Here is a 115343-nt window from a genome sequence, read left to right as displayed (position 1 = left end):
ATGGCGGTCCGTCGGATGCGTTCTGGATCGACTGGAATGCGGGTGCGACAAAAGCCTGCGACCAGCTCAAGGTGACCTGCAAGATCTCCTTCAGCGGCGGCGACATGGCGGCGCAGAAGGAGGCCTTCAATTCGGCGCTCGCCGCCAAGCCCGACGGCATCGCCACCACTTCGGCGCAGCCCGGCCTGTGGACCGAGGAGGTGAAGGCTGCCAAGGCCGCCGGCATCCCGATCGTGTTCTTCAACACCGACGATCCGGCGACCGGCCGCCAGGCTTATGTCGGCGCCGATCTCAAGGAGGCCGGCGTCGTCTGGGCCAAGTATCTGGTCGACCACAAGATGGTGAAGCAGGGCGACAAGGTGTTCCTGCCGGTCGAGGTTCCCGGTGCCAGCTACCAACAGCTGGAAACCGAGGGCATCGCCAGCGTCTTCGATCCGCTCGGCATCAAATACGACGTCGTCGATTGCGGCACCGATCCGGCCGGCATCATCGCCAAGATGACCGACTATATGGTGGCCAACAATCCGCCGGCGATCATCGCGCTCGGCGATTCCGTCGCGGCCAGCGTCAAGCGGGTGTTCGACGGCGCCGGCGTGCCGGCGGGCAAGATACCGGTTGTCGGCTGGGGCAATTCCAAGGAGACCGCCGAGGCGGTCAAATCCGGCTTCGTCAACGCGGCCGCCTGGCAATATCCGTCGGCGCAAGGCTTCATGCCGGTTGCCCTGCTCGGGCTTGCCGCCTCGGGCGAGCCGATCGGCTACGACATCCACACGTTCGGCCTTTACGACGCCTCGAGCGTCGAGCCGATCCTGAAACTCTACGACAAGTGATGTGAAACGGCGCCCGCCTGCCAGATGGCGGGCGCCGCACGAAACGCATGGTTCAGACAGTCATGGCAATCACAGCAGAAGACGATGCGCCGGGAGCAAGGGGCAGGTCCGCCCTGATGCGCTCGCCACAATTTTCTTCCTTCATCATCCTCATCATCCTGCTGGCGGTATTCGCGATCGCCGACGCCAATTTCCTGTCGCCGCTCAACATCTCCAACATGATGGCGTTCCTGCCCGAGCTCGGCATCATCGCGCTCGGCATGACGCTGCTTTTGACGGCGGGCGAGTTCGACCTTTCCGTTGGGGCGGTGTTCGGACTGGCACCGGTGGTGGTGATGCTTCTGGCGCAGAATGGCGGCGTGGATATCGGCGTCGCGCTTCTGGCCGGGCTGCTGCTGTGCATCGCGATCGGGGCGATCAACGGGCTGATCGTCACCAAGATCGGCATCTCCTCGTTCCTGGTCACGCTGTCGATGCTGCTCGTCGTGCGCGGGGCAGCGCTCTACATCACGCAGGGCTTTCCACTGAAATCCTGGGACCAGCCCGGCTTTTTCGTGACGCTGCTGGCGGGCAGTTTCAATGTCGGCTCGTTCCGCTTCTACACCTCGCTCTGGTGGTTCATCGGCCTGTCGCTGCTGGCGATCTACGTCCTGCGCTACGCCAAGCTTGGCAACTGGATCAGCGCCATAGGCAGCAATCGCAACGCGGCGGTGGCGCGCGGAGTGCCGGCCGATGCCGTCAAGATATGGCTGTTCATCGCGACCTCGGTGCTGGCCGGGCTTGCCGGCATGATCAGCGCGTTCCGCATCTCGGCCGCTTCGCCGGTGGCCGGCACCGGCTACGAGCTGGAAGTGATCGCCATGGTGGTGGTCGGCGGCACGGCGCTGACCGGAGGGCGCGGCACCATCCTCGGCACCATTGTCGGCGCGCTGATGCTGCGCGCCATCCGCAACGGCATCGTGCTGATCGGCGTGCCGGGCCTGGCCTACAACATCTTCGTCGGCGTGATCATCCTCGCCATGCTCATCCTGCACGCTCTGCTGCAGAAGAACGCCGCAAGGAGCTGACGATGGAAGTGCTTCGGCTGCAAAACCTGCAAAAATCCTTCGGCAGCGTGCGTGCGCTGAAGAACGCCTCCTTTACCCTCAACGAGGGCGAGGTGGTGGCACTGCTCGGCGACAACGGCGCCGGCAAATCGACGCTGATCAAGGCGATCTCCGGCGTATTCCCCGTCGACCGCGGCGATATCTATGTTCGCGGCGAGAAGGTTTCGATCCGTTCGACACGCGACGCGATGGACCTCGGCATCGAGACCATCCACCAGGACACGTCGCTGGCGCCGGATCTCAGCATCGCGCGCAATCTTTTCCTTGGCCGCGAGCCGGTCAATTTCGGATGGCTGGGCGTGTTCGCGCCGCTCGATCTTGCCAAACTGCGCAATGCCGCGTCCGAGTTGCTCAAGCGCGTCGGCATCTCGAAGAAGCTTGATGCCGATGCGCTGGTCTCGACTCTGTCGGGCGGCGAGCGCCAGTCGATCGCGATTTCGCGCGCCATGCAGTTTGCCGCCAAGGTGATCATCCTCGACGAGCCGACCAACAACCTCGGCGTCGAGGAGACCCATGGCGTGCTGCGCTTCGTCAAGGAGGTGCGCGACGCCGGCCATTCGGTGCTGCTCATCACCCACAACATCCACCATGTATTCCAGGTCGCGGACCGCATCATCGTCATGCGTCGCGGCGAAATCGTCGCCGAACAGACGGTTGCCGACACCGATCTTTTGACTGTGGAAAGCATCATCACCGGCGCCGACATGTCGGCCCTGCTCAAGGAGGCGAGGGCAAAGTGAAGGGCGTCGCATGGTAGAGCTTTACGGCAAGACGCTGTCGCGAAGGCAATTGGCGGAGCGCTCCGGCATGCTGTCGCAATTCGCCGGCGTGCGGCTGATGACGCTCGGTGACGGGGTGGAGCGCGGCATCCGCATGCTGGAGTTCCGCACCGGTTCGGGCCTGCGCTTCACCGCCCTCGTCGATCGTGCGCTCGACATTGCCGATTGCGATTTCAGGGGCCAGGCGATCGGTTGGCATTCGCCGAGCGGTTTTCGCCACCCGGGGCTGCATGAGTATGAGGGGGAAGGGGGGCTGGGCTGGGGCCGGTCGTTCTCCGGCCTGCTGGTGACCTGCGGCCTCGACCACATATTGGGCCGGGAAGAAGTGCCGGCCGAGAGCTACAACTACCCTGGCAAGACGACCGTGGTCCATTCGCTGCATGGCCGCATCGGCACCATTCCGGCGCGGCTGACAGGCTATGGCGAGAGCTGGGACGGCGACCGCTGCGTGCTGTGGGCCGAGGCCATCGTCCAGCAGGCGACGGTGTTCGGCGAGGACCTGCATCTCATCCGCAGGATCGAGGCCGATGTCGGGAGCAACGAGATCCGGCTGTCGGACCGTGTCGTCAATCACGGCTTCAACCGCACGCCGCATATGTATTTCTACCACATCAATGTCAGCCATCCCTTGCTCGACGAGGGTTCGCGCTATCTGGCGCCGATCCGCGACGTGGTGTGGGCGGCGCATGCCGGCGAGCGCTACGAGGCACAGAAGGTCGGCTACCGCACCGTGCCGGCGCCGCAACTTGGGTTCAGCGAGCAGGTCTGGCAGCACGAGCTCGGTGTCGACGCGGCGGGCGCGGTGCCGGTGGCCGTCGTCAACGACCGCCTCGGCCTCGGCTTCGAGGTGATTACCCGCAAGGATCAATTGCCTTGCGCCTATCAGTGGCAGAATTTCCAGGCCGGCCAATATGCAATGGGTATCGAGCCGTCGACGCATCATGTGCTCGGCAATCGCGCGGCGCGCGAGCGCGGCGAGATGATCTGGCTGGAGCATGGCGAAAGCCGCGCCTACGATGCGGTATTTCGCGTGCTGGATGGCGCCGGCGACATCGCTGCCGCGGAAAACAGGATCGCGTCGATCGCCAGGCAGCCGCAGCAGGATTATCCCAGGCCATCGGGGAATTTCCCGAGATTGGCGGGCAGGGCATGATGCGAAATGAATGCTCCGGCTGGCGGGCCGGAAACCGGAGGTCGATGTGATGGGCAAAAAGCGCGACTACAGCCTGGTCGGCGAAAGCACCCGCCTTGCGATCGAGACCGGCCTGGCCTCGGCGGAATGGTATCACACCGACGTCTCGCGCAAGGCGATAAAGGAACTGATGCAGCGTTCCGACGGGCCAGCGATCCGCGACAGCATCATCTGGATTGCCTTGATACTGGGCTCGGCCGCCGGCATCGCCTGGTTCTGGGGCACGTGGTGGGTGGTGCCGTTCCTGTTCGTCTATGGCGTGCTCTACGGCTCGTCCAGCGACTCGCGCTGGCACGAATGCGGCCATGGCACGGCTTTCCGCACCCGCTGGATGAACGATGTGGTCTACCACATCGCCTCGTTCATGCTGATGCGCAATCCCGTGCAATGGCGCTGGAGCCATGCCCGCCACCACACCGACACGATCATCGTCGGCCGCGACGCCGAGATCGCCGTCATGCGCCCGCCGGACCTCTTGAAGGCGGCGCTCGCTTTCACCGGCATCCTCGATTTTCGCTATTCGCTGCCGACACTGGTGCGCCAGGCATTCGGCAGACTGTCGGACGACGAGAAGAGCTACATTCCCGAGATGGAGCAGGGGAAGGCGGTGGTCACGGCCCGCTGGCACATCGCCATCTACGTCGCGACGGTCGCGCTGGCGCTCTACACACGGTCGTGGCTGCCGCTTGTGCTGATCGGGCTGCCTCGGCTCTACGGCACCTGGCACATGGTGATGACCGGCCTGCTGCAGCATATCGGGTTGGCCGACAATGTCGTCGACCACCGGCTCAACACCCGCACCGTCTACATGAACCCGATCAGCCGGTTCATCTACTGGAACATGAACTATCATGTGGAGCACCACATGTTCCCGATGGTGCCCTATCACGCGCTGCCCAGGCTGCACGAATTGATCAAGCACGATCTGCCAGAGCCGAACCCGTCGATCTGGCACGCCTATCGCGAGGTCTGGCCGGTCCTGCTCAGGCAGCTGAAATACGAGGATTATTACCTGAAGCGCGAATTGCCGCCGACGGCCAAGCCCTATCGCGGCGAATTCCACCAGGTCGATATGTCGGCGGCGGCCGAATAGTTTTGCCCCGGCCGCGGGCTACAATTGCGAGGAGACTGAAATGGCCGATTGGGTCGAAGCGTGCGCCGTGGACGATGTCGAGGAAGAGGATGTCATCCGCTTCGATCATGGCGGACGAACCTTCGCCATCTATCGCAGCCCGGACGACGAGTTTTTCGCCACCGACGGCTACTGCACGCATGAAAAGGCGCATCTGGCCGACGGGTTGGTGATGGACGACATCATCGAGTGCCCCAAGCACAATGGCCGCTTCAACTACAAGACCGGCCAGGCCAAGGGCGCGCCGGTCTGCGTCAACCTCGCCACCTATCCAGTGAGGATCGAAGCTGGCAAGGTGATGATCGAGATCGGCTGAGCCGCCGCCCGCTCGAGCAACGAAGGAAGAGAATTCGATGAGCCGAAAGAGACCGACCGTCGCCGATCTGCGCGCCATGAAAGGCAAGCGTCAGCTGACCATGCTGCGCGTGCTGACCATGGACGAGGCCGAGGCGGCCGAACGGGCAGGGGTCGACATCGTGTCGGTGCCGCCCGAGCTGGTGCTCAATCCGCAATATCGCGACGCAGCGCCCAGCCTGTTCACCATGCCCGGCGAGAACTTTTTCGAGATCGGCACGGCGGACGATTTCGTGCGCTGGGCCTTCCGGCTCTACAAGGCAAGCGCCGACGCGGTCTATTGCAGCGCCGGCTACGCTACGATCAAGCGCATGGCGGACGACGCCATCCCTGTCATCGGCCATGTCGGGCTCATTCCATCCCGCGCCACCTGGACCGGCGGCTTCAAGGCCGTCGGCAAGACCGCCGATACCGCCATGCAGGTGTTCGAGGCGGTCAAGCAGTTGGAGGCCGCCGGCGCCGTCGGCGCCGAGATCGAGGTGGTGCCGGTCGAGGTCGCCAAGGCGATCTCGGAGCGTACCTCGCTGATCATGCTGTCGATGGGCGCGGGCACAGGGTGCGACGCGCAATACCTCTTCGCCGACGATATACTTGGCCAGAACCGCGGCCACATGCCCCGCCACTCCAAGGTCTATCGCAATTTCGCCGCCGAATATGATCGTTTGCAGGCCGAGCGCATCGCCGCTTTCTCGGAGTACGTCGCCGACGTCAACAGCCTGGCCTATCCCGAGGACCGGCATGTCGTGCACATGGATCCGGCGGAGCTACGCCTGTTCCTGGACAAGGTCGGCCGGAGATAAGGGCCGGCTGCCAATTTCCGGTGGTGCGCGCGGCGCCAGCGTCAAGCCGCCGCGCAAGTCACCGCTTGTTCGGCAGCCATCGGCTCGAGGGGTGATCAGCCGCCGCTCACCTCCGCGCTGTCTCTCCAACGCCTCCAGGCAGATAATCGCGAAAGTTTGTTCGCCGGGCTGTGGACGCCAAAGCCCGAATGCTGTTCAAACCGATGCGCCATCGATTTGCCGGACAATTGTCCCATGCCGGCCGCACGGAAAGTTTTCACGCCAATCCCCCGCATGACAGCCATTCCCGAAAACGAAGCCTCGCCCCAATCATTGACGACGCCGGCGCGCCAGGCACGGCGCGTGGCGCTGATCGTGGCCATCGCCTTCTTCATGCAGTTGCTGGATTCGACGATCATCTCGACCTCGCTGCCGCAGATGGGCGCTTCGTTCGGCGTGCCGGCGGTGGCGATGAGCATCGGCATCACCGTCTACATGCTGACCATGGCGGTGTTCGTGCCGCTGTCAGGCTGGCTCGCCGATCGGTTCGGCGCGCGCAACATCTTCCTGGTGGCGATCGCGCTGTTCACGCTGGCATCGCTCGCCTGCGGCTTTTCGCAAAATCTCACTCAATTCGTCGCGGCGCGCGCCGTGCAGGGCCTGGGCAGCGCGCTGATGACGCCGGTCGGGCGCATTCTCGTCTTGCGCAACGCGCCGAAATCCGAGCTTCTCAACGCCACTGCGCTGATCACCTGGCCGGCACTGTTCGCGCCGGTTGTCGGGCCGGTGCTCGGCGGCTTCATTACCACCGCTCTGTCCTGGCACTGGAATTTCTTCATCAACATCCCGCTTGGGCTGGTCGGGCTGGCGCTCGTCGCCCGCTTCATTCCGGGCGACCGCGAGGCCGTGCCGAAGCCGCTCGACTGGCCAGGGTTTTTCCTGACGTCGCTGGGGCTGGCCTGCCTGCTCTACGGCCTCGAACGCATCGCGCATCCCGAGGACGGCGCCTTGCCGACGGTGGCCCTGGTCGCGGCGGGCATCGTCATCGGCTGGCTGGCGGTGCGGCATCTCGGGCGCGCGCCGCATCCGCTGCTCGATCTCTCGTCGTTCAAGGTGCAGACCTTCGCCATCTCGACGCTCGCGGCCGGCACCATTTTCCGGGTGGCGATCAACGCCACGCCGTTCCTGTTGCCGCTGCTGTTCCAGGTCGGCTTCGGGCTCAGCCCGATCGATGCGGGTATGATGATCCTCGCCTATTTCCTCGGCAATCTCGGCATGAAGACGGTGACCACGCCGACGCTGCGGCGCTTCGGTTTTCGCTCGGTCATGGTCGTCAACGGCCTGGTCGCCTCGGCGTCGATCGCTGCCTGCGCGGCCATCTCGCCGCAGACGCCGCAAGCGCTGGTGATCGGCTTGATGGTGATCGCCGGCCTCTCGCGTTCGATGCAGTTCACCGCGCTCAACACGCTGGCTTTCGCCGATATCGGCGCGGCGCAGCGCAGCTCGGCGGCGACGCTGTCCAGCATGCTCCAGCAGGTGGCGATGCTGTTCGGCGTCGCGGTGGCGGCGGCGATCCTCAATTTGTCGCAGATCGCCAGGGGCGGGACGGCGCTCGGTCTCGTCGATTTTCGAGTAGCCTTCCTTGCGATCGGTGCCATCGGCCTGGTGGCGGCATTGCGCTTTCTCGTGCTGCCGCGCGGTGCCGGCGCCGAGGTTTCAGGCCACGCGCCTGGGAATTAAAATCGGATTTCTCGATCTGAAGCGGAGATAAATTCCGCCTTGTTGCTTCGCATCGGGGCGGCGCTTTCGCGCGCCGCTTCAATGGCGCAATCAAATGCCAAAAGCGCAGGAGTTTCCGGGCGTTGCGCCAGTCTGGGCATTCGATGCGTCCACTCGATAAATATCGCCGTGAACCCGGCCACCTGAAAGCGGATTCATTTGACGAGCCGGCATCGAGCCGATTAGCTTTCGTTTTCGGGATGGCAGCGCTGCCATCGGGGCGAAAGCAGACATGAACGCGATTGGCTGGCCGAATTTCAGGAGCCTGAATCAGGAAGGCATTGTCTTTGCCATAGCGGTCGTGCTGTTCATTGCCGCGGCAATAGGCCTGCCGGGCTTCATCGATCCCAACAATCTCGTCGCAATCGTGCGCTCGGTGTCGGTGCTGGGCATACTGGCGCTCGGCATGGCGGTCGTCATCATCGGCCGCGGCATCGACCTGTCGGCGGTGGCGATCATGGCGATGTCGGTTGCCTGGTATCTGCAACTGCTCAACACCGGAACCTCGGACGGGCTGGCCTTCGTCTATGTGCTGGCCGGCGTGCTCGCCATCGGCCTGCTCAACGGCTTTCTCGTCGCCTATGCCGACGTGCCGGCCATCTTCGTGACGCTGGCGACAGGCTCCTTCGTCTTCGGCTATGTGCGCTCGCAGCTGATCACCCAGGATGCCGTGCCGGTGCCGCAGGGCCATTGGGTGGAACTGCTCGGCGGCCTGCGTTTTCTCGACATCCCCATCGAGGTGTTCGTCTTCGCGGGCCTCGCCTTCCTGTTTTTCCTGTTCCTGCGCTACACGAAATGGGGCCGCTACATCTATTTCGCCGGCGACAATCCGGTTGCCGCCCGCAACATCGGCATCCCGGTGCGGCCGATGCTGGTGCTGCGTTATGTGCTCTCGGCTTTCGTGGCGCTGATTGCCGGCCTGCTGACGGCGGCCAGCCTGCATTCGATCAACACCCGGGTCGTCAATTCGACGCTGCTCTACGACATCGTGCTGGTCGCGGTGATCGGCGGCATCGGCCTGTCCGGCGGGCGAGGCGGGGTGCGCAACGTGCTGGTGGGTGCGGCGCTGATCGGCATTCTCCTGAACGCCATGACCATCATCGACATTCCGCTGCTCTACCAGAACCTGATCAAGGCGGCGATCCTGCTGGGGGCGATCATCGTCGACGGCATCATCAATCCACGCGACGAGCAGACCGCCCAGCAGGGCGATATCTAGAGCATGATCCCGAAAAGTGGAAACCGGTTTTCGGAAAAGATCATGCTCAAACAGGAAGACTTAACCAAGCGGACGGTTGGGGCCGGCCGCGGATAACAACGACCAACCAGAGGATGTGACATGAAACTGATCAGAACATTGATGGCCGCCGCGACGGCGCTTGCCGCCACGGCCTTCGTGGCGCCAACGTTCGCCGCCGACGATCCAGGCCCCGCCGCCTATGCGCAGGCGCTCAAGGGCAAGCGCGTGATGCTGGTGCCGCTGGCGATGGGTTTCGACCTGGCACAGGGCTGGGCGCACTTTCTGAAGACGGAAGTCGAGGCCTGGGGCGGCGTGTTCGAGACGCGCGACCCGAACTGGGTCGTCGACGCCGGCGCGCAGGCGATCACCGACGCAATCTCCTCGGACACAAGGCCCGACGTGCTGATCATCCATGCGCCCGATCTCAACTCCTATTCCAAGCTGATGAAGAAGGCGCAGGCCGCCGGCACCTATGTGCTGCTGGTCGACAACCCCGCCAATTTCCCCGCCGACGCCTTTGTCGGCAGCGACTGGGATCGGCTTGGCCAGTTGGAGGCCGAAGCTGCGATCAAGGGCTGTGGTGAAAACTCGTCGAAGAAGATCGGCCTGGTGCAGGGCGACCAGGCGAATTCTTCCAGCCTTTACCAGTATGCCGGCATCATGAAGGTGCTGGACAAGCATCCCGACTTCAAGGTGGTGGCCAAGCCGGACTCCAACTGGGACGCGACCACTTCGCGCAATGTGACGACGACGATGCTGCAGCAGAACCCGGATATCTGCTCGATCATCGATTTCTGGGACGGTGACGCCACCGGCGCTTCGGCCGCGATCCGCGATGCCAAGCTCGACGGCAAGGTTTTTCTCGTCACCACCGGCGGCGGCGAAAAGGCGGCGGATTGCGACAAGCTGGCCGACGGCACCTATGGCGCGGTTGTCATGACCGACCTTGCCCGCCAGTCGGGTGACATGAACGCCATCATCAAATTCCTGCTGCAGAGCGGCCAGCCGGCCGGCACGTCGCACACCTACATCTACACGCTGGAGAAGGCGACGACCAAGGCCGACCTCAAGCCCGACAGTTGCTGGGACCTGAAGGCGCTGCAGGCCGAAGCTGCGGCGAAGTAAGCCGGCCTTCGATGCGTAACGACGAGACGGCTGGAATGTGCCTGGCGCGGTTGCTTCGAAGCAATTCTCGACCGCGGCGCTGCCCCTCATCCGCCTGCCGGCACCTTCTCCCCGTATAGTGACGGGGAGAAGAAGCGCTCCAGCGCCGGCGACCCCCTCTCCCCGTTCTTCACGGGGAGAGGGTAAGGGTGAGGGGCGGCGCCGACCTGAACGATTGCGGATGCCCCGGCCACCTCTCTTTTTTCTCTCTCGCAATAGCAGTGACCTGATGTCCTTTCGCGAACGCCTCCAGTCCTGGCGCTACAATCTCGTGCCCGACCATCTCGTCGGCGAGATCCTGACCAAGCGCTGGACCGACAATGCCATTCCGTTCCTGGCGCTGGTGGCGACGTTGGCGACCTTCGGCTCGATCATTCCGGGCTTCTTCAAGCTGACGTCGCTGCAGGAATCGACCCGCCAGCTCGGCGAATTCTCGATGGTGGTCACCGGTATGACCGTGGTGATGCTGGGCGGCGGCATCGACCTGTCGGTCGGCTCGATCTTCGCGCTGTCCTGTTTTTCCGCCGTCTACGTCTTCTTCATCCTGGAACAGTCGATATGGCTGGCGCTGGCCGCTTCGCTTGCCACCGGCCTCGTCTTCGGCGCCGTCAACGGCTATCTCGTCGGGTATCTCAGGCTGCGCGCCTTTCTCACCACGTTGGTCACCTTCATCTTCGGGCGGGCGCTGTTCGACATCCTGGTCACCACTTATGCGGCCGATGTGCAGCTTTCGACAGCCACATCGGATGTGCTCGACTTCATCGGCGACAGCACTTTCTGGGGGCTCTCCGTCTCCGTCTGGCTGGCGATCATCCTCGCCGTCGTCACCCATATCGCGCTGACGCGTTCGCGGCCGGGCTGGCATGTGCTGGCGGTCGGCGGCTCCAGGCGCTCGGCGCACAATGCCGGCATCCGCGTGCGCCGCACCGTATTCATGACCTATGTCTTCTCGGGCCTCTGCGCCTCGATCGGCGGCTTTCTCATCGCCTGCCGGCTGAGCGGCGCTGGGCCGGGCACAGGTCTCAACCTCGAGATCATGGCGCTGACGGCGGCGGTGGTCGGCGGCGTCAGCCTCGGCGGCGGGCGCGGTTCGGTGATCAAGGGACTGATGGGCGCCATCATCGTCCTGACCATGACCAACGGGCTGATCCGGCTGGGCTACGGCACCGGCACCAACCAGATGGTGCTCGGCATCATGCTGGCGGTCGCGGTGACCATCGACATCCGCTGGCTGAAGAACCGCCACAAGGTGCTGAACGAGGTCTATGTCGCGCCGGTCTATCTCAAGATGGGCGCAACGCAGTCGGCCGTGCCGGGTTCCGGCACACCCTACGAACTCGACAACCGCTTGTCGGCCGCCGATCATATCGGGCTCGGCGAGTTGGAAGGACCGGAGGATGTCATCCTCGACCGCGACGACAATCTCTATTGCGGCACGCGTCACGGCGAGATCGTCCGCTTCTTCGCGCCCGACTACGCCAGGTCGGAAGTGTTTGCCCATATTGGCGGCTTTCCGCTCGGCCTTGCCTTCGACAAATCGGGCAATCTGATCAGTTGCGTCGGCGCCATGGGGCTCTATTCCGTGTCGCCGGATCGCGAGGTGAAGCGCCTGTCCGCCGAGACGTCGCGCTCCTGGACCTCGATCGTCGACGATGCGCGGCTGCGCGACCCCAATGACTGCGACATCGCCCCCGACGGCCGCATCTATTTCACCGACTCCACCAAGCGCTATGACGCCCATGATTGGGCGCTGGACTCGATCGAGAACCGCGCCACCGGCCGGCTGCTGGTCTACGATCCGAAGGACGGCTCGACCAGGACGCTGCTCGACGGCTACCGCTACACCAATGGTGTCTGCATGGCGCATGACGGCAAGTCGCTGTTCTTCGCCGAAAGCTGGGCCTGCCGCGTGCATCGCTATTGGCTGGAAGGGCCGAAGGCCGGCATCGCCGAATGCATCATCCGCGACATGCCGGGCTATCCCGACAACATCAACCGGGCGTCCGACGGCAATTACTGGATGGCATGGCTCGGCATGCGCACGCCGAGCTTCGACCTGTCGCTGCGCCACCCCGACATGCGCAAGCGCATGACGCGCCGCCTGCCGCAGGACGAATGGCTGTTCCCCAACATCAACACCGGCGGCGTGGTGAAATTCACGGAGAAGGGCGGCATCGTCGAGGCGATGGGCGACCTCACGGGCGGCGCGCATCCGATGGTGACCTCGATGCGCGAGCACAAGGGGTATCTGTTCGTCGGCGGCATCCTCAACAACCGCGTCGGCCGCTACAGGATCTCGGGCGCCGACCCCAACTGGACCAGCCCGGCTTCCTATTGGGGAGCGAAGCCATGATCCTCGATCCGATCCTGGATATGTTCCGCGGCAAGGCCGTCACCATCCCGCCATTGGACGGCGCCTTCCGGCCCAACACGCGGCTGGACGATGCGCTTGCGTTTGCCGGATTGACCGAACCGGACAATCTGCTGGTCTCGGGTGACAGGCTGCTCGCCTCCAGCGGCAACGCCATCTATTCGCTTGCCGCCGGAACCGGGCCTGAGATTGTGGAAACTTTTCCGTCTCCCGTCACGGCGTTGTCTCGCTCGCCGTCGGGCGAACTGACGGTCGGGTTGGAAAGCAGTAAGCTGCTGATCGGCGGCAGGGAAGTCCTGTTGCCGGCCGGTATCGGCTGCATCACCGCACTTGCCTATGCCAGTGACGGCACGCTGTGGCTGGCCAATGGCTCGGCCGAGCATGCGCCGGCGCAATGGGCCGCCGATTTGATGAAGAAGGGCGCGTCCGGATCGCTTTGGAAGCGGGACGCGGCAGGCGGCGATTTCCGCAAGGTGGCTGGCGATATCGCCTTTCCCTATGGACTCCATCCCGTCGGCGGGGATGTGCTGGTGAGCGAGAGCTGGCGCCATCAGCTGGTGCGGTTCGACGGCGCGACCGGCAATCGCTCGACAGTGCTGACGCATCTGCCCGGCTATCCGGCGCGGCTGTCGCCTTCCGGCGACGACGGCGGCGCATGGCTGACCTTGTTCGCGCCGCGCAACCGGCTGATCGAGTTCGTGCTGCAGGAGACGCATTACCGGCTAGATATGATCGACCAGGTCCCGCCCGCCTACTGGATCGCGCCGACCTTGGCCTCCAGCCGCAGCTTCCTCGAGCCGCTGCAATGCGGCGGCATCCGCACCATGGGCATTCACAAGCCATGGTCGCCGAGCCGCTCCTACGGATTGGTGGTCAGGCTCGACCAGAACATGCAGCCGCAATTCAGCCTGCACAGCCGCGCCAACGGCACGCGTCACGGCATCTGCAGCGTGGCTGAGAAGGACGGCCAGCTGTTCATCGCGTCGAGGGGCGGCGACTGCGTGCTGGCTGTCGATCTCGTGTCGGGAGCTTTCTGATGGAACCGATCGTTCGTCTGGAAAACGTCACCAAGACCTACCGCGGCGTACCTGCCGTCAAGAACGTCAGCTTCGAATTGCGCAAGGGCGAAATCCACGCGCTGCTCGGCGAGAATGGTGCCGGCAAATCGACGCTGACCAAGGTCATCGCCGGTGTCGTCGACGCCAGTTCGGGCAAGATGTTCCATAAAGGGCAAGAAATCGCCTACGCCTCGCCGCATGCGGCGCTCGACGCGGGCATTGCCATGGTATTCCAGGAGACCAGCTTGGTGCCGTCGATGACGGTGGCGCAGAATCTCTATCTCGGCACCGAAAAGTTCCTCAACCGGCTGCGCGGCACCTACATCTCGGCACAGCAGTTTCTGCAATCGCTGAACTTTCCCGTCGATCCCAACGCCATGGTGGCTACGCTGGGCGCGGCCAAGCGGCAGATGGTCGAGATCGCGCGCGCCGTGCACCATAATGCCGAGATCATCATCTTCGACGAGCCGACGGCGACGCTGACGCCGGAGGAGAAGCGGCACTTCTTCGCGCTGATCCGGCGGCTGAAGGCGCGCGGCGTGTCGATCGTCTTCATCAGCCACGCGCTGGAAGAGGCGCTGATGATTGCCGACCGCATCACCATCCTGCGCGATGGCGAGTTGGTCATCACCGACGACACGGCGGCCTTCGATCGCGACCGGATCGTCGCCGCCATGGTCGGACGCACGCTATCGGGGCAGATCTATCGCCAGCGCGACGAGGCCAAGCTGCGCAAGGCGGGGAAGAAAGTTCTGTCGGTGCAGGACATCTCAATGAGCAATGTCGTGCGCAACAATTCGTTCTCGATCTTCGAAGGCCAGATCACCGGCGTGTTCGGGCTGATCGGTTCCGGCCGAACCGAGACCTTCAAGATCGTGTCCGGCATCTATAAGCGCGACTTCCTGCGCGGCGGGGCGATCGAGCTGGACGACCGGCCGGTGCGCTATCTCGTGCCCAGCGAAGCGGTGGCCGACGGCATCGTCTACGTCACCGAGGATCGCAAGAGCGAAGGCATTTTCGAGACCATGGGCGTTGCCGAGAACCTGTTCGGCGGTCTCTTGGCCGCGGGCCGGGAAAACGCCTGGGTAATCAACCAGCAGGAGATGCGCGCGCTGTCGGCCGAATGGACCAAGACGCTGAACATCAAGGCGATCAACGGCAATGCGCGCGTGGTGGAGCTGTCCGGCGGCAACCAGCAGAAGGTGGTGATCGGCAAGGGGCTGGTGCAGAGGCCGCGCATCGTCATCTTCGACGAGCCGACGCGCGGCGTCGATGTCGGCGCGATCGCCGAGATCCACCAGATCATCAACCGGCTGGCCGACGAGGGCCTCGCCGTCGTCGTCATCTCGTCCTACCTGCCGGAGATCATGAACCTGTCCGACCGCATTCTCGTCTGCCGCCAGGGCCGCATCGTCGAGGAGTTTTCACCGGCGGAGGCGACGGAGGAGAAGATCATGTACGCGGCGGTGCATTAGAGTGTGCCGGTATTCAGGTGAGGCCGGCCTGCAAACGCCGGCTTCCTGCGCTTCCGGTGCTCACGTACGAATAGTACGCTCCGCTCCGGTTCTCGGAATCCGCCGTTTTCGACTCGGCCTGACCTGAATCTCGACACACCCTCGTGGTGCCGTTTGTACCGCAAAAGGGGGATTAGCGAATTAAGTGAATGGATTGGCGGCGGCTGTTCAGCGTCCGATTCAATCGTCTGGCATCGAGAAACGAAAGGAAACGCCATGGCCACCACAAAACTCCTGAGCGATGCCGAGGTCGAAAAAAATCCGGCTGTGAAGGCCGTGTTCGACGACATCCGCACGACGCGCAAATCCGATTTCGTCAACAATTTCTGGCGCGGGCTGGCCAATGATCCCCCGGCGCTGAAGCGGGTGTGGGAACAGCTGAAGACGGTGATGGTCGCCGACAGCGCCATCGATCCACTGACCAAGGAGATGATCTACATCGCGGTGTCGACCGCCAATGGCTGCTCCTACTGCGTCCATTCGCACACGGCGGCAGCGCGGGCCAAGGGCATGACCGACGCCCAGCACGGCGAACTGGTGTCGATCATCGGGCTGGCGGGGCAGACGAACCATCTGGTGACGGCGATGCAGATTCCGGTCGACCCGCAGTTCGAGGTGAAGTAAGGCGCGCAATTACACCGGCCGATAAACTTTCTCCGCCGTGTTCCAGAAGATATCGGCCTCCGCCGCCGAGCCGTGCCTGGCCACCGCATCGCGGTGCGCCTTCATCAGTTCGGCATGGCTGGTCCAGAGCTTCTCGATGGGAAAGTTCGAGCCGAACATCAGATGGTCGCTGCCCAGGATATCGATCGCGTTGTCGACGATGTAGCCGATCAGTTCGGGATCGTTGCGGTGGACGAAGGTGCCGAGGCCGGACAGCTTGGCGTAGAGATTGGGCGCCGCCGACAGTGCGCGCAGGCCGGCTTTCCACCCTTCGGTGGTTTCCGGTTCCATGCCGGTCAGCATGCCGGCGTGAGTCAGGATGAAATTCGTCTCCGGGTTCTCGCCGACCAATGTCAGCCCGTCCTTCATCTGGGCCGGGAAGAGCTGCAGGTCGAAGGACAGGCTGTAATCCTTCAGCCTGGTAATATTGGCGCGGACCTTCGGGTCGATCACCTGGTCGGCCGAGGCGGCGAAGCGGAAAGCCGGGGTCTCGTGCCAGTGGAGCTGCATGCGCACGCCGCGCAGCAGCGGGTACTTTTTGAGCCGGTCGATCTGGGGCCTGACATCGTCGACGGTCATGTCGGCGTAGCCGATGATGGCATGCGGCCAGCCGGTCTCGCCTGCGGTCTTCTGCAGGAAGGCGACTTCCTTCTCGAAATCCTCCTTGGCCCAGTTGGTCTGGACATAGACCGCCTTCTCCACGCCTGAGCCCTCTTGGTCGGCGAGGAACTCTTCGATCGGGTAGTCGCGGCGGATCGGCTCGTAGGGCCCGAAGATGCGCGGCACCATCGGTCCGAGCAGCCAGGGCTGGTCCTTTTGGCGCCAGATGTGGAAATGCGCGTCGATTGCCTTCTGCATCACGAAACCCTCTTCCAGATTGTCGCCGCCGCCGGGGCCGGGCGGGCGAGCGACAGGATGAAATCGGCGAGGCCGGCAAGCGACGAGCCGTCGACCAGATCGTCGAGGTCGGGCAGAATGGCGCGAAGTGCCGCCGTCGCCGGCCGGAAGCGCGGATCGCCGGCCAGCGGCGTCGCCAGCGACAGCCGGAAGGCGCGGGCGCTCAGCCGGCGCATCGCGGTTTGCAACTCGGCATGGTCGCCGCGCTCCAGTGCGTCCGAGAGGATGACGATAGCGGCACCGCGCGCGAAGGCAGAAAAGCGCGGCACAGAGAGGAAAGCGAGCAGCGTTGGCCCCATGCGCGTGCCGCCGTCCCAGTCGTCGACCTGCGCGGCGGCGCGGGCCAAGGCCTGTTCGCGGTCGCGGACACGCAGAGCCGTGGTGATACGGGTCAGCCGCGTGCCGAAGGTGAAGATCTCGGCGCGGTCCGCTCCCTGCACAGCGGCATGCGCCAGCTTCAGATAATCGGCCGTGTGCAGCTTCATCGAGCCGGAGACGTCGATCAAGAGCAGCAGCTTGCGCGGCACGGTCTGGCGACGGCGCAGCAGCGGCGAGGGGACATCGCCATCGGCGGCGACGATTTCCCTGAGCGACCGGCGCAGGTCGAGCTTGCCGCGCGAATGGGTGCGCACGGTGCGGAAGGAGCGGCGGGCGGGCAGGGCGCCCGGGAGCTTGCGGCGAAAGGCGGCCAGCCCGTCGTCGCCGCGATGGAAATCACGGGTGCTCAATTGCTCCCGGGCCGAGGATAGCTCGCCGCCTTCCTGGCTGTGCTCCGCTTCGATCCGCTCGTCGTCGGCGCCGCCATCATCCTTGATGCGGGTCTCTTCGTCGGCCTCGTCTTCGACTACGGCCGAAGTGTTGCCGTAGAAGTGGCTCTGGAAATGCGCTTCGAATTCGTCGCGGCGGTCGGGCGGCGGCGCCAGCGTGGCGAGTGCCGCCTCGCGTATGTCGGCCATCGAGCGTGGCCCGAGCAATGTCACCGCCTGCATGAAGCCGGTGATTTGCTCCGGTGCGACGGCAAAGCCATAGTGTCGCAGCAGCCGGCCGAAGCCGAGCAAGGGGGCTGCCGCGTGGGGTAACGCGCTCACGCCAGCGCCTCCTCGACGATGCGGCCAAGTTCCGGCGCGATATAGGACAGGTCTTCTTCGTCCTTGATTAGTACGCCGATGGCGCGGCGAAAGGCTTGCGGCCACGGGCTGCCGCCTTTTTCCAGGATGGTCGCCGCATTGGCCCATTCGACGGCCTCGGCGATGCCAGGCGGCTTGGCCAGCGGGCGCGCGCGAATGGTCTGCACCGCCGCCGCCACGGCGCGCGCGGTGGCCTCGGCGACATCGCCGGCGCGCAGCATGATAATGGCCGCCTCGCGCTCGGCGTCGGGATAGCCGATCCAGTGATAGACGCAGCGGCGGCGGAGCGCCTCGGCGAGCTCGCGGGTGCGGTTCGAGGTCAGGATGACGATTGGCTGCGCGGCGGCGCGGATGGTGCCGCGCTCGGGAATACTGATCTGGAAGTCGGAGAGGAATTCCAGGAGCAGGGCTTCGAACTCATGGTCGGAACGATCGATCTCGTCCACCAGCAACACGCGTTGTTCAGGCGCTTTCAACACTTGCAACAGCGGCCGCGCGATGAGGAAACGGTCGTCATAGATGTCGATCTCCTGCTCGCCGGCGTGGCGGATGGCGAGCAGCTGGCGCTGGTAGTTCCACTCGTAGAGCGCATGCGCGGCGTCGATGCCTTCATAGCATTGCAGCCGCACCAGATTGCGGCCGAGCAGTTCGGCGATCGCCTTGGCCGCTTCCGTCTTGCCGACGCCCGGCGCGCCTTCGAGCAGCAGCGGCTTGCCGAGCCGGATGGCCAGGAAGATGGCTGTCGAAAGGCTGTCGTCGGCCAGATAGCGTGACGCGGCGAGGCGCTCCGCCACCGCCTCCGGCGAGGTCGCGACAGTCTCGGCATTCACCTCCGGCATCTCGGTCCTCAGTTCGCCGCTTGCGCCTTGAGCGCGCGCAAAATGCGCTCCGGCGTGATCGGCAGCGTGTCGATGCGCACGCCGACCGCGTCGAAGACGGCATTGGCAACCGCCGGGATCTGCGGATTGGCGCACATTTCGCCCGGTCCCTTGGCGCCATAGGGTCCGTCGGCGGAAGGCCGCTCCAGCACGATGATCTCGGTTTCGGCGAGATCGCCGGGACCCGGCATCAAATATTGGTTGAAGTCGGTCCCGCCATGGTCGCGGTTGGGATAATAGGGTTCGGTCGTCTCGTAGAGCGCATGGCTGATGCCCATCCACGAGCCGCCGACCAGCTGCTGCTCGACCATTTTCGGGTTCAGCGCGCGGCCGATCTCGAAGACGTTCTTCACCGTCAGCACCGTCACCTCGCCGGTCTCGTCATCGACCTCGACCTCGGCCACCGTGCAGGCATGCGCGTAGCAGGTCGACGGTTTCATCGCGCCGGTCTCTTTCTCCGGATAGGAGCGCGGAATGAGGAACATGCCGCGCCCCGAAATCGAGCGGCCGCGCTTGAAATGCGCCGACAGCGCGACATCGAAGATCGAGATCGATCTTTGCGGCGCGCCCTTGACCAGGATGTTGCCCTGGCCGTCGGTCTCGAGGTCGGATGCATTCACTTCCAGCTCCTCGGCCGCCACTTCCAGCATTACCTGGCGGGCTTCCCTGGCGGCCTGGATGACGGCGTTGCCGGCGCGGTGGGTGCCGCGCGAGGCGAAGGTGCCCATGCAGTGCGGGCCGGTGTCGGTATCGGCGGTGTCGACGACGACGCGATCGGTCGGCACGCCGATCGTCTCGGCGCAGATCTGCGCCATGATCTGCTTCATGCCCTGGCCGAGATCGACCGACGACAGCGTTACCATGAAATTGCCGGTCGGCGTGGAATGCACCAGCGCCTGGGTCGGGTCGCCACCGAGGTTCATGCCCGTGGGATAATTGATCGCGGCGACGCCGCGTCCGCGCCTGATCGCCATCTCAAGCTCCCTTCGCGTAGGAGGACATCGCCAGGTATTTCTCCGCCACCGGCCAGTTGGCGGCGCGCGAGGCCTCCTGCATGCACTCGATCAGTGCGGCACCCTCGGTCGGCTGGCGATGCGCCTTCATGTCGCCGTCGCGATAGGCGTTGATGAAGCGGAATTCGAGCGGATCCATGCCGATCAGCCGCGCCAGCTTGTCCATCTGCACTTCCAGCGCGAAGTCGCCGATGGTGACGCCGAAGCCGCGCATCGCCGAGGAGGGGGTGCGGTTGGTGTAGACGCAGTAGGTGTCGATCCAGACGTTGGGAATGGTGTAGGGGCCGGGGTAGTGCCCCGCGCCCTTCTGGGCGCCATAGGGCGAGTGGCGCGAATAGGCGCCGGCGTCGGTGTAGCCGGTGACTTTTCGCGCGACGATGCGGCCGTCCTTCATGACGCCATCCTTGATGACGACCTTTTCGGCCGCGCGGGGTGACGAGATCTGCATCTCCTCTTCGCGGCTGTAGATAAAACAGACTGGTCGTCCTGTTAGTTTCGCGCCAAGGATGGCGATCGGCTCGACGATGACATCGACCTTGCCACCGAAACCGCCGCCGACCGTGCCGCCGACGAAATGCAGCTTGCTGCCCGGCATCTGCAGGATGATCGAGGTGTTGTCGAGGGTGAAGAACATCGCCTGCGTGTTGGTGTAGCAGGTGAAGCGGTCATTGCCCTCGGGCATCACCACGCAGCCGGTGGTCTCGGTCGGTGCGTGCTCGATCGGCGAGGACTGATAGCTCTGTTCGAGGATGTGATCGGCGCCGGCGAAGCCGGCCTCGACATCGCCGAAGCGCACCTTGCGGCATTCGCCGCTGTCATAGAGATAATAGTTCTGGCCGTGATACTCGTTGACCAGCGGCGCGCCGGGCTTCAGCGCTTCCTCCATGTCGAAGACGGCCGGCAGCACTTCATAGTCGACCTTGACCTTGGCGGCGGCCTCCTGTGCGGCGCGCTCGGTCTCGGCGAGCACCGCCACCACGGCCTCGCCCTTCCAGCGCACCTTGCCGTCGGCCAGCACCGTCTCGTCCTCTGGGCCGATCTGGATCAGGATCAGGATGGTGTAGACATTGTGCGGCACGTCCTTCGCCGTCAGCACCTTGACCACGCCGGGATGTTTTTCGGCTTCCGACGTGTCGATGGAACGGATGCGGGCATGGTGGTGCGGGCTGCGCACCATCTTCAGATGCAGCATGCCGGGGAAATTGCGGTCGGCGAAATAGGCGGTCTTGCCGGTGACGTGGCCGGGCGAATCCGAGCGCGGCCTTGGCTGGCCGATTTCGTGCAGATCGTCCTTGCGCACATCGGCGAAATAGGTCTTGCGCAGTTCCATTCTTTTGCTCCCTCAGGCCGCGTTCTGAGAGTTGGCGCGAGCGGCGGTCAGCACCGCCTGGATGATCGGCTCGTAGCCGGTGCAGCGGCAGATATTGCCGGACAGCGCCTCGACCACCTCGTCGCGGCTGGGGTTGGGCGTATGGTCGAGCAGCACCTTGGCGGCCATGATCATTCCCGGCGTGCAGAAGCCGCATTGCGTGGCGAAGGCATCGAGGAAGGCGCGCTGCAGCGGATGCAGGACGCCGCCTTCGGCAAGGCCCGATGTCGTGGTGATGGAGGCGCCATTGCAGGTCTCTGCCAGCGTCAGGCAGGACAGCCGCAACTCGCCGTCGATGATCACCGAGCAGGCGCCACAGGTGCCCTGATGGCAACCGCCCTTCGGCGAAGTGTCGCCGATCTTGTCACGCAAGGCGTTGAGCAGCGTCGTGCCGCTGTCGATGAACTCGGCCTTTTCCGAGCCGTTGAGCGTGAACTGAACCGGGACCTTTGCCATGTTTCCTCCTTGCGCGCCTGCCCGACGGATCGGACAGACGCGCGCCCCCCACGGAACTTAACTGAGCAGCAGCCGGCCGAGATGGACGGGCAGAACTTCAGCGCGATACCAGGCGCTGGCGATCGGATCGGTGATGGGCGAGGTGCCTTCCCCGGCTACAGCGAGCGCCGCCGCGATGCCCTCTCTGTCGATCGTCCTGCCGAGCAGCGCGTTTTCCGCCGCATTGGCGCGCATCGGGCGGTCAGCCATGCAGCCCAGCGCGATCCGCGCGGAGGACACGGTGCCGTCGGCAGCCTGTTCCAGCACCGCGGCGATGCTGAGCACCGAGACGCCCTTGGGTTTGACCCGCGACACTTTCAGGAAGCGGAAGCCGCCGGCTTTCGGAAGCGTGAAGCCGACCGAAATAATGAGCGCATGGTTGTCGTCCCGCCCGGCAAGAAAGCTTTCGATGGGCAATTCGCCGTCACTGGTGTCGACCGTGGCATCGAGCGCCAGCAAGGCCACGGCGAAGTCGCCATAGGGCGCCGGCGCAAACAGATTGCCGCCGACGGTCGCCATGTTGCGGATCGCCGGGCCGCCGACGGCGCGCGCTGCCTTGGCAAGAGCGCCGAGGTCGGGATGGCTGGCGATCGCAGCCATGGTCACCGAAGCGCCGATGCGGACCTTGCCGCCGACCACGGCGATGGACGACAGGGCGGGATCGGTCGAGCGGACAAGGCCGGAGACCGATACGTCGCCTTCATTGGCCGCGCGCACGACGAGAGTGCCGCCACCGAGATAGCGGGTCCCCCGGACTTTCAGCGCCGCGGTGGCGTCCTTGACCGTTGCGAAAGTCTGCAATGCCAGCGCCATGGCCTGCTCCTTCAGCTCTGGCCAGCGAAATGGCTTTTCAGGGCGTTGAAGCCGCCCTGGAAGACATTGGCGCCCATGCCCTCGGCCAGCTTGTCGGCCGCCTCGGGCGCGGCGTCGAAGCTTGCGCTCCATTCCGCATAGGTGCGGTTTCCATCGGTCACCCGCCGCAGCCGCAGCGTCGCCTTGTGGTTGGTGATCGGCTGGGGCGTCTCGACGATGGAATAGCTGACGAGGAAATCGTCATCGGAGAAGTCGAGAAGCTTTTCACGCAGGCGCGCACCGCTGGCGAGCTGAAAATTGCGTACGCAGCCAATCGTGGTGGCGTCCTTGCCGTCCTCTATATGGCTTTCGACCATGCGCGGATGCCAGCTTGGCAGGCCGTTGAAGTCGCGGATGCGCTCCCAGACTTTTTCGACGGGCGCGTCGATGACGCTGGATATGATGACATCAGCCATAGGCTCGTTCCCTTGCAAACTTTGTTGCGTGGGACGCTAGGCCGGTTGTGCCTCTGCCGCTTATCAATGCGTCTTGGAGGTGTATCAATCAGTCTGAAAATAAGGGCAGTCTGAAAATAACGGGCAATCTGAAAATAGCGGGTTCTTGGCCCGTCAGGACACCGCCCGTGCCGCCTCGCGGTAAAGCGTCGGCGGCACGCCGACATGGTCGCGGAAGAAGCGTGAGAAATTGCCTTGCGTGGTGAAGCCGAGATTGCACGCGACCGAAATCAAAGGCTCCTGCGACCACTGCAATTGCCGCACCGCTTCCTCCATGCGCAGCGTGTTCCAGTAGACGTTGGGCGTCAGATTGGTCTGTTCCTTGAACAGCGCGAAGAAATGCGGCCGCGACAGGCCAACGCTGCGCGCCACGTCGTCGAACGAGATGCGCTCGCAGACATTGGCCTTCATCAGCTGGATTGCCTTGCGGACACGGAAATCCTGCACGGTGTTTACGCGGGTGCGCGCCTCGTGCGGCGCCGAGGCATCGGCGGCATCGAGCACGGAGTCTATGAAGCGCTCGATCTCGTAGTTGGCGATGTCGTCGATGCTTTCATTGTCGGTCAAGTGGTCGAGCAGGCTGGCCGCGGCCTGGTGCAGCCACGGTTCGAGCGTAATCGCTGCCTGTGCGAACAGCGGCGCGGTGGACGGCAGGTCGCGGCGGCGGCGCGCCCAGTCGGGATCGATGTAGAAGGCCAAGAACAGGCCCGGCGTGCCGTTCTGCGACAGGACGTGGCTGTGCGGCTGGAATGAGTTGATGCCGGCGGCGGTGCTGGGGCCAAGCCGCACCGTCTCGCGGCCGATGGTCATCTCGCCGGCGGTGCCTTCCAGCCAGATGATGAGATGTGCCTCGACATGGGCATGGGTGACGAAGTCGCTCGCGACATTCAGGATAGAAACATGTCCGAACCGGCCCCAGTAGAGCCTGATCGCTTCCGTCATGGGTATATCCTCCCGCAGGCGACTGGCCTCCCTTCGCCTGCACCGGGATTGTGCGGCCGAGTTCGCGCTTGCGTCAAGGCGGGAGTGTGGGGGAGGCGTTCGTCATGAGCCGCGCGGGTGGATTTTCAGACTGAACGATAGGTGTTGGAACGGAAGATCGTTCTTTTGATCCATCTGCACATTTACGGCTAAATCCGAGGGCTGGCGCCGCCCGTCATTCGCCTGCCGGCGTTCGTCGTTCGAAAAGCCAAGCAATTGGCTTTTCGTCCACTGCATGGACCACTCCTCACCTCCCTGTATGGTGACGGGAGAAGGACGCCTTGTCCGGATGAGGGGCGGCGCTAGCGCATCCTTGGATGCTTGGGCGTCAATCGCTGCGCCTGAAATTGCGGATACGGTCGAACAGCACTGCCATCAGGATGGCGCCGCCGATGAAGGTGCCTTGCCAGAAGGCATTGATGCCGAGCAGGCCGAGGCTGTTGCGGATCACCTCGATCAGCGCCGCGCCGACAATGGCGCCGAAGGCGGTGCCGACGCCGCCGGCCAGATTGGCGCCGCCGATGACGGTGGCTGCGATCACCTGCAATTCCATGCCGGTGCCGAGATTGGTGGTGACGGCGCCCAGCCATCCGGTCTGGATGATGCCGGCAATGCCCGCCGAAAGCGCCGAGATCATGTAGACCGCGACCTTGATCTGGCGCACCGGAACACCGGTCAGCGTCGCCGCATGCTCGTTGCCGCCGATGGCGAAGATGTGACGGCCGAACCTGGTCCAGCGCAGAATGAAGCCGGTGATCAGCGCCAGAAGGATCATGTACAGCACCGGATTGGCGATGCCGAATACCCAGGCGCCGCCGCCCAGCGCCAGCAACTTGTCGTGGTCCGGCCCGAACTGGAAGACGACCGTGTTGTTGGAGGCGACCATGGCCAGGCTGCGGGCAATGGACAGCATGCCGAGCGTCACCACGAAGGGCGGAAAGCCGAGATAGGCGATCAGGACGCCGTTGAAGGCGCCGATGACGAGCGCGGTGGCAACCGTGGCCAGTATGCCGACCTCGATCGAATAGCCAGCATGCATGGTGACGGCCAGCACCATCGAACACAGGCACAGCACCGAGCCGACCGACAGGTCGATGCCGCCGGTGATGATGACGAAGGTCATGCCGAGCGCGACGATGGCGACGAAGGTGATGTTGCGGGTGATGTTGTAGAGGTTCTTCGAGGTGGCGAAGGCGTCGGTGGCGAACGACAGGAAAATACAGGCCAAAATGACGGCGATCACCACCCAGAAAGTCTGACTGGAGAATATCCGCGACAGGAGGGTGTGCTGTTTCTGCGCGATCGTCTGGTCAAGTGTGACTGCCATTATCGACCTTTCCTGCCGGCGGCGATGTCGCCCGGCGCGGTGAAATCCGGGTGCTTGCTGGTCATGCTACCTGCTCGATGGCGCCGGTGATGAGCCCTGTGACTTCCTCGGGTGAGCTCGAGGCGATCGTCTTGTCGGCGACTTTCCTGCCGCGCCGCATGACGATGACGCGATCGGCGACGTCGAAGACGTCGGGCATGCGGTGGCTGATCAGCACGACGGCGATGCCCTGGTCGCGCAGATGGCGGATCAGGTTGAGCACCTCGGCGACCTGCCTGACCGAGATCGCCGCCGTCGGTTCGTCCATCAGCACGATCTTGGCTTGCGACAGCATGGTGCGGGCGATCGCCACCGCCTGGCGCTGGCCGCCCGACATCTGCTTGACCAGGTCGCGCGGGCGGGTCTCGGACTTCAGCTCGGCGAAGATCTGGCCGGCGCGCTTGTACATCGCGGCATAATCGAGGATGCGGAACGGGCCGACGCCCTTGCGCAGCTCGCGGCCGAGATAGACGTTGGCCGCCGCGGTCAAATTGTTGCAGAGCGCAAGATCCTGGTGGACGATCTCGATGCCGTGCTGGCGCGCTTCAACCGGCTTGTGCAGGATCAACTCCTTGTCGTCCATGCGCATCGTGCCGTGGCTCTGGCGGAAATTGCCCGCGATCATCTTCACCAACGTCGACTTGCCGGCGCCGTTGTCGCCCATCAGGCCGACGACTTGTCCGGGTTCGATCGATAGCGACACGTCGTTGACCGCCTGGATGGCGCCGAAATGCTTCGAGATATTGGTGAGTTCGAGAACCGCCACCAGCCTTTTGCCTCCCTGCCTGGCCATGCGCCGAAGACGGGCGCCAGCTCCTGTTCGCGCTTCCCAGATCCTCCCGGAAACAGCGATGCCTCTTTTACGCAAATGGCCATGCGGGCGTCAATTGTCTGATGAATAAGAATGTGCAATTGTCGGACGAATGGGGCGGGACCGTCAGGAAAAATCTGTTTTGTAGGACAAATAGCATTGACGTTGGCGGCAAGCCGTTATTAGCTGAATATCGGAGGAAGACGTGCCGGCCCTGACGCCACTGTGGTGACGCAACCGGCTACGAGATTATCGATCGTGCGGGCGCATTGCCGGCCGGTCGCATCTGGAAATGCTTATCGGCCTGGCCTGGCGGCACGAGCACTCGCGTAACGAGTTCTGTCACCTCGCATTCAGCCGGTTTGTGTGGCGGGCACGCCGTGCTCGTCTGTTTCAAAGGGAGGACTGACATGAGGAAAACAGTTTTGCTTGCCGCCGTCGCCGCCATGGCGCTGGGCGCCGGGCCGGCCTTGGCCAAGAAGCAACTCGTCATCGTGGTGAAAGGTCTCGACAATCCGTTCTTCGAGGCCATCCACCAGGGTTGCGAAAAGTGGAACAAGGAAAACGCCAGCTCGGAATATGAGTGCTTCTATACCGGTCCGGCATCGACTTCGGACGAGGCCGGCGAGGCGCAGATCGTCCAGGACATGCTGAGCAAGGCCGACACCGTGGCGATGGCGATTTCGCCGTCCAACGCGCCGCTGATCGCGCAGACGATCAAGACCGCCAATCCGACCATCCCGATCATGACCCTCGACGCGGATCTCGCCAAGGAAGATGCGGCGCTGCGCAAGACCTATCTCGGCACCGACAACTACCTGATGGGCCACAAGATCGGTGAGTACATCAAGAAGGCCAAGCCGAATGGCGGCACGATCTGCACCATTGAGGGCAACCCGGCGGCCGACAACATCCTGCGCCGCGCGCAAGGCATGCGCGATGCGCTGACAGGCAAGGAAGGCGTCGCGACACTTGCCGGCGAAGGCGGCTGGACCGAGGTCGCCGGCTGTCCGGTGTTCACCAACGACGACGGTGCCAAGGGCGTGCAGGCGATGACCGACATTCTTGCCGCCAATCCCAAGCTCGATGCGTTCGGCATCATGGGCGGGTGGCCGCTGTTCGGTGCGCCGCAGCCCTATCGCGATCTGGTCGGACCGCTCAAGGACAGGCTGGCCAGCAATGACTTCGTCATCGGTGCCGCCGACACGATCGGCGACGAGGTGGCGATCGCCAAGGACGGCCTCGTCACCGCACTGGTCGGCCAGCGGCCGTTCGAAATGGGCTACAAGGCTCCGTCGGTGATGATCGACCTGGTCGAGGGCAAGAAGGTCGACGATCCGGTCTTCACCGGCCTCGACGAATGCACCAAGGACACGGTCGACACCTGCATCCAGAAGTAGGTCTCGTTCCGGGGCGCCCGTCATCGGGCGCCCCGCCACTTCTACAAATGAACCGGGGAACGCATCTTTCGGGGCAGCGGCTCCGGCTTTCGTTCGCCCGCAGTTCGGATTTTCGGCGACGGGATCGGCGGACCCGACAGTTCCGGACAGGGCCCGGAACAGACATGGCCGACGCATTGGGCCGACGCATTGGAACGTGGATGCCGGACGCGAAATCAGAGAAACAAGCCAGCCAGGCCAAGGCGCAAGCCAGCCGCAGTCCGGCAGTGCGCCGGGCAGATGCCCCGCACTTCCCAGGGTCGAGCGTGCATGCCTCGCTGGCCAGCGAGATTGGTCTCAGGATCGTGCGCGGCGACTATCCGCCGGGAACCATCCTGCCCAACGAAGCCAAATGGTCGGAAACCTTCAATGTTAGCCGCTCGGCGGTGCGCGAAGCGATAAAGATGCTGATGGCCAAGAGCCTGCTCGCCTCACGGCCGAAAATCGGCAGTTGGGTCGAACCCAGGGAGCGCTGGAACCTGCTCGATCGCGACGTGCTTGCCTGGTATGCGACCGCGCCCGACCGAGAAACGTTCCTGCGCACCGTGCAGGAGTTCCGCCATATCATCGAGCCGGAAGCTTCCGCCTTTGCCGCGGTGCGGCGCAGCGACGAGCAGATGGCCGAGATCAGCCTGGCCTGCCGCGAAATGGGCGAGGCGGCCAGCCTGCCGGAGCGCATCCGCGCCGACACGCGTTTTCACCTGGCCATCCTGCGGGCGTCGGGCAACGATCTTCTGGTGCCGCTCGGCGTGCTGATCGAGTCCGCACTCGACCACCTCTTCATCTTCACGACGCGCCAGGTCGGCGACCAGCGGCGGGCGCAGAAGCTGCACGAGGCGATCGAGAAGAACATCCGCCTGCGGCGACCCGCCGCGGCGCGCAGCGCCGTCCACAAGCTGCTCGCCGACACCGATGACGGGATCGGGCGCTCAACGCGGTAGTTGGCGACAGTTCATATGCTAGACTGGCGCTACCTCACCGGGGAGTTGCCGACAGGGGGGCGGCGCCGACCGGGGCGGTTAGCAGAACTGCCCCTCAAATCGTCTGCTTCTTTCCGTCCTTCGTCGGCATCAGGTCGACGCCGTTGACCTTGCCGATATGCGTCGCCAGCATCGGCACGAATTGTTCCGCGGGACCGGTGGCGTGGGCACCGGCGAAAGCGTTCTTGGTGGCATTGCCGAGCGGGTTGGCGATGCCGGCCGCACCCGCCATCGACTCCAGATAGGTCAGGTCCTTGAAGGCGTTGGCGATGGTGAATTTGTGGGCGTCGCGGTCGCCTTCCAGCGTCCAGCGCATGAAGGTCTGGTAGAAGCCGCAATCCATGCGACCGTTGCGGATGACGCTGTCGAAGCGCGGTGGCGAGATGCCAACCTTCTCAGCTAGCGCCAACGCTTCGGAATAGAGTGCTGCGTAGCCGAGCGAGATGAAATTGTTGAGCAGTTTCATGCGGTGGCCATCGCCGGTGTCGCCGATATGGACAATGCGGCCGGCCCAGGTTTCGATCACCGGCTTCACCCTGGCAAAGACGGCGTCGGGCGCGCCGACCATGGCGTCGAGCGTGCCTTCCCAGGCCTCCTTCGGCGTGCGGCTCAGCGGCGCGTCGACATAGTCGATGCCGAGCACCTTGAGTTCAGCCGCCAGTGCCACTGTCGAGACTGGATCGGAGGTCGAGCAATCGACGACGACCGAGCCCTTCTTCAAGCCTTCCCTAAGGCCGGCGGGGCCGCGGATGATGGCCTCGACCTCACGCGAGCCGGTGACGCAGATGAAGACGATGTCCGATGCCGCCGCAACGTCGCGTGACGTCGGCGCTTCCCTGGCGCCCCGGCCAAGCAAGTCCTCCGCCGGTTTGCGGTTCTTGCGACCGAGAAAGGTCAGGCCGTAGCCCTTGTCGACGATGTTCTTGGCTATGCCATGCCCCATCAGGCCAAGGCCGATGAAGCCGATCGTCTCGCGCGGGGCAGTCGTGCTCATGCTGTGTGTCCTGTTTTGCGATTATCGATAATGCCGCCGCTGTTTTAGCCGTACGCGGTTGCGGAATGCAATGTTGTCTGACAATACACATGGATCCCAGCGACTTCGTGGAGGCCAGAATGACGAAACGGATCATGTTCACCGGCGGCAGCGGCAAGGCCGGGCGCCATGTCGTGCAATATCTGGTGGAGCAGGGCTGCCAAGTGCTCAACATCGACACCAAGCCGCTCGACAATCCCAAGGTGCGCACCCTGATCACCGACATCACCGATAGCGGGCAGGTGTTCAACGCGTTGTCGAGCTATATGGGCCTGCACGAATTCGACCCGTCGCTGCGTCCCCAGCCAGTCGATGCGGTGGTGCATTTCGCCGCCATACCGCGCATCATGATCACGCCCGACAACGAGGTGTTCCGCATCAATGCGCTTGGCACCTACAATGTCATCGAGGCAGCGGTGAAGCTCGGCATCCGCAAGGTGATCATCGCCTCCAGCGAGACGACCTACGGGCTGGTGTTCGCCAACGAACCGCGCGACCCCCACTATTTTCCGCTCGACGAGGAGTATGACGTCGATCCGATGGACAGTTATGCGCTGTCCAAGGTCGTCAACGAGAAGACGGCGCGCGCCTTCGCGCAGCGCAATGGCACCGACATCTATGCCTTGCGTATCGGCAACGTCATCGAGCCGCATGAATATTCGCTGTTCCCGAAATGGTTCGCCGATCCCGGTTTCCGCAAGCGCATCGCCTGGAGCTATATCGATGCGCGCGACCTCGGCCAGATCACGCTGCGCGCCATCGAGAAGGATGGGCTGGGTTACCAGGTCTTCAACGCCGCCAATGACGATACCTCGTCCGACCTGCCGACGGCCGAACTCCTGAGGCGGTTTTATCCCGGCGTGCCGGTCAAGACCGAACTCGGCGACTTCGAGACACTGCTGTCGAACCGCAAGGCGCGGGATCTGCTTGGCTTCCGCCCGGAGCACAGCTGGCGCAAATACGTCAAAAATGGCTGACGCCGGGAGCGGATCGGGTTGATCTGTGCACAGCGGGCGGCTTTGCGCGTCAAGCCGCTCGCCGCGCTTGACAGCTTCGTGAAACCGGACTTTCTGGAGTTCATGCGGGACGCGAAGCCGAACAAGGAAGAATCGCCGCCGAAAGCGGCAGGCACCGAGCGCCCGACGGGAGTTCGCCGGCCCGACGCGGCCCGCATTCCCGGTGCCAACGTGCACACGTCGCTGGCCAGCGAGATTGGTCTGCGGATCGTGCGCGGCGATTATCCACCCGGCACCATCCTTCCCAACGAAGCCAAGTGGTCGGAGACCTTCAGCGTCAGCCGCTCGGCGGTGCGCGAGGCGATCAAGATGCTGATGGCCAAGAGCCTGCTGGCGTCGCGCCCCAAGATCGGCAGTTGGGTCGAGCCGAAGGAGCGCTGGAACCTGCTGGACCGCGATGTGCTGGCCTGGTACGCGACGTCGCCGGACCGCGAAGTGTTCCTGAAGACCGTGCAGGAGTTCCGCCATATCATCGAGCCGGAAGCGGCTGCCTTTGCCGCCATGCGGCGGACCGACGAGCAGATGGCCGAGATCAGCCAGGCCTGCCGCGAAATGGGGGAGGCGGCGAGCCTCCAGGAGCGCACGCGCGCCGACACGCGCTTTCACCTCGCCATCCTGCGGGCCTCGGGCAACGACCTGCTGGTGCCGCTTGGCGTGCTGATCGAATCCGCCTTCGATCATCTTTTCGCCTACACCACGCGGGCCGTGGACGATCTCAACCATGCACAGAAGCTGCATGAGGCGATCGAGAAGACCATCCGCCTGCAGCGCCCCGACGCCGCGCGCGCGGCGGTGCGCAAGCTGCTGGCCAACACCGACGGCGTGATCAGGTCACGGTAGCGAGCCCATCGTTTGCGGCATGGCCGCGCTAATCTTCTTTCTGCCGGCCGAAAGCGACGCGCAACTCGTCCTTGGCGTCCTCAAGCACTTGCTTGCGCTTGGCGGGCAGGTTCTTGCCGGCTCGGTTGATGTAGAAATTCAGCATCGACATGGCGGACTGGAACGGCTCGGCCTTGCGGCGATGGCTGTGCTCGGCCGAGCGCTTGAGAGAGGCGGCGATCTTCCTCGCGTCGTCGGACTCGAAGACGTGTTCCTCCAAATCCATCGCGTTGCTGTGCTCGGTCACCTCGGCCGACCATTTTTTCCTGGCGGCGGTCACGGCTGGACTCCTTTGCGGGTTTTCCCGTTGAAAACTCCGCAGTTCGACGTCGGTTCCCGGTTCTGGAACCACGGATTTTCCCGATGTGGCGCTGCTGCGCTCCAGGAATCCGCCGATAGTGGCCGAAACGGCAGCCGATCTCCGAGACCGCCGACAGGAAACGCCCTTGACCCGAACCGACATCAGCCGGCCTGGCCCCGGCATCGACAGCGGCTATGCCTGGCTGCGGCTTGCCATCTCGATGCTGCTGGCGACGATCGGTGCCGTCGGCATGTGGGCCGTCGTCGTGGTGCTGCCCGCCGTGCAGGCCGAGTTCGGCGTCGACCGCGCCGCGGCCTCGATGCCCTACACCGCGACCATGATCGGCTTCGCCGCCGGCAACGTGCTGGTCGGCCGCGCCATCGATCGCATTGGTTATTGGATCCCGGCGCTGCTGTCCTCGGTCGCGCTCGCCGCCGGCCTCCTGCTCGCGGCGCTATCGACCTCGATCCTGCAATTCACCCTTGCCCAGGGGGTGCTGATCGGTGTCGGCACCTCGGTGATCTTTGGCCCTTTGATCGCCGATATCTCGCACTGGTTCAACCGCCGGCGCGGTGTCGCGGTGACCGCGGCCGCGGCCGGCAACTATCTCGCCGGAGCGTTCTGGCCAACCATCATGCCGACGCTGATGAACGCGGAAGGCTGGCGTTTCACTTATGCGGCCATCGGTGTCTTCTGCCTGGTCACCATGGTGCCGCTGGTGCTGATGCTGCGGCGTGGCGCTCCGGTCGCGGCCGCCGCCGGCTCGCCGGGAAGCCGGCCCGTGCACTCGATCTCGCTGTCTCCGGTGGCGCTGCAAGTGCTGCTGATCGTCGCCGGCCTCGGCTGCTGCGTGGCGATGTCGATGCCGCAGGTGCACATCGTCGCCTATTGCATGGATCTCGGCTACGGCATGGCGCATGGCGCCGACATGCTGTCGATCATGATGGCGGCGGGCGTTGTCAGCCGGCTTGCCTCGGGCTTTCTCGCCGATCGTATCGGCGGCGTGAAAACCCTGCTCATCGGTTCGGTGCTGCAATGCCTGTCGCTGTTGTTTTACATCCCGTTCGACGGGCTCGCCTCGCTCTATGTCGTGTCGCTGGTGTTCGGCCTGTCGCAAGGCGGCATCGTGCCTTGCTATGCGATTATCGTGCGCGAATACATGCCGGCGAAAGAGGCCGGCCAGCGTATCGGCATCGTCATGATGGCGACCATCTTCGGCATGGCGCTCGGTGGCTGGATGTCGGGCTGGATCTACGACCTGACCGGCTCCTATGCCGCGGCGTTCCTCAACGGCATTGCCTGGAACCTGCTCAACATACTGGCGATCGGGCTGTTGCTGTGGAAGGCGAGAGGCCGCGCCGCGGCGATGGCCTGAGGACCTCCTTGCTGCATTGCGGTCGGCCGCTCGGCTTGACAACCACCCAAGGCTGCGCGACGCCAGTAGGCGAGCGGGTGCGGCAACAGGCCGGTCTGGCATGGCGACAGTGGCAAAGACGCTGAACATGGTTTTGCGAGCGGGTAGCGGTTTCGGTCCGCCGCGTGGACTATATCCTTGATCAAGCCGCGCTCGCGCCGGGGCGGCGGCCGCCCGACCATCGCCGATGTCGCGCGCAAGGCCGGCGTCGGCGCCATTACGGTGTCGCGCGCGCTGCGTGATCCCGGCCGCGTCTCGGACGAATTGCGCCGACAGATCGAGGCCGCCGTCGACGAACTCGGCTATGTTCCGGACCCCAATGCGCGGGCACTGGCGTCGGCGCGCGCCGAAGTGTTCGGCGTCCTGGTGCCTTCACTCACCAACAACGTCTTTGCCGAGGTGTTGCGCGGCATCTATGACAGCCTGTCGGACAGCCCGTTCCGCATCCAGCTTGGCAACACCCATTATTCCGGCCTCGAGGAAGAGCGGCTGCTGCAGGTGTTCGCGCCACAGCGGCCGGCGGCGCTGATCGTGGCCGGGATCGACCAGACGCCGACCTCGCGGAAGTTGCTGGAAAATGCAGGCTGCCCGGTGGTTCAGGTGATGGAGACCGGGTCCGATCCCGTCGACATGATGGTCGGCTTTTCGCATCTCGACGGCGGCAGGACGGCGACCGAGCATCTGATCGAGGCGGGTTACCGGCGCATCGGCTTCATCGGCGCGCGCATGGACCCGCGTTCGCAGCGCCGCCTTGCCGGCTACCGCGCGGCGATGGACAAGGCCGGCCTGTTCGATCCGCGTTTGGTCACCACCACGCCTGTCCTGTCCAGCGTATCGCTCGGGCGCGAACTGTTTCGCGACGCGCTGGCCAAGATGCCGACGCTGGACGGCGTGTTCTGCAACAATGACGACATCGCGCTCGGTGTGCTGTTCGAATGCCATCGCGCCTCGATCGACGTGCCGAAAACGATCGGCATCGTCGGCTTCAACGACCTCGACATGATGCAGGTGGCGTTTCCCTCGGTCACTAGCATCCGCACCCCTCGCTACGAGATCGGCCGGCGGGCGGTGGCCATGGCACTGGCGGCGATCACCGGCGACAGGCCGGAACAACGGGTCGTCGATCTCGGCTTCGAACTCAAGCGCCGCGAGAGCACGGCGCGTTGAACACGGGTTTCGAGCCGGTGAAATGACGCTTTACAGGACTTGATGGTAGCGCTACCATTTTTCCTGCCCGGAACCGGGGGGTGGCTGGTCAGGGCCTGTTTATTATACATAAGCGACAGAATGCGCTTGTCGATTATGGATAATATGATAGTTTTAGCTTTCGCTTGAAGAACGACGAAGGAGGGGATCAGGTCGGCGATCAGCCGCTTGGAAATGCACGGGTAGGCTAAGGCTGGAGGGGCTTTGCCAGACGTTTGAACCGAAGCACAGCGAACAATAATCAGAACTGCAACTGGGAGGAATATCGATGATCAAGTCACTTATCGGTGGCATCGTTGCCGCCACTGCATTCGTCATGTTGAACTCATCTGCGATTGCCGCGGGCCCTGAAGTCGTCAAGGGTCCGGCTGCCGAGCCTGATTGCTTCGCACCTTGGGCCGCCGATACGCAGTTCTTCAAATTCCCCAAGAAGACCGGCCCATACCGGATCGCGCTCGCCAATGGCTACATCGCCAACACATGGCGCATCCAGATGGTGCAGACTGCGAAAGCCTATGCGGCACAGAAGGACGTCGCCGCGAAGCTGAAGGAATTCAAGGTCGTTTCAACCGGCGAGGATGTGCCGGCGCAAATCTCGGCGATCAACAACTTCATCGATTCCGGCTACGACGCGATCGTCGTCAACGCGCAGAATCCGACGGCCTTTGGACCGGTGATCAAGCGCGCCAAGGCAGCCGGCGTGGTGCTGGTTGCCTTCGATAATATTCTCGACACCAAGGATGCCATCAACGTCAACGTCGACCAGAAAGGGCTTGGCGAGTTGTGGGGCAACTGGCTGATCAAGCATGTGCCGAACGGCGGGAAAGTGCTTGAAGTGCGCGGTGTTGCCGGGACCTCGGTCGATACCGACCGTCACAACGGCATCCACGAGGCTCTCGACGCTTCCGGCAAGAAGTGGGAGGTCACCGAAGTCGTCGGCAAGTGGGATGACGGCGTGGCACAGAAGGCTTCGGCCGACGCCATCGCCACCAATGGCCCCTTCGACGGCGTCACCGGACAGGGCGGCGACACCGGCATCGTGCAGGCGATGATCGACGCCAAGCAGCCTTTCGTGCCGTTCGGTGGCGAAACGGAAAACGGTTTCCGCAAATTCTGCGCCGCACATGCCGCGGACGGGCTGAAATGCTCGTCGGCCGGCACCGGCCCGGCGCAGGTGGCGGTCGCCATCAAGACGGCGATCTCGGCACTCGAAGGCAATGTCGTGCCGCAGTCGGTCAAGTTGCCGCTGGCGATCGTCGAGGATCCGAACTTCAAGGCAGGTCAGGATTTCTTCCCCGATCAGTCCGACAATTTCTTCGTAGGCAATTCCTTCCCGACTTGCGGCATCAATTTCACCGCGCAGGAAATCATGGGCCAGACCAAGGCTGACCAATAGGCTGCATAGCCGGCGCCGCGGGATCTCCAGCGGCGCCGGTCCTTCGTATCCCAAGTAGTCAAAGTGCCTCGGGAGGGCCGATGGACGGTGCGGTTCCGCTCTTCCGGATGGAAGGCATATCCAAGCGCTATGGCGGTGTTCGTGCGTTGGAAAAGGCCGAACTTTCGGTCACGTCCGGCAGCATTCACGCTGTCCTCGGCGAAAACGGCGCCGGCAAATCGACGCTGATCAAGGTCATGGCGGGCGTGGTGGCGCCCGACGAGGGCCGCATGATGCTGGACGGACACGAGGTGACCTTTGCCTCGCCGGGTGCCGCCAACAAGGCCGGCATCGTCTGCATTTTCCAGGAACTGTCGCTCATCCCCGAGCTCAGCGTCGCCGACAACATCGTCATTTCCGACCCGCCCAAACGTTTCGGCATGATCGACCGCAAGGCGCAGCGCCGCATAGCCGAGGACGCGCTGGCGCGAGCCGGCGCATCCGACATTCATCCGCTGGCGTTGGTCAAGGACCTGCCGCTGTCGCGCCGGCAGATGGTCGAAATCGCCAAGGCCTTGGCCCGCAAGCCGCGCATTCTGATCCTCGACGAGGCGACCTCGGCGCTGACGGCAGCGGATGTCTCCAAGATATTTGGCGTGCTGAAACGGCTGCGCTCGGAAGGGCTGGCGCTGCTCTACATCTCGCACCGGATGAACGAGATCGCGGAGCTTGCCGACCAGTGCACGGTTTTCCGCAACGGGCGCAACGTCGCCAGCTACAAGGCCGGCTCGAAGAGCGACAATGAGGTGGTCGAATTGATGATCGGCCGCGAATACAGCCATATCTTTCCGTCCAAGCCGGCGCAGGCACCTGCCGGCGCCACCCCCAGGCTCGAGGCCCGCAAGCTCTCCTGGGCCGACCGGCTGCACGACATCTCGCTGACCGTCAGGGCAGGCGAGGTGGTCGGTCTCGGCGGCCTCGACGGCCAGGGCCAGCGCGAGCTGCTGCTTGCGTTCTTCGGCGTGCTGCGCGGCCTGTCGGGCCAGGTCCTGATCGACGGCAAGCCGGTGGCGATCGCCAGTCCCGCCGCCGCGCGGGAGGACGGTATCGGCATGGCGCTCATTCCCGAGGATCGCAAGACCGAAGGCCTGATGCTGCCGATGACGGTACGCGAGAACCTGTCCTTCGCGGCACTCGACAGGCTGTCGAAAGGCGGCATCATCGACCGCGCCGCGGAGCAGCGGCTGATCGAAGACATGGTCGGCCTGCTGGCCATCAAGACGGCGGGTCTCGACATTCCGGTAGGCGCGCTGTCGGGCGGCAACCAGCAGAAGGTGGTCATCGCCAAATGGCTGATGCGCCAGCCGCGCATCATCCTGCTCAACGACCCGACGCGCGGCATCGATGTCGGTACCAAGCAGGAGCTTTATCAGTTGATGCGCAAGCTGGCGGACGCGGGCGCCGCGATCCTGTTCTATTCGACCGATTATGACGAGCTGATCGGCTGCTGCGACCGCGTGCTCGTGCTCTATGACGGGGCGGTCAAGCGCGAGCTGGTTGGCGCCGAGATCACCGAGCGGGCGCTGATATCGAGCGCGCTCAACATCCATGGCGAGGAGAGCCCGGTGGGCCTGGGAGCAGACGCGTGAAGGATTGGCGCTACTGGCTGGCCGAGCAGCGGGGAACCCTGCTGGCGCTTGGCATCTTCATCGTCATGTTCGTCATCTACACCTCGAACCATCCGGCCGGCTTTACCGCCAATGTCGTGCAGACGGCGGCGAACAAGGGCGTGCTGCTCGCCTTCGTCGCCATGGCGCAGACGCTGGTGGTGATCACCGCCGGCATCGACCTTTCGGTCGGCATGATCTTCCTGCTCACCAACTGCCTGGCGTCCTGGCTGGTGGTGGGCACGCCGATGCAGACGACGCTTGGCGTGCTGGCCGTGCTGGCGGTCGGCCTGCTGTGCGGGGCGATCAATGGAGCCATCGTCATCTATGGACGGCTGCAGCCGATCGTCGCCACCATAGCGACGGGTGCCGTCTATTACGGCATCGGCCTTCTGCTACGGCCTTTCCCGGGCGGCTCGGTCAACGAGGATCTGGCCGACGCATTGACCGGACGCGTGTTCGACGTGGTGCCGGCGAGCCTCGTCGCGCTGCTGGCCATCGTGCTGGCGATCTGGGTACCGTTCAGCCGCTCGGTGCTCGGCCGTGCGGCTTATGCGGCGGGGTCGTCGGAAACGGCGGCCTACATGTCCGGCGTGCCGATCCGGCGCGGCAAGTTCGCCGCTTACACATTGGCTGGGCTGCTGGCGGCGATCGGAGGCCTGTTCCTGACCTTCTTCACCTATACGGGCGAGGCGGCCTATGCCAGCGGCAACGCCTACACGCTGTTCTCGATCGCCGCCGTGGTGCTGGGCGGCGTCTCGCTGTTCGGCGGCAAGGGCAGCGCCATCGGCGCGATCTTCGGCGCGCTCGCCTTCCGCACCATAGGCGATCTCCTGTTCGTCTTCGATTTCGATCCGCTCTGGCAGCCGCTGTTCCAGGGCGTTATCCTTCTGGTCGCCGTCAGTCTCGGCGCCTTCGCCCTGTTTCGTGTTCGTAATCGGCTGGAGTGGTTCCTGTGAGCGAAACGACGCTTGGCGGCATTGCCGGCCGCATGCCCAGGTTTATCCGCCGCGCCGACCCGGCGGTGCTGACCGCCTTTGCGTGCATCGTGCTGCTGTTGTTGCTGGGCAGCCTCTATTCGCGCAGCTTCCTGTCGCCTGAATATCTCTTGCAGCAGCTCAAGGTAGCCTCGTTTCTCGGCGTCATCGCCACCGGCATGATGCTGGTCGTCCTGCTCGGCCAGATCGACTTGTCGGTGCCGTGGTCGGTGGCGGCGGGTGCTATGATGGCTTGCGCCGCGGCCGCCTACGGTCCCGCCGGCGTGGTGCTGGCCATCCCGTTCGGCATCTTCTGCGGCGTGCTGATCGGCATCGTCAACGGCATCGGGGTCGCTTATCTGCGCATCCCCTCGATGATCATCACGCTTGCCACAAACGCCGTCGCGCAGGGCCTGATGGTGGTCTATACCGGCGGCTTCTCGCCACAGGATTCGGCGACCGGCGCGATGCGTTATCTGGCGACCGGCTTTGCCATTCCGGGCGTGCCCAATGCGGTCATCATCTGGGCGTTGATAGGCGCGGCGATGGTGTTCGTGCTGACCCGCACCGGCTTCGGCCGCACCGTCTACGGCATCGGCAACCGCGAACGCGCCGCCTATCTCTCCGGCATCGACACGCGGCGTGTGGTAATGATCGCCTTCGCCGTGTCCGGAGGGCTCTCCGCCTTTGGGGGCGTGCTTCTGGCCGGCTATGCCTCCAAGGCGGCGCAGTCGATGGGCGATGCCTATCTCCTGCCGTCGATCGCCGCCGTCGTGCTTGGCGGCACCTCGATCCTCGGCGGGCGAGGCTCCTATCTCGGTACGGTGGCCGGCGTCATCCTGATCACGCTCCTGCAATCCATCCTGTCGGTCATGCAGATGCCGGAAGCGGGCCGGCAGATCATCTATGGCGTCGTCATCGTCGCCATGCTGCTGCTCTACGGCCGCGCGCCGGCGAGCCGCTGATCGTGGGCGAAGAGACATCACAGGCGCCGGCGGGCGCCCCCGGCTCGCTACCTCCAGCCATCGTGGTGATGGGCGTCGCCGGCTGCGGCAAGTCCGCGGTCGGCGTTGCGCTGGCTGCGGCGCTGGGCGCGGTCTTCATAGAGGGCGACCGGCTGCACCCGCCCGAAAACGTCGCGCGCATGGCCAGCGGCGCGCCGCTGACCGATCAGTTGCGCGAAGGCTGGCTGGACGCGATCGGCGAGCGCATCGTGGCGTCGGTGGGGCAGGGGCAAGGCGTGGTTGCCGCCTGTTCGGCGCTGAAACGCGGCTATCGCGAGCGCTTGCGCGGCTTTTGCCGGGACATCGCCTTCCTCTATCTGGAAATCGATCCTGCCACGGCCAGCCAGCGCGTCGGCAATCGCAAGGGCCACTTCATGCCGGCAAGCCTTGTCGACAGCCAATTCGCCATCCTCGAGCCGCCGGCACAGGATGAGCGGGCGTTGACGCTCGACGCAAGGCTCCCGGTCGCCCAACTCGTCAGCGACGCGGGGCGGCTGCTGCGGCGCTTATGAGGCTTCACCACCAGTGGCCGGACCGGCACCCCGAAACTCGGTCAGCCGCTGGCGGCCGGACCACACCAGCAATTGCTCGGGATAAAGCTTCAGCGCCTCCAGCAACTGGTCGCGCTTGAGCAGGATGTAGCGCGACAGCAGCACCATGTTCTTGGCTCCGTCCGGGGCCATGCCCGCTTCAGTCACGCTCGTCGCCGGCAGCAGTTCGGGACTGACGACAGCGAGGTAGTTGCGGAAGGGAACCGTCTCGAAGGTCGACATCGCAAATAGGGCCGCCTTGCCCCTGGCCGCGAAATTCGCCGGCGCGGAAGCCAGATGGGTCCAGCCGCTCCCGCCTATCGCCACCTCCGCAAAGGTCGAACCGGCATGGATGGTGTTGGTCATCAGCACCACGCCGTTCTCTTTCAGGATCTTGCGGATGCGAATGGTGACCTGATAGGCGTCGTCGCGATCGAAGACGATGCGGCTCTTCAGATAGCGGTTCTCGACATCGACCATCGGCCTGTTCAGGAAACGCATGCCGAATGCCGTTTCGGAAACTCCGTGCGTGTTGACGCTCACCTGATGCGCGGCGATGCCAGCCTCGTGCAGAGCGCGCTTGCCGATGATGGTCTGGGCGGTGAACTGGTCGCACCAGATGATGGCTCCATGGCCCCTTTCCAGGGCTGACCGCAGCCCCTCGAACCCCTCCAGCCGGATCGTCGGCGCCCAGCGGCCGGCGGCTACGTGCGCGGCAAGCAGCAGATGGCGGCGATGGCGCGCCGCGAGCAGGGCCTCGAACAGCTTGCGCGCATCGATGCCGTCTCCGAGCACGGCGCGCGTGGCGGCGGCGTAACCCGAAAATTCCTTGAGCAGGTGGCGCTTCAGGCGGAACTTGGACACCCGATCGCAGATCGGAGCCCACCAGCGAACCGGCAGCGCCGCCGCTACGGCAAGATAGAAAACGGCAAGCGGGCCTTCGCGAAGATCCCGCTTCGAAAATCTGCGAAACCTGGCGGGGCGCACGACCTTGCGGCTAAAGAAGCGTACGCTCTCAGCCCGTTCCGGCACCAAGACATCGGCGATGATTTCGGTCTGGAAACTGGCCGCGGAGGGCGGCTTGCGGGCTTTTCGGGATTTCGCGAACCTCGACAGCCTCATGCATCCAGCTCTAGATCTGAGATGTCAATTCAACCGGGAAATCATCATTGTCGGCGTCGCGCATGGCGGCGAGGCTGCGGTTGTCCAGCACCTCGGCGATCGCCTGGCGCACCTCCAGCATCATGTGCCGGACCTGGCACGTCGCCTCGTCGCAATCCTCGCAGCGCTGATATTGTGTGCGGCTGGCGCAAGGGATGGGGGCCAGCGGCCCGTCGAGCACGCGCACGACGTGGCCGATCTTGATCTCGGAAGCCGGGCGGGCGAGGCGGTAACCGCCTTCCTTGCCCTTGCGGCTCTGGACAAAGCCCGCATTGCGCAGCTCCCCCAGGATGGCATCGAGGAATTTCTTGGGGATGTTGTTGGCGACCGCGATGTCGTTGACGAATGCCAATTGGCCAGCGGGAAGCCCGGAAAGATGCACGAGGGCCTTGAGGCCGTATTTGCCTTTTTTTGTCAGCATGCCCGAGTCAACCCATTAAAGCCCCAACCACCCGCATCTGGCGGCTGTTTGTGTGCAAATAATGACGGTTTGATCACGCGATGATATTTCGCGAAAACAAGCCACCAAATGGCACGTTAGGCACAAACGCGTTGATTCTTTGTAACGTTTTGCGCGTCGGGAGCCGGATTTCCTATGTCTGGCTGCAAGAACGAAGAAAACCGGCTCATTGCCGGCTTTCTGATCTGTTCATCGAACCGCGGAAAGCTTACCGGCTGCCATAGGTCTGGTCGAGCAGGCCGCCAGCGGCAAAATGCTCCTTCTGCACCTTGCCCCAGCCCCCGAACACGTTTTCCACCGTCAGCAGGCGGACCTCGGGGAAGTCGGCCTTGTACTTGGCGGCCACGGTCGCGTCACGCACCCGGTTGCCGTTCTGGGCGAGAATGTCCTGGCCTTCGGGGGTGTACAGGAAATCGAGATAGGTCTTGGCGAGTTCACGTGTGCCATGCTCGTCGGCGACCTTGTCGACGATTGCCACCGGGAATTCGGCGAGCAGACTGACCGAAGGTGTGACCTGCTCGAACTTGTCGCTGCCATACTCCTTGCGGATGCCGCGTGTTTCGGATTCGAAGGTGATCAGCACATCGCCGATCTCGCGCTGCACGAAGGTGGTGGTCGCGGCGCGCCCGCCGGTGTCGAAGATCGGCACGTTGTTGAACAGCTTGGTAATGAATTCCTTCACCTTGACGTCGTCGCCGTTGAACGCTTCCTTGGCGTAGGCGGTTGCCGCCAGGTAGGTATAGCGCGCATTGCCGGAGGTTTTAGGATTGGGGAAGATCACCTGCACGTCGTCACGCACGAGATCGTTCCAGTCCTTGATGTGCTTGGGATTGCCGGCGCGCACCAGGAAGGACGGCAGCGAATAGAAGGGCGAGGCGTTGTCAGGGAAATTCTTCTGCCATTCGGCGGAAACGAGACCCTTCTTGACCAGGAAGTCGATGTCGGTGACCTGGTTGAAGGTGACGACATCGGCGCCAAGGCCCTCGGCGATGGCGCGCGCCTGCGCCGAAGTGCCGGCATGCGACTGATCGACGGTTATGCCCGGGTGACCTGCGATGAAGGCCTTGTTGACCTGGGCGAACAGTTCACGGCCGACGTCGTAGGAGGCATTGAGCAATTTGTCGGCCGACCAGGCTTGGGAGGATGCGAGGAACAGGCCGGCGACGGTGGCAACGCCAAGGATAAATCGCTTCATGAAACAGGCTCCGATGCAATGCACTTTACCACTCAAGCATAGCCGTGCTGGATCGTGCCCGACGAGGCATGCACAGCGGCTCCACAATCCACCACGAGAAAAAATGTTGCCGAAGCGGCCGATTGTTAGGATTTTCTTCCACGCTGTTGGGCGCCTTGGCGGCGGCATCCGCGTGCACCACCGGTTCCAAGGCCATGTATAGGCAAAAGGATTGCATCGCGACGCTGCACGGCATATACAAATGGCATATACAAAGGAGTCGTTGCCATGTCCCAGCATAGTCATTCGACAACGCCACCGAAGGAAGCGAAGCTGTTCCGCAACAATCGAAGCCAGGCGGTGCGCATCCCTGTTGAGTTCGAGCTTCCCGGCGAAAAGGTCCTGATCAGCCGCGAAGGCGACCGCCTGATCATCGAGCCGGTTCGCAAACTCGGTCTCGCCGCGCTGCTCGCTCAATGGGCGAAAGAGCCGCCGCTTGGTCCTGAAGACGACTTCCCCGAGATCGATGACGCGCCGGTCAGATCCGAGGACATTTTTTGATGCGCTTCATGTTGGACACCAATATTATCAGCGACATGATCCGAAATCCCGCCGGCAAAGCCGCCAGCGCATTGGCACGCGAAGGCGAGGCTGCCGTGTGCACCAGCATCGTGGTGGCTTCGGAACTGCGATATGGCTGCGCAAGAACTGGATCTGCCAAGCTGCACAAGAAGATCGAGGAGTTGCTGGCCGAGATTCCGGTCCTGCCGCTCGATGTGCCTGTGGACGCCGAGTACGGCGCACTTCGCGCTGAACTGGAAGCTAGGGGCCAGACCATCGGCCACAATGATCTCTTTATTGCTGCCCATGCCTGCGCACTTGGCACTACGCTGGTGACCGCCAACACGAGTGAGTTCAACCGGATCAAGGGCCTTAAGGTCGAGAACTGGCTGGCGTAGCCTCGATCAAGCCGCCGGAAACAGCTTCCAGCGACCCGGGCGGAAGGCTACGCGGCTTTTCTGTGCCGCGGGGTGGCCGACGGGCAGTTCGATCTCGACCCGCTGGCGCTCGCCGCCGATCTCAAGCTCCACCCGCCGCGTGCCGGCGACGCGTCGGCTGGCGGCGACGGTCCCGGCGATGCAGCCGCTGCAGCCGTCCAGCAGTTCGACGTCGTGCGGGCGGAAGTAGAGCGTCGCATCGCCCGCAGGCGCATGTGGCGCCGACAGCCCGATCGGACGGTCGGAGAGCCAGATCTCGCCATTCTCGACCTTGACCGGAAGCGAGCTCGATTCACCGATGAAGCCGTAGACGAAAGGCGAGTTCGGCGTGTCATAGATGTCGTCGGCGGTGCCGACCTGCTCGATGCGGCCCTGGCTCATCACCACGACCCGGTCGGCAAGCTCCAGCGCCTCCTCCTGGTCGTGGGTGACGAAGACGGTGGTGTGGCCGGTCGCGTCGTGGATTTCGCGAAGCCAGCGGCGCAATTCCCGTCGCACCTGCGCGTCCAGCGCGCCGAACGGCTCGTCGAGAAGCAGCACCTTGGGTTCGATCGCCATGGCACGCGCCAGCGCCACGCGCTGACGCTGGCCGCCGGAGAGCTGCGCCGGATAGCGCTTTTCCAACCCTGTAAGCTGGACGAGATCGAGAAGCTCGGAGGCGCGGCGGCGGATTTCCTGCGTCGGCGGGCGAGACGGCCCATGCCGGACCTTGAGGCCGAAGCCGATATTGTCGGCCACCGTCATGTGCCGGAACAGCGCATAATGCTGGAAGACGAAGCCGACATTGCGCTCCTGGATCGACTTTTGCGAGGCGTCCTCGTCGCCGAAGAAGATCTTTCCGCGCGTCGGCCGTTCCAGCCCGGCGATCAGCCTGAGCAGCGTCGTCTTGCCGGAGCCGGAAGGGCCCAGCAACGCGATCAACTCGCCCGACTTGATGTCGAGCGACACGTCATGGAGCGCCGGAAACCGCTCGAACTCCTTGCGCACGTTGGTAACGCGAACTTCCATTTACAGAACCTTTTGTAGTCGATGCATGTCGTTGCCCCAAAAACCGCTATACAATCTTGGGCGACATGCTCTTCTTTGTTTCATGCATATGCATGCATGTCGTTGTCCCAAACCCGGCCCCCCTGGGCGACATGCATCTAATGCCCACGTGTCGCGGCGAGTTCGGCGCCGTAGCGCATTTCAAGCAGTGTCTTCAAGACCAGTGTGACGAGCGCCAACCCGGCCAGCAAGGAAGCGACGGCAAAGGCGCCGACAGCGTTATACTCGTTATAGAGGATTTCGACATGCAGCGGCATGGTGTTGGTCAGCCCGCGTATGTGACCCGAAACGACCGACACCGCACCGAATTCGCCCATGGCGCGTGCATTGCACAGGAGCACGCCGTAGAGCAGGCCCCATTTGACGTTGGGCAGCGTAACATACCGGAAGGTCTGCCAACCATTGGCGCCGAGAGAAAGGGCGGCCTCCTCGTCGCCATTGCCCTGTTCCTGCATCAGCGGGATCAATTCGCGGGCGACGAAGGGGAAGGTGACGAAAACGGTCGCCAGCACGATGCCCGGCACGGCGAAGAGAATGACGATGCCATGCGCCTTCAACCAGGCGCCGAGCAGCCCCTGGGCGCCGAACAGGAGCACGTAGACCAGTCCCGATATAACGGGCGAGACCGAAAAGGGCAGGTCGATCAACGTCGTCAGGAACGCCTTGCCCTTGAACTCGAATTTTGCGATCGCCCAGGCGGCCGAGATGCCGAAGACGACGTTGAGCGGCACCGAGATGGCCGCCACGAGCAGCGTCAGCCTAATCGCGGAGCGCGTGTCGGGATTGCTGAGCGCCTCGGTATAGGCGCCGACGCCCTTGGCGAAGGCCTCATTGAAGACGACGATCAGCGGCAAGACCAGGAAGATGCCGAGGAAAGCGAAGGCGATGGCCATCAGCACGGCTCGCGCCGGGCGGCTTTCGGTCACGGCCGCCGACTGGCTCTCATGATACGGCTCGTAGGATTTGATCTCCGGGTCAGCCATAGCGCTTGCGGCTCCACGTCTGCACGAGATTGACGACCAGCAGCATCAGGAACGACAAAGCGAGCATGATCGCCGCGATCGCGGTCGCTGCCGGATAATTGTATTCCTCAAGGCGGATGACGATCAGAAGCGGAGCTATCTCGGATTTGTACGGCAGGTTGCCGGCAATGAAGATGACTGAGCCGTATTCGCCGACGCCTCGGGCGAAAGCCAAGGCGAAGCCGGTGATGATGGCGGGCGCCAGACCCGGAAACAGCACGCGGGTGATGATCTGGAAACGGCTGGCGCCAAGCGTTGCCGCGGCCTCCTCCACTTCCTTGTCGATCTCTTCCATGATCGGTTGCACGGTGCGCACGACAAAGGGCAGGCCGATGAAGACGAGCGCTATGACGATACCGAGCGGCGTGTAGGCGACCTTGAGGCCGAGCGGCATCAGCAGTTTGCCGATCCAGCCATTCGGTGCGTAGAGCGTGGTCAGCGCGATGCCGGCAACCGCCGTCGGCAGCGCGAATGGCAGGTCGACCATGGCATCGACGATACGGCGGCCGGGAAAGCGGTAGCGCACCAACACCCAGGCAACGAGGGTGCCGAAGACGACGTTGACGATAGCCGCGATGAAAGCGGTGCCGAAGCTGATTTCCAGGGAGTTGATGGTGCGCCGATCGGTGGCAATCGCCCAGAAGTCGGTCCAGCCGAGAGCGGCCGAACGCCAGATCAGCCCGGACAGCGGAATGAGGATGATGAGGGTGAGGTAGGCAAGCGAGAAGCCGAGCGTCAATCCGAAACCCGGAATGACACTCGGCTGCCTGAACCGCCACCCCGCCTGCGCGGGTGCTGTGGTCATAGAACTCTGGATCGTCCCTTCTTACTCAAACCAGCTTGCCCCGCGTAATGGCTCCGGGCGTTTCACGGAAGAGGCCCGACTGGGCGTCTTCCGCTCTACGGCGCCTTATTGGGGCTTGTAGATCTGGTCGAATATACCACCGTCACCGAAATGATAAGGCTGTGCTTTCTTCCAGCCGCCAAATTGCGGGTCGTCGATGGTCACAAGCTTGATCGGCGGTAGCTTGGCGAGATCCTCCGGGGGCACAAGGTCGGGCTTGGCAGGACGATAGTGGTTCTTGGCGATGATCGTCTGCGCTTCCTTGGAATAGAGCCAGCTCAGATAGGCTTCGGCGATTTTCCGCGTGCCCTTGGCATCGACATTGGCGTCGACCACCGCCACCGGCGGTTCGGCCAGGATCGAGGTCGGCGGATAGACGATGTCGAAATTGTCGGCACCGAACTCGTCGAGCGCCAGATAGGCCTCGTTTTCCCAGGCAATCAGCACATCGCCGAGGCCCTTTTGCGCGAAGGTCACGGTCGAGCCGCGCGCGCCGGTGTCGAGCACCGGGGCGTTGGCGTAGAGTTTGCCGACGAATTCCTTGGTCTTGGCTTCGTCGCCGCCATCATTGGCGTTGGCGTAGGCCCAGGCGGCGAGATAGTTCCAGCGCGCGCCACCGGAGGTCTTGGGATTGGGCGTGATCACCTGGACGCCGTCCTTGACCAGATCGCTCCAGTCATGGATGCCCTTGGGGTTGCCCTTGCGGACGAGGAAGATGATCGTCGATGTGTAAGGTGCTGAATTGTTTTCGAATTTGGTGCGCCAGTCGGGATTGATCTTTTTCGACTTCGAGACGATTGCGTTGATGTCGCCTTCGAGCGCCAGCGTTACGACATCGGCGTCGAGGCCGTCGATCACGGCCCGCGCCTGGGCGCCCGATCCGCCATGCGACTGCTGGATGGTCACCGTCTCGCCAGTCTCGGCCTTCCAATGTGCCGCGAAGGCCTCGTCATAGGCCTTGTAGAGTTCGCGTGTCGGATCGTAGGACACGTTGAGTATCGTCGTGTCGGCAAACGCGAAACCGAGCGTGCCGAACTGGACAGATGTGGCGACCAGTGCGCCGAGCAGTTTCCGGAAATGAGGTTTGGTCATTTCTGCCTCCGTTGAACCCGCGCCAAATCTACCGAATTGGTAGAATTTAGATGCATTGAATGTTGCATTTTTTGCCAGCTAGGAGAAAATATTCGACGAAATCCCGCTGCGAAAAGAAATTTCTTCCTCATGCCCTGAAGCCGGGCTCTGCTGCTGTCTCACCGCCGCTATGTAGGAACGGGCCGCGCCTCGGCAATGGCGTGCGGAGAATGTGATTGCCACGCGGTCCTGGCAGCGGCGCGTCAGCCGGCGGTCACCGGGAAATCGAAGCGCCGGTTCGCGAACGGCTCGTGCTCCAGCGTAAAATGCCACCACTCGCGCGCATAGTTCTTGAAATCCCCGGCGCGCATGGCATCGACAAGCAGCTTGCGGTTCGCCGCCGCGTTGCCGGGAAGTGGGCGGCGCGCCGTTTCGCTCGTCGGGTCGAAGCAGTCGAAGCCAGTGCCGAAATCAAGCGTGCCGACATCGACAGCGCCGCAGGTGTGGAGGGCGTCGGCATCTGCAGGGAGCGGGATTGCCGTGACAAGAGTTGTTGCTGCCAACGCTGAGGCTAGCGACAATCGAGGACCGCGCGAAACAGGCATTGGGGAATATCCTGCCGTCCGACCTTGTGGAAAAGCCAATTCCGTGAATCGCTTGCAGCCGTCTATTCGACGAACACCTTCACACTCGCCGCTCGTCCGGCTGCGTCAATGACCGTCAATGTCGAGTAACCAGCGCCATCCGGCTGCCAGGTCGCGGTACGGCGACGGTCAATCCCGGTGAGCGGTTTGCCGTTGGCCAGCCAGCGGAACGGAGCGCGGCCGCCTTGCAGTTTGAGCACCAGCGGCGAGGCGTCGGCGGAACTGGTGCCGAGATCGACACGGGCGCCGTCAGGCGGAAAGATGATGGTCGGCGCGGGTTCGGCAGGCGTCGCCTGCACCAGGCCGTCCGAACCGGCGCCGAAGCGGGTGAGCGTCACCGGCAGTTCGTTGCGTTTGGGACTGAAGACGCCGGGCGGCTTGCCCGGCAGCGGCACCGTGACCAGGCCGGAGCGGACAAAGCCCTCGAACAGGATCGGAGCGGCCGAGACATAACCGGACAGGCCTGGCACCGCGCCGGCATCGGGACGACCGACCCAGACACCGAGCACATAGCGGCCGTCGAAGCCGACCGACCACGCATCGCGGTAGCCGTAGGACGTGCCGGTCTTGTAGGCGATGCCGCGCTGAATGGCGCCTTCCGGCGGCTTGACGCCCGACAATATGTCGATGATCTGCCAGTTCGCCTGATTGTCGAGGATGGTGGCGGTGGTGCGCTCGGCATTCGCCTGCTCGGTGCCGTCATGCAGCGTGTGCGTCTTGCCGCCATTGGCGAGCCCCGTATAGAGCTGGACGAGGTCGCGCAACGTCACGCCGACGCCGCCGAGGCCGATGGCGAGGCCCGGTGCCTCGTTGACCGGCAGGACGGGATTCACACCTGCCTGGCGGAAGCGCGCCGTCAGCCGCGCCGGGCCGACTGCGTCGAGCACGCGGATCGCCGGTACGTTGAGCGATAATTGCAGCGCCTGGCGGATGCTGACATCGCCCTGATAGCCCATGTCGAAGTTTTTCGGCCGGTAGCCGCCGAAATCGACCGGGCTGTCCTCGATCAGCATCTCCTGCGCCACCAGCCCCTGTTCAAAGGCGAGGCCGTAGATGAAGGGCTTCAGCGTCGAACCGGGCGAACGCACGACCTTGGTCATGTCGATCCAGCCGGAACGGCTGGCGTCGAAGAAATTGGCCGAGCCGACTTCGCCGAGGATGTCGCCGGTGCGGGAGTCGGCCAGCACCATGGCGACGGAGAGGCGGGGTCCAAGCTTGGTTGCGGCGTCCCTCGCCACCTGTTCCAGCCCTTGCTGGACGCTCTTGCGGATCGTCAGTTGCAAGGGCTGGCCGGGAACGGCCTTGGGCAGCATCGCATAGGCGGCATGCGCGGCAAGCGCCGGCAAGGTGCGGCGCAGACCAGAGACGTCGTCGAGTGCCGCGCGGGCCGCCTCACGCTCACCGATCAGGCCCGCCGAGACCATACGGGTCAGCACCCGGTCGCGGGCGGCGTGGGCGATCCCGAGATTGCGGTCGGGCCGGCGCTTCTCCGGCAGTTGCGGCAAGGCAACGAGGAGGGCGGCCTCGGAAACGGTGAGCCGCTTCGGCTCCTTGCCGAAATAGGCAAGCGAGGCGGCGCGCACGCCCTCGAGGTTGCCGCCATAAGGTGCCAGCGTCAGGTAGCGTTCGAGAATCTCGCTTTTGGACAGCCGCCGCTCGATCTGGATGGCGCGCAGCATCTGCTTGATCTTGGAACCGAGGCTGCGGCTTTCGCGCGGTTCGATCAGCCGGGCGAGCTGCATCGACAGCGTCGAGCCGCCGGAAACGATGTGACCGCTGGTAGCGAACTGGCCGGCGGCGCGGGCCAGCGCCAGCACGTCGACGCCCTCATGGTCCCAGAAGCGCTTGTCCTCATAGGTGACCAGCATGTCGACGAACTGCTTGTCGACCTGGTCGAGCCGGGTTTTCAGCCGCCAGTATCCGTCCGGCGTGGCGAAGGCGCGCAGCAGCTGGCCGTCGCGGTCCTGGACTTCCGTCGAGACGGTGAGTTCGGCAGGCAAGGGCGGCGGGAAAGCGCGGTCGAGTTGCCAGAGAGAGGCAGCGGAAATGGCGGCAACGGCCACCAAGGAGATTCCAGCGATAGCCGCGCGGCGCAGGAGTTTTCTTGTGGGCATGGCGCCGCCCCTCATCCGCCTGCCGCAGCTGCTGCGCAGCAGCTGCGGAGGACGGGCAGGGCAATGAGGGGCAGCGCAAACCTCACGTTCATATCCGTCAAGACGCCTTACGGCGCCTTGACCTCCATCATGCCGGTGGCGGTGCGGGCGGAATATTGCGGCCGGTACATGTCCTCCACCGTTGCCGCCGGATGGGCATAGGTGCCCGGTGTCACGGCTCGCACGACATAGGCGAGCGTGATGTTGCGGTCGCCATCGCCGTCATTGGGATTGAAGGCCGCGACGAAACGGTCATCGCGGAATTCGAGATGGGCGGCATCGGTCTGCGCCAGCCAGGAGAAGTTCGACAATTGCGCGCTGGAGACCAGGCCCGGATTGTCGATCTCGAAGCCCGCCGGCAAGAGGTCGGTGACCAGCAGGCGGGACGGCCATTTGTTCTGCTCGTAGATCTTGAGCACGACGACATAGCGTTCGTTCTGCGTCGCCTCGGTGACGTTGGCCTCGGTGCCATCGAGCTTGTAATAGGTGCGGCCGATGGTGAAGCCGTCGCCGCCGGCCGGCAACGGCTGGACCGGCGACGCCACCGTGGTGACGACGGCCTGCAGCGGCGTCTTGCCGGTGTTGGCGATGGCCAGTGGGCTGGCGGCGAGTTCACTGCCACTGACCCGGTTGGAATAGCCGCCGGAATGCGGCGCGCCATTGACGGAAAGCGTGATCGAATCATTGCCTTCCTTCAGTGCACGAGCCGCCAGCAGCATCCAGGATTCATCCTGGGTGCTGGTCCAGCGGGCTTCGGCGCGTTCCCTGGTCACCAGCTTGATCAGCTCCGGCGCGATCGTCGGCACCGGCTTCGATTCCGCTGCCAGCGCCAGCATCGCCGCGCCATCACGCAGCCGCGAGCCGTAGTCGGAGCGGTAGTAGTCGTATTCGGTGCTCGACTTCGCAAGCTGCAACGCCGTCTTGAACGTCGCTTCCGAGCGCTGGGTGTCGCCGTAGAGCGCAAGGCTGGCGGCAAGCTGGGCAACGGCCATCGGGCTCGAGAAGGCCTCGAGCTGGGTGTCCGCATAATAACGCAGATCACCGATCGAGGCCTTCTTGTTGCGGGCCAGGACGTAGAGCGCATAGGCGATCTCGCTGCCGCGATCCTGAACGTCCTGGTCGTAGCCGAGGGAGTTCTGCAAATTGCCCAGCGCCTGGTTCATGGCCAGGCTGGGCACGTCGTATTTCTGCTCGCGCGCCCTGGTCAGGAAGTCGGTGACATAGGCGTCGAGCCACAAATCGCCGGAACCCGGGCCCCACAGGCCGAAGCTGCCGGCCGAGGCCTGGTAGCTGAGCACCTTGTAGATGGCGTCCTGAACGCGGCCATGCAGGTCTGGATCGCTCTCCATGCCGACACCCGATGCCATCTCGTTGACGTAGAGAAGCGGCATGGCGCGGCTGGTGGTCTGCTCGGCGCAACCATAGGGGTAACGATCGAGCGTCATCAGGAGCGACGGCACGTCGAAAGCTGCCGTCTGCGAAACGCCGACACTGACGGAGGCGCCGTCAAGCAGGCTTGCCGCAAGCAGCTCCTTGTCGACGCGCAGCGCGCCGCCATCGCCCTTGAGGTCGACCACCAGGCGGGTGGTGACCGGCAACTGCGCTGGACGGACCGGCACATAGAGCGTCTGCTCGACCTTGGTGCCGTCGGCATGGGCGAGCTTGATGGTGAGCGAGGCATTGCCCGCCGTCTGTGCGATCAGCGGCACGGTCAGCGTCTGCCGCTTGCCCTGGGCGAGCGTCAGCTTCTGGGGCAGGGGCTTGTCACCCGTCGACAGGTCGCCCGTCGTTTCGATCGACAGTGCATAGTCCCCGGCCGGGCCGTCGGTGTCGGCGATGTCGAGCCGCATGACGGCGGCGTCGCCCGGCGCAAGGAAGCGCGGCAGGCCGGCGGTGATCACCACGGGATCGCGCACGATCACATCGGACTGGGCGTGGCCGACCGCGTCCTTGGTCCAGGCGACAGCCATGACGCGCACGGTGCCGTTGAACTGTGGAATGTCGAAGTCGATCCGCGCCTTGCCGTCGGCGTCGAGCTGGACGGTACCGGAGAAGAAGGCGACCAGCTTTTCGGTCGGCGGGCTGCCTTGCGTCTGCATGTTGGCACCGTCACCGCCGGTCCTGAGCTTGCCGGCGGTACCCAGCGAGCCGTCGATCAGGCGGCCGTAGAGGTCGCGGATTTCCATGCCCAGCATGCGCTGGCCGAAGAACCAGTTCTCGGGGTCCGGCACCTTGTAGTTGGTCAGATTGAGGATGCCGACGTCGACTGCGGCGACCATGACATAGGCGTTGCTGCCCGGCTGCACGCCGGCGACGGCAACCGGGATCGACAGCTGCTGGCGCGGCAGAGTCTTGTCCGGCGGCGCCAGCATGACGGCGAGCTTCTTCGAGCCCGGATCGACCTTTAGCCATTTCACGCCGATGGCGCGGGCCGGCATGCGCGTTTCCTGCGCATCGCCGGGCCGGAACAGGGTTGCCGTGACATAGGCACCGGCGCCCCAATCGTCGCCGACCGGAATGTCGATGGTGCTGCCGCCGGCCGGCACTGACGCGGTGACGGTCTTCAACAACTTGTCGGAACCGATATTGATCAGAAGTTCGCCGGCAAAATGCGGCGAGACCTTGAGCTTGGCCACTTCGCCAGCGGCATAGTTGTCCTTGTCGAGAGCGATCTCGAGGCCGTCAGGCGTCTCGGTGGTCGTGGAAGAGACATACCAACCGCCATCGAACTCGTAGCTGGTCGCGGGCCCTTCGGGGTCCGACGTTTCGACCTCGAGCCGGTAGCGGCCCCAGTCGACCGGGATCGACACCGTCGCCTCGCCATCGGCACTGAGATCGACCTGGCCGTTGGCGACCGATTTGGTGAAGGTCACCGGCTCGTAGTTCCACGAATTGTTGGAACGGTACCACTGGTAATTGCGCTCGACCTTGACCAGCGACCACTGCGCGCCTTTCAGCGCCTCGCGCTTGCCGTCGGGGTCGACGGCGATCAGGCTGAACTTCGCCGTGCCGCCCTGAGGCACCTCATCGTCGGCGAAATCAGGCCGGATGCCGATCATGTGGCCTTGCGGGCGGATGCCGATGTTGAGCGAGCGCTCGATGGCGCGGCCGCCGGTCTCGCGCATGCGCACCGTCACCTTCGCGTCGACCAGCTTCGTGGTCGACGGCAGTTGCTCGACGGAGATCGGGAAGGTCGCCTTGCCGTCATCGCCGACCACCGGCAGATCGGCGAGCGGAGTGACCGTGGGCTCCGCCGACTGTTCGTCGGCGAGCCCGAAGGAATAGGCCGGGAAACGGTCCCAGGCACGGGCGGTCGACAGCGTCAGCTCGCCTTCCAGCGCCAGGCCCGCCGCCGGCGCGCCATAGAGGAAGCGGCCGTCGATGTTGATATTGGCGGTTTCGCCCTGCGCGATCTCCTGCTTGTCGGCCTTCATGTCGAATTCGATGCGATCCGGCACGAAGTCCTCGACGAGGAACATCTGGCTGGCGACCTCCGGCTGCTTGGGATCGGTGTAGATCGACACCGACCACGTGCCGCGCATGGCATTGGCTTGGAGCGGCAGGTCGACGGCATGGCCGCCGGCCGAGGCGCCGTCGCTGACGATGCGGCGGTCCTCGACGCCGTCGGGACGCGAGAAGATGAAGGTCAGCGGCAGGTTCTCGACCGCCTTGGCGGCACCGTCGCGGGCAAGAGCCGCGACGTGAACGTCCTCGCCGGCTCGGTAGATGCCGCGCTCCGTCCAGGCATAAACGTCGAGTGCGCCGGGCGCCGCACGACCGGTGACGCCGCGGTCGGACAGGTCGAAGCCGGCCCGGGCCATGTCGAGGAAGACGAAATCATTGTCGCCCTGCTTGGCCATCAGCACCGCCGGAATCATGCCGCCGTCACCGCGGGTCAGGCCGGGATTGAAAACGGCGTGACCGTCGGCGTCCGAGGTCGCGGTACCGAGAACCTCGTTGTTCCTGGCGACCAGCGTCAGTTCGGCGCCGGCTATCGGCTTGGCGCTGCCCAGCGAACGGGCAAAGACGTTAAGCCCGTCCTGGCCGGTATAGGTCGACAGGCCGATGTCGGAGACGACGAACCATTGCGTGGCGATCGAACTGTCGTCGTCGCTCTTGTCGCTGACGGCCTGGGCGGTCAGCACATAAACGCCGGGCTTGCGCTGCGGCAGCGCTTCGTCGACCGGGAACGAGGTGGTGACCTCCTTGTTGAGGTCGCCGGCGATGTCGAGCTGACCTTGCCAGACCGGCTCGCCCATCTGCTCGGAAATATTGGAGATGTCATAGCTGTCGAGCTGGTGCAGGAATTGGTAGCCCGACAGGAGCTGGGCCAGCGAACGGTCGCCGATGCGGTAGAGCTTCATTTCCGCGGCGTTCATATTGACGGTGACGACAGGGATGCCGCGGCGCGCGCCGGCCGGCAGCACGAAGCTGTCGCCGGTGAAGCGGGCTGAAGGCGCCCGGTCCTGCACATAGATCGACAGCGCCACGGGGGCGGCGGTCACTTCGCCGATGGCGGCCGGCAGGCCGGCGCGGAAGGTGACGTCATAATGCTGGCCATGTTCGAGGCCTTCGACGCAGATCTGCCTGTCCTTGGCCTCGACGCCCTTGGGTGGCGCGTTGTCCACGGTGACGAACTGCGCATAGTCGACTCCGGTCTTGACCAGTTCCTCGGAGAATTGCGCGCAAATGCGTGGCGCGCTGGTGTCGGCATCAAGGGAGTGATCGATGACGCGGAAGCCCTTGCGGGCCTTGAGGTCGGAATAGTCGGCCTGGACCGCTGGCGAAGGCACCAGGGCAAGGCTGGCCTCATAGGCCTGCAGGGCCGAGCGGTAGAGATCGCGCTTGTCGAGGCCGTTGCCGAGCAGCGCCAGCACTTCGGCCCGCGTCTTGGTGGTGCGCAGCAGCTTGTAGGCGTTGAAAGCCGCCGATGTGCCGTTTGCCGGCAAAGTCGACGCATCGGATGTATTGGCGGCGGGCTGCACGGCCAGCGTCTCGCGCGCCAGGTTGAGCCAGAGCTGGCCGTCATCGGGCATCACCGAAACGGCGGCTTCGTATCTGTGCATGGCGGAGCGATGATCGCCGGTGAGCACCGCCTGCTCGGCGGCGTTCACCAGGGCGGCCATGCCTTCGGTCGGCTTGTCATAGGCCGGGCCAAGCAGCCTGTCGCGGTATTGCTGGGCCTGGTCGGCCATCCAGTTGGGGAAGAAGGCAAGTTCCGGCGGCGCGCCGATATCGGGATCGCCGTCGATGTTGACGACCTTGCCGGCGACGGCGCCGCTGAAAGCCTTCAGCTGGTTATAGTCGGATTTGAGAAAGCACCATTTGGCCTTGGTATTGTAGGTGAAGGCGCGGCAGGCCGGATCACCGAGGCAGGTGGTCTTGCACTGGTCGAGCGTGACGTTCTGATCGGACCTGAGGTCGAAGCCGAAATAGTCGAAATTGTCGGTCGTTGCGATTCTTCGCGCCTCGGCCGCTTGCGCCACCGTGCCCCAGGCAAAGAAGAGAAGGATCAGGATAGACAGACCACGAGCCGTGCGCATTGCCATAATACCCCTCCAGACAAGTGCAAACGTCCCGGCATGATCAAGCTTCGGTCAGGCTTGTCAACACAAGGACGCGGCAGGGTTCCGCCTGCCAACGGTTTCCTTTCCGGCCGATGGCCGGTAGTACCTCCATAGGACAGGGGATCACGCTTTCTTGCGGCGACGCAAAAGGTGTGAATTCCAAGCCCGCCCTATTTCAGACAATTGGATTGTGGCCCCTTTACGAGCGCTTCAGAACTTCATTCCAATTTTAGTTTTGTATCGTAGGTTGTGTTAATGCCGGCGTATGAAGAGCAGATGTCAGGAGGGACCGTGCCAGGGCGGGTGCTTCCGCGCGCCCTGCTCTTGGCCATCATCTGCTCGACAGCGCTTGTCGCCGAATCGAAGCCGGCGGCCGCGTTCGAGATTTTCGGCATCAAACTATGGGGATCATCCAGCGACGAGGACGCCGACATCGTCGATCCCCTGCGCTATGCCGTGACCATCCAGGCACCCGATGCCGACAAGGATCTCGTCAAGAAGCTCGAGAATGCTTCGGCGCTGAAGAGCGACGAGGACCATCCGGTGTCCGGTTCGCTCGGGCTGATGGCCAAGGCGCGCGGCGATCGTGAACAGCTTGTCGCGGCCCTTTACGCGGATGCCCGCTATGAAGGCATCGTCACCATCGCCATCGACGGTAAACCGCTCGACGAGCTGCCGCCGGATGCCGAATTCAAGGGTCCGCAACCGGTCCCGGTGGTCATAAACATAGCCGCCGGCCCCAAATTCACTCTCGGCAACATCAGGCTGGAGGGGGATGCGGCGGGGTTGATGAGCGCCGATTACGGCTTGATCGCCGGCGGCGACGCCGGATCTGGCGCGGTGCTCAAGGCCGAGGCGCTGATCGTGCGGACGCTGAAAGAGCAAGGTAGGCCGCTGGCCGAGGTGACGGGCCGGCAGGTCGTCGCCGACCATGCCACCTCGACGCTCGACGTGACGCTGACGGTCGCCGCCGGGCCGGTCGCCGGCTATGGCGCCACCACGGTGGAAGGCACCGAGAAGGTCGATCGCGACTTCATCGAATATATGACCGGATTGAAGCGCGGCCGGCAATATTCTCCGCAGGAGATCGACGATGCGCGCGACAGGTTGCTGGCGCTCGAGGTCTTCAACAGCGTGACGTTCAAGGAAGCAGACAGGTTGGACGCCGACGGCAACATTCCGATCGGCGTCCAGGTCAGCGAGCGCAAGCCGCGCTATTTCGGGCTTGGCGGCACCTTCTCGAACACCGAGGGCCTCGGCCTGGAAGGCTATTGGGGCCACCGCAATCTGTTCGGCCGGGCCGAGAAGCTGCGCATCGACGGCGCTATCAGCGGCATCGGCAGCAACGATCTCTCGGAGCTGAACTACAATGCGGGCGTCATGTTCGAAAAGCCTGGCGTGATCGGGCCCGCATCGAAGTTCTTCGCTAGAGTGAACACAGTGCTCGAACACCCGGACGCCTACGACCACTTTTCGGTCAAGGGCAGCACCGGCCTGTCCTATGAACTGACCAAGAAGCAGACGGTTTCGGCGGAAGTCGCGCTCGACTATTCGCGGATCCATGACGCCTTCGGCAAGCACAAATATCTAATCGCCAGCATTCCGCTGCAATATGTCTACGACAACCGCGACAACAGGCTGAACCCGACCAGGGGTTTCAGGGTGCTGGCCTATGCCGAGCCCAGCTACGATATTTTGAGCGGTGCGGCCTTCCTCAAGCTGAGGGGCGAGGGATCGGCCTATCAGTCGCTGGATACCGCGTCGAAATTCGTTCTGGCCGAACGCGTCGCCCTCGGCTCGATCGTCGGCACCGGGCTTCAAAACGTTCCGGCCGACCGGCGTTTCTATTCCGGTGGCGGCGGCTCGGTGCGCGGTTATGCCTATCAAGGCATTGGCCCAAAGGATTTCACCGGCCAGCCGATCGGCGGCCTGTCTTTCTTCGAAACGTCGGTGGAAATGCGCATCGCCGTCACCGACACGATTGGCATCGTGCCGTTCGTCGATGCCGGAACGGTGTCGACCAAGTCGTTCCCCAACTTCTCCGACATTAAGGTCGGCGCCGGTGTCGGCTTGCGCTATATTACGCCGTTCGGGCCGCTGCGGATCGACGCCGCCGTGCCGCTCAACCCCGATCCCGGTGATCCGCATTTCGGCATTTATGCCGGCATTGGCCAAGCGTTCTGACGATGAAGACCCTCTGGCGCATCCTTCGCATTGTCCTCTACACGCTGCTGATCGTGGTCGCGGGCGCAATCGGCGCGTTGGCGGTGCTGACCAAGACCGAGCGCGGACGCGACAATCTGGCCGGCATCATTTCGCGCCTGGCCTCCAGCGACGATCGCAAGATCACCATCAGCGGCATCGACGGCATCTGGTCGGGCGCGCTCAGCGTCGACCATGTCGTGGTAGAGGACCGCGACGGCGCCTGGCTGGTGGCGCGCAAGGTAGCGGTCGACTGGTCGCCGACGGCACTGCTGTCTAAACGCTTTAGTGCCGACCGGATCGCGGCCGACCGCATCGAACTGGCGCGTCCGCCAGTGGCCAGCACGCAACCGCCCGCGCAGAGCGGCACGACGACGCTGCCTGTCTCCATCGACATCAGGCAAATCGACCTGCCCGAAATCGCGCTCGGCGAGCGCCTGGCCGGCAGCGGCATCGCCGAACTCGCCGCCAAGGGATCGCTCAAGGCTAACGCCGCGCCGCTGGCGGTCGAGACGACGCTCAACGTCACCCGCCACGATGGCAAGCAGGGCAATGTCGATGCGAATATCCATTTCTCGCCAGCCGACAACAAGCTCGACCTCGATCTCAAGGCGTCGGAGCCGGCCGGCGGTATCATCGCCAATTTGCTCAAGCTGCCGGATGCGCCGCCGGTCGAGATCATTGTCTCGGGGACGGGGCCGCTGGCCAACTGGAACGGCATCGGCACCTTCGTCGTCGGCGGCCAGATCGTCACCCAGCTCACCGGCCGCCATCAACTGACCGACAACGGCAACCTTGTCGAAGCCAAGGGCGATGGTGATTTTGCCCGCTTCCTGCCCCAGAATCTCAAGCCGCTGTTTGCCGGAAAGACCAGTTTCGATATCGCGGGCACCGCAACATCGGCTGGCGGCGTCAGCATCGATCGGGCCAGGATCGAAAGCGATGCCGTGCAGGGCACCGCCACCGGCATTTTCGATCCGGCCGGCGCCAGCGATCTTGCTGTCGAACTCGCCGCCAAGGCGGCGCCAGTGCTCGTCACCGTGGGCAGCGCGGCGCAGCCGATCACGTTGGCGATCAGAAACGCCACGGCGCGTGCATTCGGTGACGGCAAGGCGCCAATCGTCGACATCGGCGCCTCGCTAGCCTCGGTGGTGGCCGGCGGTACCCAGTTGAACGACCTTTCGGGACAAATCCATTCCGACGGCTTCGATATCCAGAACCGGGCCGGCCCGGTTTCCGTCAAACTGGAGGCGGCCGGCCTTAAAACCGATGTCGCTACACTGGCGCCGCTGGTCACCGGCAAGGTCAACCTCGACCTGGCCGGATCGTTGAGCAAGGACACGGTGGCCATCGATCAGGGCACGTTGCGCTCGGACGCGCTCAATGCCTCGCTGACGGCGACGGTAGCGCTCGCCGACCTGTCGGTGCAGCTCAAGATGAATGCCGATGCCGTGTCGACAGCCCTGCCGCCGCAGATCAGCTCGGTGCTCGGCGAGCGGGTGCAATTCTCGGCCGCTGCGACGCGCGATCCGCAAGGCGCGTTTGCAGCCAATTCAATAGAATTCACCTCCGGCTCGCTTAGCGCCAGCGGCACCGCCAGCGCGGTAGGGACAGACATCCAGGCCGACATCAAGGGCAGGCTGGGCGACGTTTCGGTGCTGTCGCCGACGGTTGGGGTGCCGGTTGCCGGCGCCGTCAATTTCGCGCTGTCGGCGAGCGGCGCCAGGACGGCGCCCGATTTCACGATCTCGGCCGACAGCGACAGCCTGACGGCATCTGGCCGCACGGTAAGGGCGATTAGGCTGACGGCAAACGGCAAGGCCGATGTCGCGAACCCTTCCGCCAACGTGTCGCTGACCGGCTCGGTCAACGACCAGCCGCTCGACGTCAAGGCGGCGCTGGTGACGAGCGAGGGCAAGCGCTCGATCAACGGCTTGCTGATCTCGTTGGGCAACAACAAGGTTTCGGGCGACCTGGCGCTGGATGACAAGTTCATGCCCCTGGGCACGCTGACGCTCGCCGCGTCCGCGATCGATCAGCTGGCGGCACTCGCCGGCCAGGCGGTGACGGGCGACATTGACGGCACCATCCGCTTTGCCGCCGGTGCCGATGCGCCCTCCGTCGCCATCGATGCGAAGAGCACGTCGATAGTGCGCGGCGAGGTGACGGCCCGGACGATCGCCGTCAATGCGCTGATCGCCAACTATCTCAAGGCGCCGGCGATCTCCGGCTCGATCAAGGCCGACACCGTCACCTCGGGCGCCACGGAAATCAGCGGCATCGGCGTCGATCTGAAGCGCGATGGCGACTGGACCAACTTCACCGGTGGAGCAACCATATCGGGCATTCCAGCGACAGCGGCCGGCCGGGTGAAGATCGCCCAGGGCGTCACCAGCGTCGAGATCGCCTCGGGAGAGGCCACGGTCCGCGGCATCAGGGCGGCGATCGCCCAGGCGTCGGCGCTGACCGTAGCCAACGGCACGGCCAGCATCGAAAGGCTGGCGCTCGATGTCGGCGGCGGTTCGGTGACCTTGTCCGGCACCGCCGGCCAGGCGCTCGACCTCGCGGCGCAGTTCGCGGCGCTGCCGGTGGCACTCGCCAATGGGTTTTCGCCAGGTCTCGATGCCGTGGGCACGCTTGACGGCACGGCGCGGGTAACCGGGCCGGCATCGGCGCCCGATGTTCGGTTCGACGCGAAACTGGCCGGCGTCGAGACCGGCCAGACCCGCCAGGCCGGGCTCGGGCCGCTGGCCGCCGACGCGGCTGGGGCCTACACCATGGCCGGCGGCGTTGTCCTCGACCATGCGACGCTCTCCGGCGACAAGATTTCCGGCACGGCCGCCGGTACTATCAACCCGAACGGCGCCAGCGATTTCGCGCTTGATCTCGCATCCTCCGGTCCGAGTTTGCCACTCACGCTGGGCAGCGCGGAAAGCCCGATCAAGCTCGAGCTGCGGGCGCTGTCGGTGAAGGCAGCGGGGCAGGGCACGCAACCCCGGCTCGACATTTCGGCGACGCTGCCTTCTGTCGCCACCAAGCTGGCCAGGGTCGACGGCATAGTGGCCGCACTGCATTCCGATGCCTTCGATCTGAAAGCCCGGACTGGGCCGATTTCAGGCTCGGTCTCGGCCGAAAAGATCGGGCTCGACAATCCGGCCATCGCGCCATTGATCGCCGGAAAGGTTACAGCGAAGGTCTCTGGCAGCCTCGCAACCGACGCCGTCGCCATCGACAGCGGCTCGGTGACGAGCGATGCGCTGAACAGCGGCTTCAACGGCCGGATTTCGTTCGCGGACGGCGCCATCGACCTCAATCTCAGGGCGGACGCTGCTTCGGCGGCGCTGCCGGCCGCGGTGCGCGGCGTGCTTGGCGCACGCACCGCACTCAGCGCGGCGCTGAAGCGGGATGCGGCCGGCAATGTCAATGTCGACGGATTGAAACTGACGTCGGGCGCGCTGAGCGCGCAGGGGCAGGCAAGCCTGGCCGACAGCAGGCTGGTCGCCGACATCAGCGGCGCGCTGGGCGACATCTCGCTGCTGTCGAAGGACGCCAAGGGCGCCATCTCATTTGCCTTGAACGCACAGGGGCCTATGGCGGCGCCAGATCTGTCGCTGACGGTGAACAGCGATCAGCTTTCGGTGGCATCGCGCCAGATCACCGGGCTGAAGCTGACCGCAACCGGCAAGGCCGATGCGGCCAATCCGGCTGCGAATGTGCAGCTGACCGGCAACGTCGCCGGCCAGGCGCTGCAAGGCAGCGCCGTGCTGGCCACGGCGGACGGCAAGCGCGTCATCAACAGCCTCTTGCTGTCGCTCGGCAGGAACAGGATTTCGGGCGATCTGGCGCTGGACGAGAAGTTCGTGCCGGTGGGCACCGTATCGCTCGACCTGCCGGATATCGGGCCGCTCGCCGCACTGGCGCTGGAAAAGGCCGAAGGCGACGTACGCGGCACGATTGCTTTCTCGAAGAACGGCACCGCGCCGCAAGTCGCGATCAAGGCGGCGACCGCTTCGATCGCGCGCGGCGACGTCCAGGCAAAAGCCGTCTCGGTCGATGCGCTGATCGCCAATTACCTGGCAGCGCCGGTGATCTCCGGAAAGATCCACGCCGACACCGTCATCTCCGGCGGCACCGTGATCCACGGCATCGATGTTGACTTGAAGCGCGACGGCGACTGGACGGGCTTTTCCGGCGGCGCCACCGTCAAAGGCATTCCGGCGAAGGCCGCGGGTCGGGTCAAGGTTGGCGGCGGCACCACCACCATCGAGCTCGCCTCCGGCGAGGCCACTGTCCAGGGCATCAAGGCGGCCATCGCCCAGGCCTCCACTGTCAGCATCGTCAACGGCACCACGACGCTGGACAGGCTGGTGCTCAACCTTGGCGGCGGCACCGCGACGGTGACCGGCAAGGTGGGGCAGGCGCTCGATATCAATGCGACGCTGGCGCGCGTGCCGATGTCGCTGGCCAACGGCTTCTCGCCGGGCCTCGATGCCGCCGGCTCGATTTCCGGCACGGTGAAGGTGACGGGCGCGCCGGCGAGCCCCGCGGTTGCCTTCACCGTCGACGCGGCCGGCGTGCAGACGTCGCAGACCCGCGGCGCGGGCATCGGCGCCGTGAGTATTTCCTCGTCCGGCACCTTTGCCGCCAACAAGCTGACCTTCAACGCCAATATCAGCGATGGGGCTGGCCTCGGCCTCAAGGGCGGCGGCACGGTGACGACGGCGGGAACGCCGGCACTGGCGCTCGACTTCAATGGCGCCGTGCCGTTCGGCATCCTTAGCCAGAAGCTGGCGGCACAGGGCCTGTCGCTGGCGGGTACGGCCAATGTCAACGTGCAGGTGCGCGGCCCAGCGACGTCGCCCGTCATCGGCGGCAGCGTCAGGACTTCCGGCGCGCGCCTTGTCGATGCGCGCTCGGGTCTCGCGGTCAACGACATCGCCGCAGACATCTCGATCGGCGGCGGCGTGGCCAGGATCAACCGGCTGACGGGAACACTTTCGACACGCGGCAGCCTCTCGGCCAGCGGCACGGTCGGCATCAATCCGGCGCAAGGGTTTCCGGCCGACCTGTCGATCAAGCTCACCGACGGCCGCTATACGGACGGGCGCGTGGTGACCGCCAATCTCGGCGGCGACATGACCATCAAGGGGCCGCTGACATCGGCGCCGGTGATTGCCGGCACCGTCAACCTCGCCAAGACCGTGATTACCGTTCCCGAGAAGCTGCCGGGCTCGCTCTCGGCGCTGGACGTCAAACATAAGAACGCGCCGAGCGCGGTGCGGGCGCAGGACAAGGCACTGCGTCCGGCGACGACCAGCGGCAGCAGCGGCGGCGGCGGTCTGGCGCTGGACGTCACTCTCAACGCACCGAATCAGATCTTCATCCAGGGCAGGGGCGTCGATGCCGAGTTCGGCGGCTCGCTCAAGCTGACCGGCCCGGCTTCGGCGCCGCAAGCCGTCGGCACCTTCACACTGCAGCGCGGCCGGCTGTCGATTCTCGGCAAGCGGCTGACCTTCACTGACGGCTCGGTCGGCTTTTCCGGCTCGCTGGTGCCCTATCTCAACCTGACGGCGACAACGACCACGCCCAGCGCCACCGTCACCATCGTGGTTTCGGGCGAGGCGACCAACCCGAAATTCACATTCTCCTCGGTGCCGGCGCTGCCCGAGGACGAAGTGCTGGCGCAATTGATCTTTGGGCGATCGATGTCGAATCTGTCGCCGCTGCAGATCGCGCAGCTTGCCGAAGCGGCCGGGCAATTGGCTGGCGTCGGCGGCTCGACGTCGCTGCTCGAGAACCTGCGCAACGCGGTCGGCGTCGACGATCTCGACGTGATCACCGACGAACAGGGCGGCACCGCGGTTTCGGCTGGCAAATATCTGAACGACCGTACCTATGTGACCATCCAGAAAGGCGATAAGCCAGGCTCGGGCAAGGCGACCATCGACCTCAATGTCGGGCGTGGCGTCAAATTGCGCGGCGAGGCAACCGATGCCGGTGAAGCCAAGGGCGGCGTCTTCTACGAGAAGGAATATTGAGGGTCTGGCCCTCACCATGGCCCGGACTGGCGCTGTCGTAACCGGCCCAAATGTCTCAGTTTAATCGCCCGGAGAGATTTTGGCGAAATCTGGGCGCACTAGCAATTTTGCGCCAAGACTGTCGCTATCACGCGAACTGCTCCCCTTTCAAAGTTGCACATTCGCCAACATGTTCCCAATCCATGCCGTCTTTGACATCATGGCCTGGATGCGGAATGTTAATCGGCGGAAAGCCAACAATGGGAGTAAGTCATGACAATCTACAAGAGTAATGGCGATCGCGTTCCGGATCACATCCTGGCCATGGCCGAAGACGCCAAGGCAGGCAAGGTGGATCGCCGCGAATTCCTGGCCATGGCCAGCGTCTTCGGCGCATCGACGGCAATGGCTTACGGCTTGCTTGGCCTCGCCGACCCCACGCCGGCGAAGGCCGAAGAGGTAAAAGGCAAGAAGGGCGGCACACTGAAGATCGCGCAGTGGATCAAGGATCCGAAGGACCCACGCAAGTCCGACTGGTCGGAAATCGCCAATGCCGAGCGCCAGGCACTTGAGCCGCTGGTCAAGTACACATCCGAATACACGTTCCGCCCCTATCTGCTGGAGAGCTGGGATGTGAACGATGATGCCACGCAGTACACGCTGCATGTCCGCAAGGGCGTCACCTGGTCGAACGGCGACCCCTTCACCGCGGACGACGTCGTCTTCAATCTGAAGCGTTGGGCCGACAAGAAGGCCGAGGGCAATTCGATGCCCGGCCGTCTCGGCTCGCTGGTCAAGGACGACAAGCTCGACGAGAGCGCCGTGACCAAGCCGGACGATCACACTGTCGTGCTGAAGCTAAGCAAGCCTGACATCGCGCTCATCCCCAACATGTGCGACTATCCCGGCCTCATCGTTCACAAGACCTTCGACGAGAAGGGCGGCGACTTCAAAGCCTGTCCGATCGGCACCGGCCCGTTCGAGCTTGTCTCCTACGATGTCGGCCAGAAAGTGGTCTACAAGCGCCGCACCGACGACAAGTGGTGGGACGGCGAAGTGTTCCTCGACGGCCTGGAATTCATCGACTACGGCACCGATCCGGCAGCCATGGTCAGTGCTTTCGAAGCGGGCGAAGTGCACACCAATTTCGAGACCTCGGCCGACTACGTGTCGATCCTCGACGGCATGGACCTGGTCAAGTCGGAGATCGTCACCGCTTCCACCATCGTCTGCCGCACCAACGTCAACAACAAGCCCTATGGCGACCAGAAAGTGCGCAACGCACTTCAGCTTGCGGTCGACAACAATGTCGTTCTTCAGCTTGGATACGGCAATGCCGGCACCGTTGCCGAAAACCACCATGTCTGCCAGATTCACCCGGAATATTATGAGCTTGCGAAGGTCGCACGCGATCCGGCCAAGGCAAAGGCGCTTATGGCGGAAGCCGGCCAGGCCGACTTCGAGCACGAACTGATCACCGTCGACGAAGACTGGCACAAGAATACCGGCGATGCGATCGCTGCCCAGATGCGCGACGCCGGCCTCAAGGTGAAGCGTACCGTGCTGCCGGGCTCGACGTTCTGGAACGACTGGACGAAGTATCCGCTGTCCATGACCAACTGGAACATGCGGCCGCTCGGAGTCCAGGTGCTTGCGATCGGTTATCGCACAGGTGAGGCCTGGAACGAGTCAGCCTGGTCGAATCCTGAGTGGGATGCCAAGCTCAATGCGGCGCTCGCCGTTGCCGACGCCGCCAAGCGCAAGGAAATGATGAAGGACATCGAGCAGATCCTGCAGGATTCCGGCATCATAATCCAGCCGTACTGGCGCAAGCTCTACAGCCATTCGGTCAAAGCGGTGCAGAACTACAAGATGCATCCGACCTTCGAGCGCGACTACGGCAAGGTCTGGCTCGATCAGGCTTGATCACACCGAGAAGGGGAAGGGGCGTCGGCCCCTTTCCTTGCCTTTTGGCATCATCCGCCCCCTGCGGTTCCGCGCTCCTCAGAAAAGGTACGGGACTCCCGGGCAATGTCATGCAACAAAACAGGGTTGATTGCATCCCAGGGCCTGTTTGACAGCCAGTTCCGTCGGTCACGGCAGGGTTGATTTTCATAGCCGGCTCAGACCCCAACCCATCGGCAGGGGACCGCCATGCTTTCTTTCGTTATCAGGCGCCTTGGCACCATGGCATTGACGATGCTGTGCCTGACGATGGTCGTCTTCTTCCTGATCAACCTCGAACCCAATCTGAAGAAGCTGGCGATCAGCCAGACCGAGATGCACACCTCGGCCGAACAACTCGAAGGCTGGCTGGTCAACCACGGTTACCGACAGAATTTCTTCGTTCGCTATGGCCAATGGCTGGGCGTCGTGCCCAAGCAGCCGGTGACCGATCCGGCGACTGGCAAGCCGGCGCAACGCTTCTCCTTCTGCAACGATCCCCTGGTGCCGGCCTTCGCTGGTGTTCTGGAAGGCGATTTCGGCTGCTCGACCAAGTTCAAGACGACGGTCGCTTCAAAACTCTTTCCGGCACTCGGCGCCACCGGCGTCCTGATGTTCTGGGTTCTGGCGGTGATGGTGCCGATCTCGCTGCTGGTCGGCATTCTGGCCGGCATGCGCGAAGGGTCGCGGACCGACCGCGTGCTGTCGGTGGCCTCGATCGCCTCGACGGCGACGCCCGAATATGTGTCGGGCGTTATCTTTACCGTCATCTTCGCCTCATGGCTCGGCTGGCTGAACGGTTCGGCCGCCTCGGCCAGCCAAGGCATCACCTTTTACAATTTCACTTTGCCGGTGATGACGCTGGCGATCTACGGCATCGGCTACATCGCCCGCATGACGCGCGCTTCGATGGTCGAGGTGATGACGCAGCAATATATCCGCACCGCGCGGCTGAAGGGGCTTTCCTTCAAAAGCGTGGTGGTCAAGCACGCGCTGCGCAACGCGCTGATCGCGCCTTTCACCGTGATCATGCTGCAGTTTCCGTGGCTGCTCACCGGCGTCGTCATCGTCGAGGTGATGTTCCGCTACCAGGGGTTCGGCTACACGCTGGTCGAGGCGGCCGGCAATAACGACATCGACCTCCTTCTCGGTTGCTCGCTGGTCTCGGTGTTCATCGTTTTGATCACGCAGCTCATTTCCGATGTCGGCTACGCGTTTCTCAATCCGCGTATCAGAGTCCAGTAGGAGATCAGGCGGATGCAGGTCGAATATATCAGCGCCGTCAGTGTCGTGCTCGGAGTGCTGTCGCGCTTCTGGCCGGTCTGGATCGCGCTCGTCATCGTCATGGGGGCGAGCTTCGCCTACAAGAAGAAGCTGGCTCTCTACGGCCAGCTGTTCGACAGCGGCGTCGGCATAGTCGGCGTCGGCATCTGCCTTTTCTGGCTGTTCACGGCAATCTTCGCCTCGACCATCTCGCCCTTCGATCCGTTGGCGCAGATTCCGATGATGAAGGACGCGCTGCCGGGCGGAATCGAACCGCAATCTGGTCTGGTCTATCTGTTCGGCGGCGACAAGCTGGCGCGCGACGTGTTTTCGCGCATGGTCTATGGCAGCCAGATCGTGCTGATCATCGCGCCGGCGGCAACCGGTTTCGCGCTGATGGTCGGCATCACGCTCGGCCTACCTGCCGGCTACTATGGCGGCAAGATCGATACCGTGCTGTCGTTCCTGGCCAACCTCGTCCTGGCATTCCCGGTCATCCTGCTGTTCTATCTGCTGGTGACGCCAGGCATCATGGACACGCCGATCCCCTATGCCATGGCCGGGGTGTTCTTCCTGTTTCCGATCATCTTCTTCAGCGTGCTGTTCTGGACGCGCTACAAGAACCGGCCGGACCGGCTCTATATCCTGCTCGGCATCACCCTGATCGTCGGCGGCTGGATCTATGCAGGCCTGGTGTTCGACGCCGATCCACTGAAGATCGTCCACATCGATCCCAACCAGCTCAATATCTTCGTGGCGGTGGTGTTCGCCTCCAGCCCCGGCGTGTTCCGTATCGTGCGCGGCCTGGTGATGGACATCAAGACGCGCGACTATGTGGCGGCGGCGCAGACGCGCGGTGAATCGCCCTGGTACATCATGCTGTGGGAGATCCTGCCCAATGCGCGCGGACCGCTGATCGTCGATGCCTGCCTGCGCATCGGCTACACCACCATCCTGCTCGGGACGCTCGGTTATTTCGGCCTCGGCCTGGCACCGGAAAGCCCGGACTGGGGCACTGCGATCAAGGATGCCAGCCGGCTGCTGCGCTCCTTTATCCACCCGGCGCTGCCGCCGACGATCGCGCTGATGTCGTTCGTGCTGGGCCTCAATTTGCTTGCCGACTCGCTGCGTGAGCAATCGATGAAAGACTGATTGACGGGTTTCGGCCCTCATCTGGTAAAATTGGATTGGAGCGACCCATGAACGAGGCAGTTCGAAATCCCGCCGAACCGATCATCGAGATCGAGAACCTGTCGATCTCCTTCTTCACCCGCAAGGGCGAGATACCGGCCGTCATGGACTTTTCCTGCACGGTCATGCCGGGCGAGGCGATGGGCATCGTCGGCGAATCCGGCTGCGGCAAGTCGACAGTGTCGCTCGGCATCATGCGCGACCTCTCCAATATCGGGAAGATCGTCGGCGGCAAGATCAAGTTCCAGGGCAAGGACATGGGCGAACTCTCCGACGAGGAGTTGCGCGCCATCCGCGGCAACAAGATCGCGATGATCTACCAGGAGCCGATGGCCAGCCTCAACCCGGCGATGAAGGTCGGCCAGCAGTTGATGGAGGTGCCGCTGATCCACGACAAGGTGTCGAAGGAGGAGGCTTACAAACGCGCGCTCGAAATGGTGCGCTCGGTCAAGCTGCCCGACCCCGAGCGCATGATGCGCTCCTATCCGCACCAGCTCTCGGGCGGCCAGCAGCAGCGCATCGTCATTGCCATGGCGCTATTGTCGAAGCCGGCGCTGCTTTTGCTCGACGAGCCGACCACGGCGCTCGACGTGACCGTTGAGGCGGGCATCGTCGACCTGGTCAAGGGGCTCGGCGAGAAGTTCGGCACCTCGATGATCTTCGTCTCGCACAACCTCGGCCTGATCCTGGAAACATGCGACCGCATCACGGTGATGTACTCGGGCGAAGCAGTGGAGACCGGCAGGATCAAGGACGTGTTCGACCGGATGCGCCATCCCTACACGCAAGGGCTGTTCCGCTCGATCCCGCTGCCCGGCGCCGACAAGAATTCACGGCCCCTGATCTCCATCCCCGGGCAATTGCCGCTGCCGCACGAGCGGCCGAAGGGCTGCAATTTCGGCCCGCGCTGCCACCATTTCGTCGAGGGCGTCTGCAACGCCGCCGAAATCCCGATGATCGAGGTCGCCGGGCACGAGGGCCACTTCTCGCGCTGCGTGCGCTTCAACGAGATCGACTGGGAGGCGCTACCGCCCGGCGCCAAGAAGGTCAATGAGCGCGTCGTGCCCGGTGCGCCGGTGCTCAAGATCGAGGATCTGAGAAAATACTACAAGGTGGGCGGCAGCGAGGTGTTCGGCTCTAGCGAAGGCCGCGTTGTCAAGGCCAACGAGACGATCTCGTTCATGGCGCGCGAATCCGAGACCGTCGCCATTGTCGGCGAATCCGGCTGCGGAAAGTCGACGCTGGCCAAGGTGTTGCTCGGGCTGGAAACGGCAAGCTCCGGCAAGGTGACACTGGGCAACAAGGAAATCCAGTCGACCGGTATCGAGAACCGGAGCGTCGACACGGTGTCGTCGATCCAGATGGTCTTCCAGAACCCGTTCGACACGCTCAATCCCAGCCATTCGGTCGGTTCGCAGATCATCCGCACGCTGGAGAAATTCAATGTCGGCAAGACCGTCGCCGACCGCCGCAAGCGCATGCTGGAACTGCTCGACCTGGTGAAGTTGCCGCGGGCCTTCGAGACGCGCAAACCGCGCCAGCTTTCCGGCGGCCAGAAGCAGCGCATCGGCGTCGCCCGCGCCTTCGCCGGCGACGCCAAGGTGGTGGTGGCCGACGAGCCGGTCTCGGCACTGGACGTGTCGGTACAGGCGGCGGTGACCGAACTGCTGATGGACATCCAGCGCAAGAACAAGACGACGATGCTGTTCATCAGCCACGACCTGTCCGTCGTGCGCTACATCGCCGACCGCGTCGTCGTCATGTATCTCGGCTACATCGTCGAGCAGGGTACGACCGACCAGATATTCGCGCCGCCCTATCACCCCTATACCGAGGCGCTTCTGTCGGCGATCCCGATCGCCGACACCAGCGTGGTGAAGAAGCACATCGTGCTGGAAGGCGACATTCCCTCGGCGATGAACCCGCCGACCGGCTGCCCGTTCCAGACACGCTGCGGCTACAAGAGACTGGTGCCGGACAATCTGTGCGAGACCAAGGTCCCGCCGGTCAAGAATTTGGGTGACGGCCACATGAGCCTGTGCTGGCTCTCCGACGACGTGCTGGCGACGATGGAGCCGGTGATCAAGTTCGACAAGCAGCACGCCGCAAACGAAGGCGTGCCGGACGATGCGCCGCATGGCACCGGTCCGGGCTTTGCCGGCACGCCGCCCAAACGGCCGCGTGGCAAAACAGCCAGCGCCGAAGCCGACGCGGTGGGGCAGGCGGTCGAGGAGACGGAGGCGGTCTCGCGTACCCGCCGCCACGAGGTTCGCGACGAAGTTTCGGAAACCGGCGCACCCGCGACCGATGCCAACGCCACCTCCGCGCCGTTCACGCCAAGGACGCTCGGCGATGGCCGTCAGGCTGAGAACGCACGCGTTGCGCCGCTTGCCGGACGTGCGGCGAGGCAGTCCAAGCCAGCCCCGTTGACCGGCGCAGGCATCGCCGATCGGAACCGGCCGGCCGGTATCGCCAGGCCTGCCGTGCCCGATGATTTGACGCTGATTGCCGGCGTCGGCCCGAAGACGGAAGCCATCCTCAACGGCCTCGGCATCTTCACCTACGCCCAAGTCGCGGCATGGAAGAAGGCGGAGCGCGAATGGGTCGACGACCATCTCAGGTTCCGTGGCCGCATCGAGCGCGAGGACTGGGTCAAACAGGCCAAGGCGCTCGCCAAGGGCGGCGAGGCGGAATACATCAAGGTGTTCGGCAACAAGCCACGCTGATCAGGAAGCCGCCTCCGTGGCGGCAACCCTTTAGTTGCCGCACTGGCTCAACTGCTGCGCATAGTCGCGGGCCATCTTATCGGTTGCCCGCGCGTAACCCTGGACGCCGGCATCGCCGTGATTGCCGCGACCGTAGGCGGTCCAGCCGAGATAATAGGCGAGATACAGGTTGTAGGTGTCGTTGCGGGCGACACCGAACGTGTCCGATGTCTTGGAATGGTACCAGCCCACGAAGTCGACGGCATCGGCGAATTTGGTTCGCCGCGCCGCCCAGTTGCCGGTCTCGCTCTGATATTGCGACCATGTGCCGTCCAGCGCCTGCGAGAAGCCCGTCGCAGACGAGACGTGTTTCCAGGGGATGAAGCCGAGAAGCTTGGTGCGTGGCGGCCGGGCGTTGCTCTTGAAACCGGATTCCTTGCGCACGGTCGCCATCAGCACTGGAACCGGCACGCCGTATTTCTGTTGCGCGCGCTCGGCGGCCGACTGCCAATTGTCGAACCAGCCATCGTTCTGGTCAAAGACGGCGCAGACGTCGTTGATATGGCTGGGCGCAGTGGCACAGGCCGAAAGTGCCAGCAGCGTGCTTACTGCTACAATTTTGCTAAAACTCGACCTACGCATCGGGAGAGCAATAGGCCGAAAACATAAAGGGAATCTTGCTGCGTCCGTTAATGCTTCATCGAAAGCAGTCGTTCAAGACGACGCTGTATCGATAATCCGACACATCGTGTCGCTTAATCTAAATAGACATTGCTAAAATGCCGCCTTGGCTAAAATCACGCCCGCGAATGGCGCATTTCTGACAGCTTGGCTGGTTTGCCGGGGCTTTGATATCCGGCATGAACGAACCAAGACGCAAGCGCGGCGCCGAGCGAACCAGCAACAGGGGGCCAGCGCCCATCCCGCAGCTGCCGCCCAGGCGTGTGACGAACCCCTATCCGCCAATGGCCTTGCTGTCGGCCGACCAGATCGAGGCGATCCACCAGGCGTCGATGCACATATTGGAGAATTTCGGCATCGAGGTGATGAGCCCGCGCGCGCTGTCGCTGTTCGAGAAGGCAGGTGCCAGGGTCGATCACGCGACCGCGAATGTCCGCATCGATCGCGGTCTGGTCGAGGAGATGCTTAAGACGACGCGGTCCGCCTACCGGCTTACGCCGCGCAACCCGGCCAACGTGGTCCATCTCGGCGGCAACACCATCAACTTTACGCTCGTCGCCGGGCCGCCCAATGTGCACGACATGGAGCGCGGTCGTCGCGCCGGCAATTTGCGCGACTATGCGGATCTGACCCGGCTGGCACAGCATTTCCACTGCATCCATATGCTTGGCAACCAGGTCTGCGCGCCGGTCGAGTTGCCGGCCAATTCCCGCCATCTCGATACCTACTTCACCAATCTGACGCTGACCGACAAGAGCTTTCATGTCTCGGCGATCGGCCGGGGCAGGGCGCTCGACGGCATCGAGATGATGGCGATCGCTCGCGGACTGACACTGGACCAGATGCGCGACGATCCGGGCATCACCACCATCATCTCGGTCAACTCGCCGCGCCGCTTCGACGAGATGATGGCCGAAGGGTTGATGACGATGGCCGAGTTCGGCCAGTCGGTGGCAGTGACGCCATTCACGCTGATGGGGGCGATGAGCCCGGTGACGCTCGCCGGCGCGTTGGCGCAGCAGAACGCCGAGGCGCTGTTCGGCGTCGTGCTTACGCAGCTTGTGCGGCCCGGTGCGCCGGTGATGTATGGCGCCTTCACCTCCAACGTCGACATGAAGTCGGGCGCGCCTGCCTTCGGCACGCCTGAGAACACCAAGGCCAACATTGCATCGGGACAACTGGCGCGGCGCTATGGGCTGCCCTACCGCACGACGCCGGGTTCCGCGTCCAACGCGGCCGATGCGCAAGGCGCCTATGAGACGCTGATGGCGCTGTGGGGCGCGGTGCTCGGTCATGGCAACCTCGTCTACCACGCCGCCGGCTGGCAGGAAGGCGGGCTGACGGCCTCGTTCGAGAAGCTCATCATCGATGTCGAGATGATCCAGCACATGATGGAGTTCTTGCGCCCGATCGAGGTCAACGAGGCCGAGCTTGCGGTCGAGGCGCTGGGCGCGGTGCCGACCGGCGGCCATTTCTTCGGCGAGCCGCATACGCTGGAGCGCTACGCCACCGCCTTTTACCAGCCGATGCTGTCCAACTGGCAGAATTATGAAGCCTGGCAGGAGGCCGGTGGTCTCGATGCCACCGCACGCGCGACCCGGCTATGGAAGAAGGCGCTGGAAGATTATGTCGAACCGGTGATGGATGTCGCCGTGCGCGAAGCGCTGGAGGCCTATGTGGCCAAGCGCAAGGAAGCGATTGGGCAGGGCGAGCCGTGAGGATGTCGCGCGCGCACACCCCCCTCTGTCCTGCCCGTCCTCCGCAGCTGCAGCGCAGCTGCTGCGGAGGGTGGACCGGACATCTCCCCCTCAAGAGGGGAGATTGGCTATCACGACGTCCTTCGCCACTCGCCAACGTTAAAAGGCCGGCGGCAAGGCTGCCGCTGCTGATCTCCCCCCTTGAGGGGAGATGGCCGGCAGGCCAGAGGGGGGCGGCCTAGCTCCTCGCGTTCCAATTTATATCGTCTGTCCAACTCACTGATATCAGAGAACAACCTATGAAATCACATGCAAAGGCCGTGGTCATTGGCGGTGGCGTCGTCGGGTGTTCGGTGTTGTTCCATCTCGCCCGCCATGGCTGGACCGACGTGGTGCTGCTGGAGCGTGACGAACTGACTTCCGGTTCGACCTGGCACGCGGCCGGCGGCATGCACACCATCAATGGCGATCCCAACGTCGCCAAGCTGCAGAAATACACGATCTCGCTCTACAAGGAGATCGAGGAGCTTTCCGGCCAGGCAACCGGGGTGCATCTGACCGGCGGCGTGCTGCTCGCCGCAACCGAGGCGCGGCTCGACTGGCTGCGCGGCGTCGTCGCCAAGGGCCGTTATCTCGGCATCGACCTGGAAGAAATCTCGCCGAAAGAGGCGGCCGAACTGATGCCGCTGCTCGATCCCACGCAGTTCGTAGGTGCGGTGCGCAACAAGGAGGACGGCCATCTCGATCCCTCCGGCGTCACTCACGCCTACGCCAAGGCGGCGCGAAAACTCGGCGCGGAGGTCGAGCGTTTCACCAAGGTCGAGGACATCGTTCGGCGGCCCGACGGATTGTGGCGCGTCATCACCAACAAGGGCGAGGTGATAGCCGAGCACGTCGTCAACGCCGGCGGGCTGTGGGCGCGCGAGGTCGGCCGCATGGTCGGGCTGGAGCTGCCGGTGCTGGCGATGGAGCACATGTACCTGATCACCGAGGATATGCCGGAGGTCGCCGCCTGGAACGCCAGGACCGGAACCGAGATCATCCATGCGGTCGATTTCGACGGCGAGCTCTATCTGCGCCAGGAGCGCGGGGGCATGCTGATGGGGACATATGAAACGGCCAACAAGCCCTGGTCCGAATACCAGACGCCATGGAATTTCGGCCATGAATTGCTGGAGCCCGACATCGACCGCATCGCGCCGTCGCTTGAGGTCGGCTTCCGGCATTTCCCGGCCTTTCAGAACACCGGCATCAAGCAGATCATCAACGGACCCTTCACCTTCGCGCCCGACGGCAATCCGCTGGTCGGGCCGGTGCGCGGCCTGCCGGGCTTCTGGGTGGCCTGCGGCGTCATGGCCGGTTTCAGCCAGGGCGGCGGCGTTGGCCTGGCGCTATCGAACTGGATGATCGAGGGCGATCCCGGCGCCGACATCTGGGCCATGGATGTTTCGCGCTATGGCGACTGGGCGACGATGGCCTACACCAATGCCAAGGTGCGCGAGAACTATTCCAGGCGGTTTTCGATCCGCTTCCCCAATGAGGAACTGCCCGCCGGGCGGCCGCTGAAGACGACGCCGGTCTACGATTTGTTGTCGGCCAAGGGGGCGCAATGGGGTGTTGCCTTTGGGCTGGAGGTGCCGCTTTGGTACGCGCCCGAAGGGGTCAAGGACGAGTTCTCGTGGCGGCGCTCCAGCGACTTCAAACATGTTGCGAAGGAAGTGGAAACCGTGCGGGCCTGTGTCGGCCTGGCCGAGATTTCGAGCTTCGCCAAATACAGGGTGACGGGCGAGGGGGCAGCAGGCTGGCTCGACCGCATCCTTGCGTGCAAATTACCGAAGCCCGGCCGCATGACGCTGGCGCCCATGCTAAAGGAGGACGGCAAGCTCATCGGCGATTTCACGCTGGCCAATCTGGGCGGCGAAGGCTGGCTCGGCGGCGAAGGCTGGTTCATCGCCGGTTCCGGCATTGCCGAGCAATACCATATGCGCTGGTTCGAAAAGCATCTGCCTGGGGATGGCTCGGTTCACATGGAGGCGCTGGGATCGAAGCTCACCGGCCTGTCGATCGCCGGGCCGAAGGCGCGGGACGTGCTGGCTAAGGTCACGCGGACGGATGTCTCGAACGCCTCCTTTCCCTTCATGGCCATTGGCAAGATGGATATTGGCATGGCACCGTGCCTGGTTGGCCGCGTCAGCTACACTGGCGATCTCGGCTATGAAATCTGGGTGGCGCCGGAATATCAGCGCGCGGCGTTCCAGGTGCTGATGGCGGCGGGCGAGGAGTTCGGCATTGGCCTGTTCGGGTCGCGCGCGCTCAATGCGCTGCGGCTGGAGAAGAATTATGGCTCATGGGGGCGCGAATATCGACCGATCTACGGACCGCTCGAAGCCGGGCTCGACCGCTTCGTCGCCTATGGCAAGGAGGTGGATTTCATCGGCAAGACCGGCGCCCTCGACGAGCGCAAGCAGGGCGGCAAATTGCGCCTGCGCACCTTCATCGTCGATGCCGACGATGCCGATGTCATCGGCGACGAGCCGATCTGGTTCGGCGGCGCCGTGCGCGGCTGGGTCACCTCGGGCGGATATGCGCATCATTCGAAAAAGTCCCTCGCCGTCGGCTATGTGCCGAAGGAGATCGCCGACGAGACCGACGGCTTCGAGATCGAGCTGCTCGGCAAGCGCCACGCGGCGCACATGCAGGCGGTACCGCTGTTCGACGCGAATTTCGAGCGCATGAGAGGGTGAAACTCAGCCCGGCGGGGCATCATCCGTTGCCGCGGTTGTCCAGCGCGAAAGCACCAGGACCAGCGAAGAACAAATAGAGGAAGATGAAGCAGAACGAGATCGCCGAATCGCCGCCATTGTTGACCGGGAAGAAGTTGCGCGGCATGTGCGCCATGAAATAGGCGATCGCCATTTCGCCAGCCAGCAGGAACGCCACCGGCCGGGTCAGAAGGCCAAGTGCCAACAGGATACCGCCGGCGAATTCGAGGATGCCGGCGGTCAGCGACAGCCCGGACAGCGCGCCGGCATGCTCGCCGACGGGGAAATTGAACAGTTTCTGGGTGCCGTGTTCGATGAACTGCAGCGCGGTCATGATGCGCAGCACGCCGAGCGCCTGCGGCTGATACTTGGCAAGGCCTTTCAAAAGCTCCATCCGAAACTCCGTTTTCACCTCCCGGCCCGGCCTAGATTATCGTCCCGAGATGGACCACTCACTTCCCGCGACCTGACATCAACAATCGGTGATGGGAGACGTTTCGCAACACATCGATATTTTTCTCTCTAAGGTTGCATCATTATCTCTATGGTTGTATCGATTTGTAGATAATCGAAATCGTTTTGGGGCCTCTTGCCATGAAAAAAGTCGTCATCAGTTTTTTCGCAGTCCTTGCAGGCACCAGCTTCGCGATCGCCGAGGACGCCGGCTGCGAGGCCTTCAAATGGCCGGTAACGCGCGAGCAGGCGCTGTTCGCCGCGCCTCCTTCTGCTACGTCGGGCGCGGCGCTGGCGGTCGGCGCAGCCGCCGATCTGGTCCTGGTGCCGGCCGAGACGGCGGAATTCGCTCTCCCGCCCGAACGTGCCCCGGCGCCTGGTACGTTCGGCGGCATCGCCAGCATGGTTGTACCGCCGGAAGGGGGCATCCAGATAAGCCTGTCCGGCGAAGCTTGGGTCGATGTCATTCAGGACGGCCACACCGTGAAATCGGCCGGCTACAGCGGCGTCAAGACCTGTCCGGACATTCGCAAGAGCATTCGGTTCAAGCTTGCGCCCGGCCCGGCCACCGTCCAGTTCAGCGGTGCGAAAAAGGCGGGCCTGAAAGTCGCGGTGCTGGCGCCGGAATAGCCCGGCCAAGCAAGGACACGGCCCCCAATCTTACGATCAAAGGCCGTCCTCCTGTGCGACGTTGAACCTCTTACCGTTTGGGCGCCATCAAGGCGAAGTGGGCGCCTTGCGGATCCTGGCATTGCACGATCCAGCTGCCGCCGGGGACCTCCATCGGCCCCATCAGGATCTTGCCGCCATTGTCAGTTACGCGTTCGGCCGCCGCGTCGATGGCGGTCACGTTGAAATAAAACTGCCAGACCGGTACTGGAATCTGTTCGGGTTTGTTCATGATGCCGCCGCCGGATTCAGGGCCGGCCGCGAAGGTTTGATAGATCCCCATCGGCCCCATGTCGAAATCGCCGGCATTGGTCCATCCGAATTGGCTGGAATAGAAATCGAACGCGGCCTTCCAGTCGGTTGTGTAGAGTTCGTGCCAGCCGATATGGCCCGGCGTGCTGGCCGGCACGGCCGGCTGGTCGGGCCCGTTCGGCTGCAGGAACATGAAGGTCGCGCCTTGCGGATCGGCGACGACGGCGAAGCGGCCGACGCCCGGAATGTCGTCGGGCTCCCGATGCACGGCCCCGCCGGCCTGCTTCAGCGATTTCGTCGCAGCATCGACATCCCTGGTATGGATATAGCCGAGCCATGCGGGCGACATGCCCATCTTGGCGGCGTCCTCGGGCATCGTCATCAGGCCGCCGACGCCACGCTCGCCGACATTCATGACGATATAGCGCGGCATGCCGGGAGCCTTGTCGAAAGGCTGCGCCGTCCAGCCGACTACTTTAGTGTAGAATGCCTCGGCGGCGTCGAGGTCTGATGTCATCAACTCGTACCAGAAGAAAGGCATTGGGGATTTTGGCATTGACGGTCTCCTCACCGGTTCATGCATCGATCGTTTGTTCGATCCATCCTAGGACGATCTTCGAGACAGCAATCCGACAATCGGCGCGGAGTGTGACGAGAACAGGACGTGCCGCGCTATGGTCAATCCGTTGTCTGTCGTTAAGTTGAGCGAAAAGATCATATTTTTATCAAGGGTTTTCAAAGCTTTACCCGGAAAATTGACCAATTGATAAAAAAACAAGATGTGCTAGCCTTCCCCAAAATGAAAACATGGGGAACTGACGATGCCAGAAAGCCAGTATAGGGAAGGCATTGCCGGCGGCCGGCTCCCGGCAGACCAGTATGCGGACAATTTTTCCGACCTGCACCCGCCGCTCGATCATCACGAGGCGCTGGTCGAGTCCGACCGCTGCTATTTCTGCTACGACGCGCCGTGCATGAACGCATGCCCGACCTCGATCGATATCCCGCTATTCATCCGCCAGATATCGACCGGCAATCCGATCGGCTCGGCCAAGACCATCTTCGACCAGAACATCCTTGGCGGCATGTGCGCCCGCGTCTGCCCGACCGAGACCCTGTGCGAGGAGGTGTGCGTGCGCGAGGTGGCTGAGGGCAAGCCGGTGCAGATCGGCCGCCTGCAGCGCTACGCCACCGACGCCGCCATGGCCGAGAACAAGCAATTTTATCCCCGCGCCACGCCGACCGGCAAAACCGTCGCCGTGGTTGGCGCCGGACCGGCCGGCCTTGCCGCCGCGCACCGGCTCGCCCGCCACGGCCATGACGTCACCATCCTGGAAGCGCGTCCGAAGGCTGGCGGTCTCAACGAATACGGCATCGCCGCCTACAAGAGCGTCGACAATTTCGCCCAGGCCGAGGTCGATTATGTCACCTCGATTGGCGGCATCGACATCCAGGACGGCAGGGCGCTTGGCCGCGACTTTCAACTGTCGGACCTGATCCGGAACTATGATGCGGTGTTTCTCGGTATGGGGTTGGGCGGCGTCAACGCGCTACGCGCCGATGGCGAGGACGCAACCGGCGTTACCAATGCGGTGGAGTTCATTGCCGAACTGCGCCAGGCCAGCGATCTTTCGAGCCTGCCGGTTGGCCGCCGCGTCGTCGTCATCGGCGGCGGCATGACGGCGATCGACGCGGCCGTGCAGTCGAAGCTGCTTGGTGCCGAGGAGGTGACGATCTGCTACCGGCGCGGCCGGGAGCACATGAACGCCTCCGGGTTCGAGCAGGATCTGGCCGCGGCAAACGGCGTGACCATCCGCCATTGGCTTCAGCCGAAGCGTGTGATTGCCGAAGCCGGCAAGGTGTCGGCCATCGAACTGGAATACACCGCGCTCGACGGCGACAAGCTCGCCGGCACCGGCGAGACGCTGACGCTTGTCGCCGACCAGGTGTTCAAGGCGATCGGCCAGAGCTTTGTCCCGGCCGCGCTCAACGGCAGCGGGGCATCGATCGACCTCGAAGGCGGTCGCATCAAGGTTGACGGGGAAGGACGCACCTCGCTGGCGAAAGTCTGGGCCGGCGGCGATTGCATCTTCGGCGGCGACGACTTGACGGTTTCGGCCGTTGCGCAAGGCCGCGACGCGGCGGAGAGCATCAATCGGGCGCTGACCTCGAACGGGAGGGCATGAGCATGGCAGATATCAGAAACAATTTCGTCGGCATCAAATCGCCAAATCCGTTCTGGCTGGCCTCGGCGCCGCCGACCGACAAGGCCTACAACGTCGTGCGCGCCTTCAAGGCCGGCTGGGGCGGCGTGGTGTGGAAGACGCTGGGCGAGGAAGGCCCTCCGGTGGTCAACGTCAACGGCCCGCGCTATGGCGCGATCTGGGGCGCCGACCGCCGCCTGCTCGGCCTCAACAACATCGAGCTGATCACCGACCGCGACCTGCAGGTCAATCTGCGCGAGATCAAGCAGGTCAAGAAGGACTGGCCCGACCGCGCCATCGTCGTCTCGCTGATGGTGCCCTGCGTCGAGGAGGCCTGGAAAGCGATCCTGCCGGTGGTCGAGGAGACGGAGGCCGACGGCATCGAGCTCAATTTCGGCTGCCCGCACGGCATGTCGGAGCGCGGCATGGGTGCCGCTGTCGGCCAGGTGCCGGAATATATCGAAATGGTGGTGCGCTGGTGCAAGCAGAACACCCGCATGCCTGTCATCACCAAGCTGACGCCGAACATCACCGATGTGCGCAAGCCGGCGCGGGCAGCGCATGCCGGCGGCACCGACGCGGTGTCGCTGATCAACACAATCAACTCGATTACCGGTGTCGACCTCGACAGTTTCGCGCCGATGCCGACCATCGACGGCAAGGGTTCGCATGGCGGCTATTGCGGCCCAGCGGTGAAGCCGATCGCCATGAACATGGTGGCCGAGATTGCCCGTGATCCCGAAACGCGGGGACTGCCGATTTCCGGCATTGGCGGCATCACCACCTGGCGGGATGCGGCTGAATTCATGGCGCTCGGCGCCGGCAACGTGCAGGTGTGCACGGCGGCGATGACCTATGGCTTCAAGATCGTGCAGGAGATGATCGCCGGCCTGGAAAACTGGATGGACGAGAAGGGCCATGCCTCGCTCGACGACATCGTCGGCCGCGCCACGCCCAACGTCACCGACTGGCAGTATCTCAACCTCAACTACATCGCGAAGGCGCATATCGACCAGGACGCCTGCATCAAGTGCGGCCGCTGCCACATCGCCTGCGAGGACACCTCGCACCAGGCGATCACCAGCATGGTCGACGGCGTCAGGCATTTCGAGGTGATCGAGGCCGAATGCGTTGGCTGCAATCTGTGCGTCAACGTCTGCCCGGTCGAGAACTGCATCACCATGGAGCCGCTGGCGGCCGGCGTCATGGACCAGCGCACCGGCAAGCCGGTCTCACCGATCTACGCCAATTGGACGACGCACCCGAACAACCCGATGGCCAAAGTGGCGGCGGAATAGGGCGCGCGCCTATCGATGAAAAAAGCGGCGCCTTCGGGCGTCGTTCTTTTTTGCGTATTGCGGATGAAAATTATCCAGGATATGTAACATCCATGAATGAGGGACCGGTACCATGAAACTGGGCGATGGCGTCGAAGCGGCTATCCATTGCGCGGCCACGCTGGCGAGCGTCGATGGCGACAGCACCGTGCCGGGCGCTGCGCTGGCGGAGGCGTTCGGCCTGTCGCCGAGCTATCTCCTGAAGCATCTCAATATGCTGACGGCAGCACGCATCCTGGAATCGGTGCCTGGGCCGGCGGGCGGCTACCGGCTGGCGAAGCCGGCCGAACGCATCACGCTGCTGGACATCGTGCTCGCGGTCGAAGGGCGCGAGCCGGCTTTCCGCTGTGGCGAGATCCGGCAGCGCGGCCCGACGAAACTCGATGCGTCGGCCTATGTCAGGCCGTGCGGCATCAATGCGGCGATGCTGAAGGCGGAGCGCGCCTATCGCGCGGCGCTGGCCGAGGTCAGGCTGTCCGACATCGTGGCGGACTTCGTGAAAGGCGCCGATCCGCGGTCCGTGGCGGCAAGCTGCGCTTTCACCGAGCGTCACCAGCGGCGGCAGAAATCCAGTTCAACCAAGCAAGCGTGAAAGGAAAAACGATGAAACAGAGGCTCCAGTTCTTCGCCAAGGCACCCGAGATCATGAAAGCGGTGTCGGCGCTCAACAAGGCAGTCGACGAATGCGGGCTCGAGGTAAGCCTGCTGCACCTGATCAAGCTCAGGGCCTCGCAGATCAACGGTTGCTCCTTCTGCGTCGAAATGCACAGCCGCGAGGCGAGGCGCGACGGCGAGACCGAGCAGCGTCTCTATCTGGTGTCGGCCTGGAAGGAATCGCCTCTGTTTTCCGAGCGCGAGCGCGCCGCCCTGGCCTGGACCGAAGCGGTGACTAAGATCGCCGACAACGGTGTCTCGGACGAACTCTATGCCCGCACGCTCGAGCATTTCTCGGAAGAGGAACTGGTCAAGCTGTCCGTGGCGCTCGGCATGATCAACACTTGGAACCGGCTTTGCATCCCCTTCCAGGCCATTCATCCGATGTCGACGGCCAAGGCCGCCTGATTGGCCGATGTGTTTGGGGCGCCGCCGAGTGAGGCGGCCCCCGAACTGTTTTGGAGGGAGAGTTGATGTCAGCCGATTTGGCTTCGGCCTTGTTGTTTCTCGGCCGTCTTTTGCTCGGTGGCGCCTTTGTCTTCGCCGGCCTGCGCAATATCCAGAACGCGGCCTTCCTGACTGGGCTGATGGCCGCGCGCGGCGTGCCGCAGGCGCGGCTAGCATTATGGGCCGGCATCATGTTGCAGATCATTGCCGGTGTGCTGGTGATCGCAGGCCTGTGGACCGCGATCGCTGCGGCAGTGCTGGTGCTGTTCCTGATCGTCGCCACGCCGATGTTCCACAATTTCTGGGACCATCAGGAACAGGAGCGTGCGTCGCGTATCAATGGTTTTGTTGGCAATGTGGCACTGAGCGGTGGCTTTCTGACGCTGATCGCCCAGTCGCTCTGACGGCTACGCCGCAAACCGCAGGCCGCCGTCGCAGGTCAGAACCTGGCCGGTCATGAAGCCGTTGGAGACGAGAAAGGCTATTGCCGAGGCGACGTCCTCGGCGCGGCCGATGCGGCCGACCGGCGTCTTGCCGGCATATTCCGCGAAGACCGCCTGCCTTTGCTCGTCCGGCAAAAAATCCCACCAGGGTGTGTCGATGACACCAGGCGCGACGACGTTGACGCGCAGCGGCTTCAGCTCGACAGCCAGGATCGGCGCCACGGTCAACAGCATGCCGTTGATGGCGGCGATGCCGGTGACGCCCGGCATCGCAAGCTGAGCCGAGACCGCGGAGATGAAGGTGGCCGAGCCGCTTTTGTTCAACGTCGGCAAGGCGGCCTGCAGGCAGGACAGTTGCGGCCGCACCTTCTCGTCGACGCCACTGCCGATGTCGGCAAGGTCGAGGGTCTCGAACGGGCCAAGGCCCTTGCCGCCGCTCGCCGCCAGAACGAGGTGGTCGAACGGGCCGAGGCGCTCGAAGAACCGGCGGACCTCGTCCGGCTTGCCGGCATCGAACGCAGCCTTTTCGGCGGCGCCGCCAAGGCTCTTCCAGGCGCTGGTGAGCTTGTCCTGGTTGCGCCCAGTTATCGTCACCTTCATGCCGGGGCCAAGCAGCTTGCGCGCTGTCGCCAGGCCGATGCCGGACGAGCCGCCGATGATGACTGTGTGTTCGATCTTGTCAGTCATGAATGTTCTTCCTTCGATGTTGACGGATTCGATATTGCGTTGCCGACGAGATCGAGGCTCAAGGCTCGCAATCGCTGTCTTGCGTTGGCGTCGTAGGCTTGGGCATCGGCGCGGGATTCGCGCAGGCCGTCGAAATAGAGGCCGCTGCGTCCTTCGAGATCAGGCGAGGTGGCGAGGTTGAGGATGGCGTCGGCGCCGGTCTCGACCGAACTCCAAGGCGTCACACCTGCCTGCCGGACCATGGTCGTGTTCATGTAGCTCGCCGGATGCAAGGCGTTGACGGTGACGCCGCTGCCTTTCAGCTGTTCAGCCAGATCAACGGTGAACAGGATCTGCGCCAGCTTGCTTTGGCAGTAGGCGCGCACGCCGTCATAGGAACGGGTCAGCATGACGTCGCTGAAATCGATCGCCTGCTGGCCGGCCGATGCGACATTGACGATGCGCGCCGGAGCGCTGGCCTTCAGCAACGGCAGAAGCTCCGACGTCAGCAGAAAACCGGCGAGGTAATTGACCGCGAAGCGCAGTTCGTAACCGTCGGCGCTGACCTGTCTCTTGGTGCCTGCCGTGCCGATGCCGGCATTGTTGATGAGGATGTCGAGCCGGTCCGTCCTGGCGCGCACGGTCTCGGCGAGGCGGCGCACCTCCGCCAGTGAGGCGAGGTCGGCGGCCAGAAAATCGGCTTTGCCGCCGGCTGCTTCGATCTCCGTGACAGTCGCCTTGCCGCGCGCCGCGTCGCGTCCGTGCACCAGGACACGGGCGCCAGCGGCGCCGAGCCTTTGCGCGACGACGCGGCCGACGCCGTCGGTCGAGCCGGTGATGAGGATTGTCTTGTCTTTCAGATCCATGTTCGGAGCCTCCATTTTCGTCGCTCCGAACGAAAATGGGACAGCGGACGTGCGCCAAACAGTTCTAACTTTATCCTGGTATCAATACTGCTATAATAGAGCCATGGATTCCCAGCCTCGTTCTGCTCCTATTCACTCCGCCGAGGACAGCCGCAGGCGCGAGCTCGGTGCCTTCCTGCGCTCGCGCCGCGAGAGATTGACGCCTTCGGCGACGGGCATCGCCACCGGATTGCGGCGGCGCACGCCGGGGCTTCGGCGCGAGGAAGTGGCGATGATCGCCGGGGTCGGCACGACCTGGTACACCTGGCTGGAACAGGGCAGGGACGTGCGACCCTCGGTTGAAGTTCTGACTGCACTCGGCGAGGCGCTGCGTCTCGATGCCGCCGAAAAGCAGCACCTTTTCACTCTCGCAGGCCGCCAGCAGCCGGAGCGTCGTGCCGTGATGCCGGAAAAGGTCGACGGCCCGTTGCTGCACATGCTGCAAAGCCTCGTCCTGCAGCCGGCCTATGTGATCGGCCGGCGTTGGGATGTGCTGGCCTGGAACCCGGCGGCCGTGGCGGTGTTCGGCGATTATGGTTTGCTGGAGGGTGACGCCCGCAACATCGTCCACATGGTATTCACCAACCCGCACCACCGGCGCCTGCTGGTCGACTGGGAACAATTGGCGCGCACCGTGCTTGCCTCGTTCCGGGCCGAGAGCGCCAGATATGTCGGCGATCCGGACTTTGAGCGGTTGATCGATCTGATGACGCGTTCGAGCCCGGAATTCCGCGATTGGTGGCCGCAGCGCGATGTCGCACGCCGATTGTCGGGGGTGAAGCATGTCAGGCACCCTAGCGCCGGCGCCATGACATTCGAGCATATGAGCTTTTCGATCGACGACGGCTCCGACATGAAGCTGATCGTCTACACGCCGCTCGCCGAGCAGAACTCGGTCGCCAAGCTACGGACATTGCTGGACGCGCTGCCGGCCGAACGGCGCAGCGCCTGACGCGTCAGCTCTTCGGCTTCAGCCCGTCGAGGAACAACTGCTCCAGAAACCTTGCGGCGTCCTCGAAGCGGCCGTCGCCGCCACGGTTCGGCCCCAGCACGGCGCGTACCTGGACGTCGAAATCGGCATAGTGCTGCGTCGTCGCCCAGATCGAGAAGATCAGGTGCCAGGGATCGGTGCGGGCGATCTTGCCGGCGCGCATCCAGCCCTTGATGACGGCGGCTTTCTCGTCGACCAGTGTCTTCAACTCGCCCGCCAGCAGCGGCATGATGCGTGGCGCGCCTTGCAGGATCTCGTTGGCGAACAGCCGGCTTTCGCGTGGAAAATCGCGCGCCATCTCAAGCTTGCGCCTGATATAGCTCCTGAGTTCGGTCATGGGATCGCCGATGTCGTCGAGCTCGCGCAGCGGCGCCAGCCAGGTGTCGAGCAGGCGTTGCATCAACGTCTCGTGGATGTCCTCCTTGCGGCGGAAGTAATAAAGCAGGTTCGGCTTCGACATGCCGGCGGCTTCGGCGATCTGGTCTATGGTCGACCCGCGAAAACCATGGGTGGAGAACACTTCGAGCGCGGCCTCCAGGATGAGTTCGCGCTTTTCCTGCTGGATGCGGGTTCGGCGGGGGGCCTCCGTGCCGGCGTTCACCGTTGCGGGCCCTCGCTTTGACGACCATCTGGACCAATTCTCTGGACCAGTTTTTCCCTAGCCTGTGGAACGCACTTCAGGTGCCGCATTTCCGCTAGTAATCCCTTGACCGCCGACAGGGCGGTGCTAACGTTTGTCCAATCGGTCAAAAATTTGCGTAGCACGAAAGCGCGGCAAAGACCAAGCGTTGGACGCACCGAAACAGATTACAAGGGGAAGTCTTGGTCATGTCCAACCGGCTGAAAGTCACGCCGAACGATCTCAGCGCATTCTGGATGCCGTTCACGGCAAACCGGCAGTTCAAGCAGGCGCCGCGCATGTTCGTGTCTGCCAAGGACATGCATTACACCACCAGCGATGGCCGCAAAGTGCTGGACGGCACCGCCGGCCTCTGGTGCGTCAATGCCGGCCATTGCCGGCCCAAGATCACCGAGGCGATCCAGCAGCAGGCCGCCGAGCTCGACTACGCTCCGGCCTTCCAGATGGGGCATCCGATCGTGTTCGAACTGGCCAACCGGCTGGTCGACGTCGCGCCCAAGGGCATGGACCATGTGTTCTTCACCAATTCCGGTTCGGAATCGGTCGAGACCGCGTTGAAGATGGCAATCGCCTATCACCGCGTGAGGGGCGAGGGCTCACGCACCCGTCTCATCGGCCGCGAGCGCGGCTATCACGGCGTCAATTTCGGCGGCATCTCGGTCGGTGGCATCGTCACCAACCGCAAGATGTTCGGTACGCTGCTCGGCGGCGTCGATCATATGCCGCACACGCATTTGCCGGAGAAGAACGCCTTCTCCAAGGGCGTGCCGGAACATGGCGCGGAACTCGCCGACGAACTGGAGCGCATCGTCGCCCTGCATGACGCCTCGACCATTGCCGCGGTCATCGTCGAGCCGGTCGCCGGTTCCACCGGCGTCATCCTGCCACCGAAAGGCTATCTGCAGAAGCTTCGCGAAATCTGCACCAAGCACGGCATCCTTCTGATCTTCGACGAGGTCATCACTGGTTTCGGCCGTCTCGGCGCGCCGTTCGCGGCCGACTATTTCGGCGTCACGCCCGATATCATGACCACCGCCAAGGGCGTCTCCAACGGCGTCATCCCGATGGGCGCGGTGTTCGTGAAGAAGGAGATCCACGACGCGTTCATGACCGGCCCCGAGCACATGATCGAGTTCTTCCACGGCTACACCTATTCGGGCAATCCGATCGCCTGCGCGGCAGCCTTGGGTACGCTCGACACCTACAAGGAAGAGGGCCTGCTTACCCGTGGCGAGGAGCTGGCGCCCTATTGGGAAGATGCGCTGCATTCGCTGAAGGGCGAGCCGCATGTCATCGACATCAGGAACATCGGCCTGATCGGCGCCATCGAGCTGGCGCCGATCGCCGGACAGCCGACCAAGCGTGCCTTCTCGGCCTTCGTCAAGGCGTTCGAGCGCGGCGCGCTTATCCGCACCACCGGCGACATCATCGCGCTGTCGCCGCCGCTGATCATCACCAAGGGCCAGATCAACGAACTGATCGACCATGTGCGGGATGTGCTGAGGTCGATCGATTGAAGATCTGGGCGCGGATATCCCTCCCCCTCGAGGGGAGGGTGGCCGCGAAGCGGTCGGGTGGGGTCGGTGCGACGGGGCGCCGGCCTGATCTTTTGCCGCGAGGTTGCTGCTGATGCCCCGTACCCGCGTGAGTTTCGAAATGCGCCAGAAGGCGCGCGCGCTTCGAATTCACGCGACCAAGGGCGAATCCCTGCTGTGGTATGAATTGCGCGAGCTGAGGTCGGCTGGCATCAAGTTCCGCCGCCAGTGTCCGATCGGCCCCTACATCGTCGATTTTTCTTGCCTCGCCGTGAAGCTGGTGGTGGAGGTGGATGGCGATCTGCATGAACACGAGAACGGCAAACATCACGATGCCGTCCGCGATGCCTATCTGCGATCGCTCGGGTTCGATATCTTCCGTGTTGACGAGCCCGATGTCATAAACAACGCGTGGCATGTCGCGCAGTTGGTCAAGGAGAAGGTCGAGCGTATGTTCGGCGACCCCACCCGACCGCTTCGCGGCCACCCTCCCCTCGAGGGGGAGGGGGACGCCCCGCAATCGATGAGGTTTTGAATGGCCGCACCCGGCGAGAATCTGCGAATCAATTCAGACCGCTTGTGGGATTCGCTGATGGAAATGGCGAAGATCGGCCCCGGCATTGCCGGCGGCAACAATCGCCAGACCGTGACCGACGAGGACGGCGAAGGCCGGCAGCTGTTCAAGCGCTGGTGCGATGCGGCCGGGCTCGAAATGGGCATCGACGAAATGGGCACCATGTTTGCCCGCCGCGAAGGCGCAGATCCCAGCCTGCCGCCGGTCTATGTCGGCAGCCATCTCGATACGCAGCCGACCGGCGGCAAATATGACGGCGTGCTTGGCGTGCTTGGCGGTCTGGAGATCGTGCGCTCGCTCAACGAACTCGGCATCAAGACAAAACATCCGATCGTCGTCACCAACTGGACGAACGAGGAAGGCGCGCGCTTCGCGCCGGCGATGATGGCATCCGGCGTTTTCGCCGGCGTGCTCGATCAGGCCGACGTTTACGAGCACACCGACAAGAATGGCAAGAAGTTCGGCGAGGAGCTTGAGCGCATCGGCTGGAAGGGCACCGAGAAGGTCGGCGATCGCAAGATCCACGCTTTCTTCGAACTGCACATCGAGCAGGGCCCGATCCTCGAGGACGAGGGCATCGACATCGGCGTCGTCACCCATGGCCAGGGGCTGAAATGGCTGCAGGTGACGCTGACCGGCAAAGAGGCGCATACCGGCTCGACCCCGATGCCCAAACGCCGCAATGCGGGGCTCGGCATGGCGCGGGTGACGGAGCTGGTGCACGAGATCGCCATGGACTACCAGCCCGATGCCGTCGGCGCGGTCGGCCATATGGAGGTCTATCCCAACTCACGCAACATCATTGCCGGCCGTACCGTTTTCACCATCGACATCCGCTCGCCGGAGAAGGAAGTGCTGGATGCGATGGACGGCCGCCTCCGTGAAGGCATCGACACGATCTGCGATGCGCTCGACATCAAATACGAGATCGAACAGGTCGGGCATTTCGACCCGGTCACCTTCGACGAGGGCTGCGTCAAGGCGATCCGCGATGCCGCCGACCGGCTCGGCTATTCGCACCGCAACATCGTCTCCGGCGCCGGCCACGACGCCTGCTGGATCAACCGCGTCGCGCCGACCGCGATGGTGATGTGCCCTTGCGTAGATGGGTTGAGCCATAACGAGGCCGAGGAGATCACCAAGGAATGGGCGGCGGCCGGCGCCGACGTGCTGTTCCACGCGGTGGTGGAGACCGCCGTCATCGTGGAGTGAGCTTAAGATCTGAATTCCGAACGGCGCTCGCAAAGAAGCGCGAAGAGAACAAGGGGAACAACAAAATGACCAAAGTCATCAAGAACGGCACCGTCGTTACCGCCGACCGCACGTGGAAGGCCGACGTGCTGATGCAGCATGGCAAGATCGTCGCCATCGGCTCGAACCTTCACGGCGATCACGAGTTCGACGCCACCGGCTGCTACGTCATGCCGGGCGGTATCGATCCGCATACCCATCTCGAAATGCCGTTCATGGGCACCTACTCTGCCGATGATTTCGAATCCGGCACGGGCGCCGCCCTTGCCGGCGGCACCACGATGGTGGTCGATTTCTGCCTGCCGGCGCCGCAGCAGTCGCTGCTCGAAGCCTTGCAGATGTGGGACAACAAGACCTCGAAGGCGTCCTGCGATTATTCCTTCCACATGGCGATCACCTGGTGGGGCAAGCAGGTGTTCGACGAGATGGCGACCGTTGTCGACAAGGGCATCACCTCGTTCAAGCACTTCATGGCCTACAAGGGTGCGCTGATGGTCGACGACGACGAGATGTATGCCTCGTTCCAGCGTTGCGCCGACCTTGGCGCGCTGCCGCTGGTCCATGCCGAGAATGGGGATGTCGTCGCAGCGCTTTCACAGAAGCTGCTTGCCGCCGGCAATAACGGCCCCGAAGGCCATGCCTATTCGCGGCCGCCGGAAGTGGAAGGCGAGGCGACCAACCGCGCGATCATGATCGCCGACATGGCCGGCGTGCCGCTCTATGTCGTGCACGTCTCCTGCGAGCAGAGCCACGAGGCGATCCGGAGGGCGCGCCAGAAGGGCATGCGGGTGTTCGGCGAGCCGTTGATCCAGCACCTGACGCTGGATGAGAGCGAGTATTTCGACAAGGACTGGGACCATGCGGCGCGACGCGTCATGAGCCCGCCATTCCGCAACAAATTGCACCAGGATTCGCTGTGGGCCGGCTTGCAGGCGGGATCGCTTCAGGTGGTGGCGACCGACCATTGCGCCTTCACCACCAAGCAGAAACGGAACGGCGTAGGCGATTTCACCAAGATTCCCAACGGCACGGGAGGGCTCGAAGACCGCATGCCGGTGCTATGGACCACGGGCGTCAACACCGGCCGACTGACGATGAACGAGTTCGTCGCGGTGACCTCGACCAACATCGCCAAGATCCTCAACATGTATCCGAGGAAGGGCGCCATCGTCGAAGGCGCGGATGCCGACATCGTCGTCTGGGATCCGAAGCGCAAGAAAACGATTTCCTCGCAAAAGCAGCAGTCGGTGATCGACTACAATGTCTTCGAGGGGTTCGAGGTCACCGGCCTGCCGCGTTTCGTCTTCTCGCGCGGCGAACTGTCGATCGAGGAAGCCGAGGTCAAGGCCAAGCCGGGGCACGGCGAATTCATCGGCCGTCAGCCGAACGCGGCGGTCAACCGGGCATTGTCGACCTGGAAAGAGATCAGCGCGCCGCGCAAGGTCGAGCGAACGGGCATTCCGGCGACCGGGGTTTGACATGCGCGCTGTTCATCTTGCGGTATCCGCTGCGATTCTTCTGGCTGCCGGCCAGGCCTCGGCGGCAGGGATCGACCTGTCGAAACCCTATGGCAACAAGTCGGGCTGCATCAACAAGAATGGCCAGCAAGTCTATGCCGAGGACATGCTGCTCCTGACCGACACCGATTTCATCACGATCGCCAGCGCCTGCACCTTCACAGATAAACATAAGGAGGCGGACGGTTCGCTGACCGTCAAGGCAGAGTGCGAGGCGGAAGGCGAAGACGGAAAGTCGCCGATCCAGTTCACCATCAAGCGCAGCCCGAAGAACGCCAAGAAGCTGGTGATCGCCGACGAAGACGGCACGGTCTATGGGGAAGTGTCCCGGTGCCGATGACGGCCAGTTTCCCCAATTCGACGATCTCACGTTATCAGCGCATCCAGTTCCGGCAGAAGGACGACGCTTTCCTGTTCGTTGGGATCGGTGCGAGCGATGACGGCCGAGGAGGGGGTGCCGCTGAGATTGGCCGGCAGATGCGGCACGCCCGCCGGGATATAGAAAAGGTCGCCGGCCTTGACGACGATATGATGCTCCAGCCGATCACCATACCAGGTATGGACTTCGCCGGAGAGCACATAGATCGCCGTTTCATGGCTCTCATGCATGTGCGCCTTGGCGCGGGCACCGGGCGGCATGGTGAGCACGTGCATGCATATGCCGGAGGAGCCGACCGACTCGGCGGCGATCCCGGCGAAATAGGTCAAACCCTGCTTGCCTTCATAAGTGCTTTCAGGGCGAATAAGATGACAGGTGGGTTTAGGCGACATCGGGGAAACTCCGGGCGTCGATCAGACGGGACAAGACCAATGGGACTGGGCGAGTGGAAAACAACAACGCGATAAAAGCAATCGGAATCCGACCAACGCCCCGGTGGCGGGAACAGGCTGGCCTCAGCCGATGACAGGGACTTCGCCAGCCGTCGTTTCGGCAAACAAACTTGGCCTCACCTTCCAGACCAATGACGGGCCGGTGCAGGCACTGTCCAATGTCGACCTGACTATCGGGAAGGGCGAGTTCGTCTCCTTCATCGGGCCGTCGGGCTGCGGCAAGACCACCTTGCTGCGCGTCATCGCCGACCTGGAGAAGCCGACCTCGGGGACGATTTCGATCAACGGCATGACAGCAGAACAGGCGCGCGAGAAACGCGCCTACGGTTATGTCTTCCAAGCCGCCGCGCTGTTTCCATGGCGCACCATCGAGCGCAATGTCGGGCTGCCGCTGGAGATCATGGGCCTGTCCAGGGTGGAGCAGGCGGAGCGCATCGGGCGCACCCTCGACCTCGTCAATCTCAGCGGCTTCGAGAAGAAATATCCCTGGCAGCTATCGGGCGGCATGCAGCAGCGCGCCTCGATCGCCCGCGCGCTGGCCTTCGACGCCGACCTTCTGTTGATGGACGAGCCGTTCGGCGCGCTGGACGAGATCGTGCGCGACCACCTCAACGAGCAATTGCTGCAATTGTGGAGACGCACCGACAAGACCATCTGCTTCGTCACCCATTCCATTCCCGAAGCCGTCTATCTGTCGACGCGCATCGTCGTCATGTCGCCGCGGCCGGGCCGCGTCAGCGACATCATCGAATCGACGTTGCCGAAGAAGCGGCCGCTCGACATCCGCGAGACGCCGGAGTTCCTGGCGATCGCCGCGCGGGTTCGTGAAGGGCTCCGGGCAGGGCACAGCTATGATGATTGAGGTGATGCAGCACGGACTCGCGGCAGCGCCCCGAAAGGCGCCTCCACCTCACGAAGGCGCGGCAACCCACGCCTTCGTCATCCTAGGGCGGAGTAGCCGCGAAGCGGCGTACGCAGACCCTAGGATCCATGCCGTGACGCCTGACGCAAGGCGCAAGCGGTCGAGAATATTCGGCAAGCCAAGCGGCGCGGAAGGAGCCATATTCCGAACGGTCGCGGAGCGGAGAGGTAACGGCATGGATCCTAGGGTCTGCGCCGCGTCGCTTCGCTCCTTGCTTCGCCCTAGGATGACGAAGGCAAAGGCGGCCGACCTCCGCTTCGCTCCGGCCACCCTCTCCCCGTTGGGGAGAGGAGGGCGCTTCGCTGGCGAGGGCCGCTAGATGGACAGCTTTCGCGACAAGCTCATCCCCGTGACCTCGATCCTCGCTGGCGTGGTCGTGCTCTGGTATGTTTTCGCCGTTATCCTCAACACGCCGTTCCAGCGCGATCTCGACCGTCGCGCCGGTGAAACACCTGCTTTGGGCGAATTCATCGGCAAGACGTTGTCGCAGCCGAAGCCGACATTGCCGGCGCCGCATCAGGTGGCGGTGAATTTCTTCGAGAACACGTTTCTGCGCAACGTCACCTCGAACCGCAGCCTGGTCTACAATGCCTGGGTGACGCTGTCCTCGACGCTGCTCGGCTTTGCCTTCGGCACGGCGCTGGGCATCATCATCGCGGTCGGCATCGTGCATGTGGCGACGCTCGACCGCAGCCTGATGCCGTGGATCATCGCTTCGCAGACCATTCCGATCCTGGCGGTGGCGCCGATGATCATCGTCGTGCTCGCGGCGATCGGCATCACCGGTCTGGTCCCGAAGGCGATGATCTCGACCTACCTGTCGTTCTTTCCGGTTACGGTAGGCATGGTGAAGGGGTTGCGCTCGCCCGAGATCATGCATCTCGACCTGATGCACACCTATAATGCGAGCGCTTCGCAGACCTTCTGGAAATTGCGCGTGCCGGCATCGGTGCCGTTCCTGTTCACCTCGATGAAGGTGGCGGTGGCGGCGAGCCTGGTCGGCGCCATTGTCGGCGAACTGCCGACGGGTGCCGTCGCCGGCATCGGCGCCAAGCTGCTGGCCGGCGCCTATTACAGCCAGTCCATCAACATCTGGTCGGCGCTGGTCGCCGGCTCGGTGGTGGCAGCTCTTCTGGTCATGGTGGTTGGCATTGCCGGGCGCATCGTCGATCGCGCGATGGGCGGGAGGCCGGCATGAACTGGCTGAAACCCTCCTGGCAAGCGGTGCTGGCCATCGTGCTCTGCCTTGTCGCGGTGGCGCTCGGTGCGATGTCGAAGCCGGAAGCGGCAGCACTCGCGGACCCGACGACCAGCATCGATTATCCCTATCTCGGAACGAAGGGCTTGATGTTCGGCCTGGCCATGCTGGCGGCGTTGATCTCGATGACCAGGATTGCGCGTCTTGCAGAGGCCGTGGTGCTGTTCATCGGCGCCCATCTCGTCGCCTGGCTGCTGATATCGGGGATCGCGGGTTTCGAAGGCACGGCCTTGGCGCCGTATTTCCTGCTGCTCACGGCTGCCTGGCTGCTTGGCTGGCGCTGCGTGGCGGTGTTGTCGGGACTTCGCGTAATGGCAAGCTGGGGGCGGACCGCACTGCGCCTGATCATCCCGGCCATCTTCGGCGCCTGGATCCTGATCATCTGGGAAGCGGTGACGCGGGGCGCCGGCATCCCCTTCATCCTGCTGCCGCCGCCAAGCGCCATCGGTGCGCGCATCGCCGCTTCGCTACCGGTGCTCGGCGCCGACGTCCGGCAGACCATCTTCAAGGCTGTTATCTTCGGCTATGTCGTCGGCAGCGGCGCCGGCTTCATCACCGCCATTCTCGCCGACCGCGTGCCGTTCCTGCGGCGTGGGCTCTTGCCGATCGGCAACATGGTCTCGGCGCTGCCGATCATCGGCGTGGCGCCGATCATGGTCATGTGGTTCGGCTTCGACTGGCAGTCCAAGGCGGCCGTCGTCATCATCATGACCTTCTTTCCGATGCTGGTGAATACGGTCGCCGGGCTTGCCGCTTCCGGCCACATGGAACGCGACCTGATGCGCACCTATGCGTCAGGCTACTGGCCAACGCTCATCAAGCTAAGGCTGCCGGCCGCGGCGCCTTTCATCTTCAATGCGCTGAAGATCAACTCGACGCTGGCGCTGATCGGCGCGATCGTCGCCGAGTTCTTCGGTACGCCCGTCGTCGGCATGGGCTTCCGTATCTCGACCGAGGTCGGGCGGATGAACATCGACATGGTCTGGGCCGAAATCGCAGTTGCAGCACTTGCGGGTTCGGTCTTTTATGGCGTGGTCGCTCTTGTCGAAAGAGCCGTCACGTTTTGGCATCCCTCTGTCCGTGGTGGATAGGGGCGGTGGGTTAAGGGCGCTAACTTCAGAGGGTAAAAACATGAAAAGACTGATTATTCCAATTCTGGCCGGCGCGATGTCGCTGGCCGCGTTCCAGGCGATGGCCGCCGACAAGGTGACGTTGCAACTGAAATGGGTCACGCAGGCCCAGTTTGCCGGCTACTATGTCGCCAAGGCCAAGGGTTTCTATGAGGCCGAGGGTCTCGACGTCGACATCAAGCCGGGCGGCCCCGATATCGCGCCCGAGCAGGTGATCGCCGGCGGCGGCGCCGATGTCATCGTCGATTGGATGGGCGGCGCGCTGGCCGCCCGCGAGAAGGGCGTGCCGCTGGTCAACATCGCCCAGCCGTTCAAGAAGGCCGGCATGGAACTGGTCTGCCCGAAGGACGGCCCGATCAAGACCGAAGCCGACTTCAAGGGGCATACGCTCGGCGTCTGGTTCTTTGGCAACGAGTATCCGTTCTATGCCTGGATGAACAAGCTCGGCCTCAAGACCGATGGCGGCCCGGACGGTGTCACCGTGCTCAAGCAGAGCTTTGACGTTCAGCCGCTGATCCAGAAGCAGGCCGACTGCATCTCGGTCATGACTTACAACGAGTACTGGCAGCTGATCGACGCCGGCTACAAGCCGGAACAGCTGACCGTGTTCAACTATTCGGCGATGGGCAACGACCTGCTCGAGGACGGGCTCTATGCGTCGGAAGACAAGCTCAAGGACTCGGCCTTCGAGGACAAGATGGTGCGTTTCGTGCGCGCCTCGATGAAGGGCTGGAAATACGCCATCGAGAACAATGACGAAGCGGCCGGCATCGTCATGGACGGCGGTGGCCAGGACGAGAACCACCAGAAACGCATGATGAGCGAAGTCGCCAAGTTGGTCGACAATGCCGACGGCAAGCTCGACCCGGCAACCTACGAGCGCACCGCCAAGGCGCTGCTCGACCAGAAGATCATCACCAAGGAGCCGAAAGGCGCCTACACCACCGCGATTACCGACAAGGCGGTGAAGTAAAGCGGCGCGATCCGACTTCCCGCGCGAATTCGAGAAGGGGCGGGCAACCGCCCCTTTCTCACGTGCCCTCATGCGCGGCCGGTCACAAAAACGTGTACAGGGATATATTCCGCCGCCCAACCGTTGGTTGAGGCATGTGCGCGCCTGGGAGGTGCGGAGCATGCGACAGCCAATCGGAGGTTCTTCAATGCCCAGACATTCCTTCCTGCCGGTGCTCTCAGCGCTGGCCATTTCGACCGCGTTCGTATTCGTATCACCGGTCATGGCCGAGACGGTGAAGTACAAGGCGACGCTCGATGGCGGCCAGCAGAGCCCACCCGTCACCACCAAGGGCAAAGGCAGCGCGACGCTGACGTTCGATACCACAAAGAAGAAACTCAGCTGGAACGTCAAATATTCCGGTCTCAGCGGGCCGGCTTCGGCGGCGCACATTCATGGTCCGGCGGCGATGGGTGCGAACGCAGACCCCGTTATTCCGTTCAAAGGCAAGCTCAAGAGCCCGATTAAGGGGTCGGCGACGCTCACCGACGCCCAGGCGGCCGACCTTGAGGCCGGCAAATATTATGTCAATGTCCACACCAAGGCGAATCCGGACGGTGAGATCCGCGGGCAGATCGAAAAGGCGGCGGCGTCGATGTAACGCGACGTCGCTCGGGGCGCGCCCGTATTAGCTTGCGAAAGCTTTGCGGGACAGCGCCTCCTCTGTCCTGCCGGACACCAACTTTCAGACCTTGTCCCTTATCTGCGTCATTGTGCGGGTTGGGGTGATCGCCTCCGGATCGAGCCTGATCTCGATGATCGCCGGCTTGCCACTGGCGCGGGCGCGCTCGAAGGCGGGCGCGAAATCCGCCGTCTTCTCGACTGTTTCGCCATGGCCGCCATAGGCGCGGGCCAACGCCGCGAAGTCCGGATTTTTCAGATCGGTCGCGACGACACGGCCGGGATATTCGCGCTCCTGGTGCATCCGGATAGTACCGTAGATGCCGTTGTTGACCACGATGACGATGATCGGCAGGTCGTACTGCACGGCGGTGGCGAATTCCTGTCCGTTCATCAGGAAGCAACCATCGCCGGCGAAGGCGACTACGGTGCGATCCGGGAACAGCTCCTTGGCGGCGACCGCCGCAGGCGTACCGTAGCCCATCGAGCCGGAGGTCGGCGCCGCCTGGGTGCCAAAGCGGCGGGAGCGGTGGAAGCGATGCACCCAGGTGGCGTAGTTGCCAGCGCCGTTGGTCAGGATGGCATCGTCGGGGAGCACCGTTTCGAGATAGGTCATGATCGGCCCCATCTGGACTGGGCCGGGGCCGGTTTCCGGCGGCGTCGACCAGTCGAGATAGGCGGCATGCAGCTTTGCCGTCTCCGCCGCCCAGCCCGGCGCTGCCGGTCCCTTCCGTCTGGCGAAGGCGCGCACGAAGGCGGCGGGCGACGCGTTGATCGCCAGCGTCGGACGGTAGACGCGGCCGAGCTCGCTGGCATCGGCGTGGACATGGACCAGCGTCTGGTCGGGGTAGGGGCTCTTCAGGAGTGTGTAATCCGAGGACGGCATCTCGCCCATGCGGCCGCCGATCAGCAGCACCAGATCGGCCTGCTTGATCGCTGTCGCCAGCTTGGGGTTAATGCCGATGCCGACATCGCCGGCATAGTTCGGGTGCAGATGATCGAACAGCATCTGGCGGCGGAAGGAGCAGCCGACCGGCAGGGACCAAGCCTCGGCGATGCGGGTGATTTCCTGAACAGCTTGGAAATCCCAACGTGTACCGCCCAGGATTGCAATCGGCCGTTTGGCGGCATTGAGCAGCGCCTCGAGCCGGTCGAGTTCGGCTTCGGCGGGGCTGGTCTCGACCGAGGTGTAGGCGAGCGCGGCCGGTGCGTCGACGACACTGGTCAGCATGTCCTCGGGCAGCGAGATGACCACTGGGCCGGGGCGACCCGATGTCGCGACCGCAAAGGCGCGGGTGATGAATTCGGGGATACGCGAGGCGTCGTCGATCTCGACCACCCATTTGGCGATGTCGCCAAAAAACCTGACATAGTCCACCTCCTGGAAGGCCTCGCGCTGCTTGGCGTGGCTGGCAACCTGGCCGATGAACAGGATGAGCGGGATCGAATCCTGCATGGCTATATGGATGCCGGCCGAGGCATTGGTGGCGCCGGGGCCACGGGTGACGAAGCAGATGCCGGGCTTGCCGGTCAGGCGGCCGTGGCAGTCGGCCATCATCGCGGCGCCGCCTTCCTGGCGGCAGACGATGGTGCGGATCGTGGAATCGTGCAGCGCGTCGAGCACCGCGAGGTAGGATTCTCCGGGCACGCAATAGATACGGTCGGTGCCATTGGCTTCGAGCGCGTCGACGATCAGTTGTCCGCCGGTCTTCATTTCCCAGACCTCTCCAGTTCGGCAAGAATTTCTTGCGTGTGCTCGCCCAGGCGCGGCGAGGGACGCTCATAGACGAGCGGTGTTTCAGACATCACCATCGGCGCCCGCACCGACGGCAGAAGATTGCCATGGCCGTCGTCGAGATCGAGCCGCATGCCGCGCGCGATGGTTTGCGGGTCGGCAAACATCTGCCCGATCGTGTTGATCGGGCTCGCCGGCACATTTGCCGCTTCGAGCTTGGCCAGCAGCGGATCGCGCCCCCAGTCCTTCAGCGCCTCGACCACGCGTTCGCGCAGCTTGACCCGGTTGGCGACCCGGGCAGGATTGGTAGCGAAGTCGGGATTTGCAGGCAGTTCGTCCAGCCCGACGACAGCGCAGAACCTGGCGAACTGGCCGTCATTGCCAACCGCCAGAATGATGTGGCCGTCCTGGACCGGAACCACTTCGTAAGGCGCGATGTTCATATGCGCATTGCCCATCTGCACCGGCGACTTGCCGGAGACGAGATAGTTGAGGTTCTGGTTGCCGAGAGCCGAGATTTGCGTGTCGAACAGCGCCATGTCGATGTGCTGGCCTTCGCCGGTCCGTTCGGCGTGGCGCAAAGCGGCCTGGATGGCGATGACCGAATAGAGGCCGGTGAAAATATCCGATATGGCGACGCCGGCCTTTTGCGGCTCGCGGCCGACCTCGCCGGTGATCGACATCATGCCGGCCATGGCCTGGATGATGAAGTCGTAGCCGGCGCGTGGCGCGTACGGCCCGTCCTGGCCAAACCCGGTGATCGAACAGTAGATCAGGTGCGGATTGATCTTGCGCAGGTTCTCATAGTCGAGCCCGTGTTTCCTGAGGCCGCCGAGCTTGAAATTCTCGATCAGCACATCCGAGGTCGCGACCAGCCGGCGCACGGTTTCCGCGCCCTCCGGCGTCGAGAAATCAATGGCGATCGAGCGCTTGCCGCGATTGCAGGAGTGATAATAGGCGGCCGACAGGTTCTCGCCGTCCTTGCCCATGACGAAGGGGGGACCCCATTTGCGGGTGTCGTCGCCGCCATCGGGGCTTTCGACCTTGATGACGTCGGCGCCGAGATCGGCAAGCAATTGCCCGGCCCATGGCCCGGCAAGGATGCGGGCGAGTTCGACGACGCGGACGCCTTTCAGCGGGGGCTCAGCCATAAATCACCGTGGTTGATCGAAGCAGAGCCTCTATCAAGCCCGGCAGCGGCTGTCACGGCCCTTGCAATAGGCCAATGTACCGGCTTGGAGAGGGCGCGTGCCGCGGTGACCGGGTCACGATTTCAGCACGCCGTCGGCCCAGCCGGCGAAATCGTTCATGATGGAGTCGCGATTCACCTCGTTCAGGCTTTCGTGGCGGGTGTCCGCGTAAACCTTTGAAACCAGATTCGAAAAGCCCATCGCGTGCATGCGATCGGCAAGATGGGTGATCCCCTTGCCGTAGTCTGAGGCGGGATCCCTTTCGCCGCCGACGATGCTGACGGGAAGATCGCGCCTGATGCCGGCAAAGCCGGAATTCTTGCCGCCATTCAGCGCCATGGCGACGACGTCGCGCCACATCGACACCGAGGCATCCCAGCCACAGAGCGGATCGGCGATGTATTTCGCCACCTCCGCCTCGTCGCGCGACAGCCAGTCGAACAGCGTGCGGTGGCCGAGCACTGCCTTGCCCCATGCCTGGAAGGTGAGTTTAGGCAGCAGGCGCGACGGGACATCCGAGCCTAGCCGCATCCGTTCCCAGCCAAGGATGCCCAGAGCCAATTGTCCGAGCAGGCCAGTTGAGAAATTGCCGTTCCAGATCGCGGCGGCATGGATGCGTGGCGAATGACTCAACAGGTAGTTCAATGCCACGGACGCGCCCATGGAGTGGCCGAAGAGGATGACCGGCAGGTTCGGCTGTTCGCTGGCGATGAGATCGTGGACGGCGTCGACATCGGCGATCACCTTGGCCGGGCCGTCCTTGCAGGCGAACCTGCCGAGCGGCGCATCGGGCGCCCTGGTGGCGCCGTGGCCGCGATGGTCATGGACATAGACATGAAAGCCGCGTGCCGCGAGGAAATCGGCGAAGCGGGCATAGCGCGCGGCGTGCTCGGCCAGCCCATGATTGATCTGGACCACGGCGCGTGGGTGGCCATCGGCCTGCCTGACGAAGAGATTGAGCTCGGCGCCGGTCGGCGAGCGAACCATGCGTTGTTGGTTGAATGGCATGGCCGCTTGGTCCCCAGGCGTGTTCTGTCTTGCTTGAGCATGATCTTCCAGAAAACCGGATTCCGCTTTTCGGGATCGTGCTCTACCGCAGCGGCCCTGTTTGCGCTGGTGCCGGTTTTGCGTCAATCCGCCGCGCGTCGGTCTCGCGACGATGTTTCTTGCCACAGGCCAGCAAAATATCGCAATTCTGACATGGAGACAGCTTCAGGCTATCGGCCACTTTCTTCCAGGCGGGGATTTCCTATGCGCATTGGTGTTGTTTTCGGGTTGGCAATGCTGGCGGCATCGCTGGCAGGCGCTGCGCAAGCAGACGTCAAGATGAGCGGCACTTTCGTTGCCGACGCTGCCTGTCCGGCAACGCAAGCCATCAAGAACGGCAAGAACCCCGGCAATGTCTCGACCGATGCCGGGCAGAGCTATCAACTGTTGGCCGGCAATAAGGATGCGCCGACGCACTACCTCATCCAGATACCGGGCGCCGATCCGGAACGCCGCTGGGTGAAAGTTTCCTGCGGTCATCTCTCGGGCAGCAGTGCCGCAACGGTGCCGGCGGCACCAGGCGGACAAGGCAAGCCGGCGGCCTCGGGAAAACCCGAATACGTCTTCGCACTGAGCTGGCAGCCGGCCTTTTGCGAGACCAAGTCGAACAAGACCGAATGCAAGGCGCAGAACCCGAACGAATTCGATGCCACCAATTTCACCTTGCACGGATTGTGGCCGCAGCCGAACGGCAATTTCTATTGTCAGGCGACAGCTGGCGACAAGGCCAACGACAATCCGGCCCACTGGAAGGATCTGCCGCCCGTCAATCTGGACGCGGACACACGCGCGGAACTCGACAAGGTGATGCCGGGCACGGCTTCGCAGCTCGATCGGCACGAGTGGATCAAGCACGGCACCTGCTACGGCGAGAGCCAGCAGGAGTACTTCTCCGAGGCGCTCAAGCTGATGCGTGAGGTGAACAACTCGCCAGTGCGCGATCTCTTCGCCAGGAACATCGGCGGCAAGCTGACGGCGGACCAGATTCGCGGTGCCTTCGACGCCGCCTTCGGTACTGGGGCAGGGGACCGTGTGCGCGTGTCCTGCGTCATCGATCCGTCGAGCGGCCGGCGGCTGATCGGCGAGTTGACACTCGGTCTCGCCGGTCCGATCGCCCCGGACAGTTCGCTCAAGAGCCTGCTGCTGGCTTCGGTGCCGACCAACAAAGCCGGTTGCCCGACCGGCACTGTCGACGCGATCGGGTTCCAGTAAACGCGGTTCGGCTCCGGTCGAGCCCCGGCAGCGCGCACTTGTCCGTGTGATCGGCTTGAAGTGGCGAAAGCGATTGCCGTTCGCCGCCGCATCGCTTACATAGCGCCCAACCTCCATTCAATTCGACAAATCCAGTCAGTTTTTCTGGGTCGGTCAGTTTTTCAAGGAAAGCGCGCGTGGCACGCCAGTTCATCTATCACATGGCCGGCCTCAACAAGGCCTATGGCACCAAGAAGGTGCTTGAGAACGTTCATCTGTCCTTCTACCCCGACGCCAAGATCGGCATCCTGGGCCCCAACGGCGCCGGCAAGTCGACGATCCTCAAGATCATGGCCGGCATCGACAAGGACTGGAACGGCGAGGCGTGGCTCGCCGAAGGCGCGACCGTGGGATATCTCGCGCAGGAGCCGGCGCTCGACGCGGCGAAGACCGTGTTCCAGAACATCATGGAAGGTGTTGCCGCCAAGACCGCCATCATAGAGCGCTACAATGAACTGATGATGAACTATTCCGACGAGACGGCCGACGAGTCGGCCAAGCTCCAGGACGAGATGGACCGGCTCAACCTTTGGGATCTCGAACAGCAGGTCGAGATGGCGATGGAAGCGCTGGGCTGCCCGCCAAAGGATGCCGACGTCACCAAGCTGTCGGGCGGCGAGCGCCGGCGCGTCGCGCTCTGCCAGCTGCTGCTGCGCCAGCCCGACCTGTTGCTGCTCGACGAACCGACCAACCATCTGGATGCCGAAACCACGGCGTGGCTCGAAAAGCATCTGCGCGCCTATCCGGGTGCCGTGATGATCATCACCCACGATCGCTACTTCCTCGACAATGTCACAGGCTGGATCCTGGAACTCGATCGCGGCCGCGGCATTCCCTACGAGGGCAACTATACCAAATACCTCGAAGCCAAGGCCAAGCGCCTCAAGCAGGAAGGCCGCGAGGACGATGCCCGCCAGCGCGCCATCGGCCGCGAGCGCGAGTGGATCCAATCCAGCCCCAAGGCCCGCCAGACCAAGTCCAAGGCGCGTATCCAGGCATTCCAGGATCTGCTGGATGCAGCTGACAAGCGGCGGCCGACCGACACGCAGATCGTCATTCCGCATGGCGAACGGCTCGGCAATGTGGTGATCGAGGTCGAAGGCCTCTCGAAGGGCTTTGGCGACACGCTGTTGATCGAGGGCCTGGAATTCAAGCTGCCGCCGGGCGGCATCGTCGGCGTCATCGGCCCGAACGGCGCCGGCAAGACGACACTGTTCCGCATGATCACCGGCCAGGAAAAGCCCGATGCCGGCACCATCCGCGTCGGCGAGACGGTGAAGCTCGGCTATGTCGACCAGAGCCGCGACGCACTCGATCCGTCGAAGACGGTATGGGAAGAGATTTCCGGCGGGGCCGAAGTGGTCAAGCTGGGCAAGTTCGAGGCCAATACACGCGCCTATTGCGCGTCGTTCAACTTCCGTGGCGGCGACCAGCAGCAGAAGGTCGGCAACCTCTCAGGCGGCCAGCGCAACCGCGTCCATCTGGCAAAAATGCTGAAGACCGGCGGCAATGTGCTGCTGCTCGACGAACCGACCAACGATCTCGATACGGAAACGCTGGCGGCACTCGAAGACGCGCTGGAAAATTTTGGCGGCTGCGCCGTCATCATCTCGCACGATCGCATGTTCCTTGACCGTCTGGCGACGCACATCCTGGCCTTCGAAGGCGACAGCCATGTCGAATGGTTCGAGGGCAATTTCGAGGACTACGAGCAGGACAAGATCCGCCGCCTCGGGCCAGAAGCGGTCAACCCGCACCGCATGACGTATAAGAGGCTGACGCGGTAGCTGACAGGCAACGAGCCGTTGCAGTCCACCTTCGTGTGACCTAAATTGATGGAATGGAGATTTCCATGATGACGGTCAAACTGCCGCATGAGACAGAGAAACTGCTGGCGGATATGGCCAGGGCCAGTGGTCGCACAGCGGATCAGGTCGCCCTCGACGCGATTCTCGAGGCTATCGAGGATTGGCAGGATGCCAGAATCGCGGAAGAACGCCTCGAAGAAGATGACGGCGTGCGTGTCCCCCTGGAAGAGGTGTTGCGGAAGCTTGAACTTCGCGAGGCCGAGGAACGGCGCAAGAAGCCTGCCGCTGAATGAGTTGGCGTGTCGAGTTCACGTCGCGAGCCGAAAAGGATATCGAGCGGCTTTCGACGAAAGAACAACGACGCGTCCTCGAGTTTCTCCATCAACGCGTGTCGGCGCACCCCAATCTCGGATTCTTGCCAAGCGTCTGACCGGCACCAAGCAGGAAGCGTGGCGTTTTCGCGTTGGCGACCACAGAGTCATCACCCAGTTCCAAGATAGCCGACTTGTCGTCCTGGTCGTCGAAATCGGCAATCGTCGTGAGATCTATCGATGAATCACAGCGAAGCCATCGAAGCAAGACCTGACTGGTCCGCCGCCCAATATCTGAAATTCGAGGACGAGCGCACGCGGCCCGCGCGCGATCTCGCAGCGCAAGTGCCGGTCGACTTTCCGCGCCGGGTCGTCGACATCGGCTGCGGGCCGGGCAACTCGACCGAATTGCTGGTCGAGCGCTGGCCGGACGCCGAGGTGAGCGGTTTCGATACCTCGCCCGACATGATCGAGAAGGCGAGGGAGCGTTTGCCCGATGTCACCTTCGATCTGGCGGACGCATCCAGCTGGCAACCTGCAAAACCCGTCGACGTGATCTTCGCCAATGCGGTTTTCCAGTGGCTGCCCGACCATCCGGCGGTGTTCCAGCGGCTGATGGGGTTTCTCGCCCCGGGCGGTGCGCTCGCCATCCAGATGCCCGACAATATGGCCGAGGATTCTCATCGCCTGATGCGGGAAACCGCAGCCGAGATGCCGTTCGCCGCGAAGATCAATGGTGCGGCGCGCGCGCCGCTGCCGCCAGTGTCGTTCTACTATGACCTGCTGGCGCCCCTCAGCGATCGGCTGGATATCTGGCACACGGTCTACAACCATCCGCTGGCCGACGCCGAGGCGATCGTCGAATGGGTGAAGTCGACGGGGCTGAAGCCCTTTCTCGACCCGCTGGACGCGGACGAGAAGGCGATGTTCCTCGACAGTTATACGGCCAGGATCGCCAAGGCCTATCCCAGAACGGCGAGCGGCAAGGTGCTGCTGCGTTTCCCGCGCATCTTCATCGTGGCCAAGCGGGCTTGAGCACGGCCAGCGTGGGCTGCTTTGGGTGCTCCGCCGCTTGACCCGGTTTCGCCACCGTGCGCATTTCGATGCCGCAGGAATTGGGGTGAGTTGCCCGTGTGGCAGGGGTGGATGATGATACTGAAAAAGATGCTTTACGGCGGCGGCATATGCGCGGCGGCGCTGCTGGCGTTCTCTGTGTCGGCGGAAGCCAAGCGGGCGCGCTGCTTCACCACGGATGACGGCTATTTCCCATGCAGCTACAGGACCATCGACGGCGCCGGCAGTTTCCGCATTTCGGCGCCTGGCTATCCGACCTATGTGCTGGAGATCGACGGGCCGGGCTTCGCCTATGGCTATGTCGATCTCGGCCGCCGCAACGTGCCTCTGCCGGGGCAGTATGTGCGCAGCCGCGATGACGGCGCGTGCTGGAACAACCCGCAGACCAACACCAAGCTATGCGCCTGGTGAAGTCCGGTTTAAGCCGGCGTAAACCTTTGGTTTAAGCCGGCGTAAACCGGCTCGATGAGAAAACGTTGCGCCGGAGTGTTTCGGCGCCCACATGAAACCGCAATGCCCGCGGATGGGACGGACTGAACATGCATCGCGTCATCGTCAGCGGCATCGGCGCTGAAATCCCTGAACCTGTCATCACCAATGAAGAACTGGTCGAGAGCTTCAACAGCTGGGTCGATAGCGAGAACGCGCGACGGCAGGGCACCGGGGAGACGCCGCTGCAGAAATCCGACAGCGACTTCATCGTTCATGCCTCGGGCGTGCGCACCCGCCACGTCATCGAACGCGAGGGCATTCTCGATCCGACCCGCATGACGCCGCGCATTCCGGCGCGGCCGGACGACGTGCTGTCGCTGCAGGCCGAATTCGGCATCGCTTCGGCCAGGAAGGCTCTCGACCATGCCGGACTGGAGCCTTCCCAGATCGACCTGGTGATCTGCTCGGCCTCGCATCACCAGCGGCCTTACCCAGCGATCGCCATCGAGATGCAGGAGGCGCTGGGGACAACGGGCGCCGGCTTCGACATGGGGCTTGGCTGTTCCTCCGCGGCGGCGGCCCTGCACATGGCGGTCAATCTGGTGCGGTCGGGCGCGCACAAGCGCATTCTGGTGACGACGCCGGAGATCATCACCGGCCATCTCAATTTCCGCGACCGGCAGACGCACTTCATCTTCGGCGATGCCTCGGTGTCGATGGTGGTGGAGGGGCTCGCCCAGGGCGAGAAGCGGCCGGGGCGCTTCGAGGTGCTCGACACGCGCATCTGGACCCAGATGTCGAACAACATCCGCACCAATCTCGGTTATTACACCCGCGCCACCCAGGATGACCCCTACATGATCAACCTGGAAGGCAACCTGATCAAGCAGGTCGGCAACAAGGTGTTCAAGGAAGTCACCGTTGCCGGGCATAAATTCATCGTCGAATTCCTGGCCGAGCATGGGCTGACGCCGCAGGCGGTCAGGCGCTTCTGGCTGCACCAGGCCAATGCGCGCATGAACGCCATGATCCTGAAGCTGTCGTTCGGCCATGAAGTCGACCACGACCGCGCCCCGATGGTGCTGGAAAAGCTGGGCAACACGGCGGGCGCCGGCGCCATCGTCGCACTGTCGGAGAACCATGCCGACATGAAGCCCGGCGACCACGGGCTGATCTGCGCCTTCGGCGCGGGATATTCGATCGGCGGCGCGCTGCTGAGGATGCTGTGACCTGACGCGTCAGGCTGGCGCGAAGGGGACCAGCATGGGCACGCGCCGGGCATAATCGTCATAGGCGCTACCCAGTTCACCACGCAGGAAGCGTTCCTCCAGCCTTGCCTTCATGACGATGCCGATGGTGAGCAGCGCGGCGCCGGCCACACCCCAGACGGTGCCTTTCGCCGCCATGGTGGCGAGGATCGCCAGTAGAAGCCCGGTGTAGATTGGGTGACGAACGAGGCCATAGGGTCCGGTGTCGACAACGCTGTGCTCTGCCTTGGCGGTTACGGTGCCCGACCACAATCGGCCGAGATGCAGGCGCGCCCACCAGCAGAAGGCGAAACCGACGGCAATCAGCGCTACACAGATCCAGGCTTCGGCCAGGTTGGGAAACCACATACGAAACCGTCCGACATAGCCATGTGCCGGAATGAAGAGCAGGATGGTGCCAAGTATCAGCACTGCCCGATAGGGCGCCTCGGCCAGAAAGCCGGCACGTTTCTCGGCCCGGTCAGCCCAGAAGGCGGCAGCGGCCCATGACACCACCCAGATCAGCCAAAGCAGCACCATTGCCGTCGCGGGACGCATGAGCACCTCCACCGATCTGTCCGGACGTCACCATGAGACCGTCAGAGCGCGGCGGCATTGCGGCGCAATACGGCAGTGGGTACGAGGATCGTGATCGGCGCCGCGGCCTCATTCAGCAGGACCGCTGAACATCCACTGTACGTCGAAGGCATCGATCAGCATGCCGAAGCTGGTTCCCCAATATTGGCGGGTGAGGGGCACAGTGATCCGGCCACCTGCGGTCATGTGATCGAAGAGCTCGCCCATTGCGGCCAGATCGTCGAATTCCAGCATCATGGCAGAGCCTTTCATAGGCTCCGCGTCGTCATTGTCGGAAGCATGAAACAGAACGCCCTGGCCTTGGAATTGCGCATGGAGAACTTTTCCGCGCATGGCTTCTGTTCGCACCGGCATGCCGTTGTCGCCCCAGCGCAGCAGGATCGTTCCCCGGCCCAGGCCGCATTGCTCATAGAAGGCCAGGGCCGGTTCGCAGTTGGTGGTGAAGAATAGTGCAGGGGAGAGCCGCATGGGATCGCTCCTTGCCGCATCAATGCGCGGCGGCGGTGGCGGCGATGAGCGCCTCGCCCGTATATTGCCTGTCACCAATGCCCCAGCCACCGTCGGGCGCGTTGACGATGTTGATCCAGGTGTTTTCCGGCCGGTGGCCCGACACGCAGAGCTTTGCGACAATCCCGGCGGCAGCGGTGATGAAGGTCTTGCGGGCTTCGACCGAGCCAAGTCCGATATTGGGCAGCTTCAGTTCCACCATGACGACAGGCCGATTGGCGCCTCCCGCATAGATGTGGCGAGGCGGGAGGATATGGACCGTGCCGCCGACAATCGCGGTGAAGAATGCATTGCCGGTGGCGCCGGAGGCCTCGATGAGGGCGGCGCTGAGGCGCGGCAGGATCTCGCGTTCGCCTGCCGAGGTCAGTACGCCTTTCGGGGCGGTCACGGTGATTGGCATGTGGATCTCCTTGGGCTCGGGTTGCATGGCCTTGCCGACAGGGATGTCGTCCGGCTTGCCATGTTTCGTATCAATTGTTACGTTACGTGGAGGTTGCGAGTCAACGGGTTTCGTATCGATCACTATGAATAATTGGCACTATGAATAATTTGGAAAAGCGCGGCGGCCGGCCGCGTGCATTCGATCCAGGCCGGGCGCTGGATGCCGCGATGCATCTGTTCTGGGAGCATGGCTATGAGGCGACGTCGCTCGCCATGCTGCGCGAGGCGATGGGGCTGACGCCGCCGCAGATCTACAACGCCTTCACTGACAAGGAGACTTTGTTTCGCAAGGCGCTGACGCACTATCACGAGACGGAAACTGGCTTTGCGGTCGAGGCGCTGAGCGCGCCAGTGTCGACGGGAGAGGCTATCCGCCGCTTGCTGCTCGGCGCAGCAAAGGCCTATTCCAGGCCCAGCAAGCCCGGTGGCTGCCTGTTCGTCAGCGGCGCATTGGCGGCCTCGCCGCAGGCGCAAGCGATTGCCGATGAGCTGAGGACCTATCGCAAGGCAAGTGAAACGGCGATAGCGGCACGGCTGGCGAAAGGCAAGGCAGCAGGCGATCTGCCAGAAAACCTCTCGGTGGAGGGCCTGGCCAAATACATTGCAAGCGTTATGAACGGCATGTCGATCCAGGCGCGGGACGGCGCTTCGGTCGAAGACTTGCGCGCTTTGGCCCAAACCGCTCTTGCGGCCTTGCCGGTCGGAAGGCAAAACCAAGCGTATGATTGAAGGACAGAACGCCATGCTGGACCTCTTCCGCGAGGCTGAACAGCCGGTCGACATCATCCCGGGCAAGAAGCTTGTCGCCAGGGCGGCAGCTCTCTACGTCGCGCCGTCGGATCATTTCCAGACGCGTGCGGTGGACGAATTGCGGCTGGGTTTCGACGGCATAGCGGGCGATTTCCATGCCGGGCCGACGCGGCGTTCGGGCGGGCGCGAGCCCTGGTATCCGCGCGGCACCGAAATGCGCAACGAGCGACAATTGTCCATCGTGGCGGAGGATGAGCTTGCCATCGTCGCCGAGCGCATGGGGCTGGCCGAGATCAAGCCGGAGTGGATCGGCGCCAATCTTTTGATCGAAGGCGTGCCGCACCTCTCCATGCTGCCGGCCGGCACGCTGCTGTTCTTCAAGGGCGGGGCGACAATCAAGATCGACGCACAGAACGGACCTTGCCGGATCTCCGGCCGATCGATCGCCGAAAATGCCGGCATGGCCGACGTTGACGCCGGCGCGCTGTTGTTCCCGAAAGCGGCGAAACGCCTGCGCGGCGTCGTCGCCTGGGTCGAGAAGCCGGGCACGATCCGGGCCGGCGAGGAGATCTCGGTGCGCGTGCCGGAGCAGTGGATTTATAGGGGTTAGCTGCGCGTTCTTATTGTCGCCAAAGAGCAGGGGCTGCGCCGCCCAGCGGACCGCGCGCAGAAGTTGTCACGCCTCAGCTATTGATCATCGGCAGGCCGGTCAGGATAGCTCACCGGGCTCGACCATTCCGGGTCATTGTGCTTTTGCCAGTAGAGCGCCATCAGCCGGCTGGTGATCGGCCCGACCTTTCCGTCGGTGACCGCCGCGCCGTCGATCTCCGTTACCGGCATGATACCGCCGGCGGTCGAGGTGATGAAAACCTCGTCGGCTTCACGCAGCGAGGCGACGCTGACATCGGCGGGAGCAGCGGCCAGACCTTCCTCAGCGCAGAGATCAAAGACGGTGCGCCTTGTGATACCGGGCAGCACGCCAATGGCCGGCGTCGACAATTTGCCGTGCTTGACGCAGAACACGTTGAAGCCGGGCCCTTCGGCGACATTGCCGTTGAAGTCGAGGATCAGCGCCGTCTCCGCGCCGCGGTCATAGGCGTCGTAGAGACCGCGCACCAGATCGAGCCAATGATAATTTTTGATCGCCGGATCGATCGAGGCTGGTGGAATGCGCACCTTGTCGCTGATCGCGACGCGCAGGCCGCGCCGCAATTGTTCGGCATTGGCGACCGAGCCGAACGGCACGGCGAATGCCATGAAGCGGTTGAACGCCTGGCGCGGATCGCGGCTGAAGGTCGGCGAGGCGCCGCGTGTGCACAGCATTTCGACATAAGCGGCGCGATGGCCGGATAGCGCGACGCAATTGTGCAGGACCTCGGCCACGCCTTGACTATCGAAGGGGATCGTCATGCGCAGCTTGTCCAGCCCGCCGAAGAAGCGGTCCAGATGCAGGTCGAGGCGAAAGAAGCGGCCGTTCCAGACATGCACCGTGTCGTAAGTGGCGTCGGAATGCAGAAAGCCCCAATCCAGCACCGAGATCTTCGCTTGCGACATCGGTAGATACTGCCCGTCAAGGAAAGCGATGCCGTCCGGATAGGAATGCGGGTCGACGTGGCGGTCGCTGACCACCGGCAGCGGCTTCGGAGCCTGTGTTGCCATCGTCTGGCTCATCGGTGCCTTCTCCAAGCGGGGCGGGATCGGCAGGTTACCGGCGCCATGCGGAAGGCATAGAGCCACTCGCCCGGCGCTGTTCGTCCTCGCCAATGACAGATATGGCACGGCGATCTGGCTGATACATAGGATTGGAATTGCCTTACGATCCTGGAATGGTGGGCGGGAGAGAGATATGGGCAGGTTTGGGATCATTGTTGCAGTCACGATGGGTTTCGCTGTCGCTGGCCAAGCCAGCGCACAATGCGCGAAAGAGGGCGAGGAATTGTGCCAGGGCGGCCAGACCTATCGCTGCGAGAAGACAGGCAGTGAATTGACGCCGATCTTCCAGAACGTGCCTTGCGTGGTCGACGTACCGACGCTGACCGGCATATGGGTGGGCAACGGCCACCAGAGTCCGGCAGGTGACACCGGCGCCGATTGGTCGATCGCCATGACGATCAAGGACGGCGGCGCGTCGATCGACTATCCATCAGTCGGCTGTGGCGGATCGCTGTCGCAGACGTCGAGAGATGATACGTCGGCGCAATATCACGAGAGCATCACTTACGGGCAGGACAAGTGCATTGACGGCGGCGACATCACCGTCCGGTTCTTCAAGGGAAACCTGTCCTGGCTATGGGTCGGCCAGGCGGACGGCCAGCCCTACAATGCCGTCGCCGTGCTGAAGCGGCAGTGACCCGCGGCCTCATCCATCCTCGTCGTCGGCGTCGAGCAGGCGTGTGGCGCGCCAGCGCGTGAGCACGACGTTGGTCTGCTCGATGACGAAGAAACGCGCCGAGTCGCGGTCATAGCCTTCGGCCAGCAGCTTTTCGTAATCGGTATGGCCGTGGCGGATATGGGCGATGGTCGCTAGCCATACGGCAATCGTCGGCGGCAAGGTCTTCATGTGCACCGAGCCGGCGTCGGCACGGATCTTCTCCATGTCGGCATAGGGCGCCAGGGGCAGCAGCGCAGTCAGCGCCTTGGCGATGGCGCGGCGGCGACCGGTCGGCGCTGTCATCGCCGAACCCGATTGGGCTCGTCGCGCCCTTCCACGGTCGCCTCGGCAATGGCGTCGGTCGAAGCGAAATAGGGCTTGATGTCTATGACGGGCGTGCCGTCGAGCACGTCGATGGCGTCGAGATCGATGCGCCCTGTGCCGATATCGAGACCGACGAGCCTGGCCACGTGCAGGCCGATCGGGTTCGGCCGAGCAGGGGAGCGCAGGCCGAATACACCTTTCGCTTCAGCCGCATGGCGGGGTTTCTGCACAATCAGATTCCGCGGCGCATGATTGAGCCAGGACAGGATGATCACATGGCTGGCGCGCTCCAGGCCTCGCAGGCCCTCACGATAAGGCGCGTCGATGGTCAGCACCGCCGGCTGCCCGGCCTCGAGGGCGGTGCGCATGTTCTTCGGGCAGGTCTCCCGCGTTGTCCATGGCGAGGCGATGCGGCCGATGAAGACGATCCCGCCATCCGGTGGCATCTGCGCCGGGTCGTTTTCCAGCCTCTGTTCGCCCTCGCGCGTTTCGAACATTTGCGTTTCAGTCATCCTGATCTCGTGGTGCGAGCTTGTTAAATGCCGAGGTCTGTTCCAGGCATGCCATTGCCCACCACATGCCTTTGACGACACACCGAGAGGTCACGCAAGCGGCATTTTCTTGTCCGGAAGCGACATAGCGCTTGCATGGTGGTGAAAATCGACATAAACATATGTTTATATCTTTTTCAAAGAGAATACGCAGATGCATGTCGCGCTCGACACGATGGTGGACACATTGAAGGCGGCGGCCGAATCCAGCCGGCTGCGCATACTGGCGCTGCTGTCGCGCGGCGACCTCACCGTTTCCGATCTTACGGAAATTCTTGGCCAGTCGCAGCCACGCGTTTCGCGTCATCTCAAACTGTTGCTGGAGGCCGGGCTGATCGACCGTTACCAGGAGGGGTCCTGGGCCTTCTTCCGGCTGTCGGATGCCGATTCGGCGCGCGACTTCGTCATTGGGCTGGTGTCCGGCATTCGCAGTGCCGATCCGCAGGTTGAGCGCGACCTCGAGCGGCTGGCCTCGGTCAAACGCAAGCGGCAGGACCGTGCCACGGAGTATTTTTCCGTGAACGCGGCGAGCTGGGATCATATCCGCTCCTTGCATGTGCCGGACCGCGCCGTCGAAGCCGCGATGCTGAAGCTGGTCGGCAAGCGGCCGTTCCAGTCGATGCTCGACCTCGGCACCGGCACCGGCCGGCTGCTGGAAATCTTCTCGCCGCTCTACCGGCGCGGCGTCGGCATCGACATGTCGCGCGAGATGCTGACCGTGGCGCGCGCCAATCTCGACAAGGCCGGCGTTTCGAATGCGCAGGTGCGGCAAGGCGACATCTTCTCGCCGCCGGTCGAGCGCGATGCGTTCGACCTCGTCACCATCCACCAGGTGCTGCACTATCTTGACGATCCGGCGCGCGCCATTCACGAGGCGGCGCGGCTTCTGCGCCCGGCCGGTCGGCTGGTCATCGTCGACTTCGCGCCGCACACGCTTGAATTCCTGCGCGACGAGCATGCGCATATGCGGCTCGGCTTTTCGGACCGGCAGATGGGCGAGTGGTTTGCCGAGGCCGGTCTTGATCTCGAGGACAGCCAGGAGTTCGAGCCGCGCGGCGGTAACGAGGCCAGGCTCACCGTCAAGCTGTGGCTTGGCCGCGACCGGCGCCTACTGATCGCCGATCCCGCCAACGACAGCCAGCAAGCCAAAGTGAACCCGATAGGGGAAATCGCCTGATGAACCAGTTCCGCTTTTCCCGCCGCCCCGACATTGGCGACAAGGTCCGGGTTTCCTTCGAATTCTTTCCGCCGAAGAACGACGAAATGGAAACGAGGCTGTGGGACACGGTCACACGGCTGGAGCCGCTGAAGCCGAAATTCGTTTCGGTGACCTATGGCGCCGGCGGCTCGACGCGCGAGCGCACGGCACGCACCGTCGGCCGCATCCTGAAGGAGACCAGCCTGACGCCGGCCGCGCATATGACCTGCGTCGACGCCCCCCGCCATCAGGTCGATGCGGTGATCCAGGAATTCGCCGACATGGGCGTGAAGCGCTTCGTCGCCTTGCGCGGCGATCCGGCCGCGGGCGTCGGAACCGCCTACCGTCCGCATCCGGATGGCTATGCCAATGGCGCCGAGCTGGTCGGGGCGCTGAAGGATGCCGGCGACTTCGACATCTCGGTGTCGGCCTATCCGGAGAAGCACCCGGAAAGCCCTGACTTCGCCACCGACATCGACATGCTGAAGCGCAAGGTCGACAATGGCGCGACGCGGGCGATCACACAGTTCTTCTTCGACAACGACCTTTACGAGCGCTATGTCGAGCGTGCCCGCCGCGCCGGCATCTATATCCCGATCGTGCCCGGCATCCTGCCGGTGCACAATTTCACGCAAGTCGCCAATTTCTCGGCGCGCTGCGGCGCGCTGGTGCCGGCATGGCTGGCCGAACGCTTCGACGGCTTGCAGAACGATCCGCAGACCCATGCGCTGGTGGCCTCCGCCGTGGCGGCCGAACAGGTGCTGGATCTGGTCGAACGGGGGGTAGGCGACTTCCACTTCTACACCATGAACCGGGCCGACCTCGTATTCGCCGTCTGCCACATGATCGGTATCCGCGCGCATGAGGCGGAGGCCGCCGGATCGGCCGCGGCATAGATAGCCGAACAGCAAAAGGCCGGGTAAAAACCCGGCCTTTCGAATTGTTTGGACTATTGGGTGCTGGTCTTCCCCGTCTTGGCGGGTTCAGGGAAGGACGCCCATAATGAGGGCGCCGATGAAGGCAAACGCAGCACAAATCATCAATGCGTTGATTGGCCTCGTAAGTCCCATGACATAGCCTCCTCTTAAAGAGCTATGTCATGGAGTCTAGTTTCATTTGTGCCACAGGCAAGCGGAAAATGTGCTGCATTGCGACGTGACTGTGAAATTTGCGACCTCGCTTTTCCCGTTACGCGTTGAAACTCTTCGGCAAAAACCCGCTTCAGGCCTGTGAACAAATTATGGCAGGGATGTGTCTCCACCGTGTCATGGCAGCGCTACCACGACCCGAAAGCCAATTCGACTTTCGGAAAGCGCGATGTGGAGATTCAATCAAAGTGGCTTGGACGCGTGGCGTTCTCACGCCTGCCTGAACAAGCGCCCATCTATGGTGACGAGGCCAAGGCCGATCAGCACCACGCCGCCGATTTCGAACGGTTCGAGCCGTTCGCCGAGGAACAGGAAGCCGAGCAGCATGGCGCTGGCCGGGACAATCAGCGTAACCAGCGAGGCGTTGGTGGCGCCGGCGGAGGCGACGAGGTTGAAATAGAGGATGTAGGCGAAGGCGGT

At 63.6% G+C, this 115343-nt stretch carries 106 protein-coding genes and 1 pseudogene (1 of these 107 running past the window's edge); 65 read left to right on the top strand and 42 right to left on the bottom strand.

What is annotated here, in order from left to right:
- From NKI49_RS13965 to NKI49_RS13935, 7 genes are all read left to right on the top strand, one after another.
- Positions 1-830, top strand: the 3' portion of a protein-coding gene (locus tag NKI49_RS13965; protein WP_352600673.1) for a sugar ABC transporter substrate-binding protein. It extends 109 nt beyond the left edge of the window; the window shows 830 of its 939 coding nt (coding positions 110-939); its start codon lies beyond the left edge, outside the window; the stop codon is at positions 828-830.
- Positions 831-892: 62 nt separating this feature from the next.
- Positions 893-1897 (top strand): ABC transporter permease, encoded by a 1005-nt coding sequence (locus NKI49_RS13960; RefSeq protein ID WP_352600675.1) that lies wholly within the window; start codon positions 893-895, stop codon positions 1895-1897.
- The gene (locus NKI49_RS13955) at positions 1894-2676 is read left to right on the top strand and encodes an ATP-binding cassette domain-containing protein (RefSeq protein ID WP_352600863.1); all 783 of its coding nucleotides are present in this window, start codon (positions 1894-1896) and stop codon (positions 2674-2676) included. Before NKI49_RS13960 ends, NKI49_RS13955 begins: the two co-directional genes overlap by 4 nt.
- Before the next feature lie 10 nt (positions 2677-2686).
- A complete protein-coding gene (locus tag NKI49_RS13950) occupies positions 2687-3868 on the top strand; it encodes an aldose 1-epimerase family protein (protein ID WP_352600677.1) in 1182 nt (393 codons plus the stop codon).
- A 49-nt stretch (positions 3869-3917) separates the two neighbouring features.
- Complete coding sequence (locus tag NKI49_RS13945) at positions 3918-5000, top strand: fatty acid desaturase family protein (protein WP_352600864.1); 1083 nt, start codon at positions 3918-3920, stop codon at positions 4998-5000.
- Between the two features lie 40 nt (positions 5001-5040).
- Positions 5041-5355 carry a MocE family 2Fe-2S type ferredoxin gene (locus NKI49_RS13940; RefSeq protein WP_352600679.1) on the top strand — a complete coding sequence of 105 codons (315 nt, stop codon included), beginning with the start codon at positions 5041-5043 and terminating at the stop codon, positions 5353-5355.
- A gap of 37 nt (positions 5356-5392) precedes the next feature.
- Entirely contained in the window at positions 5393-6193 is an 801-nt protein-coding gene (locus NKI49_RS13935) for a 3-methyl-2-oxobutanoate hydroxymethyltransferase (RefSeq protein WP_027025341.1), read from the top strand.
- 95 nt (positions 6194-6288) lie between these two features.
- Here the strand turns inward: NKI49_RS13935 and NKI49_RS13930 are convergent, their stop codons facing one another.
- Positions 6289-6591: a hypothetical protein gene (locus NKI49_RS13930; RefSeq protein WP_352695652.1), complete on the bottom strand. Its 303-nt coding sequence runs from the start codon at positions 6589-6591 to the stop codon at positions 6289-6291.
- On the opposite strand from NKI49_RS13930, the gene NKI49_RS13925 reads away from it, so the two are divergent.
- From NKI49_RS13925 to NKI49_RS13895, 7 genes are all read left to right on the top strand, one after another.
- A complete protein-coding gene (locus NKI49_RS13925; RefSeq protein ID WP_502908777.1) occupies positions 6536-7912 on the top strand; it encodes a DHA2 family efflux MFS transporter permease subunit in 1377 nt (458 codons plus the stop codon). The genes NKI49_RS13930 and NKI49_RS13925 overlap by 56 nt on opposite strands.
- A gap of 271 nt (positions 7913-8183) precedes the next feature.
- Positions 8184-9170, top strand: coding sequence for an ABC transporter permease (locus NKI49_RS13920; RefSeq protein WP_352600682.1), 987 nt, complete (start codon positions 8184-8186; stop codon positions 9168-9170).
- A gap of 120 nt (positions 9171-9290) precedes the next feature.
- Positions 9291-10316, top strand: coding sequence for a sugar ABC transporter substrate-binding protein (locus tag NKI49_RS13915; RefSeq protein ID WP_352600684.1), 1026 nt, complete (start codon positions 9291-9293; stop codon positions 10314-10316).
- Positions 10317-10584: 268 nt separating this feature from the next.
- Positions 10585-12708, top strand: coding sequence for an ABC transporter permease (locus NKI49_RS13910; RefSeq protein WP_352600686.1), 2124 nt, complete (start codon positions 10585-10587; stop codon positions 12706-12708).
- On the top strand, positions 12705-13763 hold the full coding sequence (locus NKI49_RS13905; RefSeq protein WP_352600688.1) for a hypothetical protein: 1059 nt from the start codon (positions 12705-12707) through the stop codon (positions 13761-13763). Before NKI49_RS13910 ends, NKI49_RS13905 begins: the two co-directional genes overlap by 4 nt.
- A complete protein-coding gene (locus NKI49_RS13900; protein WP_352600690.1) occupies positions 13763-15259 on the top strand; it encodes a sugar ABC transporter ATP-binding protein in 1497 nt (498 codons plus the stop codon). The genes NKI49_RS13905 and NKI49_RS13900 overlap by 1 nt, the downstream gene beginning before the upstream one ends.
- A 255-nt stretch (positions 15260-15514) precedes the next feature.
- Positions 15515-15922 (top strand): carboxymuconolactone decarboxylase family protein, encoded by a 408-nt coding sequence (locus NKI49_RS13895; protein WP_352600692.1) that lies wholly within the window; start codon positions 15515-15517, stop codon positions 15920-15922.
- A gap of 9 nt (positions 15923-15931) precedes the next feature.
- Here NKI49_RS13895 and NKI49_RS13890 read toward each other — a convergent pair whose 3' ends face one another.
- The 12 genes from NKI49_RS13890 to NKI49_RS13835 all read right to left on the bottom strand — a co-directional run bounded on the left by NKI49_RS13890 (position 15932) and on the right by NKI49_RS13835 (position 26160).
- Positions 15932-16819 carry an amidohydrolase family protein gene (locus tag NKI49_RS13890; RefSeq protein WP_352600868.1) on the bottom strand — a complete coding sequence of 296 codons (888 nt, stop codon included), beginning with the start codon at positions 16817-16819 and terminating at the stop codon, positions 15932-15934.
- Positions 16819-17946 (bottom strand): vWA domain-containing protein, encoded by a 1128-nt coding sequence (locus tag NKI49_RS13885; protein WP_502899499.1) that lies wholly within the window; start codon positions 17944-17946, stop codon positions 16819-16821. The genes NKI49_RS13890 and NKI49_RS13885 overlap by 1 nt, the downstream gene beginning before the upstream one ends.
- On the bottom strand, positions 17943-18824 hold the full coding sequence (locus NKI49_RS13880; protein ID WP_352600694.1) for an AAA family ATPase: 882 nt from the start codon (positions 18822-18824) through the stop codon (positions 17943-17945). The genes NKI49_RS13885 and NKI49_RS13880 overlap by 4 nt, the downstream gene beginning before the upstream one ends.
- Before the next feature lie 8 nt (positions 18825-18832).
- On the bottom strand, positions 18833-19837 hold the full coding sequence (locus tag NKI49_RS13875; protein ID WP_015317098.1) for a xanthine dehydrogenase family protein molybdopterin-binding subunit: 1005 nt from the start codon (positions 19835-19837) through the stop codon (positions 18833-18835).
- A gap of 1 nt (position 19838) precedes the next feature.
- Positions 19839-21206: a xanthine dehydrogenase family protein molybdopterin-binding subunit gene (locus tag NKI49_RS13870; RefSeq protein ID WP_352600696.1), complete on the bottom strand. Its 1368-nt coding sequence runs from the start codon at positions 21204-21206 to the stop codon at positions 19839-19841.
- A gap of 12 nt (positions 21207-21218) precedes the next feature.
- Positions 21219-21701, bottom strand: coding sequence for a (2Fe-2S)-binding protein (locus NKI49_RS13865; protein ID WP_352600698.1), 483 nt, complete (start codon positions 21699-21701; stop codon positions 21219-21221).
- Between the two features lie 57 nt (positions 21702-21758).
- Positions 21759-22553: an FAD binding domain-containing protein gene (locus tag NKI49_RS13860; protein WP_352600700.1), complete on the bottom strand. Its 795-nt coding sequence runs from the start codon at positions 22551-22553 to the stop codon at positions 21759-21761.
- An 11-nt stretch (positions 22554-22564) separates the two neighbouring features.
- Positions 22565-23008: an SRPBCC family protein gene (locus tag NKI49_RS13855; protein WP_352600702.1), complete on the bottom strand. Its 444-nt coding sequence runs from the start codon at positions 23006-23008 to the stop codon at positions 22565-22567.
- A 153-nt stretch (positions 23009-23161) separates the two neighbouring features.
- Positions 23162-23989 (bottom strand): AraC family transcriptional regulator, encoded by an 828-nt coding sequence (locus NKI49_RS13850; protein WP_352600704.1) that lies wholly within the window; start codon positions 23987-23989, stop codon positions 23162-23164.
- A gap of 102 nt (positions 23990-24091) precedes the next feature.
- Entirely contained in the window at positions 24092-24265 is a 174-nt protein-coding gene (locus NKI49_RS13845) for a hypothetical protein (RefSeq protein WP_352600706.1), read from the bottom strand.
- A 91-nt stretch (positions 24266-24356) separates the two neighbouring features.
- Complete coding sequence (locus tag NKI49_RS13840; protein WP_352600708.1) at positions 24357-25355, bottom strand: ABC transporter permease; 999 nt, start codon at positions 25353-25355, stop codon at positions 24357-24359.
- Positions 25356-25416: 61 nt separating this feature from the next.
- Complete coding sequence (locus NKI49_RS13835; RefSeq protein WP_352600710.1) at positions 25417-26160, bottom strand: ATP-binding cassette domain-containing protein; 744 nt, start codon at positions 26158-26160, stop codon at positions 25417-25419.
- Positions 26161-26615: 455 nt separating this feature from the next.
- Here NKI49_RS13835 and NKI49_RS13830 point away from each other — a divergent pair, with 455 nt between their 5' ends.
- Complete coding sequence (locus NKI49_RS13830; RefSeq protein ID WP_352600712.1) at positions 26616-27605, top strand: sugar-binding protein; 990 nt, start codon at positions 26616-26618, stop codon at positions 27603-27605.
- Positions 27606-27805: 200 nt separating this feature from the next.
- Entirely contained in the window at positions 27806-28585 is a 780-nt protein-coding gene (locus NKI49_RS13825) for a FadR/GntR family transcriptional regulator (protein ID WP_352600872.1), read from the top strand.
- A 94-nt stretch (positions 28586-28679) separates the two neighbouring features.
- Here the strand turns inward: NKI49_RS13825 and NKI49_RS13820 are convergent, their stop codons facing one another.
- Positions 28680-29618 (bottom strand): NAD(P)-dependent oxidoreductase, encoded by a 939-nt coding sequence (locus tag NKI49_RS13820; RefSeq protein WP_352600714.1) that lies wholly within the window; start codon positions 29616-29618, stop codon positions 28680-28682.
- Positions 29619-29737: 119 nt separating this feature from the next.
- Here NKI49_RS13820 and NKI49_RS13815 point away from each other — a divergent pair, with 119 nt between their 5' ends.
- A complete protein-coding gene (locus NKI49_RS13815; RefSeq protein ID WP_352600716.1) occupies positions 29738-30634 on the top strand; it encodes an NAD-dependent epimerase/dehydratase family protein in 897 nt (298 codons plus the stop codon).
- 102 nt (positions 30635-30736) lie between these two features.
- The gene (locus NKI49_RS13810; RefSeq protein WP_352600874.1) at positions 30737-31513 is read left to right on the top strand and encodes a FadR/GntR family transcriptional regulator; all 777 of its coding nucleotides are present in this window, start codon (positions 30737-30739) and stop codon (positions 31511-31513) included.
- A 28-nt stretch (positions 31514-31541) separates the two neighbouring features.
- Here NKI49_RS13810 and NKI49_RS13805 read toward each other — a convergent pair whose 3' ends face one another.
- Complete coding sequence (locus NKI49_RS13805) at positions 31542-31832, bottom strand: DUF3175 domain-containing protein (RefSeq protein ID WP_352600718.1); 291 nt, start codon at positions 31830-31832, stop codon at positions 31542-31544.
- A gap of 166 nt (positions 31833-31998) precedes the next feature.
- Between NKI49_RS13805 and NKI49_RS13800 the strand changes: the two genes are divergently transcribed.
- The 7 genes from NKI49_RS13800 to NKI49_RS13770 all read left to right on the top strand — a co-directional run bounded on the left by NKI49_RS13800 (position 31999) and on the right by NKI49_RS13770 (position 40008).
- Positions 31999-33228: an MFS transporter gene (locus tag NKI49_RS13800; RefSeq protein WP_352600720.1), complete on the top strand. Its 1230-nt coding sequence runs from the start codon at positions 31999-32001 to the stop codon at positions 33226-33228.
- Between the two features lie 177 nt (positions 33229-33405).
- Positions 33406-34434 (top strand): HTH-type transcriptional regulator GntR, encoded by a 1029-nt coding sequence (gene gntR, locus NKI49_RS13795; protein WP_352600722.1) that lies wholly within the window; start codon positions 33406-33408, stop codon positions 34432-34434.
- A gap of 307 nt (positions 34435-34741) precedes the next feature.
- The gene (locus tag NKI49_RS13790) at positions 34742-35869 is read left to right on the top strand and encodes a sugar ABC transporter substrate-binding protein (RefSeq protein ID WP_352600724.1); all 1128 of its coding nucleotides are present in this window, start codon (positions 34742-34744) and stop codon (positions 35867-35869) included.
- An 80-nt stretch (positions 35870-35949) separates the two neighbouring features.
- On the top strand, positions 35950-37497 hold the full coding sequence (locus tag NKI49_RS13785; RefSeq protein WP_352600726.1) for a sugar ABC transporter ATP-binding protein: 1548 nt from the start codon (positions 35950-35952) through the stop codon (positions 37495-37497).
- The gene (locus NKI49_RS13780) at positions 37494-38474 is read left to right on the top strand and encodes an ABC transporter permease (RefSeq protein WP_352600728.1); all 981 of its coding nucleotides are present in this window, start codon (positions 37494-37496) and stop codon (positions 38472-38474) included. The genes NKI49_RS13785 and NKI49_RS13780 overlap by 4 nt, the downstream gene beginning before the upstream one ends.
- Positions 38471-39457 (top strand): ABC transporter permease, encoded by a 987-nt coding sequence (locus NKI49_RS13775; RefSeq protein ID WP_352600730.1) that lies wholly within the window; start codon positions 38471-38473, stop codon positions 39455-39457. Before NKI49_RS13780 ends, NKI49_RS13775 begins: the two co-directional genes overlap by 4 nt.
- Before the next feature lie 68 nt (positions 39458-39525).
- A complete protein-coding gene (locus tag NKI49_RS13770) occupies positions 39526-40008 on the top strand; it encodes a gluconokinase (RefSeq protein WP_502899500.1) in 483 nt (160 codons plus the stop codon).
- On the opposite strand, the gene NKI49_RS13765 is transcribed toward NKI49_RS13770, so the two are convergent.
- The 3 genes from NKI49_RS13765 to NKI49_RS13755 all read right to left on the bottom strand — a co-directional run bounded on the left by NKI49_RS13765 (position 40003) and on the right by NKI49_RS13755 (position 42842).
- Positions 40003-41148, bottom strand: a complete 1146-nt coding sequence (locus NKI49_RS13765; protein ID WP_352600734.1) for a hypothetical protein — start codon at positions 41146-41148, stop codon at positions 40003-40005. The two genes, NKI49_RS13770 and NKI49_RS13765, sit on opposite strands and share 6 nt — an antisense overlap.
- Before the next feature lie 10 nt (positions 41149-41158).
- Complete coding sequence (locus NKI49_RS13760) at positions 41159-41608, bottom strand: RrF2 family transcriptional regulator (RefSeq protein WP_013530871.1); 450 nt, start codon at positions 41606-41608, stop codon at positions 41159-41161.
- A gap of 247 nt (positions 41609-41855) precedes the next feature.
- Complete coding sequence (locus NKI49_RS13755; RefSeq protein ID WP_352600736.1) at positions 41856-42842, bottom strand: sulfate ABC transporter substrate-binding protein; 987 nt, start codon at positions 42840-42842, stop codon at positions 41856-41858.
- A gap of 267 nt (positions 42843-43109) precedes the next feature.
- On the opposite strand from NKI49_RS13755, the gene NKI49_RS13750 reads away from it, so the two are divergent.
- Complete coding sequence (locus NKI49_RS13750; RefSeq protein ID WP_352600738.1) at positions 43110-43382, top strand: antitoxin; 273 nt, start codon at positions 43110-43112, stop codon at positions 43380-43382.
- On the top strand, positions 43382-43780 hold the full coding sequence (locus NKI49_RS13745; protein WP_352600876.1) for a type II toxin-antitoxin system VapC family toxin: 399 nt from the start codon (positions 43382-43384) through the stop codon (positions 43778-43780). The genes NKI49_RS13750 and NKI49_RS13745 overlap by 1 nt, the downstream gene beginning before the upstream one ends.
- Positions 43781-43786: 6 nt before the next feature.
- On the opposite strand, the gene NKI49_RS13740 is transcribed toward NKI49_RS13745, so the two are convergent.
- The 7 genes from NKI49_RS13740 to NKI49_RS13710 all read right to left on the bottom strand — a co-directional run bounded on the left by NKI49_RS13740 (position 43787) and on the right by NKI49_RS13710 (position 56149).
- The gene (locus NKI49_RS13740) at positions 43787-44827 is read right to left on the bottom strand and encodes a sulfate/molybdate ABC transporter ATP-binding protein (protein WP_352600740.1); all 1041 of its coding nucleotides are present in this window, start codon (positions 44825-44827) and stop codon (positions 43787-43789) included.
- Positions 44828-44964: 137 nt separating this feature from the next.
- Positions 44965-45849, bottom strand: coding sequence for a sulfate ABC transporter permease subunit CysW (cysW, locus tag NKI49_RS13735; protein WP_352600742.1), 885 nt, complete (start codon positions 45847-45849; stop codon positions 44965-44967).
- Positions 45842-46693, bottom strand: coding sequence for a sulfate ABC transporter permease subunit CysT (gene cysT / locus NKI49_RS13730; RefSeq protein WP_352600744.1), 852 nt, complete (start codon positions 46691-46693; stop codon positions 45842-45844). Before cysT ends, cysW begins: the two co-directional genes overlap by 8 nt.
- A gap of 105 nt (positions 46694-46798) precedes the next feature.
- On the bottom strand, positions 46799-47824 hold the full coding sequence (locus tag NKI49_RS13725; protein ID WP_352600746.1) for a sulfate ABC transporter substrate-binding protein: 1026 nt from the start codon (positions 47822-47824) through the stop codon (positions 46799-46801).
- Positions 47825-48066: 242 nt separating this feature from the next.
- Positions 48067-48408, bottom strand: coding sequence for a M15 family metallopeptidase (locus NKI49_RS13720; RefSeq protein ID WP_352695650.1), 342 nt, complete (start codon positions 48406-48408; stop codon positions 48067-48069).
- Positions 48409-48470: 62 nt separating this feature from the next.
- Entirely contained in the window at positions 48471-50561 is a 2091-nt protein-coding gene (pbpC, locus tag NKI49_RS13715) for a penicillin-binding protein 1C (protein WP_352600750.1), read from the bottom strand.
- A gap of 107 nt (positions 50562-50668) precedes the next feature.
- On the bottom strand, positions 50669-56149 hold the full coding sequence (locus NKI49_RS13710) for an alpha-2-macroglobulin family protein (protein WP_352600752.1): 5481 nt from the start codon (positions 56147-56149) through the stop codon (positions 50669-50671).
- Positions 56150-56422: 273 nt separating this feature from the next.
- Here NKI49_RS13710 and NKI49_RS13705 point away from each other — a divergent pair, with 273 nt between their 5' ends.
- From NKI49_RS13705 to NKI49_RS33380, 7 genes and pseudogenes are all read left to right on the top strand, one after another.
- Positions 56423-58351: an autotransporter assembly complex protein TamA gene (locus NKI49_RS13705; RefSeq protein ID WP_352600755.1), complete on the top strand. Its 1929-nt coding sequence runs from the start codon at positions 56423-56425 to the stop codon at positions 58349-58351.
- A 2-nt stretch (positions 58352-58353) separates the two neighbouring features.
- Positions 58354-64407, top strand: coding sequence for a translocation/assembly module TamB domain-containing protein (locus NKI49_RS13700; protein WP_352600757.1), 6054 nt, complete (start codon positions 58354-58356; stop codon positions 64405-64407).
- A 252-nt stretch (positions 64408-64659) separates the two neighbouring features.
- The gene (locus tag NKI49_RS13695) at positions 64660-66312 is read left to right on the top strand and encodes an ABC transporter substrate-binding protein (RefSeq protein WP_352600759.1); all 1653 of its coding nucleotides are present in this window, start codon (positions 64660-64662) and stop codon (positions 66310-66312) included.
- A 228-nt stretch (positions 66313-66540) separates the two neighbouring features.
- On the top strand, positions 66541-67575 hold the full coding sequence (locus NKI49_RS13690) for an ABC transporter permease (RefSeq protein ID WP_352600761.1): 1035 nt from the start codon (positions 66541-66543) through the stop codon (positions 67573-67575).
- A 12-nt stretch (positions 67576-67587) separates the two neighbouring features.
- Entirely contained in the window at positions 67588-68745 is a 1158-nt protein-coding gene (locus NKI49_RS13685) for an ABC transporter permease (RefSeq protein ID WP_352600763.1), read from the top strand.
- A 47-nt stretch (positions 68746-68792) separates the two neighbouring features.
- Positions 68793-71078 (top strand): annotated as a pseudogene (locus NKI49_RS13680) (dipeptide ABC transporter ATP-binding protein); the annotation flags it as partial.
- 189 nt (positions 71079-71267) lie between these two features.
- Positions 71268-71510: a helix-hairpin-helix domain-containing protein gene (locus tag NKI49_RS33380; protein ID WP_502899501.1), complete on the top strand. Its 243-nt coding sequence runs from the start codon at positions 71268-71270 to the stop codon at positions 71508-71510.
- A 30-nt stretch (positions 71511-71540) separates the two neighbouring features.
- On the opposite strand, the gene NKI49_RS13675 is transcribed toward NKI49_RS33380, so the two are convergent.
- The gene (locus NKI49_RS13675) at positions 71541-72131 is read right to left on the bottom strand and encodes a transglycosylase SLT domain-containing protein (RefSeq protein WP_352600765.1); all 591 of its coding nucleotides are present in this window, start codon (positions 72129-72131) and stop codon (positions 71541-71543) included.
- A 218-nt stretch (positions 72132-72349) separates the two neighbouring features.
- Between NKI49_RS13675 and NKI49_RS13670 the strand changes: the two genes are divergently transcribed.
- Positions 72350-73888 carry a trimethylamine methyltransferase family protein gene (locus NKI49_RS13670; protein WP_352600767.1) on the top strand — a complete coding sequence of 513 codons (1539 nt, stop codon included), beginning with the start codon at positions 72350-72352 and terminating at the stop codon, positions 73886-73888.
- Between the two features lie 278 nt (positions 73889-74166).
- Positions 74167-76611, top strand: coding sequence for a GcvT family protein (locus tag NKI49_RS13665; RefSeq protein ID WP_352600769.1), 2445 nt, complete (start codon positions 74167-74169; stop codon positions 76609-76611).
- A 19-nt stretch (positions 76612-76630) separates the two neighbouring features.
- Here the strand turns inward: NKI49_RS13665 and NKI49_RS13660 are convergent, their stop codons facing one another.
- Positions 76631-77023 carry a DoxX family protein gene (locus NKI49_RS13660; protein ID WP_352600771.1) on the bottom strand — a complete coding sequence of 131 codons (393 nt, stop codon included), beginning with the start codon at positions 77021-77023 and terminating at the stop codon, positions 76631-76633.
- 200 nt (positions 77024-77223) lie between these two features.
- Here NKI49_RS13660 and NKI49_RS13655 point away from each other — a divergent pair, with 200 nt between their 5' ends.
- Positions 77224-77712 carry a hypothetical protein gene (locus NKI49_RS13655; RefSeq protein ID WP_352600773.1) on the top strand — a complete coding sequence of 163 codons (489 nt, stop codon included), beginning with the start codon at positions 77224-77226 and terminating at the stop codon, positions 77710-77712.
- 70 nt (positions 77713-77782) lie between these two features.
- On the opposite strand, the gene NKI49_RS13650 is transcribed toward NKI49_RS13655, so the two are convergent.
- Positions 77783-78559 (bottom strand): VOC family protein, encoded by a 777-nt coding sequence (locus NKI49_RS13650; protein ID WP_352600775.1) that lies wholly within the window; start codon positions 78557-78559, stop codon positions 77783-77785.
- 265 nt (positions 78560-78824) lie between these two features.
- On the opposite strand from NKI49_RS13650, the gene NKI49_RS13645 reads away from it, so the two are divergent.
- The 5 genes from NKI49_RS13645 (at position 78825) to NKI49_RS13625 (ending at position 83049) form a co-directional block, all read left to right on the top strand.
- A complete protein-coding gene (locus NKI49_RS13645; protein ID WP_352600777.1) occupies positions 78825-80189 on the top strand; it encodes an NAD(P)-dependent oxidoreductase in 1365 nt (454 codons plus the stop codon).
- 2 nt (positions 80190-80191) lie between these two features.
- Entirely contained in the window at positions 80192-81505 is a 1314-nt protein-coding gene (preA, locus tag NKI49_RS13640; RefSeq protein ID WP_027025395.1) for an NAD-dependent dihydropyrimidine dehydrogenase subunit PreA, read from the top strand.
- Positions 81506-81617: 112 nt separating this feature from the next.
- Positions 81618-82136 (top strand): RrF2 family transcriptional regulator, encoded by a 519-nt coding sequence (locus NKI49_RS13635; protein WP_352600779.1) that lies wholly within the window; start codon positions 81618-81620, stop codon positions 82134-82136.
- Positions 82137-82147: 11 nt separating this feature from the next.
- The gene (locus NKI49_RS13630) at positions 82148-82606 is read left to right on the top strand and encodes a carboxymuconolactone decarboxylase family protein (protein ID WP_352600781.1); all 459 of its coding nucleotides are present in this window, start codon (positions 82148-82150) and stop codon (positions 82604-82606) included.
- A gap of 65 nt (positions 82607-82671) precedes the next feature.
- Positions 82672-83049 (top strand): DoxX family protein, encoded by a 378-nt coding sequence (locus tag NKI49_RS13625; RefSeq protein ID WP_352600783.1) that lies wholly within the window; start codon positions 82672-82674, stop codon positions 83047-83049.
- A 3-nt stretch (positions 83050-83052) separates the two neighbouring features.
- Here NKI49_RS13625 and NKI49_RS13620 read toward each other — a convergent pair whose 3' ends face one another.
- Complete coding sequence (locus NKI49_RS13620; protein WP_352600785.1) at positions 83053-83775, bottom strand: SDR family oxidoreductase; 723 nt, start codon at positions 83773-83775, stop codon at positions 83053-83055.
- A complete protein-coding gene (locus NKI49_RS13615; RefSeq protein ID WP_352600786.1) occupies positions 83772-84620 on the bottom strand; it encodes an SDR family oxidoreductase in 849 nt (282 codons plus the stop codon). Before NKI49_RS13615 ends, NKI49_RS13620 begins: the two co-directional genes overlap by 4 nt.
- Positions 84621-84723: 103 nt before the next feature.
- Here NKI49_RS13615 and NKI49_RS13610 point away from each other — a divergent pair, with 103 nt between their 5' ends.
- Positions 84724-85611 carry a helix-turn-helix transcriptional regulator gene (locus NKI49_RS13610; RefSeq protein WP_352600787.1) on the top strand — a complete coding sequence of 296 codons (888 nt, stop codon included), beginning with the start codon at positions 84724-84726 and terminating at the stop codon, positions 85609-85611.
- A gap of 4 nt (positions 85612-85615) precedes the next feature.
- Here the strand turns inward: NKI49_RS13610 and NKI49_RS13605 are convergent, their stop codons facing one another.
- Complete coding sequence (locus NKI49_RS13605) at positions 85616-86251, bottom strand: TetR family transcriptional regulator C-terminal domain-containing protein (protein ID WP_027025402.1); 636 nt, start codon at positions 86249-86251, stop codon at positions 85616-85618.
- 227 nt (positions 86252-86478) lie between these two features.
- Here NKI49_RS13605 and aptA point away from each other — a divergent pair, with 227 nt between their 5' ends.
- From aptA to NKI49_RS13580, 5 genes are all read left to right on the top strand, one after another.
- Positions 86479-87807, top strand: coding sequence for an omega-aminotransferase AptA (gene aptA, locus NKI49_RS13600; RefSeq protein ID WP_352600789.1), 1329 nt, complete (start codon positions 86479-86481; stop codon positions 87805-87807).
- Positions 87808-87919: 112 nt separating this feature from the next.
- Positions 87920-88360: an endonuclease domain-containing protein gene (locus NKI49_RS13595; protein WP_352600791.1), complete on the top strand. Its 441-nt coding sequence runs from the start codon at positions 87920-87922 to the stop codon at positions 88358-88360.
- Positions 88361-89611, top strand: coding sequence for a Zn-dependent hydrolase (locus NKI49_RS13590; protein ID WP_352600793.1), 1251 nt, complete (start codon positions 88361-88363; stop codon positions 89609-89611). It abuts the gene before it with no gap.
- A gap of 65 nt (positions 89612-89676) precedes the next feature.
- Positions 89677-91128 carry a dihydropyrimidinase gene (hydA, locus tag NKI49_RS13585; RefSeq protein WP_352600796.1) on the top strand — a complete coding sequence of 484 codons (1452 nt, stop codon included), beginning with the start codon at positions 89677-89679 and terminating at the stop codon, positions 91126-91128.
- Between the two features lies 1 nt (position 91129).
- On the top strand, positions 91130-91507 hold the full coding sequence (locus NKI49_RS13580; RefSeq protein ID WP_352600799.1) for a hypothetical protein: 378 nt from the start codon (positions 91130-91132) through the stop codon (positions 91505-91507).
- Positions 91508-91533: 26 nt separating this feature from the next.
- On the opposite strand, the gene NKI49_RS13575 is transcribed toward NKI49_RS13580, so the two are convergent.
- Complete coding sequence (locus NKI49_RS13575) at positions 91534-91938, bottom strand: cupin domain-containing protein (RefSeq protein ID WP_352600801.1); 405 nt, start codon at positions 91936-91938, stop codon at positions 91534-91536.
- 130 nt (positions 91939-92068) lie between these two features.
- Here NKI49_RS13575 and NKI49_RS13570 point away from each other — a divergent pair, with 130 nt between their 5' ends.
- The 5 genes from NKI49_RS13570 (at position 92069) to NKI49_RS13550 (ending at position 96921) form a co-directional block, all read left to right on the top strand.
- Positions 92069-92860, top strand: a complete 792-nt coding sequence (locus NKI49_RS13570; RefSeq protein ID WP_352600803.1) for an ABC transporter ATP-binding protein — start codon at positions 92069-92071, stop codon at positions 92858-92860.
- A gap of 379 nt (positions 92861-93239) precedes the next feature.
- Entirely contained in the window at positions 93240-94118 is an 879-nt protein-coding gene (locus NKI49_RS13565; RefSeq protein WP_352600805.1) for an ABC transporter permease, read from the top strand.
- The gene (locus NKI49_RS13560) at positions 94115-95269 is read left to right on the top strand and encodes an ABC transporter permease (RefSeq protein WP_352600807.1); all 1155 of its coding nucleotides are present in this window, start codon (positions 94115-94117) and stop codon (positions 95267-95269) included. Before NKI49_RS13565 ends, NKI49_RS13560 begins: the two co-directional genes overlap by 4 nt.
- A 40-nt stretch (positions 95270-95309) precedes the next feature.
- A complete protein-coding gene (locus NKI49_RS13555; RefSeq protein ID WP_352600809.1) occupies positions 95310-96281 on the top strand; it encodes an ABC transporter substrate-binding protein in 972 nt (323 codons plus the stop codon).
- Between the two features lie 187 nt (positions 96282-96468).
- Positions 96469-96921, top strand: coding sequence for a CHRD domain-containing protein (locus NKI49_RS13550; RefSeq protein ID WP_352600811.1), 453 nt, complete (start codon positions 96469-96471; stop codon positions 96919-96921).
- 84 nt (positions 96922-97005) lie between these two features.
- On the opposite strand, the gene NKI49_RS13545 is transcribed toward NKI49_RS13550, so the two are convergent.
- The 3 genes from NKI49_RS13545 to NKI49_RS13535 all read right to left on the bottom strand — a co-directional run bounded on the left by NKI49_RS13545 (position 97006) and on the right by NKI49_RS13535 (position 100874).
- Positions 97006-98655 carry a thiamine pyrophosphate-binding protein gene (locus NKI49_RS13545; RefSeq protein ID WP_352600813.1) on the bottom strand — a complete coding sequence of 550 codons (1650 nt, stop codon included), beginning with the start codon at positions 98653-98655 and terminating at the stop codon, positions 97006-97008.
- Positions 98652-99827 (bottom strand): CaiB/BaiF CoA transferase family protein, encoded by a 1176-nt coding sequence (locus tag NKI49_RS13540; RefSeq protein ID WP_352600815.1) that lies wholly within the window; start codon positions 99825-99827, stop codon positions 98652-98654. The genes NKI49_RS13545 and NKI49_RS13540 overlap by 4 nt, the downstream gene beginning before the upstream one ends.
- 114 nt (positions 99828-99941) lie before the next feature.
- Positions 99942-100874 carry an alpha/beta fold hydrolase gene (locus NKI49_RS13535; protein ID WP_352600817.1) on the bottom strand — a complete coding sequence of 311 codons (933 nt, stop codon included), beginning with the start codon at positions 100872-100874 and terminating at the stop codon, positions 99942-99944.
- 243 nt (positions 100875-101117) lie between these two features.
- Here NKI49_RS13535 and NKI49_RS13530 point away from each other — a divergent pair, with 243 nt between their 5' ends.
- The 7 genes from NKI49_RS13530 to NKI49_RS13500 all read left to right on the top strand — a co-directional run bounded on the left by NKI49_RS13530 (position 101118) and on the right by NKI49_RS13500 (position 107018).
- Positions 101118-102125, top strand: coding sequence for a ribonuclease T2 family protein (locus NKI49_RS13530; protein WP_352600819.1), 1008 nt, complete (start codon positions 101118-101120; stop codon positions 102123-102125).
- Between the two features lie 176 nt (positions 102126-102301).
- Positions 102302-103951, top strand: a complete 1650-nt coding sequence (ettA, locus tag NKI49_RS13525; RefSeq protein WP_352600821.1) for an energy-dependent translational throttle protein EttA — start codon at positions 102302-102304, stop codon at positions 103949-103951.
- A 65-nt stretch (positions 103952-104016) separates the two neighbouring features.
- Entirely contained in the window at positions 104017-104265 is a 249-nt protein-coding gene (locus NKI49_RS13520; RefSeq protein ID WP_352600823.1) for a DUF6290 family protein, read from the top strand.
- The gene (locus NKI49_RS13515; RefSeq protein WP_352600825.1) at positions 104174-104527 is read left to right on the top strand and encodes a type II toxin-antitoxin system RelE family toxin; all 354 of its coding nucleotides are present in this window, start codon (positions 104174-104176) and stop codon (positions 104525-104527) included. Before NKI49_RS13520 ends, NKI49_RS13515 begins: the two co-directional genes overlap by 92 nt.
- Positions 104524-105318: a trans-aconitate 2-methyltransferase gene (gene tam / locus NKI49_RS13510; RefSeq protein ID WP_352600827.1), complete on the top strand. Its 795-nt coding sequence runs from the start codon at positions 104524-104526 to the stop codon at positions 105316-105318. The genes NKI49_RS13515 and tam overlap by 4 nt, the downstream gene beginning before the upstream one ends.
- A 111-nt stretch (positions 105319-105429) precedes the next feature.
- Positions 105430-105768, top strand: coding sequence for a hypothetical protein (locus NKI49_RS13505; RefSeq protein WP_352600829.1), 339 nt, complete (start codon positions 105430-105432; stop codon positions 105766-105768).
- 128 nt (positions 105769-105896) lie between these two features.
- Complete coding sequence (locus NKI49_RS13500; protein ID WP_352600831.1) at positions 105897-107018, top strand: beta-ketoacyl-ACP synthase III; 1122 nt, start codon at positions 105897-105899, stop codon at positions 107016-107018.
- Positions 107019-107027: 9 nt separating this feature from the next.
- On the opposite strand, the gene NKI49_RS13495 is transcribed toward NKI49_RS13500, so the two are convergent.
- From NKI49_RS13495 to NKI49_RS13485, 3 genes are all read right to left on the bottom strand, one after another.
- Complete coding sequence (locus NKI49_RS13495; RefSeq protein WP_352600833.1) at positions 107028-107594, bottom strand: methyltransferase family protein; 567 nt, start codon at positions 107592-107594, stop codon at positions 107028-107030.
- Between the two features lie 108 nt (positions 107595-107702).
- On the bottom strand, positions 107703-108101 hold the full coding sequence (locus NKI49_RS13490; RefSeq protein ID WP_352600835.1) for a VOC family protein: 399 nt from the start codon (positions 108099-108101) through the stop codon (positions 107703-107705).
- Positions 108102-108120: 19 nt separating this feature from the next.
- Positions 108121-108540, bottom strand: coding sequence for a tautomerase family protein (locus NKI49_RS13485; protein WP_352600837.1), 420 nt, complete (start codon positions 108538-108540; stop codon positions 108121-108123).
- Between the two features lie 140 nt (positions 108541-108680).
- Between NKI49_RS13485 and NKI49_RS13480 the strand changes: the two genes are divergently transcribed.
- Both NKI49_RS13480 and NKI49_RS13475 read left to right on the top strand, forming a co-directional pair.
- The gene (locus NKI49_RS13480) at positions 108681-109310 is read left to right on the top strand and encodes a TetR/AcrR family transcriptional regulator (RefSeq protein ID WP_352600839.1); all 630 of its coding nucleotides are present in this window, start codon (positions 108681-108683) and stop codon (positions 109308-109310) included.
- 13 nt (positions 109311-109323) lie between these two features.
- The gene (locus tag NKI49_RS13475) at positions 109324-109941 is read left to right on the top strand and encodes an MOSC domain-containing protein (protein WP_352600841.1); all 618 of its coding nucleotides are present in this window, start codon (positions 109324-109326) and stop codon (positions 109939-109941) included.
- 77 nt (positions 109942-110018) lie between these two features.
- On the opposite strand, the gene NKI49_RS13470 is transcribed toward NKI49_RS13475, so the two are convergent.
- Positions 110019-111002 (bottom strand): D-amino acid aminotransferase, encoded by a 984-nt coding sequence (locus NKI49_RS13470; RefSeq protein ID WP_352600843.1) that lies wholly within the window; start codon positions 111000-111002, stop codon positions 110019-110021.
- Positions 111003-111177: 175 nt separating this feature from the next.
- Between NKI49_RS13470 and NKI49_RS13465 the strand changes: the two genes are divergently transcribed.
- Positions 111178-111681: a hypothetical protein gene (locus NKI49_RS13465; protein WP_352600845.1), complete on the top strand. Its 504-nt coding sequence runs from the start codon at positions 111178-111180 to the stop codon at positions 111679-111681.
- 9 nt (positions 111682-111690) lie between these two features.
- Here the strand turns inward: NKI49_RS13465 and NKI49_RS13460 are convergent, their stop codons facing one another.
- Together NKI49_RS13460 and tsaA are read right to left on the bottom strand one after the other, a co-directional pair.
- Positions 111691-112005 carry a DUF2293 domain-containing protein gene (locus NKI49_RS13460; protein ID WP_352600847.1) on the bottom strand — a complete coding sequence of 105 codons (315 nt, stop codon included), beginning with the start codon at positions 112003-112005 and terminating at the stop codon, positions 111691-111693.
- Positions 112002-112538, bottom strand: a complete 537-nt coding sequence (gene tsaA, locus NKI49_RS13455; RefSeq protein ID WP_352600849.1) for a tRNA (N6-threonylcarbamoyladenosine(37)-N6)-methyltransferase TrmO — start codon at positions 112536-112538, stop codon at positions 112002-112004. The genes NKI49_RS13460 and tsaA overlap by 4 nt, the downstream gene beginning before the upstream one ends.
- A gap of 193 nt (positions 112539-112731) precedes the next feature.
- Between tsaA and NKI49_RS13450 the strand changes: the two genes are divergently transcribed.
- Both NKI49_RS13450 and metF read left to right on the top strand, forming a co-directional pair.
- Positions 112732-113754, top strand: coding sequence for an ArsR/SmtB family transcription factor (locus tag NKI49_RS13450; RefSeq protein WP_352600851.1), 1023 nt, complete (start codon positions 112732-112734; stop codon positions 113752-113754).
- Positions 113754-114671 carry a methylenetetrahydrofolate reductase [NAD(P)H] gene (metF, locus tag NKI49_RS13445; protein WP_352600853.1) on the top strand — a complete coding sequence of 306 codons (918 nt, stop codon included), beginning with the start codon at positions 113754-113756 and terminating at the stop codon, positions 114669-114671. Before NKI49_RS13450 ends, metF begins: the two co-directional genes overlap by 1 nt.
- A gap of 462 nt (positions 114672-115133) precedes the next feature.
- On the opposite strand, the gene NKI49_RS13440 is transcribed toward metF, so the two are convergent.
- Positions 115134-115343 (bottom strand): EamA family transporter (locus NKI49_RS13440; RefSeq protein ID WP_352695648.1); only part of this gene is annotated, 210 nt, incomplete at its 5' end.

Source organism: Mesorhizobium sp. M0587 (genome assembly GCF_040320945.1).
Lineage (GTDB): Bacteria > Pseudomonadota > Alphaproteobacteria > Rhizobiales > Rhizobiaceae > Mesorhizobium.
Note: the sequence above shows the minus strand (reverse complement) of the source record. Positions and strands in the feature narration are given on the sequence as shown.

Coding starts and splice junctions, on each gene's coding strand:
- NKI49_RS13770 (WP_502899500.1), top strand. CDS start 39,526: ATGGGCGTCGCCGGCTGCGGCAAGTCCGCGGTCGGCGTTGCGCTGGCT.
- cysT (WP_352600744.1), bottom strand. CDS start 46,693: ATGACCACAGCACCCGCGCAGGCGGGGTGGCGGTTCAGGCAGCCGAGT.
- cysW (WP_352600742.1), bottom strand. CDS start 45,849: ATGGCTGACCCGGAGATCAAATCCTACGAGCCGTATCATGAGAGCCAG.
- NKI49_RS13810 (WP_352600874.1), top strand. CDS start 30,737: ATGCGGGACGCGAAGCCGAACAAGGAAGAATCGCCGCCGAAAGCGGCA.
- NKI49_RS13840 (WP_352600708.1), bottom strand. CDS start 25,355: ATGGCAGTCACACTTGACCAGACGATCGCGCAGAAACAGCACACCCTC.
- NKI49_RS13700 (WP_352600757.1), top strand. CDS start 58,354: ATGAAGACCCTCTGGCGCATCCTTCGCATTGTCCTCTACACGCTGCTG.
- NKI49_RS13710 (WP_352600752.1), bottom strand. CDS start 56,149: ATGGCAATGCGCACGGCTCGTGGTCTGTCTATCCTGATCCTTCTCTTC.
- NKI49_RS13675 (WP_352600765.1), bottom strand. CDS start 72,131: ATGCGTAGGTCGAGTTTTAGCAAAATTGTAGCAGTAAGCACGCTGCTG.
- NKI49_RS13760 (WP_013530871.1), bottom strand. CDS start 41,608: ATGCTGACAAAAAAAGGCAAATACGGCCTCAAGGCCCTCGTGCATCTT.
- NKI49_RS13900 (WP_352600690.1), top strand. CDS start 13,763: ATGGAACCGATCGTTCGTCTGGAAAACGTCACCAAGACCTACCGCGGC.
- NKI49_RS13555 (WP_352600809.1), top strand. CDS start 95,310: ATGAAAAGACTGATTATTCCAATTCTGGCCGGCGCGATGTCGCTGGCC.
- NKI49_RS13535 (WP_352600817.1), bottom strand. CDS start 100,874: ATGCCATTCAACCAACAACGCATGGTTCGCTCGCCGACCGGCGCCGAG.
- NKI49_RS13515 (WP_352600825.1), top strand. CDS start 104,174: ATGACGGCGTGCGTGTCCCCCTGGAAGAGGTGTTGCGGAAGCTTGAAC.
- NKI49_RS13755 (WP_352600736.1), bottom strand. CDS start 42,842: ATGAAGCGATTTATCCTTGGCGTTGCCACCGTCGCCGGCCTGTTCCTC.
- metF (WP_352600853.1), top strand. CDS start 113,754: ATGAACCAGTTCCGCTTTTCCCGCCGCCCCGACATTGGCGACAAGGTC.
- NKI49_RS13450 (WP_352600851.1), top strand. CDS start 112,732: ATGCATGTCGCGCTCGACACGATGGTGGACACATTGAAGGCGGCGGCC.
- NKI49_RS13950 (WP_352600677.1), top strand. CDS start 2,687: ATGGTAGAGCTTTACGGCAAGACGCTGTCGCGAAGGCAATTGGCGGAG.
- hydA (WP_352600796.1), top strand. CDS start 89,677: ATGACCAAAGTCATCAAGAACGGCACCGTCGTTACCGCCGACCGCACG.
- NKI49_RS13945 (WP_352600864.1), top strand. CDS start 3,918: ATGGGCAAAAAGCGCGACTACAGCCTGGTCGGCGAAAGCACCCGCCTT.
- NKI49_RS13825 (WP_352600872.1), top strand. CDS start 27,806: ATGCCGGACGCGAAATCAGAGAAACAAGCCAGCCAGGCCAAGGCGCAA.
- NKI49_RS13530 (WP_352600819.1), top strand. CDS start 101,118: ATGCGCATTGGTGTTGTTTTCGGGTTGGCAATGCTGGCGGCATCGCTG.
- NKI49_RS13870 (WP_352600696.1), bottom strand. CDS start 21,206: ATGGAACTGCGCAAGACCTATTTCGCCGATGTGCGCAAGGACGATCTG.
- NKI49_RS13495 (WP_352600833.1), bottom strand. CDS start 107,594: ATGCGTCCCGCGACGGCAATGGTGCTGCTTTGGCTGATCTGGGTGGTG.
- NKI49_RS13635 (WP_352600779.1), top strand. CDS start 81,618: ATGAAACTGGGCGATGGCGTCGAAGCGGCTATCCATTGCGCGGCCACG.
- NKI49_RS13570 (WP_352600803.1), top strand. CDS start 92,069: ATGACAGGGACTTCGCCAGCCGTCGTTTCGGCAAACAAACTTGGCCTC.
- NKI49_RS13670 (WP_352600767.1), top strand. CDS start 72,350: ATGAACGAACCAAGACGCAAGCGCGGCGCCGAGCGAACCAGCAACAGG.
- NKI49_RS13625 (WP_352600783.1), top strand. CDS start 82,672: ATGTCAGCCGATTTGGCTTCGGCCTTGTTGTTTCTCGGCCGTCTTTTG.
- NKI49_RS13850 (WP_352600704.1), bottom strand. CDS start 23,989: ATGACGGAAGCGATCAGGCTCTACTGGGGCCGGTTCGGACATGTTTCT.
- NKI49_RS13860 (WP_352600700.1), bottom strand. CDS start 22,553: ATGGCGCTGGCATTGCAGACTTTCGCAACGGTCAAGGACGCCACCGCG.
- NKI49_RS13695 (WP_352600759.1), top strand. CDS start 64,660: ATGACAATCTACAAGAGTAATGGCGATCGCGTTCCGGATCACATCCTG.
- NKI49_RS13505 (WP_352600829.1), top strand. CDS start 105,430: ATGATGATACTGAAAAAGATGCTTTACGGCGGCGGCATATGCGCGGCG.
- NKI49_RS13550 (WP_352600811.1), top strand. CDS start 96,469: ATGCCCAGACATTCCTTCCTGCCGGTGCTCTCAGCGCTGGCCATTTCG.
- NKI49_RS13615 (WP_352600786.1), bottom strand. CDS start 84,620: ATGGATCTGAAAGACAAGACAATCCTCATCACCGGCTCGACCGACGGC.
- NKI49_RS13500 (WP_352600831.1), top strand. CDS start 105,897: ATGCATCGCGTCATCGTCAGCGGCATCGGCGCTGAAATCCCTGAACCT.
- NKI49_RS13475 (WP_352600841.1), top strand. CDS start 109,324: ATGCTGGACCTCTTCCGCGAGGCTGAACAGCCGGTCGACATCATCCCG.
- NKI49_RS13785 (WP_352600726.1), top strand. CDS start 35,950: ATGGACGGTGCGGTTCCGCTCTTCCGGATGGAAGGCATATCCAAGCGC.
- NKI49_RS13485 (WP_352600837.1), bottom strand. CDS start 108,540: ATGCCAATCACCGTGACCGCCCCGAAAGGCGTACTGACCTCGGCAGGC.
- NKI49_RS13940 (WP_352600679.1), top strand. CDS start 5,041: ATGGCCGATTGGGTCGAAGCGTGCGCCGTGGACGATGTCGAGGAAGAG.
- NKI49_RS13520 (WP_352600823.1), top strand. CDS start 104,017: ATGATGACGGTCAAACTGCCGCATGAGACAGAGAAACTGCTGGCGGAT.
- NKI49_RS13790 (WP_352600724.1), top strand. CDS start 34,742: ATGATCAAGTCACTTATCGGTGGCATCGTTGCCGCCACTGCATTCGTC.
- NKI49_RS13460 (WP_352600847.1), bottom strand. CDS start 112,005: ATGACAGCGCCGACCGGTCGCCGCCGCGCCATCGCCAAGGCGCTGACT.
- NKI49_RS13595 (WP_352600791.1), top strand. CDS start 87,920: ATGCCCCGTACCCGCGTGAGTTTCGAAATGCGCCAGAAGGCGCGCGCG.
- NKI49_RS13480 (WP_352600839.1), top strand. CDS start 108,681: ATGAATAATTTGGAAAAGCGCGGCGGCCGGCCGCGTGCATTCGATCCA.
- NKI49_RS13745 (WP_352600876.1), top strand. CDS start 43,382: ATGCGCTTCATGTTGGACACCAATATTATCAGCGACATGATCCGAAAT.
- preA (WP_027025395.1), top strand. CDS start 80,192: ATGGCAGATATCAGAAACAATTTCGTCGGCATCAAATCGCCAAATCCG.
- NKI49_RS13490 (WP_352600835.1), bottom strand. CDS start 108,101: ATGCGGCTCTCCCCTGCACTATTCTTCACCACCAACTGCGAACCGGCC.
- NKI49_RS13690 (WP_352600761.1), top strand. CDS start 66,541: ATGCTTTCTTTCGTTATCAGGCGCCTTGGCACCATGGCATTGACGATG.
- NKI49_RS13890 (WP_352600868.1), bottom strand. CDS start 16,819: ATGCAGAAGGCAATCGACGCGCATTTCCACATCTGGCGCCAAAAGGAC.
- NKI49_RS13660 (WP_352600771.1), bottom strand. CDS start 77,023: ATGGAGCTTTTGAAAGGCCTTGCCAAGTATCAGCCGCAGGCGCTCGGC.
- NKI49_RS13880 (WP_352600694.1), bottom strand. CDS start 18,824: ATGCCGGAGGTGAATGCCGAGACTGTCGCGACCTCGCCGGAGGCGGTG.
- NKI49_RS13740 (WP_352600740.1), bottom strand. CDS start 44,827: ATGGAAGTTCGCGTTACCAACGTGCGCAAGGAGTTCGAGCGGTTTCCG.
- NKI49_RS13655 (WP_352600773.1), top strand. CDS start 77,224: ATGAAAAAAGTCGTCATCAGTTTTTTCGCAGTCCTTGCAGGCACCAGC.
- NKI49_RS13610 (WP_352600787.1), top strand. CDS start 84,724: ATGGATTCCCAGCCTCGTTCTGCTCCTATTCACTCCGCCGAGGACAGC.
- NKI49_RS13620 (WP_352600785.1), bottom strand. CDS start 83,775: ATGACTGACAAGATCGAACACACAGTCATCATCGGCGGCTCGTCCGGC.
- NKI49_RS13960 (WP_352600675.1), top strand. CDS start 893: ATGGCAATCACAGCAGAAGACGATGCGCCGGGAGCAAGGGGCAGGTCC.
- NKI49_RS13645 (WP_352600777.1), top strand. CDS start 78,825: ATGCCAGAAAGCCAGTATAGGGAAGGCATTGCCGGCGGCCGGCTCCCG.
- NKI49_RS13470 (WP_352600843.1), bottom strand. CDS start 111,002: ATGAGCCAGACGATGGCAACACAGGCTCCGAAGCCGCTGCCGGTGGTC.
- NKI49_RS13560 (WP_352600807.1), top strand. CDS start 94,115: ATGAACTGGCTGAAACCCTCCTGGCAAGCGGTGCTGGCCATCGTGCTC.
- aptA (WP_352600789.1), top strand. CDS start 86,479: ATGTCCAACCGGCTGAAAGTCACGCCGAACGATCTCAGCGCATTCTGG.
- pbpC (WP_352600750.1), bottom strand. CDS start 50,561: ATGCCCACAAGAAAACTCCTGCGCCGCGCGGCTATCGCTGGAATCTCC.
- NKI49_RS13590 (WP_352600793.1), top strand. CDS start 88,361: ATGGCCGCACCCGGCGAGAATCTGCGAATCAATTCAGACCGCTTGTGG.
- NKI49_RS13855 (WP_352600702.1), bottom strand. CDS start 23,008: ATGGCTGATGTCATCATATCCAGCGTCATCGACGCGCCCGTCGAAAAA.
- NKI49_RS13815 (WP_352600716.1), top strand. CDS start 29,738: ATGACGAAACGGATCATGTTCACCGGCGGCAGCGGCAAGGCCGGGCGC.
- NKI49_RS13895 (WP_352600692.1), top strand. CDS start 15,515: ATGGCCACCACAAAACTCCTGAGCGATGCCGAGGTCGAAAAAAATCCG.
- NKI49_RS13905 (WP_352600688.1), top strand. CDS start 12,705: ATGATCCTCGATCCGATCCTGGATATGTTCCGCGGCAAGGCCGTCACC.
- NKI49_RS13545 (WP_352600813.1), bottom strand. CDS start 98,655: ATGAAGACCGGCGGACAACTGATCGTCGACGCGCTCGAAGCCAATGGC.
- NKI49_RS13865 (WP_352600698.1), bottom strand. CDS start 21,701: ATGGCAAAGGTCCCGGTTCAGTTCACGCTCAACGGCTCGGAAAAGGCC.
- NKI49_RS13820 (WP_352600714.1), bottom strand. CDS start 29,618: ATGAGCACGACTGCCCCGCGCGAGACGATCGGCTTCATCGGCCTTGGC.
- NKI49_RS13930 (WP_352695652.1), bottom strand. CDS start 6,591: ATGATCGTCGAATCCAGCAACTGCATGAAGAAGGCGATGGCCACGATC.
- NKI49_RS13750 (WP_352600738.1), top strand. CDS start 43,110: ATGTCCCAGCATAGTCATTCGACAACGCCACCGAAGGAAGCGAAGCTG.
- NKI49_RS13540 (WP_352600815.1), bottom strand. CDS start 99,827: ATGGCTGAGCCCCCGCTGAAAGGCGTCCGCGTCGTCGAACTCGCCCGC.
- NKI49_RS13845 (WP_352600706.1), bottom strand. CDS start 24,265: ATGCAGTGGACGAAAAGCCAATTGCTTGGCTTTTCGAACGACGAACGC.
- NKI49_RS13910 (WP_352600686.1), top strand. CDS start 10,585: ATGTCCTTTCGCGAACGCCTCCAGTCCTGGCGCTACAATCTCGTGCCC.
- NKI49_RS13665 (WP_352600769.1), top strand. CDS start 74,167: ATGAAATCACATGCAAAGGCCGTGGTCATTGGCGGTGGCGTCGTCGGG.
- NKI49_RS13725 (WP_352600746.1), bottom strand. CDS start 47,824: ATGACCAAACCTCATTTCCGGAAACTGCTCGGCGCACTGGTCGCCACA.
- NKI49_RS13630 (WP_352600781.1), top strand. CDS start 82,148: ATGAAACAGAGGCTCCAGTTCTTCGCCAAGGCACCCGAGATCATGAAA.
- NKI49_RS13765 (WP_352600734.1), bottom strand. CDS start 41,148: ATGAGGCTGTCGAGGTTCGCGAAATCCCGAAAAGCCCGCAAGCCGCCC.
- NKI49_RS13565 (WP_352600805.1), top strand. CDS start 93,240: ATGGACAGCTTTCGCGACAAGCTCATCCCCGTGACCTCGATCCTCGCT.
- NKI49_RS13705 (WP_352600755.1), top strand. CDS start 56,423: ATGCCGGCGTATGAAGAGCAGATGTCAGGAGGGACCGTGCCAGGGCGG.
- NKI49_RS13685 (WP_352600763.1), top strand. CDS start 67,588: ATGCAGGTCGAATATATCAGCGCCGTCAGTGTCGTGCTCGGAGTGCTG.
- NKI49_RS13915 (WP_352600684.1), top strand. CDS start 9,291: ATGAAACTGATCAGAACATTGATGGCCGCCGCGACGGCGCTTGCCGCC.
- tsaA (WP_352600849.1), bottom strand. CDS start 112,538: ATGACTGAAACGCAAATGTTCGAAACGCGCGAGGGCGAACAGAGGCTG.
- NKI49_RS13465 (WP_352600845.1), top strand. CDS start 111,178: ATGGGCAGGTTTGGGATCATTGTTGCAGTCACGATGGGTTTCGCTGTC.
- NKI49_RS13575 (WP_352600801.1), bottom strand. CDS start 91,938: ATGTCGCCTAAACCCACCTGTCATCTTATTCGCCCTGAAAGCACTTAT.
- NKI49_RS13920 (WP_352600682.1), top strand. CDS start 8,184: ATGAACGCGATTGGCTGGCCGAATTTCAGGAGCCTGAATCAGGAAGGC.
- NKI49_RS13580 (WP_352600799.1), top strand. CDS start 91,130: ATGCGCGCTGTTCATCTTGCGGTATCCGCTGCGATTCTTCTGGCTGCC.
- NKI49_RS13875 (WP_015317098.1), bottom strand. CDS start 19,837: ATGGCGATCAGGCGCGGACGCGGCGTCGCCGCGATCAATTATCCCACG.
- tam (WP_352600827.1), top strand. CDS start 104,524: ATGAATCACAGCGAAGCCATCGAAGCAAGACCTGACTGGTCCGCCGCC.
- NKI49_RS13935 (WP_027025341.1), top strand. CDS start 5,393: ATGAGCCGAAAGAGACCGACCGTCGCCGATCTGCGCGCCATGAAAGGC.
- NKI49_RS13720 (WP_352695650.1), bottom strand. CDS start 48,408: ATGCCTGTTTCGCGCGGTCCTCGATTGTCGCTAGCCTCAGCGTTGGCA.
- NKI49_RS13650 (WP_352600775.1), bottom strand. CDS start 78,559: ATGCCAAAATCCCCAATGCCTTTCTTCTGGTACGAGTTGATGACATCA.
- NKI49_RS13830 (WP_352600712.1), top strand. CDS start 26,616: ATGAGGAAAACAGTTTTGCTTGCCGCCGTCGCCGCCATGGCGCTGGGC.